The following is a 115,343-nucleotide window of genomic DNA, read 5'->3' on the forward strand; positions in this document are numbered from 1 at the left end:
TTGAATGGAATCCAACACTTCGCTTTGAAGAGGTTGCAACTCCTTTTCTTGTGTTAAAGACGTATAAACTTGTCGGATATAAAAGTTGGTTGTGTTATGCATGTTCTTGGCACGTTGGCACATCTCTAGAAAATATTCGTGCATTCGGTGTCCTTTTTTGACACAAATTTGCATGGTTTTGTAGTTTGCCATTTGATCTTCAACCCCAAACATAAGTTCTAATACGTTTATATTACCCAAAAAAGTATAAAAATTCTAGTACCAAAACCGCCAATTCACCTCCCACCTAAATTTCTATCGAATTTTTGAGGAAGGAGTCCTCTTGGCTTTCATGATAGAGGCTGTTTTCTAAGAGATTGTTGCTTATAAATGAGAACCAGTTGCTTTTCAGGATGTCGTTCCCTTCTTCGAGCTGTGCACAACAAAGTTTGCGTAAACACCCTTAATAGAAGATTCTGCATTATAAAATCAGTCTCCTTGTTAAAGATACACCATAATACGGAAGAAACACAATTGAAATTATTAAATTTCATCTATGTTCCCACCTAATGAAATGGACATACAATTGGTCGAATACAAATAAGACGATTTCCCTTCATTCAACCAAATAATCTATCACTTTAATGGAGCACGGTCGTTGGTTCTATATCAGTTACAAATTTCATGACATGATCCGCAGGCAGAGCTTTGCTATATAAAAAACCTTGCATTTCATCACATTGACGTTCATTCAGAAATAACACCATTTCCGTTGTTTCCACTCCTTCTGCTATAACACGCATGTTCATATTATGAGCAAGTTGGATGATAGAAGTTACAATCGCCTGGTCATTTGTATTTTCAATCACTTCTTTTATAAATGATTGATCGATTTTCAACGTATCGATTGGAAACTGACGCAAATAACTGAGTGAACTGTACCCTGTACCGAAATCATCAATCGAAATTGATATGCCTATATCTTTTAATCGCTCTAACGTTTTAAAACATTCCTCCCGATTGTATAATAAATCATTTTCAGTTATTTCTAAATCTAATAATGACGGATCTAGCCCTGTTTTCCGAAGAATACGTTTAACTTTACTTACAAAATCCGGACGTTGAAACTGCTTTGGCGAGATGTTGATCCCCATTCTCATTTTGAATCCTTTGTCAGACCAACTTTTCGCTTGGAAACATGCCTGTTCTAACACCCAATCACCGATTTGAAAAATAAGACCAGTATCCTCTGCAATTGGTATAAATTTGCTAGGAGACACGTTTCCTAGCTCTTCATCATTCCAACGAAGTAAAGCTTCAAGACCGACTACTTTGCTATCTTTTAAGTTAATCTGAGGCTGATAAAATAATTGAAATGATTTAGAGTCTTTAGCTAATCGTAACCTTTGCTCAATCATTAGTCTTTCATCGCGCTTCGTTTGCAGCGATGGATGATAAAGTTGATACTCACCTTTCCCTCTTTCCTTTGCATAGTGCATCGCCATTTCTGACTGTTGTACGAGGGTTGATGACGTATCTCCCGTTTCAGGGAACAACGAAACACCTATTGTGGCAGTAATAAATAACTCTTTTCCTCTTACAATAAATGATTTTTGAAATCGCTCCAATATATGATTTGCTGTTTTTTCAATCGTATCCATTTTCAATGAACTATTAATGATAATTGTAAACTCGTCCCCACCATATCGATAAACAGAAACATACTCATTTTCAAAAAGCATTAACTCTTTTGCAATCACTTCAATTAATTTATCTCCTGTGAAATGACCTAACGTATCATTATAATATTTAAAACGATCGAGATCGATAAATAATAGCGCTGTTAAACAATTTTTCAGTCGATCACTTTCAATCTTATTAACCAAATCTATGTCAAACTGTTTTCTATTTTTCAATCCTGTCTGGACATCTACTGTTACTAATTCTTTAATCGTTTCTTCTGCTTGCATCAAGGGGGTTACATCTTGATGTAAAATCAAGTTAGCAAATTTTTTATCTGAATACATAAGTGGAAAAATAAAAGTATTAAAAACTACTCGCTCGTCATTGTTTCTATTATGAACGGAATCCACATTCACACCTGTACAATGCTTTATCGAATTTTCAACCTTTGCGAAAACGTTTGCACTATTAGCCTTATGATTTAATAAATTTACATACATCGTCCCTACTATTTTGTCGTCATCATATCCGCTCATTTTAAGATAATCTTTACTAGCATAAACAATACGACCTTGTAAATCAGTAACTATTACTAATGAAACTTTTTCAATCACTTTTAGAAAATCATTAACCATTTCATCTAAAAATAGTGTCTCATCCCTATCATTATTATTAATAGCAACGTTCCATAATTTTTTTAACCATAATGGAGTTAATCTAACAACTTCTTTGTTGTTTGATGATTCACTCATCTTTCCCCTCCTACGTATAGAAATCATATGAATTCAATTTAATCAATCTGAGTAAAAATCGTTTTTTTCCAATGACATTCGCTGTAGTCCCAAATATATATACACATGGTGAGAATAGTATTCAACATTAACGAAAGTAAAAAAATAACTTATCGATAAGCTGATAGTACTATTTTATGCTTAATATTGTATTTGAGCAAGTATTTGTTCCATTCTAGGATCTCTAATTATTCGCAAAAGTTTAACAAATTTGCCATTCTATGTCCACAGTTCATTTCCTTCCGCTAGTTCATTTCGTACTATAATATAAATAACAAGTTCAATATTTCACTTACTTTCATTATAGTATATTTGGCTTGTTACTTTTGTTGTATCCACTCTTTTCTCATTTTTAATTCGACTATGTATATGAGGTGAGATCCATGCAGGTAAAAATTTATATTACCTCTAATATTAAAGGTAAAATGTTTGAAAAAAGAGTTTCAGATGTCCTAAACGATCTTGGCCTTGATGCAGAAGTCATTACTATAAATCGTTCTCCATCATCCTCTGAAAAAGCTTTCTATACTCCAGCTTTATTTGTTAATAACGAACTCGTCTCCAGTGGAAGTCTCTTATCAAAAGAAGAAATAACCCACTTCTTCATGTGACTCGTTTGAATATCTAATAATCTGGGTATATTATGGTAAAAAGAGTAAATGGGAGGGAACATTATGGAAACTACAGATCTACAAGACGGTTTTTTTCAATCGATTAGCTATGATTCCACATTAAGACATCTTCATGTGAGGTTTGCAGATGGCAATTACTATTTATATTCGGAAGTAACTCAAATGGACTATCTTGGTTTAATGTCAAGTAAACAGATGAAAAGCTTCTTTGAAGATAAAATTATACCTAGATTTCCTTCAAGAAAGATGAATGAATAACTACTCAATGGAGAACAAAGCTAAACGAGCTTTGTTCTCCATTTTTATTGTATAAATTCACATCATCATTAAGCTAACATTTATTACTTTTTTCATACCATCTATTACATCGGAAGAAATTATTATCATACCCTTCTAGGTGTTCGAAACCATCATGGAAAAAAAAGGTGGTAGATCGTTTAGGAGTTCGTTACAATAGACTGTGGAAATACAATTACTAAAGTGGAGGGTGTTTATATGAGAATTGGCGTACCTAGAGAAATTAAAAATAATGAAAATAGAGTTGCACTAACTCCCGCTGGAGTACTTACTCTTAAGCAAGCAGGTCATGACGTAATCGTTGAAACAATAGCAGGAATTGGAAGCGGTTTCACTGATGAAGATTATATCAATGCAGGTGCTGAAATTTATCCTGAAGCAAAATCGTTATGGGCTAACTCAGAAATGATAATGAAAGTTAAAGAACCTTTGGAATCTGAATACAAACACTTTAGAAAAGATCTCATTTTATTTACATATCTTCATTTAGCTGCTGTTCCTGAACTTGCGAAAGCACTAACTGATAAGGGGGTTACCTCTATTGCATATGAAACAGTCGAAGTAAATCACGCGCTTCCACTCCTCACTCCAATGAGTGAAGTTGCCGGTCGTATGGCTTCACAAATTGGTGCCCAATTCCTCGAAAAACAAAATGGTGGTAGTGGTGTCCTGCTTTCTGGTATACCAGGGGTAAAACGGGGAAAAGTCACCGTTATCGGTGGTGGAGTTGTTGGAACAAACGCTGCTAAAATCGCAATGGGGTTAGGCGCCGACGTAACCATTATGGACTTAAGTCCTGAAAGGCTCCGTCAACTTGACGATATCTTTGGTACAGAAATTAATACATTAATGAGTAACCCTTTAAATATTGCCCTTGCTGTGAAAGAATCTGACCTTGTAATCGGGGCTGTGTTGATTCCTGGTGCGAAGGCTCCAAAATTAGTCACAGAAGAAATGGTTAAAGACATGAATCCTGGATCAGTCATCGTAGATGTGGCAATTGATCAGGGCGGTATTGTTGAAACAATAGACCACATTACGACTCATGACGATCCAACTTATATCAAACACGATGTTGTTCATTACGCTGTAGCCAACATGCCTGGAGCAGTCCCAAGAACCTCAACAATTGGATTAACAAACGTAACAGTTCCTTATGCACTTCAAATTGCTAATCTCGGTTTAAATGAAGCTATGGAGAAAAATCCTGCTTTAGTTAAAGGCATAAATACAGCTAATGGTTATATTACGTATAAAGCAGTTGCTCAAGACTTAGGATATGATTATGTATCTGTGGGAGAAGCCCTTAAACTCCACCAATAAATAGAAATGGACCTCCACTTCATTGTGGTGGTCCATTTCATACTTATAATAGAGAAGGGAAATGCAAATCTTTCTTTGATCACAAACTACTTCCCTTATCTTCCTTCGCTTTTTTAGATAAATCCCTTAATGTCCTAGTTAAAGATTCTAATTCTGAAAAACTCTCAACAATTGACTGGATACGATCATTTTGTTCTTCAACGGAAGCTTGCATTTCTTCTACAGAAGCACTTGATTGCTGTGTGAAGGAAGCGACTTGGTTGATTTCTTCCAAGACCTTCTCAGATGACAAATTCATTTCCAATACTTGTTTACTAACAAGCTCTGATTGATTTGCAGATGCTTTTGCTTGTTTTTCTATTTTAGAAAACTCTCCTTTCGTATCCGTTGTAACATGAATACTCGTTTTTACTGATCGTTTACTTTCATCAACTTGATTTTTCACCAATTCAACTTTTTCATGAATATCTTTTAAAATTGAACTAATTTGTTGAGTAGAAGACTGAGAAGTTTCAGCCAATTTACGAACCTCGTCCGCGACAACTGCAAATCCTTTTCCATGCTCTCCTGCTCTTGCTGCTTCAATAGAAGCATTAAGAGCCAACAAATTTGTCTGTTCTGATATAGATGTGATCGTTGCCAAAATACTACTAATCTCTTCACTTTGCGAATAAAGGTCTGTTACTACCTTACTCTGGTGATCGATAATGCCTGCAACATGAGACATTTGCTCATTTAACTGAACGACACGTTTATCTCCTTCTTCTGTTGCCTTTACCGTTTCCGCTGAAATTCTACTCATTTCTTGGAAAGCTCGATCTACATTTTCAATCTCATTTGTTGTATTATAGACTGCATTGTGGATATTCGAGACACTTGCCGCTGATTCTTCTACACCTTTGGCCATTTTCACATAAGAGGTCGTTAATTCATTTGATATATGTTCCGTTGATGATAAATTCCCCTTAAGACTTTCACTAAACGATGTAATGACACTAATAGAATCATTTACTTTTTCTAACAGCTCATCCGTTCTTTTTTTACCTAAAGATATTTCTTCATAGTGGGTATCCATATTCTCTTGCATTTTTTCACCAATTCTAGCTTGAGTAATAAGCGCCGATGTTATCACAATAAACATGACATTTAAGGAAATGAGTATATCAAAACCTGCTCCATAAAACATTTCTTCTTGAAATGTGACAAAGAAATAATTAGATAATCCTAATCCCAATAAAGCAGATAGAGCGATAGATTTGCTATTATGGTATAGCGTGATAAACGCAATTGCAACATAAATCATCATATAATTTGATAACTTTGGAGAGGTTGAGACCATAAAAAATATGAGGACAGTAAAATTTACTGCCACCACATATTGTACATAAGATGCCCATTTTGGTTTCATAAAAGTTACATATGTAATAGACCCGACTGCAAATAAACCAACCAGTCCGTAAGCCAAAATTCCTTCCATAGGAACCCCCGCTAGAAAATTACTTCCAAGCCCTAGAAAATATGCAAACCATAGTAACTTAGAAATTAATTTATTTCTACTCTTTAGTACTAATTCCTTTTGATCCATCTGAACTCTCCCCCCATTCTTGTGAATGATTATTCATTCATAAGAAAGCTTAATAAATTCTATTTTATCAAATATTAGGAATTAATTCACTTATATTTTAAAAAATATGTTATAAAGGGATGACAATATGCTACTTTAAGCCTACTCAATAAAAATAAACTAACGTTATTTACTAGGTGTGTTATCATGTAAGTCTAGTTTATTTGAATCTAAAAACGCACCTTTCATCAAAATATTGACGATCGGTGCGTTTTTATTAAACAAGATATCCCATATAAAGGACAGCTGAGAAAGAAATGATCAACTGTACCCAAAATAATAGCGCATCTTTTTTACTTAATAAATTTTTGGCCATTCGATTTGATATGAGCTCCATCATATAAATGAGCCAAAAAGATAACAAGCCTTTTAGTAGTGCCCCCCACCAGATATTCATTAAAACTAAGGCTCCACCTGTAACAAATAAGAGGATGTATAATATTCGTAAACTCATCTGGATCACCTTTGCTAATTTAAGCTTCCCACTTTTCAGCAAGACGATCGTCAGTCCAAAAAGAATCATCGTGATAAACCAAAAAAGTCCGTGCGAGTGAATAAGTGTTTCGTATTCCCACATTGAATTCCCTCCTACAACGTTAATACTGTTTAGAAGTATAACGAACATAGATAGGTGAAGTAAACATTAATTTTTAATTTCTATAAAAGTTGACCTTTTTTGAGTTGATTCGTATAACTAAATAAACGTTTTGTAGATATAAATATCGAAATCATTCTAAAGCAAAATGAAAACCGTCAACAAGTGGACGGTTTCCAACAACACTTATCAATTCTTTACATTCTCAGTCATAATAGGTATCTCTTTCATCACATATCCAACATTTCGAACAGTCTTAATATATTGTGGATTTCGGTTATTCGTTTCAATTTTTTGCCGGATACGACTGATGAATACATCTATAATCCTCTTATCTAAAATTGGATCGTCACCAGAAAGGACTTGAAGCAAGTGACTTCGAGAGAAAGCTTTCCCTTTATTTTTCATTAAGTAATGAATCAATTCATATTCTTTTCGAGTAAGTTCAATTGATTCATTTTGCTTAAATACCGAAAAGTTTGCAGGGTCTAGAGTTAATAACCCGTTTTTTATCATATTTGTTGAATCAATACCGACAGAGTAACTCATTTTGGTTGATTCTATACAACATAAACGACCTCTTCTAATCGCCGATTTAACTCTAGCAACTAATTCTTTTAACCTTAATGGTTTAATCATGTAATCATCTGCGCCTAATTCTAGACCTAATACAACATCTAATTCATCTGCTTGATTCGAAATAAGGATAATCGGTATCCAAATAAGATATGTTTGCCTTAATTGTCTGCAAAAATCAATCCCAGTGTCGTTTCGAAAATCCAATCCTATTACGATAGCATCTGGTTTTAATGATAACGATATTCTTAGTGCATCATCGCTATGATGAGCAATCCATGTTTGAAAACCATGATATTGAAAAATTTTCTCCATTTCCTTACACAAATCAATATTTTTTTCTAATATTAATATGCTTTGAGTTAAATTTGTCGCAGTCACCGAATCACCCGCTCCAGCTTCACAGTTTATTAATTTAAATCAAAACGTTCCCCATTCACCTCATATATAATCCATTCTGCAATGTTCGTAGAGTAGTCTGCGATTCTCTCAATATATCGTGCAATAAATACAAGCTGAGTAATTAATTCCGTTGTTTCTTCATCTTTACTTTTTATTTTAAAAATAGATTGAACAAATGCTCCATAAGCTTCATCTATTTCATCATCGACGTTTGCAATGTATTGAGCGTCAATCACGTTCTCACTTTGATAAGCTCTAAGCACATCTCTCAACATCTTTTGGGTTTTATTTGCCATCATTATTAAATCAGAATGATATGTCTCTAATTGCTTAGAACCATTTATTCTATTTGCCGCTTTTGCCATATCAACCGCTAAATCTCCTACTCGTTCTAAATCACTTGATATTTTTAAAGCAACAATAATTTTCCTTAAGTCAGACGCTACAGGCTGTTGTTTTGCAATTAATAATGTTGCCTTCTCATTTATATCAAGTTCTAAAGAATTAACATGATGATCGTTTTCAATGACATCATCAAAAATTAATTGATTATTTTTTTCAATACCCGTAACAACATTCACAAAAGACTTCTCAACCATTGAACCAAGTAACATAATTTCCTCTTTAAGTTCTGATAACTTTGTTAAAAAACCTTCACGCATCGGCATACGTTTACCTCCTTTAACCAAATCGACCCGTTATATAGTCTTCCGTTCGTTTATCCACTGGATTAGAAAATATTTTATCTGTTTCATCATACTCAATCACTTCACCGTTAAGAAAAAATGCTGTTTTATCAGAAATTCTTGCTGCCTGTTGCATATTATGCGTAACAATGATTATAGAATAATTTTGTTTAAGTTCTTGAATCAGTTCTTCCACTTTTAACGTCGATTTCGGGTCAAGAGCTGATGTTGGCTCATCCATTAGAATCACGTCTGGTTCAACTGCTAAACAACGAGCAATACAAAGTCGCTGTTGTTGTCCCCCAGACAAACTATAGGCATTTTCTTTTAAACGATCCTTTACTTCATCCCAAATAGCAGCTCCACGCAAACTTTTTTCAACAATTTTCTGGAGAATTTTTTTGTCTGTTATGCCATGAATCTTCGGTCCATAAACAACGTTATCAAATATTGATTTTGGAAATGGATTAGGTTTTTGGAAGACCATTCCCACTCTTGTGCGAAGTTCTTCTGCAGGATAGGAAGAATCGAAAATGTTTCTCCCTCTGTAATGAACTTTTCCGGTAGTACGAACTTCTGGGTTCATTTCCACCATTCGATTTAATGTTTTAATATACGTTGATTTACCGCAACCTGAAGGTCCAATGATAGCAGTTACAGACCGCTCTTGAACAGGTAGGTCAATATCTTTTAAAGCATGGGTATTCCCATACCATAAATTTAGTTTTTTCGTATCATATACAATGGAAGATTCGTTCTTTCTGTTTTCTATTTCTTTTTGCTCCTTTTGCTTTAAAATCACTTGATTCATTATGTGCTTTCCCCTTTCAAATATAGTAATCTAATATCTTCGGTCAAATTTATTTCGAATGATTATAGCTAATGAGTTTAACGTAAATAAGATAAGGAGTAATATGACAATCGTTGCCGCTGCCAAATAAGCATATTCTGCGACCAGCACCGAATCGATCGTCCAATAATAAATTTGCATAGGCATAGCTGTAAATCTATCAAAAATACTAGTTGGGACTGGAATTAACAAAGCTGGTATTCCAATAACTACAAGTGGCGCTGTTTCCCCTATTGCTCTCGAAATAGCCAATATCAGACCAGTCAGAATACCTGGTAAAGCGACTGGTAAAACGACGTTTTTAATCGTTTGCCATTTTGTCGCACCCATACCATACGAGGCTTCACGTAAATAACTCGGTACAGCACGTATGGCTTCTTGAGAGGCAACAACAACAATAGGAAGAACAAGTAATGACATCGTTAATCCACCTGCAAGGATGACAGAACCTATCCCAAAAAGACGTACAAACACTGTAAGGCCTAAAAGTCCAAAAACGATCGAAGGAACACCTGCAAGATTAGAAATATTCGTTTGAATGAAAGACGTTAATTTTGACGGTCTAGCATATTCCTCAATATAAATGGCGGTGCTAACCCCGAGCGCCATTGTAACTGGCCCTACGATTATCATTAGCCATACGGTTCCGAGAATCGCGCCTTTAATTCCTGCAATTTCTGGTTTTGTTGAAAGAACACTAGTAAGAAAATCGATGTTGATCCAGCCGAGACTGTCAACAATCACTCGATAAAGTAATACGGCTAAGACAAGTAATCCAAATATGGCAGATGCGAGAAACAACCATTTCGTCATCTGATTTAATAAGAGTCGTTTAGACATTCTTGATTGTACAACTTTCATATCCATAAATTGCAAGATTAATACACCTCCCGAAACTTTTTCGTCATATACCTAGCAAATAGATTCATAAGTAGAGTAAAAACAAATAGTGTCATAGCCACAGCGTACAGACTGTAGTATGCTGTCGTTCCACTAGCAGCATCGCCACTAGTTACCTCGACAATATATGCGGTCATCGTTTGCATACTTTGGGTAACATCGAAGGTAAGGTTTTTATTGCTACCACTGGCTATAGTTACGATCATCGTTTCTCCGATCGCCCGAGAAATTCCTAACACAAATGATGCAATAATACCTGAAATTGCAGCAGGAATCACAACACGAAATGCAACTTCAAACTTCGTTGCACCTAGAGCCATTGCTCCTTCTCGAATAGAATTAGGAACAGAACTCATCGCATCTTCCGATAATGAAGCAACAATTGGAATAATCATGATTCCCATAACAATACCAGGACTTAATATATTTGTTCGATCAAGCGCTGGAATTAATTCACGAAGAACGGGAGTCACAAATGTAAAGGCAAAAAAACCGTATACGATTGTTGGGATTCCTGCTAAAACTTCGACAAGAGGTTTTAAAATCCGTCTTACACGCTCTGTTGCATACTCACTCAAATATACTGCTGTTGTCAAACCAATTGGAATAGCAACCATCATGGCAATAATAGAAGACAGCAAAGTACCGCCTAATAATGGTAATATACTAAACTTTGGATCTGATGGATTTAGTGGTTTCAACTCAGGTTGTAAAAAGAATTCACGAAACGAAACATTTCGAAAAAATAAAATGCTTTCAACCGTTAAAGTAACCATAATACCAATTGTAGTTAAAACGGATAAAAACGCAGCGAAAAATAGAAGATATGGAATTGTTTTTTCAAACATCGCAAGTTTACTTTTTTTTCTACTTCCTTCAATCATATTTCGAATATTGATGGAATTTGACATGATATATTAGCTCCTTTCTTACAATAAGACCACCAGAAGGATTTTCATCCCTCTGATGATGACTTTAGCGCAACGTTTTTATTCTATTGCTTCGATAAATTCAATGTAACTATTCAATTCTTCCTCTGGTAAAGGAGCGAATCCTGTTTCACCTGCAAGATCATCAGCTACTTCAAAAATGTATTTTGCAAAATCCTTCACTTCTGGTTTTTCTTTCGCAGAGTTAATGCTTAAATTTGTAAATACTGGACGAGTAAATGGTGCATACTCACCGTCTTCTGCAATTGTGTCTAGAGAAGGTGCAACTGGCCCATCACCGAAATCAATCGATACGACACCCAATTTGTCATCATTATTTGTATAGTAACCAAATCCAAAGAAACCAAGGGCATTTTCATCTTCTGATACTAATTCCACTAGAGTCGAGTATTCTTGTTGAAGATTAATTCCTTCTACAAGATCTTGCTCATCGATTAAAACTTCAACAAAGAACTCATAAGTACCATGGTTTTCGTTTGGTCCATAGAAATTAATTTCTTCGTCAGGCCACTCATCACGAACGTCTGACCAAAGTACAACATCATCATCAGCGTACTTTCCTGTTACAAAAACATCTGTTATTTCTTCTTCTGTCATTTCAGTAGCCCAATCATTATCTGGATGAATAACCATTGTCATTCCGTCTAACGCTACTTTAAACTCTTCTGATTCAATTTCGTTCTCTTCAAGCTCTTGAAGTTCTTCTTCTTTTATTGCTCTTGAAGCATTTGATAAATCCGTTTCCCCTTGAATAAATTTTTTCATACCTGCAGAAGTTCCTGCACGACTCACTTCAACACTTACATTTGATTGTTCGTTAACCATATATTCTTCAGCAATACGAGAGAGAAGAGGATAAACCGTTCCCGATCCATCAATTTGAACAGATCCTGATAATTCCTCAGTACTTGAGTTACTGTTATTATTAGAACTATCATTACTATTGTTACCAACAGCTTCACTTTCGCTGTTGTCACCACAAGCGACCGTAAATACCATTAAACCTACCATCATCATAGATAATCCATACTTTTTCACGTCTAAAATCCTCCTCTAAGTTCTCATGTTTTCTCTATAAGTGATCTCTTGACCACATTCAAAGTATAACGCTTGATTATTAAGCTAAAATAAACCTTCCGTAAATGATTTATTAATAGTTTGTAAAATTCATATTTTCAAACTATTTATATTTAGTGAGGTTATGTATTTCTAGAAACATAAAAAAGGACAGAAACTAAATTCTGTCCTTTTTCATAGATGTGTTGTTCGTACTCATAGTAGCGGATCGATGGCGAAATACAACAAATTACGACAAAATTTATGAAGTAACACGACTAAAATTAAAGTGTAACGGTGATAATATTGGTCTCATTTTTATTGCTCAATATACGTACGCTTTTTTAGTTTATGCACTCCAAAACTGAACCCGTTGATAAGTATTACTGTTTTTTCATATTTTATAAATATATTTTATATCCTGTTTTTGCTAACGCTACATTTCCTGAAAACCTTGCTGATACTTCATCAACTAATTGTTGATGATTTCCAAAATGGGGAAGATGAGAAAGTAAAACTGAGGTTGCTTTGGTCTGTTTTGCCAAGTTTGCTACATCTACACTATTCATATGACCAAAACTTTCGGCAGATTGATCTGCGTAAAAACTTGTTTCAGCTATTAATAAATTTGAATTCATTGCAAAAGGTATGAGTGTTTCGTTAAATGTTGTATCTGCGGTGTAAACCAATGTTTTGTCAGTTTCAGTTGAGGTAACTTTCATAGCAAAACATGGCACAGGATGAGTTGTTTTTTGAAAAGAAATTGTAATTGGACCTACATGTACTGACGACGTTGAATCATAAGGTAATACATTTGTGTAAGGAGGTTTTGCTAATTTGCTAAATGCGAGTTCATCTTCGCGATGAGCATAAATATCAATCGCTTGTTCCGTTTTGTTTAAATTCATATCCACGACACGACTATATGTAAAAACCCCCATATCAGCGACATGATCATGATGATAATGACTTAAAATAACCGCGTCAATATCCTTCAATTCAACATAATTTTGCAATTGAGAAACAGCTCCACTTCCACAATCCAGAATGATTTTTGTATTTTCTGCTTCTAATAAAAAGCAGCTCGTTGCTTCATTTTTTTCTGGGTAAGCTCCCCAAAATCCAATAACCGTTAGTTTCATGATTAGTTCACTCCTTGTTCTTCGTATGTTACAAAGTCTGCCCAAGAAATAAAAACACAGTAGAGATTGTCCGAATGAATGGAATAATACTGGTATTCTATATATCCTTACAAAAAAAGACCTTAACGATTATTTCTAATCATTAAGATCTCTCATAAAACTATTTTATGCTTCTTGTACTTCAGGATATACACTCACTTGTTTGCGGCTACGTCCAACACGTTCGAATTTAACAACTCCGTCAACTTTAGCAAAAAGTGTATCGTCTCCACCTTTACCAACGTTCACTCCTGGATAAATACGAGTTCCTCGTTGACGTACTAAAATGGATCCACCAGTAACTTCTTGTCCGTCCGCACGCTTTGTACCAAGACGTTTAGATTCTGAGTCACGGCCGTTTTTTGTACTACCTACACCCTTTTTCTGGGCGAAAAACTGAAGGTTTAATTTTAAAAACATGGTCTTCACCCCCTGCATTTTACGATTCAATCCGTATAAATTGGCGATACTGTTCTTCCATCGTTTTCATGGAAACGAGCATGCCGTTTAATAATAATTGTACTTTCTCATAAGTAACCTTATCTAAATGCTTAGGAACACAACAGCGGAGAAAGCCTCCATCATCGTTCATTTCCACTTCAAGCTCTGTTTGGCAAATTTCTGCAATAGCATTAACCGTTCCAAAAGCAACAGCTGAAGCTCCAGCGCAGACAAGGTCATGTCCATAAGGACCTGATTCTGCATGGCCAGCCATGGTAAATGAATCAATAAAACCATTCGTATTCCGGTCAAACGTGATGTTAATCATCGTCAGCACACCTTTAAGCGTTGATTTTAGAAATCGTCACTTTTGTATAAGGTTGACGGTGACCTTGCTTACGACGGTAGTTCTTTTTTGCTTTATACTTGAATACAGTCAACTTTTTAGCTTTGCCTTGTTTCTCAACATTTGCTGTTACAGTTGCTCCTTCTAATAATGGAGATCCTACTTTTGTTTCGTCTCCTCCAACAAAAAGAACACGGTCAAAAGTTACTGTGTCACCTTCCGTTACGTCTAATTTTTCAACGTAAATTTCTTGTCCTTCAGTTACTTTCACTTGTTTTCCACCAGTTTCAATAATTGCGTACATGTGCGCACCTCCTTTAATACTCAGACTCGCCATCTTAGGTGCAGAAATCTAAGGTTATCCTGCTTAAAACCTAGTCCGTGCGGTTGTAGCTCTTTGGGCGCATCCAAACAACTAACAAAGGACATCATACCATATATGAAAATCGTATGTCAACGGAATGTTGACCAATCTCTCATTTCACTTCCAATCTTGCTTCCCAACGCTTCCGCACTTCTTCTCGACTACCCATGAAACGAATGGCATACTGCTGTTCTTGCACGGATATAAGGTAAATATCTTTCCCTATCGATTTTTCTAACATGGATAAACGCTGTTTATAATGACCAGAAAATAATTTATGTACTCTTTGCTCCACTTCCACAAGAAACGCTTCTTCCTCTCGATACCTTAAGGTAAAAAGCATCTCTTCTATTTCTCGGGCGATCTCCTCATCTCGTTTCACTTCTCCCATCCCATTACAAAGAGGACAAGAGGTATGTGTCATCTCTAAAAGAGGTTTTCTTGTTTTTTTCCTTGTCATTTCTAGCAAACCTAATTGCGTAAAACCTAACACGTTCGTCATCGTTCGATCTTTTTGCAAGGCGGATTTCAATTGTTCAACCACTTCCATTCGATCCTTATCTGCATGCATATCAATAAAGTCAATCACAATGATTCCACCTATATCTCGAAGGCGAAGCTGTTCAGCAATAGTTTTAGCTGCTTGTAAATTAATAGTCAGTGCTGTTTCTCTAAGCCCTTGTTTTCCAGTAAACTTCGATGAATTTACATCAATAACTGTCATTGCTTCAGTGTGATCAATATGAAGAGATCCTCCATTTTTCAACCAAACAAATGGGTTAAGTGATTTTTCTAACGCTTTATCTAAATCATAAAAAGAAAAAACATTTTCTTTCTCTTGATGAAGTTGTACTTTTGCTGAGTGATCATCTGACAGTTGTTGATTTATGTACTGATAGTCTTTCAAGTCATCTACTACAATAACGTTTTCTTCGTCACTTAAAAAATCTCTCGTTACTCTCGCTAAAATAGAGGATTCATTATATAAAGTGGAAACTTTATTATCCGTTGCTTTCGATACTAACGCCTTATATTGCTCTCTCAGGCGTTTAAATTCAAAATGGACTTTTTCTGGGTCTACATCCTCCGCTAATGTTCTGAGAATAATACCTTCTTTTTCTTGAAGCCAATGACGTACTCTTTCTCGCCAGTTATCACGAATGTCTTCGGAACTCATTTTTTTAGAAACTGCCACGTAATTTCCTTCAGGTAAGTAAACGATGTATTTCCCAGGGAATGATAATAATTCTGTCAGTTTAGCTCCCTTTGTCCCTACTTCTTCTTTTTTAACTTGAACATTGAGCCACTGCCCTTTTGTCACCAACGACCTAATCGACGGTACTTTGGTAGTAACGTTATTTTCTATCATTGCCTGATATTCGACGAGTTCTTTCTTATATAAAAAACCATTTTTATCTGAACCAATATCAACAAATGCCGCATCCATCCCTGGGAGAATATCCGTTACTTTTCCTCTTATCACCGTTCCAGGTTCTGGACCTTCAAAAGGAGAATCAAATAACCATTCCACCACTTTATCATTTTCAATAATAGCTCCTCTTATGTCATCCATCCATCTATGAAGAATTATTGTTCGCATGATTTAATTATCTCTCCTAAGTGCTATTTCATTACTAAAGACAAATTTTTACCCTAGCTATTAAAAAAAGTTAAAACCAGCGTATAAAAATGTTTCACTTTTCAAGTTTAGCAACCTCATCCTAGTTTTCATGAAATCAACTTGTGAAGTGGTGCATTTTTGTTCTCACTTTCAAAAAAAGCTTTTAGAAGCTTCTCTTCTTTGATTTCAATTTTTTTAGAATCAATAGTAAATAAAAAGACCATTTCTTTCTCTCTATAAATCCTTTTCATTGCTTCAGCTACAGTAACCATTGGGTCAATAGAAGTATACCTTTTTTCTCTGAAGCTGTTCAACCGTTTTCGTTCCATTAAAAAACGTAAAAAATGATAATGACGTTGTTTCCATTCTAAATACAAATGAGTCCATAAAAATAGTAACACTGCCACTAAGTTTAAATGAAAAGGAAAAACAAATAAACTTACATAAGTTAGTCCTAATAATATCATAAAGGATAATCTAAAGCTAAGCTGATATGATTTTTGAAATGGTAAAAAAAGAGTGTTCAAGGAGAAAAGAAACTTCCCACCATCTAATGGCATAATCGGTAGCAAATTAAATAATAAAATCGTTAAATTATGAAAGAGAAACATATGATGATCTGCCTCAGACCAAACAGAAGTCGTTACTAAGAGGTAGCTACCCGCTATCATCCAAACATGTTGCAGCGGCCCTGATAATGTCACAAGGATTTCCTCTTTCACACGTTTATTACCATGCTCTTCCATTTCGGCCATCCCACCAAAAGGAAGAAGAATAATCCGCTTAATTCTCCACCCTAAATGGTAGGCCATGAGAGCGTGTCCTATTTCATGAACGAACACAATCATAAATAGTATTATTATTTCTTTGAATAGACCAGTAATTCCACCTATACTTAAGATCAGCCAAAAAAGAGGATGTATTTTTATTTTTTTAATTAGTTCAATCAACGGAAATCACTTCAATAGGATCAACAAAAGAGTCACCTTCTTTTAAGGCAAAATAATAAATGCCAACTGTTGAGTTCTCATCATTTGAAGATACTTTAGCTAACAGTTCCCCTTCATCCACATGATCGTATAGATTCACTTTAATATCATCCAACATTCCATACCATGATTCTCCACCGTCATAATGTCGAACGACTACTACTTTACCTAAGTCATTTTGTTCCACTTCTCCAATGAAACGAACAATCCCACTCTTAACTGCTCCTACAGATTCATTCGCTTCTGTTTCAACAAAGATTCCTGTCCCATTCTCGTGAAACGTCTCCCTCACTTTCCCAGTTGCTGGAAGTGCATATTCATCAGTGATATTTTCATCCATATCTCCTGGTGCAACAGATTCCATATCGACGGGCATTAATGCGAGCGGACGACCAAAAAGATCTTCATACCATAACGCGACACGATCAAATTCAAACTCTGTTTGAAAAGATGATCGAATTAAATTTCGTGGTTCCTCTAATACAGGGGTAGTTGTTTGTAACAGAATACCAATCGACAAAAACAAACAAATACTAGCAAGAACTTGCATCATAAATGCATCTTTTCGAAAAAAAGTCTCAGACTTCTGTTTAGATCCTGAAAAGTCTTTTGATGGATCAAAGGAATAAAACGTTTCTTCTCGTTCTTCATCGTGTTTCATTGTCCACATCGGATAATCATTACTTCTAACCCTTGCTTTTGATTTCACTGGATTTTTTTGAATGTTTCTTGTGCGTCTCTTTGCAGCCATTTCCTTTTTTAATTTTGATAGTTTATCAGCCATATTTCAACCATCCTTGTCCATAGTTTCGTCATAGTAATTTATATGCCTTGTCCGATTCCACTAGAACAAATGGAGACAATCAAAATCAAAAAAAGTCCCCTCTTCTCAAAAGAAGAGGGGCAAAATATATATCAATATAAGGGGGTATTGATATGATATGCACACCACGCCAAGGCGTGATGAATTTCTAACAATTTCTTATTAATTCTTGAGTTAAATTAGAATTTTCTATTCTTTTACTGCTCCAGATGTTAATCCTGCGACAATACGGCGCTGGAATATTAGAACAACAACTACAATAGGGATGGTTACAAGAACTGTCGCAGCCGTTATATCTCCCCATGGAAGCGTATACTGCGATTGATACATTGATAAACCTACAGGAACTGTTCGCCAGCTATCATCTGAATTGATTGTTAAAGCGAAAAGATATTCGTTCCACGCAGCGATAAAGACGAGAATTCCAGTTGTAAATACACCTGGTGCCGCTAATGGGAAAATAATTTTTGTGAAAGTCTGAAATGGTGATGCACCATCCAGTTTCGCAGACTCTTCTAACTCAAAAGGAATCTTTTTGAAAAATGTCGCTAGAATCCAAATGGCTAAAGGTAAACTGATCGTAATGTAGGGAATAACAAGCCCCATATAACTATTTCGAAGTCCTAAGTTTTGAATGAGATTAAAGATTGGAGAAATGATGGCGATTTGTGGGAACATCGCAGCAGCTAATACAATCCCTAATATTGTTCCTTTGAATTTAATTGGTAATCGTGTGACTGAATAAGCAGCTAAAGAAGCAACTGAAATGGCAATCACTGTTGTTAATGTGGAGACCGCAATACTATTCCAAATATATAAAAATAGTGGTCTTGTATTAATCGCACTAACATAGGAATTCAACGATGGATTCGTTGTAAACCAATTAAATCCAGCAAAAATTTCAATAGGCGGCTTGATCGATGTAAGAAATACCCATAGGAAAGGGAACATGATCACAAAGATAAACAAGCTCAAAAAGATATAAAATGGAGCACCTGCCCGTTTTCGCATGTTTTAAACCTCCTTTATTATTTGCCTGTTTTACTCTCAAATAGGTCTGATCCTATTAACTTGATGAAAAGAATACTAATGAGCGCAACAGATAAGAATACAATCACGGAAAGAACAGAACCTTCACCGAAGTTCGACTGAGCAAATAGAACTTGGTACGCATAAACAGAGATGGACTCTGTACTATTTGCTGGTCCTCCACCTGTTAATACATAGATTAAGTCAAATACCCTGAAAGCATCTAATGTTCTAAATAATAGAGCAACGAGAATAGCAGATTTCAACATAGGTAGTGTAATATTCATAAATCGCTGCCACTTATTCGCTCCATCCACTTCTGCAGCTTCGTATAGTGCGTCTGGAATCGTCTGTAAGCCTGCGAGTAATAACAAAGCCATATAAGGCATCGTTTTCCATACATCGGCTAAAATAATCGAGAACATAGCTCCTGAACCAGTACTTAACAAAGTCGATGCATCGGAAATTAAGCCGATTTGACTAAAGTAATGGGCTATAACACCTGATTGACCGTCATATAAATAACTCCACATCATAGCACTTACAGCTGTTGGAATGGCCCACGGAATTAACACTGCCGCTCGAACCGCTCCACGTCCAATAAAAGCACGGTTTATTACGAGCGCTACTGCGAGACCAATTGTCAATTCAAAAAACACGGAAACAACGGTGAAGAAAACAGTATTGCCCATCGCTGACCACATCCGAGCATCAGAAAAATATTTCCCGTAATTTTTAAGACCGATAAAGTTTGGCTTTATAATGCTTCGATCAACGGAAGAAAGAGCAGATGACGCTTGTGTAAGTGAAGATTCCAACCCCTCATCGTCAACTTCTGCCAGCGTTTCTGTAAACGTATCTTGAGCAGATTGCAGTGTTCCACTATAATCTTGAGCAAAATCACTATCCAAATCTCCATAACGTAAATCTCGATCATTAACAGGTTCAAAGTTCATAACCATTTCATCAACAATTTCATATTGTTCCTGTAAATCTGGATTTTCAATTATTTCGGTGTGAAAAGAATCAATGTCTTCACGAAGTTCACTTACAACGAGTTGAAGGTCTGTTCCCTCTGCATCATTCTCCAGTGCCTCTAGATCCCTATCGATATAAAAGTAATTATTAGCGTAAGTTTCCATATCAATTTGATAACTCAATGTTGTTTGATTTCTTGTAGGGTCATTTAATCGATAATCAAACATACTGTTCCAAAAAGATTGAGCAACTGGCCAAAGTGTAATTGCCGCGATAAGGATTAGTGCTGGCATGACCATTAAATATCCCAATTGCTTCTCATTTAATTGAAATTTCTTCTTTCTCATATTCATCCTCCTTTACAGGATTCTATTCATCTTTTATGTTTCAAAAATAAGACCAATTTCAATGTTTAATGAATAATGTAATAAGTCATTCAAATTATCTGAAATCGATTTCAGAATCAAAGATAGTGATATGCAACGGCACATTAAGTTGATTGGCGTATAACTAGTTGCAACGGTAGTATTTCTTTTTTATAGACAACTTTTCGCTTATGCTTAATCATGTCTACCATCATTTCCATTGCCCTTGTCCCCATGAGCTTCATTGGTTGTTCTATCGTAGTTATTCCTGGGTCAATTAAATCTGCAATCGGCTGATTATCATAGCCTACTACAGCTAAGTCATCAGGCACACGGCAATGAAACCGTTTTGCTTCTTGAATAATCCCTGCGGCTACTTCATCGCCACCTGCAAAAATGGCCGTCGGACGATCTTCCATCGCGTACATTCGTTGAAAAATATTCTTACCATCTTCAATACCGTAATAACTTGGGAACATCCATTCATCTTTTACAGACAGTCCATGCTCATTCATCGCTTTAAGGAAACCCATTCTGCGATCAAGTGTTAACTGAATCCGATCCGCTCCACCTGAGTATGCTATTTTTGTGTGACCCTTTTCGATCAAATGTTTTGTTCCGATATACCCTCCGTATTGTTGATCACAGCGTATAACTGGCATTTGAGCATTTTTATCATACTCATTACAGCAGATAATCGGTCCGTATTTTGTAAATGGCTCAATATCTTTCCACTCATTTTGTAACGAAGCTAAAATAATTCCATCCACTTGTTTCGTTTTCAGTAATTCTAAATGGGCTAATTCACGTTCTTTATTTAACCTTGAATCACATAAAATAAGTTGATATCCTTTTTCTCCTGCGATCAATTCCATGGCATCAACGAGGTGACTAAAAAACGGATTTACGATACGAGAAATGATCACGGCAATCGTATTCGTTTTTTGACCTCGAAGCCTTCTAGCAGAAGAGTTTGGTACATACCCTAGTTCTTCCATAGCCTTCAATACTTTCTTTCTTTTCGTATCATCCACATAAGGATGATTGTTAATCACTCTCGAAACGGTTGTTGGTGACAAACCAGTTCTTGCTGCGACTTCTTTAATGGTTGCCATCGTTATCCCCTCGCCTGCGTTTGGTTTTGGCTCCAAGCCAAATCATTCATGTAGGACCTTCGGCTAAGTCCTCTGATATATTGTGAGGATGCCAGTATCGCTACATCCCTGCGCAAGTCAGTCTACTTTTTCAGTCTATTTTTTGAAAAAAAAAGAGGAGAGTGAACAGTGCATCCTCTCTCCTCACATCTGTTAATTAATTAATCATTATTCTGCTAACGCTGATTCAATTGCACTTTCCATGTTTTCAGCTGCTTCTTCTGCAGTAATATCTCCTGCTAGAGCACGTGAAAGTTCAATTTGCATTAAGTCAGAAATCTGTGGGTAAATTGGTGATACTGGTCTCGGAACTGCATTTTCCAATGTGTTTACAAACTCTTCATCTGCAAACAATGGTGCAGCTTCACGAACTTCTTCATCATCATATAGGGCACGAAGCGTAGGAGCAGATCCACCTTCGATAGCTGTGATCTTTTGTCCTTCAGCACCAGTCATAAACTTCAGTAATTCCCAAGCTTCTTCTGGATGCTCACTGTTACGGTTAATCATGGACATCCAGCCACCAAGACCAGACGCACTTCCAGCGTCACCAGCTGGTAACAATGCGAATTCTACTTTTCCTTGAACTTGAGATTGATCCTCATCTTCCGTCATTGCTTGCATGTAAGGCCAGTTTCTTGCAAATACTGATTGCCCTTCAAGGAATGCTGTATGAGTAGCAGGCTCATCAAAGTTTAATATATCTCCTGGTACAAAGTCAGATTCTACAATTTCAATCATTTTTTCAATAGCTGCAATCGTTTCAGGAGAGTTTACTGTTACATTTTGATCTTCATCTAAAACACTTCCGCCGTATGCTGCAATAAATTCAACTGCATTAACTACTAAACCTTCATATTGGTTTGCTTGCATCAAGTAACCAAAGTCCGTTCCTTCTTCACCTTGGTATTCTGTAGCCATTTCAATTAGGTCATCCCAAGTTTCTGGAGCTTCATCAACGATGTCTGAACGGTAGTATAGTAATCCAGCATCTGTAAATTTAGGCATTGCCCATTGACGACCATCAAAGTTACCAGAATCTACAGTTCCTTCGAAGTACTCATCCATGTCGATTCCATCTCTCTCGATGAAACGATCTAATTCAAGAACATAACCACCTTGTGCAAATTCTGCTGGCCAAATGACGTCAGCATCGAAAACATCAATTGTAGCATCTCCAGCACTGAATTCTGTTACGTACTGGTCATGTGATTGTCCTGTATCAGCAGGCATTTCACGGAATTCAACTGTGATGTGAGGATTTTCTTCCATGAATGCATCAATTAGAACATTCGTAGCTCCTGTTGCATCGTTACCTCGTGCATAAGTCAACGTTACTTCTTCTTGATCTTCTGAAGCTTCCGCATCGTTTTCTTCGTCATTATTATTAGCGGTGTCGTTATTCACATTCTCTTCGGTGTCATTTCCTGCATCATCATTCTCTGGCTCGTTATTCACTTCGTTGTTGTCTCCACAAGCTGCGATGATACCTACCATTGATAAAGCAACAGCACCTGAAATTACTTTTTTCCAAATCTTCATTTCTTTGTTTCCCCCTTTAAGGTGTTTTTCTGATAACGATTTCACACATGTTCTAAAAAAAAGTCTAGAAAATAGCTTTATAAAATGAAAATGACATTGCATAGACTTTTTCTAAGGGCATGTAATCGTTTTCATGTTTTTATTATAATTCGATATGGTATCGATATCAAGTCTTTTTTCAGAAAATTTCATAGTTTTTTTAGATTTTTATAGAATCCTATTATAGCAAGGATTTAAAGCTATATACTTCCGGACTGAAATAAACAATTAACACTTTCTTAGTTCTTTTATGCAAAAAAAAAACAACGACATGATGTCGTTGTTCCATTAACCTCGAATTCCAAGAAACTTTTTCATTTTTTTAAATACACCCGTTTGATCTTCTAAAGACATAAGCGGAACGGTTTCCCCATTTATTCTTCGTGCAATATTTCGATAAGCAATAGAAGCTTTACATTTTGGATCAAGTGCTACTGGCTCACCATTATTAGAAGATTTAATGACATCATCATCATCAACAACTATTCCTAATAAATCAATCGCTAAAATAGAAACTATTTCTTCTACATCCATTGATTCACCATTTACCATCATATGATTTCTAATTCGGTTAATGACTAATTTCGGTGAAGCGACATTCTCTTCTTTCTCTAATAAGCCTATAATCCGATCGGCATCACGAACAGATGAGATTTCAGGAGTCGTTACAACAATGGCTTGATCAGCACCTGCAACAGCATTTTTATATCCTTGCTCTATTCCGGCAGGACAATCAATTAAAATATAATCAAAGTCTTGCTTTAGTTCATGAATAAGTTTCTTTACCTGTTCAGGTTCAACTGCAGACTTGTCCTTTGTTTGGGCAGCAGGTAGAAGGTATAAACAATCAAATCGTTTATCTTTAATTAGCGCCTGTTGAAGTCGACAGTTCTCTTCAACAACATCTACAAGATCATAAATAATACGGTTTTCCAACCCCATTACGACATCAAGATTCCGTAATCCAATATCCGTATCTACTAAACAAACTTTTTTCCCAGTTAGTGCAAGTGCCGTTCCGATATTGGCTGTCGTCGTCGTTTTGCCGACGCCACCTTTCCCAGATGTTACAACAATCGCTTCTCCCACATCATTCTCCCCCTTCTATCAATTCTATTTTAACATGATTCATATAAATAGTTTCTGTGCTTTAGATCTGATTATAAATCTATGTCCATTGTAAGGTTTGGACGAATAGATGAAAGTTTTTGTAATTTATCAATGAGCATTTCGTTTTCCTCATTTAAATAAGCACATTCCATCTCTTGTCCAGTTGTTTCATTTTCTTTATTCTCCGGCGGTCGTCGAATAATCGAGGCAATCCTTAATTGAGACGGTGTCATAGATGACGCACAAATAACTGCCTCTTCATTACCTGTGAAACCGGCATGGGCCACGCCTCTTAATCTACCTAATATGTAAATGTTCCCTGTTGCCTTAACAGTAGCCCCAGGATTAACATCTCCAATGAGTATAATATCACCTTTAACTTCCAACACTTGACCTGATCGGATGAATTTGACGATTCTCGTCATTTGATTATTTTGCTTCATTTCTTCTGCATCCGCTTTTGTCATCACTTCAGAATCAACTTCATCAATGATGACATTCATTTCCTTCGAGAAAGTATTTTCAAGTTCTTTGATTTGAATATCATCTAAATACCTTTTCCCAATGACCAATTTGACCTTCACAGGACCATGAACATTAGAGGTTGTATCAGGATGCTCTGAAAGCTTGTCTTGTAACTCATGAATCAATGCATCTAAAGAACATTGGTCATCTAATAACAATGTCAGACCATCTTTTGTACCCTTTATGATTACATGTTGTGCTTTCCTTTGTTTACTCGTCATAGAACTTCACACCTCACAATACTTTTCTTCTAAACTTTAGGTAACCTTCCATGTTACTAAACGACCGACACTATCACTTCTAACTATAATGCAATGGTGTAAACAGAGTTTCATTTAATTTCGTACTAGTTGAAATCTTGCATTTTTCGGTCAAAATACTGAAACCATCGACGCAAAGGAAAGGCAAGTATAGCTAAGATGATAAAGTTCATGATCATTGTTGGAAAAAATCTTTTAGAAAGGAATATCTCATGTGAGAGTTCAGTTTTTCCAAGAAGTGTCATCATCCCATACACATAATACTCAAGCAGCACAACACCTAAAGTTACCGAGAGGATTATTAATGATAGATTTTTTTTTACAATAGGAATAGAGTTACACAAAAGGTAAGCAAGTAAACCCATTCCAAATGTATAGACACCTAATACTTGTGAGTAAATAATATCATAGAAAACACCAAAAATAATCCCATAAAAAAGCCCGTATCCTCTACCACGATAAATTCCTGCTATCAATAGAAGCATAAACATCCACCGTGGGATCAACAGATAAGGAAATCCGTGAAAATCAGGTGCAAAAACTTGATAAACTGTTCCTTCTAAAATAAACAAGATAAACAGGGCAATGAACGTGGAATATCGAATGATCATGATTCATCGTCCCCTGAATCATCATTAATGTCATCATCGATTGTAGGAGCACTTCGTTCAATGACCATCACATAATCCAAATGGTAAAAATCAGCTGATGGTTCGACATATGCCGTTTGTGTTAAACCAAATTCATCATACTCATAATCAACTATTTCGCCGATCGTTAGATTTTTAGGGAAAACTCCACCAAGACCAGATGTTGATACCGTTTGACCATCTTCTAGTTCTGCTTCGATATCAATTTTAGTAAATTGTAAATAGCCAGTTTCATGGTCGATTCCTTCAATAAATCCGTAAACAGAGTCATCTCCGTCCACCATCGCTGAAATTCGATTCGTTACATCTTGATCACTTAATAATTGAATGGAAGAAGAAAATTGAGAAACCTGGTCAATTTTTCCTATTAATCCACCTGAAGTCATCACTGCCATGTTTTCTTCAATGCCATCTTGGGCCCCTTTATTTATCCCAACTTGTTCATTCCATCGATCTGGAGAACGATGGATTACAAGAGCTGATCTTACAGTGTAATCCATTAATTCAAAATCGTCTTGCAAATCTACTGCCCCTTCTAACTCATCATTTCGTCGACGTAAATCGTTCAATTCCACTTGAAGGGAAGCATATTCATCTAAATGGGATTTCAATATTTTGTTCTCTTCATATAGATTTCTCATATCACTAATGTTGTCAAAGAAACCCGCTACGAAATGAGCGGGTCTTGAAAAGGCTGACTGAACCGAACCAACTGTGTCAGTAACAAACTGCTCAGGCCATGAAAGAGCCCTGCGATCACTCATGGAATAACCAATTAACGCCACAAGTATAATCATACAAACGAGCAATACGATCAGTCGCTTGTTAGAAAAAAATGGAGACATATGCGACACCTACTTACCCTTTTCTATTTGACCGTACTGTAATTCCTGCTTTTGAGCGGAATAAATGAAGGTTTTCCAAAGCACGTCCTGTTCCAATAGCAACGCAATCCAATGGGTCTTCTGATACAAGTACAGGCATATTCGTTTCTTCACTTAACACTTTATCAAGGTTTCGAAGCAGTGCTCCACCACCAGTTAAAACAATTCCTCGATCCATAATATCAGCTGCAAGTTCAGGAGGAGATTGCTCTAATGTATCTTTCACTGCTTGCACGATTTGTGTCACAGTATCAGCTAAAGCACCTGTGATTTCCTCTGAATGGATCTCAATCGTCTTCGGTAAACCTGAAACAAGATCTCGACCTCGAATATCCATCACTTCTGTTGGGTCCGGATTTCCAGCACTTCCAATTTCAAACTTAATTGCTTCAGCTGTTCTTTCACCAATCATTAGGCTGTACGTTTTCTTTACATATTGAATAATCGCGTCATCCATTTCATCCCCAGCAACGCGAACGGATTCACTTGTTACAATTCCTCCTAGAGAAATAATGGCAACTTCTGTCGTTCCTCCACCAATATCTACGATCATACTACCCGTTGGTTCCCATACTGGTAAGTTTGCTCCAATGGCTGCTGCAAATGGCTCTTCAATCGTATAGGCCTCTTTTGCACCTGCTTGCTTTGTCGCATCTTCTACAGCTCTCTTTTCAACTGCCGTAATGCCCGAGGGCACACAAACCATGACGTTTGGCTTTCGTGTGAAAATAGACCGGTTACGTAATGCTTGTTGGATAAAATGTTTCATCATTGTTGCTGTTGTATCAAAATCTGCAATAACACCGTCTTTCATCGGGCGAATCGCAACGATATTACCAGGAGTACGACCAATCATATTTTTAGCGTCGTTACCTACAGCTTCAATCGTTCCTAAATCAGAACGGATTGCAACGACGGAAGGTTCTCGAAGAATAACCCCTTTTCCTTTCACGTAAACGAGTGTATTAGCTGTACCTAAATCAATTCCTAAATCTTTCGAAAAACCTGCAAACATCTATGTAATCTCCCTTCGCTCATTCAAACTTTTCATCTGTCTTATTGGTTAGGATACTATACCCTTTCTCCTGACAAACTCCATAAAGACAATTATACTCAATCTTTTCACATATGAGTAGCTTTTTCACAGATACTCATAAAAATCCTTATTTTATCCTAACACAACCGTGAAATCATGTACATATTGGAATTGTTGGAATTAACTACGAGCAAAGGTTATTTCATGACTTCGGTTTAACAATTCAATTTGCGTTATGAGATGCTGATAACTCTCAGCTATAAGAAAAGATTATACTATGTTTTCACAAAGAAATAGGATGCCGCTTCCTTGGCTTAGCTTTTACCCAAACAAGTGCGACATCCTTACCCGCTTCATTCCGTCCCTTCAATGTGTTTTGTTTGAAGCGAAGGTATCTTTCCTATTCAATAGAATTTTCATAAGTCTCTTTCTTTGATTATGAATTAGTCACGTCTTTTATACATACCCTTTTTCTTTCAATGAGCAAAATCGCTGATCACCGATAATGACATGATCAAGCATTTCAACACCTAACATTTTTCCAGATTCGGTCAACCGCTTTGTCACATCTATATCTTCTTGACTTGGCGCAGGGTCTCCTGAAGGATGGTTATGTAGACAAACAATCGAGGCGGCCGAGTATCGAAACGCTACTTTGAAAATTTCTCTAGGATGGCAAATAGAAGCATTCAAGCTTCCTATAAAAATCGTTTGTTTATGAATCACTTGGTTTTTGGTGTTTAAGTAAAGAACAACAAAATGTTCTTGATTGAGGTGACGCATCTCATCCATCATAAATTGAGACACATCTTCAGGGGAACGAATCACGTAGCGATCTTCAACGGGTTGTTGCTTAATTCTTTTGCCTAATTCAATCGCCGCTTGGAGTTGCACGGCTTTGGCTTCTCCGATTCCTCTAATATCCATTAACTCTTTAGTCGATGCTTCTTTAAGTAATTTCAATCCATCAAAATGCTGAATCACCCTTGCTGCGAGTTGGAGTACGGATTCTGACTTGGTTCCTGAACCAAGCAGTAAGGCAATTAACTCTTGATTTGATAATGCTTCCGGTCCTTCTCTTACTAATCGCTCTCGCGGGCGCTCACTTTTTGGAACATCTCTAATCATCATCGTCATACTCATACTAAAAAACCTCCTTTTTGATCCCTTTCGTTAAAATCAAAGGGAATCGCTATGAAATTGTTTTAAAGCACGAACAACCTTAGCAATAGGAAGCCCTACAACCGTAAAGTAATCTCCATTTATTTTTTCTACCAGCGTCGATCCAAGGCCTTGAATTCCATAACCTCCAGCTTTATCAAACGGTTCACCACTGTTGATATATGATGTGATCTCTTCAGAAGTTAGCGGGAAAAAGTGAACGTGCGTTTTTTCCACAAAGGTCATTTCCTTTTCTTGCGATAGGATCGTAACCCCTGTCAACACGTGATGATCTCTGCCAGAGAGTTGTTGAAGCATTTCATAGGCTTGATGCGCATCTGCCGGTTTTCCGAGAATCTTGTCATCGATCACGACGATGGTGTCTGCCGCAAGGATGAGTTTATCAGGATTTCGTGAAAAAACATCTGTCGCTTTCTGGTGGGCTAGTGATGCAACCGTTTCTTTTGGAGTGTATGATTCTGGTACAATTTCTTCAACATCACTAGGGATTATTGTAAACGAAAGTCCTGCTTGTTCAAGCAGTTGCTTTCTTCGAGGCGATTGAGAGGCTAATACAAAAGGTTTCATGCAAGTCCCATCCTTTGACTATGATTGTATTGGTAAATTATGAGGAAGAGACTAAGCTTATTTTACTAGAATCTTCCTCTTCATTCAAGTTCTTTTCAGACTATTCTTCTCCAAAAATGAGTTCTTTTGCTGCAATACCAGGGTTTGTCATTTCTTTCGGGTCAAGAATGCGGTCTAACTCTTCTTCAGACAATATCCCTCGTTCGATACAGATTTCCCGAACAGGCCGATTTGATGTAATCGCTTCCTTTGCAATTCTTGCAGCTACCTCATAGCCAACATGAGGATTAATTGCTGTAATAATTCCTACACTATTTTCAACTAACGATTTGCAATGGTCAATATTTGCTTCAATTCCTTCTACCGCAAAATCTCTAAACACATTGATTCCGTTTTGCAATATTGTAAAGGATTGTAAAAGATTAAACACTAGTACAGGTTCCATCACGTTTAACTCTAATTGTCCTGCTTCCGAAGCCAAACTAATTGTTTGATCATTGCCGATGACTTGGAAAGAAACTTGGTTAATGACTTCACACATTACTGGGTTTACTTTACCAGGCATAATCGAAGATCCTGCTTGTCTAGGTGGTAAATTAATTTCATTTATTCCTGTTCTAGGTCCAGAGCTCATTAGCCTTAAATCATTGGCGATTTTTGATAAATTGATTGCTAATATTTTCATGGCACTTGATAACTGCGTGTAAGCATCTGTGTTTTGTGTTGCATCCACTAAGTCTTCGGCACGATGAAACGGCATACCAGTCATTTCAGCCAAGTTTTTCGTTACTTGATCTATGTATTCTGGCATTGCATTTAACCCTGTGCCAACTGCGGTAGCTCCCATATTGACTTCATAAAGGTGATCAACGGACTGTTTGATGCGGCCTAAATCTCTAGATAACAATCGACGATAAGAACCAAATTCTTGTCCTAATCGAATAGGTACTGCATCTTGAAGATGCGTTCTCCCCATTTTTATCACATCGTCAAATTCGTCTTCCTTCTTTTTCATCGTCACTACTAAATCATTTAGCGCTTTAATTAATCCGTTCGATAAATAAAGGCAAGCGACATGAATTGCTGTTGGAAAAGCATCGTTGGTAGATTGTGCCATATTTACATGAGTCGTTGGACTCACCTTCATATACTCTCCTTTTTTGCCTCCCATAATCTCAATTGCACGATTAGCGATAACCTCGTTAGCATTCATATTAAAAGATGTTCCTGCTCCACCTTGGATGCTGTCTACAATAAACTCATCATTAAGTTTACCCTCAATCACATCATCAGATGCTTCCATGATTGCTTCTGCGATCCCTTTGTTTAATACGCCAACTTTGGCATTCGCCTTTGCTGCCGCCTTTTTCACATAACCAAACGCCTTAATTAATTCCCCGTGCGGAGGATAACCCGTAATCGGGAAATTTTCTTTTGCACGCATCGTTTGAATTCCGTAATAAGCTTGTGCTGGAATTTCTTTTTCTCCCATTAAATCACGTTCGATTCTAACCTGCGTAGATAGTTTTGTATCCATTCCTAACCCCTTTCTAGAATCATAAATCGATATTGATATCAACTATATATTATCACAGTTTAAGAGAGCTTAGAGTACCAGTTTCACAGTAGTTAAGTATTTTTTAAAGCTTGAATGAGATCTTTGTAAATGAGCATCCCATTCATTAACGATTCTTGTGTTTCTAACCCTATACCTGAGGAAGACGAATCCGATGAATATTCATCAATGATCTCTTTGTTCTCTTCTACCCATTCCTTTGATAAGCCCTCCACCTCTTCATTTGAAAAGGACAGTTCTTCGTAAGAATCTTCCCAAGCTTGTCCTATATCAATAAGGTTCTTCACTTGTTCATTAGAAGGAGATGTACCTCTAATATCGTTAATAGCCATAATAGATGTATATTCAATCCATTCCCTGCCTTTTGTTAAAAACGTATGAAAGTCTTCTTCCAACTCCAAGTTGTCTGTAGAAACAGCAAAAGATTTTACATATGTTTCTTGTCCTTCCTCTTCAATATAGTTCGCTAAGATGTCGGCCCCTTTCCGATCCATGGCCATTCCAGTAAATAAATAATGAATATCACCATCTTCTAGTAACGTTGCAGGTAACCCCTCACTTTTTAATAAACTTGCTACTTCGTTCCCTTTTTCAATCGTAGAAAAAGCACCTACTTGAACGAAGTGTAATTCAAGAGATGGTATCGTCAATCTAGTATTTTCTTCTGTATCTATATCTGTCGCAACATCCACTATACTAGGTCCATCAGAGAACCCTGCTTGATTTTGACTTGACGTTGCTTCTTGACCGGTAAATAAAGATAGTAACATCATCCCGAATGCTCCCCCTACAAGAATCGCTGCTACACAAGATAAGAACACCTTATTTTTAAAAAACTGTAACGAAAACTTATCCAATGAAGGCTTTTTCTTTTTCCGATTTGATGGAGGTAATTTGGGACTGTGTTCCCTTATCCCATCGTCCCAAAAAGGTGCTCGAGTTTCTTCCATCGCACGTCGACGCTTGTTAAAGTCGACAATTTTTTGTTTATCATTATTTAACGGTTCCTCATCCTCTTTAAACGCCTGGCTTGCTGCAATTTCGTCTGTTTTCAATCCTCTTTCTACTTTTTGATATTTTCCATCTATTCGAACGAGGACATCATTCTCTTTTTTCACAATACGCCGCTCCTTTCTTTTCTGTTTAAGGTAGTGTAGACGACGATGTTCTGATACGAGTGTTCATAGAAGATCTGGCACGGAAAATCACAAACAAACGCCAAAACATAAGCGGAGTAAAATAAACAGTACCTATATGGTAAGTCTATTAACTAACAGAAAATGATAGAACTGATTCCCTATAAAAATCTTTCATATCCATACAAATAAAAATCCGCACTCACTAAGAGTGCGGATTTAAACGTTATGGTTGTCGAAAAATAGGGCTGTCTTTCTTCTCAGGGCTAACAAATGGTCGTGAAAATTCATAGTCGCTAAACGTTTCTAGTAAGTCTTCTATATAGTACGTACTTACATTCACGTCAAACGTCAACTCTTCCATTTCTTCCTCTGATTCTTGCATGATCACTGATGATTCAGCTGGTGCTGCAAATGTTAATCCATATATTTCTGTGAATCTGTCTAACTGTTCTATTTCATAAAGAAATTGAAATAATTGATCATATGAATCTGCATTTACTGTTAGACTTGCCGTTACTTGGTTCACCTCTTCGCCGTCAGCTAGTACAAGTGACCGCTCTTCGAACTCCCCCTCATCATTTCCTTCATCCCTTATTACCTCAACTTCAGATTCGTCCTCGTTTTCAACGACAATCTCTTCCTCATCTATGCTAATTTCTTCTCTCTCATCATCTAAATCTTCTTCGGCAAAACTCGTACTTTGAAGAAATCCTTTAGAAAATGTATAGCGGTTTATTTCCGTATCAGAAACGAGCTCCGCTTTTTCTAAATCTAACATCCAATGATCGATCCAAGGTTGAACAGGAACCTTGCGGAGTAATGATTGAATTTCATGCTCTTCATATATTTTCGCCACTTCGTCCGTACTTTGCATTGATGACAATATTTCTTCTTCCAAAGCTAACTCACTTCTTGTATTAGAAACATCCTGCTGCAATGGCTGCAATACAAAAAAGATATAACTAAGAAGACCAATGAATAACAATGACAAAAAAACGATCATTGCCGTTTGAATTTTTTTAAATTCGACATTCATTATTGTCCCCCCTCTTCTATTTCGTCATCAGAAAAGAGATTACGATTTTCTTCCTGTTCATTATCACTTAAATCACCATCGTCGCTTTCTTGTTCTGGATCATCCAGTTCCTCTTCTACTAAGTTTGATCGTTCTTGTTCCAAGTCATCCCAACGTTCCACACTCGAGAATATCGGCATATAAATAGAAATTGTATAAGACGCATTGTATCTAGGCAAAACCGATTGATTTTGTTCGTCTTCGTTTAAGATTAACTCTTCTGTCGTCACGTCATTAATCATTGCTTCCTCAACTATGAAGTGATCATTTAAAGCATGCAAGTAACTTGCAGCTTCTCTTTGCGTTTCAAACTGCACGTCTAGGTTCACCGTTCCTGGTTCTTGAAATTCAAACCGTGTGAAAAAACCACGTTCCGGAAGTTTTTTTACCAATAAGTCTAATAAACGTGTCGTTGATCTACGCTGAGATTCTAATACATCAACCGTTTTTTCTAATCGCTGTTCTTCAGAAGCAGAACTTTGCTCTTGCCCTCTCTCGGCTTCTTGTAAAAGAAGAATTGTCTCTATATCCGCGTCTAACTGACGTTCCTCTCGTTCTAGATTTTGCTGATATACAAAGGCCATGGTAAATCCAATCAAAAGCATGATCAAAAGACTAATGACTATGTAAAAAAACAGACGTTTTTTTTCTGGTTTTTTTGGAAGTAAATTTATTTCTACATTCATGGATTACACCTCTTTAAGACAAAGGCTAAGTGGGAGGATAAAACGATGCGGCACATCCATGTTCACCTTTGATAAAATATCTAGTGATTTTTCAGTTTCTACCAAAACTCCAAGGGAATCTTCTAACCATTTTTGCATGAGCATTAATTTTGGATGATCTCCTGTTAAGAAGATTTTCGTTACTTCTTTTTCTCCCTTGTTCATCGTATATTTATAAAAATCAATCACTCTCTCCACTTCTATGAGAGAATCTTGCAGTTCTCCTTCCACCTTTTCGTCTTGTTTACAAACCCATTCTACGAGATTATCATGCTGAGTGAGCTCCCAATCTTCTCTACTGAAGTATTGCGTAATGTTTCGCATAAAAACAGGCTTATGCTCATGAAATATACTGATATTAATCGAACTAAGATCCCACTCTAGTTGCATCACCTGCTCATTCATATCATCCAGATGATCTTGCATATATAATCTATATAGCGAAAGTGGGGCCACATCTGCAACGACAGGCGTCATTTTTTCTTCTTCAAAACGAGCAACATAGTCTTGGATCACTTTTTCTGGAACAGCAAATAAAAGAATTTGTTGCTTTTCATCTTCCAGTTCATCGTCTAATAAGTGAAAATCAAAGTAAACCTCTTCAAACGGAACATGAATGGTTGAGCCAATTTCAAAGTTTATGTATCCCCGAATTTCTTCTTTTGATAAATCTTTAGGAACATCTAGTTGGCGAAAGAATATCGTAGAGTCTGGCACTAAAAACTTCATATCTTTTCTTTTTAACTTCCACTCTGTCACACAATCAGATAAAAACATCTCGAAACTCTCTGAATCTATGATTTTACCTTTTTCCAAAATCCCTTCTGGTATGACTCTTTCATAATAGTGAATGATCGAATCAATCGACGCATGTTTCGTTACAACACAGCGAAAGATATGATCCTTTATTTGAAAACTAACGTGTTCTTTTTTTCCAACTTTTATGATAGACCCCATATAACCCCTCCAAACATAAATACGTTGATATACCAGTCAAACATCGCTTCATGGTAAAAATAACTGAGTATTGCTCCGATCGCTAAAAATGGTCCAAATGGAATCGGGTTTTTCCGCTTCGCTTTTTTCATCACTACTGCTGCTATTCCAAAAACAGCTCCGATAAATGAAGAAAGAAAAATCGTTAAAATTGTCCCTTGAAAACCTAACACGAAACCGATCACACCCATGAGTTTAATATCTCCTCCACCCATGCCACCTTTGGAAACGATTGCTAGTGCTAGAAATAATATAAACCCAAACCCAGCGCCAACCAAACTATCCCACCAAGGGGTCAAAGGTTCGATAAACCTTAAGATCACTAATAGAACAAGAAAAAACAACAAAATTTTATCTGGAATTAACATTGTCTCTAGATCAGACACAGTAATGATCACTAATAAAGAGAGAAACACTAACGCTACGAGCAATTCTTTTGACCATCCCACCATCAGTGGTGATATCGTGAAAAGACATGCCGTCGCTAGTTCAAACAAAGGGTATTTTGGAGAGACAGACTTCCTACAATGTCGGCAGCGTCCTTTTAGAAAAAGATAGGAAAGGACGGGAAACAATTCTTTCCACGTCAACGTCTGCCCGCAATTCGTACAATGGGAACGCGGTTTCACAATCGACATCCCTTTTGCCACGCGAAGACCGACGACATTATAAAAGGAGCCGAGCACTGCCCCTACTAGAAACAAGTATACATGAAGGAATAGTTCCATGAATAGACGCCCTTTCCGGATATTTGGAAGATTGATAGATATTGGTAAGTAATTATCTCTTAATGTAATTAAATCCCTCCTCAGTGGGAGGGATTTATATCTGTTTTGGTATTTTAAATAGTTATATTAACTTATTAATTAATTGGAAGAGCATCTCTGCTCAAATCACTGGAAAGTGCATTTGTAATTTCATACTCATCATCACCTGTAGACAAACTAACTCTAAAATCATCTCCATCTTTATCAACTTGTCCAGATTCATAATCCCCACCCCACGGGCTTTCAAGTGGCTCGATGTAGTTTTCTTCCACTAAGTCATCAAGTGTAATACTATCAAAGTCTGATTCTCCGGCAGCTGCTAATCTAGCTGAGCTTATCATTTGTTGTGCATTTCCGATATGTGCATCTTTTCGTGAATTATCAATCAGTCCACCTACACTCGGCACAGCAATAGCTGCAATAATTCCTAGAATGACTACAACGACCAATAACTCAATGAGGGTGAGACCTTTTTGATTCTTTAACATTTTCTTAAACATGTAAATCCTCTCCTTATCGCGGTTTATTTTTTGGCTACTACTCCGATAGATCAAAACATTTCCATGATGTCTGTCATTAAAGATTCGTCTTGATAAACATCGAGAGAGCCTATATTTGTTGGCCGGTTGCACTACTCGCTCTTGCTGACCTAAGTGCCCAAGTAAAGATCAACATTCATCGCTCCATTGAAACCTGTTTTATATTTCTGAATAAATTTGAAACATTGGCACGATTATCGAAATAACGATCGTACCAACGATAACGGCAAGCAAAACGATCATTATTGGTTCAATCAACGACTTCAGTTTGTCTGTGGCGTATTCTACTTCTTTTTCATAAAATTGAGCCACTTTCGTCAACATTTCATCTAGGGAACCAGTTTCTTCACCAATCGAAATCATCTGCACGACAAGCGGTGGATATACCCAATGTTTTTTCATCGGTTCCGTCAGACGTTGCCCACTTTCCAATGCTTCTCGTGATTTTTTTAATGATCGAGCGATAACTTCATTTTGAACAATTTTTTCGACCATTTGTAACGACTGTAAAATCGGAACAGAACTAGAAAAAAGGGAACTTAGTGTTCGTGTCATTCTAGCCAAAGCAGCTTTTTGTAGTAGTGGTCCAAAGATCGGCATCTTAAGTAAGGCATAATCTACATAGTACTTCGTGTCAGGCTTTTGCATCACACCCCAAATGATCAGAGCTACCAATACGAATATAAGTACTATGAGCCACCATAAGTTCGCTACAACATTACTTGCGCCTAGAACAAACAGCGTAATAGCCGGCAATTCTCCTCCTACATCAGAGAGCATCGACGCAAATGTTGGGACGACAGATGACAGTAAAAAAATAACAACTGCAATAGCGACTAAACCGACGATCATCGGATAAGCCATCGCTGCTTTTACTTTTTGTCTTGTTTCATGCTGTTTCTCAAATTGAAGAGCTAATTGATCCAACGTCTCATCTAATGATCCACTTGCTTCCCCTGCGCGAACCATATGGATAAATATCATTGGGAAAACTTTTCGGTGTTGAGCAGCCGCTTCTGAAAAAGGTCTTCCTTCCACTAGCTCCTCTTCCACTTGTTCAAGGGCACGACCAAGTGCTTTACTAGACGTTTGTTTTGCTAAAATAGCCGTTGCATCTCTTAGGGACACTCCAGAGTTTAACAGCGTAGAAAATTGTCGTAAAAATAAGACAAAATCTTGTAACCTTACAGGATTACCGAAAGTAATTTCTTTGTTAAAAAACGTCGATTCCATTTGATCCACTGATGCTAGCGCTACACCTTGAGACCTGAGCTTTTCGATGACATGTTTTTTCGTTTGTCCGGTTATCGTGCCTTCTTTTTTCAAGCCATTTTTGAGCTTTCCTTTATATTTATATTGAGGCATTAGGCATTCCTCTCTTGCAAATAAGGATATACTTCTTCATGACTTACTTCTTTACGATTCAATAGTTCTTGAATCGACATCGCTAATGTATTCATGCCTTCTTTTCGACTCGTTTGCATCACATTATGAATTTGATGAACCTTTTCGTTACGGATCATATTTGCAATCGCCGGGTTATTAATCAGAATTTCTGTCGCTGCTCTTCTACCTTGCCGATTCACTGTAGGAAACAACCGCTGCGATACGATCGCTGTCAGTACGCTAGCAAGTTGGATTCGAATTTGCGCTTGCTGACCTGGTGGAAAAACGTCAATAATTCGATCAATTGTGGCAGGTGCGTTTGATGTATGCAACGTTGCAAATACTAAATGCCCCGTTTCCGCTGCCGTTATTGCTGTTGCAATCGTTTCAAGATCTCTCATTTCTCCTACTAAAATAACGTCAGGATCTTGACGAAGGGACGCTCTCAATCCATTTGCAAAGGATTTTGTGTCACTGCCCACTTCCCGTTGGTCAATGATGCTATTCCTGTGTTTATGCAAGTATTCAATCGGATCTTCCAACGTAATAATATGCTTTTTTTGCGTCTCATTAATATGTTTTAACATAGATGCTAGAGTCGTAGACTTCCCACTTCCTGTCGGTCCAGTAACTAATACGAGTCCTTGTTTTCGTTCCGCTATCTTTGAGAGAATTTGTGGCATCCTTAACTCTTCGAGAGAAGGGATGCTTGTAGAAAGGACTCGGATCGCCATGCTAATGTGTGACCGTTGATGGTAAGCGTTAATCCGAAAGCGCGATACTTGTGGAATACCGTAAGAAAAATCTACTTCCCCCTTTTCGCGAAGGATTTGTAAATAGTTAGCAGGCAAGATAGACTCTGCCATCGCTGTCATCACATCAGGGGAAATCGTTTCGGTATCCATTTTGACTAACTCTCCGTTAATGCGAAACATCGGCGGCATACCAATCGTTAAGTGAAGATCAGATGCTTGAATGGTCACTGCTTTTTTTAATAAATGGGTGATTTTTTCTTCCATCTCATTTCACCTACTTTTCTGTCGCTACTCTTAGCACTTCTTCTGTTGTCGTCCATCCATCGATGACTTTTTGCAACCCATCATCGACGAGAAATGTCATGCCATTTTCTAGTACGTAATCCCGTATGTCTTGACTTGATTTTTCATTCATTATCATCGATTTTATTTCATCATCCATCACGAGCATTTCATGAATAGCTAATCGTCCTCGATATCCAGTCATATTGCATGTCGGACATCCTTCTCCATAGTGAACTTCCGAAACATTTAAACCTCTACGTGAAAAGATGCGGTCTTCTCTAATCGATACGTCTCGAGATGTTTTGCAGTCTCGACAAATCCGTCGGACTAAACGTTGCGACACGATTCCTGACAAAGAAGAAGCCAACAAAAATGGCTCAATTTTCATATCCATAAGTCGATTAATTGTACTAATCGCATCGTTTGTATGGATTGTGCTTAATACGAGGTGACCCGTTAAGGAAGCTCTAACAGCGATTTCGGCCGTTTCAGAATCACGGATTTCGCCAACCATGATGACGTCTGGATCTTGTCGCAAAATGGCTCTTAGTCCGTTGGCAAATGACATGCCCACTTTGTTATTAACTTGAATTTGATTAATCCCTTCCAGTTGATATTCAACTGGATCTTCTACCGTAATAATGTTGACTCTTTCACTATTCAGCCGATTAAGTCCAGCATATAATGTGGATGACTTCCCCGAACCCGTTGGTCCAGTTATCAAAATGATTCCATTCGGCTTGGCTAAAAGACTTTTGAATTTTTCCAAGTGCTGATTACTAAATCCTAGTTTTTCCATATCATTTAAGGAGTTTCCTAAATCTAGAATTCTCATCACAACTTTTTCCCCATATACCGTCGGCAATGTGGAAATACGCAAATCGACCGGGTGAAAGTCTACATTAACCTTAATACGACCATCTTGTGGCACTCGTGCTTCTGTTATATCAAGATTAGCCATGATCTTCACTCGCGCAATCAACATGTTTTGCATATGTTTTGGTAAGCTTCTCTCGGGTCTTAAAACACCATCGATTCGGTACCTAATTATGACTTTATTTTCTTGTGGATCAATATGTATATCACTTGCTCTTTCCTGAACCGCTCTTAATAAAAGTTGGTTAACTAGTTTAACCATTGGTGATTCTTCTTCACTAGCAACGTTTATTTCTGTTGAATTTGATTGAAATTCTTCCTCATCTATCATTTCTTCCAATGATTCATCTAAATCGTAATATTTGTGAATCGTTCGAACGATATCATCTTTTGTTGCAATGGCTACTTCCACTTGAAATCCAGAAGATAAGCGTATGTCATCAATTGTAAAATAGTCCATAGGATCAGCCATGGCAATGTATAACTTATCTCCTTCACGTTTTAACGGCATAACAAAATTTCTGATTGCCACTTCTTTTGCGATCATGCTAGTGACTTTAGGGTCAATCGGGTATCGATACAAACTCACATGAGGAATACCTAGTTGGAATTCCAACACTTCGATTAACTGTTGTTCCGTTATATATCCTTGTTGTAATAAGGAGTCTCCTAATTTTTGTTTGTCAGTTTTATGTTTCAGCGCATCAGACAGCTGATCCGAAGTAATTAAACCTGTATCAACGAGAAGGTCTCCTAAACGTTTTCGTGACTTTTTCATCGTTTCACCACCTATGATTTTCAAGCTTAGAATAAAGACAATTGTTCTCTATTTTGAATATTAATAGGTCATTAAGCACATATATCATGAATCAAGTCCTAGGTTATCTATATCTATTATAATGTATTAATGATTATTTTACAGTGAAATTTGGAAATTTCAACATATATTCATTCCATAAACTTCATATTTATATGCCAAAAAGCTCATGAATGACCATCTTAACATGACAAGCAATGTCTTTTTCTGTCAAATATAGATGATGATTAAGGGATTATAAACCTATATTTTTTTGACTAAAAAAGGTGACCCTGATGGTCACCTTAATAAAATTAGAATTAATTTTTAATCAAATGTCCGTCTTCATCGTATTTTGGAAAAACAGGAACGCGACCTTCCTCATCACCTGGAGTGAAGTCATCTTCTCTATTACTTTCCCACTCCTCTTGATTCGATCCTGGGCTTCCTAGAGATCCTCTTTGATCAGCATCAGGAACTGCACTACCATCTCCTTGATCACCCCCACCTTGAAAGAAATCTCCTTCTAAACCAGAGTTTCCTCCAGGAAAGTTATCTCTATCCGAAGCAGGCTGCTCATCGTTATATGATTCACCATCTTGAGGGGGAGCACCTCCACGGTCACCTTCTTCATTATTATCATCAAACTCGTTGAAAAATTCGTCCTCACTTTGGTCAAATGGATCTTCGTCTTCTTCGATTAAATCTACTTTGCTTCTTTTCTCCATTCGATGTTCAGGTGGATAGTAATCTTTCGCTATTTGTTCCGTTCTCATTTCATCAGTAAGTGGATAAACGATCGTTCGTATTAACTCATAGCTCAATCCATTTTTTCCAGAATCGACGGTTTGTGTCTGTCCTTCTCGAAGGTCATTCGAATATTGAACAATTGTTCTAGGACTAATCGTTTCTTGATTAACGACATCAACGTTGATTAAATAAGGAAATTCTTCCCCAATGAAATCAACAGACAATTGATTATTTGTCCACTCAAACTCAAGTTTGTAATCTATTGGGTTAGGATTCTCAAATACTAAATCATCCTGTTCTGGATTCATTTTTACGTCAAAACCTACATTTATTTCTTCTCTAAGAGCGTCATTTTGAACTCTTTCTATGAGATGAAAGTTACTCGGAAGAACAGCTTCATAAATTGCTGAAGCTAGTTTAGACAAAGACTCATCATCCAATGGACTGATTGCTGCACTTTCCATTGACTCCATGAACGAAAATTGACTATCTGCCTCTAGCGTGATAGTTGGTAAATCTTGCATCCACTCTTCAACTAAGGAAGAATCTATTGCTCTAGAAGCCGTCATTAGCGTCTTTTCAACATCTACTTGATCTTCAAAAACATAATCATGGACATTAATCACCACATCACTATTCGGCAACGACGATAATTCCTCTTCGATATCATTTAATAGTCCTTCGAGATGAACAACATTGGGTACATCTGAATAATATTCAAAATTCTCTAGAACGTTTAATAATTGTTGTTCCGAACCTAATACAACTAAACTATCATTCTGTTCCTCTGATATCATCAATTCTTCTATTGATTCATCTACAAGGAAATTAAAACTATCTAAAGAGTATTCTTGCTTTTCATCAAACCAACGAAGTTCTAACGTATGATTAGCTTTCCATTGATCCACCTCTTCTTTTAATTGTAGAGACGCTTCTTCTTGATTCAATTCACTAATATCCATATTAGATATGACAGTTTCTGATTCAAACCGCTCTTCTTCAAACCATGTTGAATAAACAAGTTCACCGGAATATGTAAACAAGGTTAAGAAAAAGATGCTTCCTACCATAATTATTAAAGAAGATACAAACCATTGCCATTTATACATATATGTATTCCTTCTTTCAGCTGGATAATTAAGCGAGTTCATCCGTTTCTAATTTCAATGAATCTGCTCGTTGAGAAAGGAGAAAAGCCGTCACCATAATAAGAAAGAAAATAACGACACCTACGATACTCCAGTGGATAAATTCCAATAAAAATAACCCTAATATAAAGTAAAAAGACGACATGATAATATGAATGAACGTTCCTAGTTTAGTAAAAACGGACGGTAATACTAATAAAATAGGAATAAGAATGACCATTCCTATAAGCGCAATTATCATTTGTGTCATTAGCAACCAGGTCCTTTCTACCACTAATTAGAAAAATATTCTTACTTTCATTAAACCATTGTAAGAAGTAGGAAGCAATAAATAATCTAAACATAATAAAATATCATTCCTAAAAAGCAACACGGAGGATGAATTCCGTGTTGCTTTGCGAAAAAATAGTCCATAAGAATAATAAATATTAAATCAACTGTGCTACCTTGTTTCTTCCTTTTTGCTTTGCTCCGGTGTACATGGCTCGATCAGCATTTCTCAATACAGATATAGGTGATTCATCTTCTTCTAATTTCATCGCAACACCGATACTCGCCGTAATTTGAACTATTTTCTTTTCTCCATTATTCAAATCATTATTAACAACAAACTCTTGTTTTTCAATAGCATATCTTAATTTTTCTGCCATTTCATATGCTTCGCTCATTGTGGTTTCTCTGAGTAACACTACAAATTCCTCTCCACCGTAACGAGCAGTTACTCCTGTAGATCCTACATTATCATTTAAAACAGCGGCTACTTGAATAAGGACGTCATTTCCACTTTGATGACCATATGTATCATTAATTTTTTTAAAGTGGTCTAAATCAAGCAAAATGATCGCAAATTTATCATAACGAGTGGGTGGATCAAAGTCTTCCAATAATATATTCTCAAAATATTTAAAGTTATACAAGTTCGTTAAGGCACACCGCTCACTTTTTTCTTTTGTTTTTTCCAAGTACCTCGCATTTTGTAAAGCAACTGTTAAATAGTTTGTCATGATTTCCAATAATATTTGGTGACTTTTTTCAAACGCATATTTTCGTTCAGAAGTGATTGTTACGACAGCCATAACTTTGTTATTTCGAATGTATGGAGCAGAAATAATGGAATGAACATTATCATAAATTTTATCAACATCAAGATGTCTCCATTGTTTTTGTGAATGATAAACTACAGATTCCTTATTTTTGAGAACAAAGTTACTAATACCGTCTCCCTGATAAACCTTCCAATCGGTCACTCCGGATTCATCGAAAGTATAGATAGGTTTCAGTGACTCTTCTCCTGTTCGTTCAAAGAGATAAAACCCACGGGCTGGAAAAACATCTTTACACTTATGAACAAATAATTCTATTATCTCATCTACATTTAAACGGTCGTTCACTTCATAACCAAATTTACTGGCTAGTTTTAATAACCCCGTTGTTTTTTTCGCATCATTATTAAGTCTTAAGATGAGAGAAACGGCAATGATTGGAATCCCGGCAAGTAAAATAGATGTATACCCTACTTCTTCGACTAAAACAGCTAGAGATAATCCAAGTGGTAATACTACGATTCCCATCACAAGTTGCCACATTAACGCCTCATCAAAATAGTTAATATTTCTTATTTTTAAAACCAACGCTCTTAATATATATATCAAACCACTATTTAATATGATAAATGTACAGAAATAGATTAATATTGGTAGCCATAAGTCAAAAAGTCGATCAATAGTGACGTCCCCAACTTGTCCACCAAATACAAAAAACATTGCTCCAGCGCCAAACGAAGTTAAAAGGAAAATAAGTGAGTTTAATGGGAACCGATAACTCTCCTGTTTTGATAGCTTTAAGCTTGAGAGTGTTGCTGCAATCGCTACTTGACTCAATACAGCTTCTATTAATAAACCAAAATGCAAAAAAATTGCAAGAGAAATACCGTGTAATGGAATCAATGACGTTTGTTTGATTTGAATAGGAAATAACGACGCAACAACAATTAAAATCATAAATGAAATGATCGTTGGCCATGACGTTTCCCAAATCAAATATGTACGTTCAAAAATAAAATAAAGAATAGGTGGAAATGTCACAATCCACAGAACCCAGGTCAGCTGTTTTTGTCCATCAGACAATTCCTCACATCCTTTAATTATTCTTAGTTCATTCGACTCACATTGAGAAAGTCGCTATCTATGTCAGAAAACAAATATGTATGATTAAAGAATAGCCTACATCCAACTATTGGTCTATTATTCGGAATTTTCCAACTGATGGCTCATTTATAGTACCATAATTTAATTATTCTGTTAAGTCTGATGCATCAATTGACATATTATTTTCGAAACGGTGTAATGACCAATGAACCAGTTCTTTATAATCTATTTCAACATTCTTAATGATCACCATTTTACCATTATATTAAATATGAACGACATTCTCCTATGAAATAATGGGAACCAGTAATAATTAATACATTATTTTGATTTGCTAGTTCTCGCCAACTTTGAATCCATTTTGGTACATCTTTCACCCATTTTTTGTTCAGCTCATTTTTAGGTAACATTTCTTCATAATCACGAATTGTCATCGCTCTCGGTGAAGAAAAACTAGCAAGATAAAGAGAAGCATCTACAGATGAGAGTTTCTCGACCATTTTTTGAATAGGTTTGTCTTTCATTGCCGCAAATAATAGTGTCACATCAGAATTCACATACGTGTTCTCGATTAGTTTGCACACTGTGTCTATCGCCTCTACGTTGTGTGCCGTATCAAGAATGATTGTTGGGTTATTAGCGATTCGTTCCCACCGACCTGGAACAAATGCTTGGCGTAACCCATGAACTTTGTGACCTTCAGAGACAGGTAAAATATCTATTATCCCTTCAACAATAGCAAGAGCTAAAGAAGCGTTAATAGTCTGGTGATCACCTACTAACTGCATTGTATAAGATGTAGCTTCTTCATCCGCTTTTTTATATGTAAAAATTTGATTGTCGGAAAATTGCATCGTCTCAATCTTTATTTCATCGAATACAGAAAATACTGTAGTCTCATTTTCTTTTGCCGTTTGCTTCATTATTTCCAATGCTTCCCCTTTACAAGCGGTGAAATGAGGCACCCCTTTTTTGATGACTCCCGCTTTTTCTTTTGCTATTTCTCGTAATGTTTCTCCGAGAAATTGTTGGTGATCCAATCCAACATTTGAAACGGCAGTTGCTATCGGAAAAGGAAGTATATTTGTTGCATCCAATCTCCCACCCATTCCTGCTTCTATTAAAACAACATCAACAGGACGAACATATGCAAAATAATAATAAGTAATTGCAACCATGCACTCGAACTCACTAATCTTTTCATCTCTTCTTTTTTCAACCCCTTTAACTAATGGTTCTACCTTTTGGCAAACCATAACAAAATCTTCAGTTACTATCGGGTTTTCATTCCTTGTAATCTGGTCTTTTTCTGCTCCAAAAACGGGCGTATTAAATGCACCAACCTCATACCCTGCTTCTCTATAGATAGATGATATAAATGCACACGTCGAACCCTTCCCATTTGTTCCTGCAACATGAATTGCCTTTATTTTTTCCTCAGGATGATCAAGAGCTTCCATTAACGCTTCTATTCTATCTAACGAATAAACAATTCCAGCATCACGCTTGGACTGAATAAAGTTTCTTGCTTGTCGTTCATTTGTAATCATAACTATTCTCCTTTACTGATTTCTGTTGATTTTCAACAGGAAACGTGACATGATTCAAGTAGAATCTATGCGAATATTATGCTTTATTAGAGCTATTTTCCCTTTGAAAGGACGTAAAACCTTGACTAATCATACTGGCTGGATTATATACAATGGTCATTTAATGACAACGAAATTTACCGATTACGTACAATGGTTTAGAGAAGTTGCAGAGCAACATGGCATCGCTATGGAAGTAAAAACAAATGATCAGCTCATTGTGACTAATGATCCTACAACTCCTATTTTTGACGTGGTTGAAAAAGGACCAGCCCAACTTCCTGATTTTATTCATTTTGCTGATAAAGATCTACATTTAGCCCGTCAGTTAAATAGACGAGGCGTTCCTATATTCAATGCGCCAGATGCGATTGCCATTTGTGATAACAAATCACTGATGCATGAACACCTTTTCGATCACAACATCCCAACGCCTAAAACGATGCTTGCTCCAATGATATACTCTGGCATGCCGCTTAAAAACGAGCAATACATTAATGCTATCATAAGTGAACTTGGACTCCCTCTCATTATAAAGGAAGCTTATGGTTCGTTTGGACAACAAGTATATTGGGTGAATACAAAAGAAGAATTACTTGATACAGCTAAAAAATTAGTAGGTGTCGACCACTTATATCAACGACCTGTCATGACAAGTATTGGCGTCGACCTTCGTTTAAACGTCATTGGCGGTGAAGTCGTCGCTGCCATGAAGCGAACTTCAGCCACAGATTTTCGTGCCAACGTTACAGCGGGTGGTACGACAGAGATATACCACCCTTCCGCTGAAGAAAAGCGAATTGCAATGATGGCTACAAAAGCCGTCGGAGCTGATTTTGCAGGGGTTGACTTATTAGTCGGAAAAGAAGGTCCGATTGTTTGTGAAGTGAACTCGAACCCTCACATTCGAAGTATTTATGAATGTACAGGTATTGATGTCGCTGTACCTATGATCGATTTTATCATTAAAAAGGTTTCCCATATTCCAGACAGGAGGGGCGTATGACTTCACTATCCGGATGGTTAGTTTACCGTAAAACGGACATCATTCGTAACCAATCATTTATTGACATGTTAAAAAAATCAGCAATTTCTAAAAACATCACATTAGAAGTCGTCCCATACGAACATATCTATTTTGGTGTATCTTCTCACGAACCGGCATTCCCCTTCCGTGATGCTCCTGATTTTATCATCAATCGATCTGTATCTCCATGGCTGAATGAAGTTGCAGAGTTAAGAGGGATACGCTGCTTTAACCGGGCGTATGTATCTCGAGTTGCCAATGATAAAAGACTAGCGCATGCCGTCTTATCAAATATGGACATTCCTATGTTACAAAGTACGGCTGTTCATCGCAACCAGTTTGTTTCATCTAGTATGGTTTTTCATTCTCCGTTTATTTTAAAAGACCCTCTTGGACGAGGTGGAACGGGCATTGAATTAATTGACCCGTCCAAAGATATCAAAAATATTGCTGCTACTCTTCCAGAAGAACTTTTGCACCAACCAGTTGGAGGTCAAAAAGGCAAAGATTTACGAATTTATATTATTGGTAATAAAATCGTCGGTGCTGTCCTCCGCGAGTCAGCAACTGATTTTAGAGCTAATCTCTCTGCTGGAGGAAATTCTAGCTTCTACGAACTCGGGGAAAAAGAAGTTACAACGATTAAAAAAATAACAAACGCAATGCAAATGGACTTTGTAGGACTTGATTTTCTCATTGCAGAAGACGGTTCTCTTCTATTCAATGAAATGGAAGATGCTGTTGGTTGTCGAAGTTTATACATGAACAGTTCCATTAATATTGCTGAGCTTTTTATTGATTACATCGGTAAAGAGATGTCTCTATAAGAAATATAATTCAAAAAGAAAAAATTAATCTCTCCTTGCTCAAACTAAGCAGGAGAGATTTTTCACTTCTCTAATATAGCTTTTCATTAAATGCATAAATTACCGCTTGAGTACGATCATGAACTTCTAGCTTACTTAATATATTGCTAACATGTACTTTCACCGTTTTTAACGCAATGAAAAGCTCTGAAGCAATTTCTTGGTTAGTTTTTCCTTCTGTCATCAAACGTAGCACTTCTATTTCTCGTTCTGTTAATTGTTCATGTAATGCGGGAGTTTTACCACTTCGCATCTTCGACATGATCTTCCCTGTTACTTCTGGCTCTAGAATCGATTGCCCATTATATGTAGCTCGAATTGCTTTTGCTATTTCACTTGCTTTGGATGTTTTCAACATGTAGCTTGTTGCCCCTGCCTCTAAAGCTGGATACACTTTCTCATCATCTAAAAAACTCGTCACGATGATCACTTTCGCCTCTGGCCATTTTTCTACGATTCGGCGTGTCGCTTCAATGCCATCCATTCTTTTCATAACCAAATCCATCAAGATGATATCTGGCTTTAGTTCAAGAGCTAAGTCTACAGCATCTGTTCCGTCATCTGCTTCTGCGATCACATCAATATCTGGTTGAGCAGATAAATAGGCAGAAACACCAATTCGAACCATTTCATGATCATCTGCAAATAACACACTAATCACGTTGTTCTCCCCCTTTCCTTATATCAGGTACTTTCACTTCTAGTTGAGTCCCTTCCCCTTTTACGCTCACTACTTTAAGCGTTCCACCTACTTCCACAGCTCGTTCATGCATATTCGTTAGCCCGTATGAACCGTGACTTTGAACTTCTTGCACGTCAAATCCTTCTCCATCATCCAAAATCCGCATGATGACATTCTGATCGCGCTCTATTAAGATCACTTGAAGTTGCGTGGCTTTTGCATGACGAAGTGTATTCGAAATTGATTCTTGTAGAATACGAAAAAGGTGATCTTCAACTCCTTTATCAAGCTGTAAATCTTCCATTTTTGTTTCGATCGTTAACGGGACTTTTTGCTTTAATTCGGCAAGAAGTTCATTTATTCCTTCTGTAAGAGATTTTCCTTTTAATGCGACTGGTCTAAGGTGTAGTAATAACGCTCTCATTTCCAACTGTGACTGGTCAATCATCTTTTCAACCATAAAAAGCTGCTTCTTCATCGTTGGATCATCTGGTGGATTCATTTCATTAATCGTTGCCATCATCATAGATGCTGCAAATAACTGTTGACTAACGGAATCATGCAATTCACGAGCAAGACGATTACGCTCTTGAACAACAACTTCTTGTAAACTAGTTTCTCTTTCCGTTGCTCGTTCCGTAGCTAGCTTCTGTGATAATTCCGTCTGTTTCGACATTTTTTCCTCGATGTCGTTCAGCTGAAGTTGAATTTGTGTTAGCTCTGTAACAGATTCATCTAAATGTGCGGATCGCTTTTGACCTTTCAACAAATCGTCTAGTTGTTTGCTAAGCACTTTTAGTTTTTTACGCCAATAGGAACCGTGAAACATACCAAACAATAGTCCAGCCGATCCAATTAAAGCAAATACGAAATAAATATATGATACGTCATAAATCGTTTGTTGCCGTAAAAGAGACCAATTATCTAGTGGAAAAGTAGAAAATGTCAACCAAAGAAGAAAAAAGGCAAATAGAAAAAAGAACAATACGGCCAGGACCATTTGTCGAACGATTGTACTCATATTCTTTTCACCTCTATGTCTCCGGAAAAAATAGAGGTGACGATTTTCACTCTTGGTTTTCCTTGTTGAAAGTTTTCTGTACGGTATACGACAGACTGATTCATGAGCTTCATTTCATGTTGTTGAAAAATCGATAGTCGTCCAAACACGGAGCTGTGGTGAACCGATACTTCCACTTCATATGGAACATATATGATAATATTTCCTATAAAATGCCGGATCGAAATAACCGCTTCTTCTGGAATAACTGTGTTACTTAAATCTATGACTCGATCACCGAAAGCCCCGTGTATGTTCACGTCTCGCCATTGATAGGGCACATCTTCTGTTTCTAAGTCACCGAAAAAGCGATGTTGAAATAGTGGCTTTATCTCCGTTAATGTTTCTACTTGTTCGTTTGTATTTAAACCTGACTCTGTAAATCGTGGTTTGATGTAATCCGGCTCTTTTCGTGAGCGTCTGTATTGAAGAAAAAATAAAACTATAAGAGCAATAAATAAAAATCGGACGGCGACCATGCTCAATACATTTAATGCAAGGCTAACCGCACCGACCCAAAACAATACTTTCCCAACAACCGATTCGTAGTTTTTCCAACCTAAATACATTAGAAAACCTAAAAATAAAGCCGTGAAAATAATGCCCCCGCCAGAAAACATTAATTCAAACAAAAGGATCACCATCGTGATCATTAAAATCAAATTAAAAGTGCGTGTTGGAATTCTTTTAAACATCACGATAGCCTCCTTTATATGTCGATTACTCCGAGTTAATAAATGTAAGGGTGCTCTAAAGCACCCTATCTATCATATCATTTTTTCGCTGTTGTCGGATGGCTTTTCTTCTCTTGCATCTTTTTCTAACATAGCTATTTTGCTATCTAACGTATGATGATAATAGTCGCTGTTTACTTTGTACTCTAATTCTTCAATGTAGCGTTCCATCTCCTCAAACCGAGAAATTGGCTTTTCAATTGATTCGTCTGTTAATAGGCTCATTTGATGACGCGCTCTCGCTACGTTTTCTCGTCCCATTAATTCCATTCGCTTCAATCGCATATCTTTCAATTTGTGGTTCATCTCTTCATATTTTTTCTCTAACGATTCCAACTGTCTCATTGCTTCTACTTGGCTATAAGTTAGACGTTCCGCTCGTTGAATATATTCTTGATACTCTTTTTCTGCATAGTTTGCTAGTTCTGTTTCCCCTGCTTGTTTTGCGATCTCTACCTGACGTTTCCTTTTCTCTGCCATCTCATCAGCAAGCAATCTCTCTCGAGTAAATTCTTCTTTTAGCTTATGCTGACGCTCTACTAACTTCCGTACTTTTTCTGCTTCCTTCTCACTTTGACGCAAGTACAGATTTAATGCTTGAATGGGGTTCTTTTCGTCTTTTTTATCCATGAGATTGTGTAAATCACTTTCAATACTTTCAATCATTCTTGTAAATAAGTTTGCCATGTCACTCTCTCCTTTATAATTTTATTTATTTAAGTCTGCCCACTGCCGCTCGAAGTTTGTAAATGGATCACTAGACTCATTAGCTGATGAACGTGATGTATTATAACCTGAATCATCGCTTTTCTCTTTTTTAAACAAGAGATATAGGATGTATAGTGCTAATAGCCCTACAATGGCAAAAACATTCGATACGGTCATACTCAAAACGATTAGTCCGAGGATCACCCACATCACCTTTGCACCTGTTGATTCCGCTTTTGAAAACTGTTTAAAAATCACGTATAGCAAAAATACGCCTACTGCTAATAAAATAAGGGGACCTAAATTCGCTAAAAAGATAAACAATGCAACAATCGCTAGTAGAAACAATAAAAATGTTTTCATCGTTATTTCCTCCTCTCATATTTCTTATCTTTAGTTTATCGGGAAAATTGTCGTTACATAACGATCCTAAGAGTTATCTTGTCTAAGCCTGGAGGCGTATTTCGTTATAGGTATATTAGAGATTCCAAGGTAGCGAAGAGAAAAGTGCATTATAGAATTGAGAATGTGCATTATAGATTCGGGGAAGTGCATTATAAAGAAGTGAAAGTGCATTATAGATGATAGAAAGTGCATTATAACGAAAAGAAAGTGCATTATGTCACGATTTGACAATTTTCGCACAAAACCATTGACCGACGAGACATCGATGCAAACATATCTCACAACTAAAAATCCCCCTCAGCGGAGGGGGATTAACTATTACATAAGTTTGTGAAATTGCTCTATTAATTTCGCTGTATACGGCCTTTCGGACTCTAAAACTGTGTCATCGACTTGACGAACTGGCATGATATCCATGCTCGTGCTCGTGATAAACACTTCATCTGCATTTTTTAAAAAATCTAGTGTGAATGGTGCCTCTTCCACAGACATAGGTAGCTTTTTAGCCAAGTCAAGAACAACCCTTCTCGTAATGCCATGTAGAATGCCTTTTAAAGCTGGATAAGTATAAAGGGTCCCGTTTTTAACCGCAAATAAATTACTAGATGAACCTTCTTTCACTTTGCCTTCTTCTACAAAAATAGCCTCTTCACAGCGATTCCTTTTTGCTTTTTGTTTTGCCATGACGTTAGGCAATAAATTAAGTGACTTAATATAGCAGTTTTTCCAACGTTCATCTTCCAACGTCATCACATTCACGCCATTCTGTCTCTTTTCCTCTGGAATAATCTTCGCTTGTTTGACAGTCATAGCAAAGACTGCGCAAGGGGAATCTGGATAAAAATGTTGACGGGCATGAATCCCTCGACTTATTTGTAAATAAATTTCTGCTTCAAGAAGTTCAGATTTTTCTAAACCATCCAAACAAATATCTTTGATTTCTTCCGTCGTATAAGGAAGGTCAAGTTCTATCGCATCTGCACTCATTTCTAACCGTTGTAAATGTTCGTCAAGCATAAAAGGACGTCCGTCATAGACACGAATAACTTCATAGATCCCATCACCAAACTGATGAGCTCGCTCTTGAATCGGCACAACCTTCGCATCTAAATCAACAAATGTATCTTGATAATAAGCGATTTCAGCCATTATTCTCACCTCTTGAATTCGTCTTAAAACAGAGGAGTTCTGCACCCTCCTCTGCTCCAAACTCTACTGCTTTAATTCTTTAATACGTGCTTTCACTTTTTCTTGTTGCTCGAGATAATCTTTTTCTTTTGCTCGTTCTTCTGCGATTACTTTTTCAGGGGCTTTTTTGACAAAACCTTCATTGGAAAGCTTTTTCTGAACGCGAGTCACTTCCCCATCTAACCTTTTTAATTCTCCTTCAAGACGTTTCACTTCAGCATCTAAATCTAATAAACCAGCTAATGGCATATAGAGTTCTACTCCTGATAATACTTGACTCATTGATTTTTCAGGCGCTTCAAAATCGGTACCAACTGTTAATTCACTTGGATTACAGAATTTTTCTAAATAAGCTCTTCCACGCTCTAACTGATTTAGAACTTCTACTGAATTTGCTTTGACGTAAAGAGTGATTTGTTTGCTCATCGGTACGTTTAATTCTGATCGTGTGTTTCGAACAGAACGAATGATCTCTTGCAATAGTTGCATATCTTTTACAGACTGGTCATTCGTTAATTCTTGTTTTTTCACAGGCCATGATGCAACCGTAATTGATTCACCTTTATGTGGAAGGTGTTGCCAAACCTCTTCGGTAATGAAAGGCATAAACGGATGCAACAAACGCATCGTTTCGTCCAATACATAAGCTAAAATCGAGCGAGTCGTATGTTTTGCCTCTGCATCTTCTCCATTTAATGGTAGTTTCGCCATTTCAATGTACCAGTCGCAGAAATCATCCCATATAAAGTTATATAATGATCGTCCCACTTCACCAAATTCATAGACATCAATAAATTTCGTCACGTGTTCAATCGTGTCTTGCAAACGAGTTAAAATCCACTCATCAGCAATGGACTTTTTCCCTGTTACATCTATCTCTTCCACTTTGAGTCCATCCATGTTCATTAGTGCAAAACGAGATGCATTCCATATTTTATTTCCGAAGTTCCAGTTTGCTTCAACCTTTTCCCAATAGAAACGAAGATCATTTCCTGGTGAACTACCTGTACTCAAGAAGAATCGAAGGGCATCAGCACCATACTTATCAATCACATCCATAGGGTCGACACCGTTGCCTAATGATTTACTCATTTTACGTCCTTCTCCATCTCGAACAAGGCCGTGAATTAATACATCTTTGAACGGTCGTTTACCCGTGAAATGTTGTCCTTGAAAAATCATCCGAGCAACCCAGAAATAAATAATGTCATAGCCTGTTACTAGAGCATCGGTTGAGTAATAACGCTTGAAATCATCTGCTTCTTCGTTCGGCCATCCCATCGTAGAAAAAGGCCATAATGCGGAACTAAACCACGTATCTAATACATCTTCATCTTGTTCCCAGTTATCTATATCCTCAGGTGCTGTTCTACCAACGTAAATTTCTCCTGTTTGTTTATGGAACCAAGCTGGGATACGATGTCCCCACCAAAGTTGTCTGGAAATACACCAGTCACGAATGTTTTCTATCCAATGCATATAAGTTTTTTCGAAACGATCAGGTACAAAGTTTACTTTCCCATCCCCTTTTTGCAGTTCAATTGCTTGTTCTGCAAGAGGTCCCATTTTCACGAACCACTGCGTAGATAAATACGGTTCTACAACGGCACCGCTGCGCTCGGAATGTCCAACGCTGTGAGGATGTTCTTCTATCTTAAACAGTACGCCTTCTTCTTGGAGATCTTTTACAATTTGTTTACGACATTCAAACCGATCCATTCCCTGATATTTACCGGCGTTCTCATTCATTTTTCCGCCTTCATCCATCACAAGAACTCGTTCTAGGTCATGCCTATTTCCAATTTCAAAGTCATTAGGGTCATGTGCTGGAGTAATCTTCACTGCCCCAGAACCAAATTCCATATCTACATAATCATCTGCGACAATTTCAAATTCACGGCCGATAATTGGTAACGTTACTTTTTGGCCAACAAGGTGCTTATAGCGCTCATCATCCGGATGTACCGCTACCGCTGTATCCCCTAACATCGTCTCCGGTCTCGTTGTCGCCACTTCAATATGACCTGAACCATCTGCTAATGGGTACTTCATATGATAGAAGCCGCCTTGCACATCTTTGTAGATTACTTCAATATCAGATAACGCTGTTTTTGTTTCAGGATCCCAGTTAATAATATATTCTCCGCGGTAAATTAAACCTTCCTCGTACAATCGAACGAACACTTCACGAACAGCATCAGATAACCCTTCATCCAATGTAAATCTTTCGCGAGAATAATCCAATGAAAGTCCCATTTTTGCCCACTGCTCACGGATAAATTCTGCATATTCTTCTTTCCATTCCCATGACTTTTCTAAAAACTTTTCTCTACCTAAATCATATCGAGACGTTCCTTGTTCCTTCAGTTTTCCTTCCACTTTTGCCTGTGTAGCAATTCCAGCATGGTCCATACCGGGTAGCCATAATGCATCATACCCTTGCATACGTTTTACTCTTACAAGAATATCTTGAAGTGTTGTATCCCATGCGTGACCTAAATGAAGTTTCCCTGTCACGTTCGGCGGTGGAATCACAATCGTATAAGGTTCTTTGTTTGGATCTCCTGATGCTTCAAAAAATTTCCCATTGACCCAATAAGGATACCACTTTGCTTCTGTAGCTTGTGGATCATACTTCGGGGGCATTGACACTTGCTGTTCTTCTGACATTTGAAACTCCTCCTTCATACCATTTCCTGATTTTGAGCATACAAAAAGCTCCCTCTCGTCAAAGGACGAAGGGAGCTGAATCCTCGCGGTACCACCTTTGTTTACAGCTCATCTTTAAAACACCTAAAAAGAATCTTATTGAACTGCACACTCAAAGCGTTAACGGGGCTGATCCGGTGATCACTAATGTATGAACCATCCACACTTGTTCATGATCACGACTCCAGGGCGACCTTCCATCTTTACATCCAAGAAAACCTTTCAGCAAGTGATCATCACTGGTTTTCCTCTCTAGTGGGTTCGAGATGTACTCCTCCCTTTCAACATCATTTATATCCTCATAAAGACTTTATTTAACTTAGAATTTCTGTTAAAACCTAACATCGCACGATAAAAATAGCTACTATCGTTCATATTACTTCATAGTTTACCTTTTCTTTTAACGAGAATCAATAGTCAGTTACCTCGCTTCATCTGCTTTTGTTCAGAAGTTTCTCCAACTTTTCCAGAAATCATACAATGATTCACTAATTTCCCCTTACTTAGGACTGGTATTTCATTTGCGTAGTTTTCTACTAATGAGTCGTGGCTTGTTTTTTCTATTTTCATGTTTAGATGTGCACCTTTGTCGTATTCTTATACACTTTTCACTAATGAGGCGCATAAATTACTATAACTCTTCTGAAAGGGGCGTAGACAAATGAAGAAATTTCCACGCCATACTTTTCGCCGTTCGATGAGAAATAGATTTCCTAAAGCAAATATTCATTGGCGAATGCGAAAAATGATTGATATTTTCTATCAGTTGTTGCTTCCTTTAATTATTTTTCAATTAATTCGTACACTGCTTATTCCAACGACATTCGATGTCATTTTGCTTACTTTTTTTGTGGTACTTTACGTGCTTTATTGGAAGTCATGAAGAAGATAGTCAATAAAAAACGGATCACCTTTTGTGAACCGTTTTCTAACTCTTATGGATGATTAGGGAATAGAGCATTCATTAACCGCTGAATACGATTCATTGTTAAAACTCTTCTCTCTAACTGCATCACCATATGAATCTCTGACTTTGTTCGTTGAGGGTCGGTATAATGATCTATCATTTGATAAATATTTTCAGGAAAAGCTAAATAGCTGATAAATAAATGCTTTTCTTCATCAAAAAATGCAAAGTTCTTCTCGTAAATAGTAAGCCAGTGCTGTCCTTCCAATTCATCCCAAGGCCGAACTTGGAAAAAATGTCGGAATAGTAATGCTAAATCTCTGGCAGGCGTATCAAGCACAGCCTTTTCAAAATTAAGAAAATAAGCCGTACCATTTTCATCAAACCGGGTATGATTTCTTATAGGTTTTCCGTGACATAAAACACGACGGATTTTCTTTTTTTCTTTTGATTTTTCCAACCATTTCTGTAAATGCCTTTCAGCTTGTTGAGCCATAAACGACGTTCGTTCAAAATGAGTTAATAATGTTAATTCAAAGGGAGAGTAATAAGTATGTTGCTCGATTGTATCTACATACTTTTCAATTTCTAGTTTTCTTCGATCCCACCTGTTTTTCAAATTTTGATAAGAATCATCTAACGAATCCCTATCTCCGTTCTGTGTTTTTTCTGTTAAGCCATGTAATTTTGCCAATTCTTCAACCATTGTTTCTTCAGGTTGAAGTTGGGAATTTACCTGTTGACGATCTTCATACCAAGGCATGAGATAATGCGTATACTCCCCATCACTTACCACATAATCTCCGTACTTCGTCTGTAAAACTGGAACGACAAACGGAAATCCATCGCGGTCCAATTTTCGAAGCACATAAATAAACCAATCGGCTTCCCCTCTAGTCATCTTCGTTCGCTTAAGAGCAAACGTTCCGTGATTCGTTTCAACTTTGAACACTTTTCCATGTGTTTCAATATGATTTGGATAAAGATCATATTGAAATAGAATCGCTCCAATCGATTGTTGTCTCGTTATATCGTTCATGAAACCTGCTCCTTTATATCAATTACACGATCCGCAATGTGTTCAACAATCTTTTTTGAAATATCCCATTGTCGACAGAGTTCATCTAATTTTATATCAACTTCTTCGGCACTTCTGTTTTCATGGTACCATTCACCAAATGATATAAATTCATTTGGATAAACAAAATAGGCTAGTATCAACTTTCCTTTATCATTTTCAAAAGAATACGTCTCATTTAAACCATCTAATAACGTATCTAGTTTACTTTCACCGTATTCTGAAACCCACTCCCTTAAACAAGAACAGAGCATATCGACGGAACTATCTATCTCTCTTTCGTTATTTTGCCAAAATAATTGACCTTGAACACTTCTAGCTTGGTTTAATGATCCTACTTTAGCAACTTTATTAACATTAACAGGGCAACCTTTCAATATTTGCTGCGCTTTTCTTTCACGACGGATCGCTTCCTTTTCCATCTTTTGAACGATTGGTCTTGATAAGGGTAAGGAAGCAGGAACAGCATTCATTCTCCCGACTGTCTCGTCTTCAGAAGGTCGATGACATTCCATATCAATATTGGCATAAGTTCCTAAGAATCGTCCCATTTCGAAAGGATGATCTGAAACCGGAAATAAAGATTCTATCACATCGTGGACTGTGATCCAGCCAATATCGGTAGCTAAAGCTTGCTCCCCATTGTTTGTTCGAATAACCCGATCAGTAAGCACTCCTGCCTCTTTTGAAAGCTTTTCCCTCCAGTGGATGTGCCAGTTTAGATCATTCTCATCCTTCCATAATGCGACTGCTTTTTTCCCTTTATCGGTTTGTATAACTTTGTTTTTTTCGTGCCATGATATTTCCTGAAATGGGTAATTATTTTCAATGTGATAGAGCTGGATCATGCCATACCCCTCCCCTTAATCGGATGAGGACGATTTCCGCACAGGAATATATAGGATCTGTCCTTCAGAGACTTGCTCATCCTTCAACCTATTCATCCTTTTTATTTGAGTCACTTCCAGTTTGTAACGATTAGCTATCACATCGAGGGACTCTCCATCTTGCACAATACACATCCGAAGCTTAGAATAGGCTTCTTCTTCTTCATTATTTGCAAGCATTTTCGTTAAATAAAGGGCATTTTCACTTTCAGATTCCGTTTTCTCTTCTACTTGTTTATCATCTAAGTCTGTATCAAGCTCTTCTTCGACTACTTCGGCTCTCTCTGCCTCCTGCTCTTCTTCAGGAACTCGATTAGCTAACTTTTTCAAAGTTTCGTTAGATTTAGCTTCCTCTGTTTTTGTTTCTTCCTTTTGATCTAGTCTATAGCTCGCTTCAGAGTCAGAAGTAACAGGTACATCATTCTGTTTCTCACGTTCGGATTCAAGCTCCTCTAAATTTTCGCTTTCTATATCTAGACCAACTCTTTTAAGCGGTTCTGCAGCTTCAGAAGGTATGGAGTCAACGCTTTCTCGTAAGCTAGTTTCCGTACTCTCTCCTTGATGCACAACGTTTGTTTCCGTATTTGAATCATCTGTAGTACTTCCCTCTTCTTCTATTTCCCCATATACTTCTTGACTATTTTCAACGTATCGATCACTATATGAACCTCCGCTATCATCATTAGAAACATTAGAAAGATCTTCATTCTCCCACTTCGGGCCATCTTCTGATTTACTCGCTTTAAAAACGACCTGAGGTTGACGTTTCACATCTTCTTTATACGTTTCCTCTTCCACTTCAGGTATAAATGATTCTTCTTGCTCATCGTCAAACTGGTCTTCCGAGAACTCTTGATTTGGGTCAAACGGTGGTGTTTCTGTCTGGGTATCAAATGTTTCTGAATCCAGCTCCGATATGTCATTCCTACGCTGTTCAAATGAGAAAGACCTCTCCCCCTCAAATTCATAGCCGTCTGCTTGTTCCTGATTAACACTCGATTCTTCGGAACGTACACCATGGATGGCAAGTTCAGCAATGATCTCCAAACAATTCTTATCTGGAAAGTTGTAATCAAAGTCCTGAACAATCACATCAATGTCTTCTAACCGATCAATTCTTTCTTTAGGAATAGTGACATCGATCGGAAATTGATGACTGATTTCACCGATCCCTTCTTCAGATAACGATACTTCTTCAACGGACTTGAAAAATGCGCGGCTAGATAATGATTCTCCACTGTTTTCGTCCTCTTGTTCCTCTTCCTGCTCTGTTGGACGATACTCACCATGGAGATGAAGCATTCCCCTAAGACAAACTTCCCCATCCGATTCATCAATGGTAATATCTGGTTCTAATGATAATGACATTAGCTCATCCACTCTTTTTCCTCGATCAAGTAAGATGGATTCTTTCATAGAAAAAGATAATGACGAAAATCCTTCTTGTGCCAATGTTATTCCTCCTCTTCTGGACGATCTAAATTCAACCCGTTTTCAGGGGCAATTTCTCGCTGTCCTACAGTTTTACATACATAGACTCATACGATACAGTTCTATGAGAAAAACAGCTTGATTATGCCTATGATTAGATTTTTTATCCAAAGAGAAGTGTCATTGCACATGAAGGATATGGAGTATTTACTGTAATATTTTTAGTTTTATACGATTATTTCCCATGGATACCCGTCTTGCTCATAGCTAGACTAACGAGTTCGGTCGGTAAATAGCTTTATGAAATATGCATGCGAAGAACGAATTTTTTCTGGTAAATAATCCATGTGAAAGAATTTTAAATCTAACGTTTCATCTAAATCTATCGTTAATTCCCCAGAAAATCGGTCTGTATAATACAATACAGTTACGGCATAATATGGATCACCGTTTGGTGCAACAACATAATACTTTTCTCCTGAGAAAACATCAAATTTATGTAAATGATCCGTTTCCAGAGTTAAGCCTGTTTCCTCCTTGACTTCTCTCATCACTGTTTCTTCAAAACTTTCACCAACTTCCATTAACCCACCCGGTAACCCCCAGTCTCCGTCATTTCTTTTTTGCAATAATACATTATCCTTTTCATAAATGATCGCCGCTGCCCCAGGAAGAATTAGCGTTTCATTTCCTACCTTTTTTCTTAATTTTTGGTAATAACTCACTTCTAAACTCTCCTTTTGGCACTGATTCATTTCTATAAGAACCCTTTACAGCGCCTAAAATTTTTACTCTTCTTCTATTTTAATATGTTTTGATACCTTTTTGGTTATCTTAAGGAATTAACTGAAAAAAACCACGAAATCTCTTTCGTGGTTTTTAAAAATATACTTTATTTATTTACAGGTGGGGTTAAAATGACATTGTTTAATTTAACGTTTACGTGGTCACCTATCGTATCACCAACTGGACATTTGCTTTCAACAAATTTAATGAATTCGTCCACTTTTTCCCTGGAAGCATCGGTAACAATATGAATATTGTAACGAATATCAGAGTACCCTGGTCTAACATCGGACACATTCATAAACCCATCCGTATCAAGATCACCTTCTAGTTCTACCCAAAACTCTTCAAGCTGTACATCGAACTTTTTTGCATATACTCGTGCAACAATCGACTGACATGCACCTAGTGCAGCAAGAAGAACCTCAACAGGGTTCATTCCTGTATCTGTTCCACCTAAACTTTCTGGTTCATCAATTGTCAACTCAAAATTTCTTGATTTTGCAATCACCTTTGTCCCTTCCTGTAAGTGGGCTGAGGCTTGAAATGTGGCTTTTGGCATAAAATACTCCTCCTCAAATTGATGTCTTCATACTTTCATTTTAGACTTCTTTCAACAAATAATCTGTGTATTTATTGTGAAATATTGAGCATTATGTTACTTTTGCACAAATAATTCTTTTGCCTCAGCAATAAACATTATTTCTTTTTGCAAATGAGCGGATGCTAGAATGTCGTTTTAGTCATATGATTTTCTTCCTTCAAACATTAATCAAATACAAATTTACTTTTCACTAAAAAAACATTCCGTATACACATTGAAAAAATGAAGATTCTTTGTGTTTCATTCATTTATTACTCAATTTCTTGAATATCTGTTAAAGTCTTATCAACTATTGTATAATTTCTGGAAACGCTAGTTTCATAGATTGGAGGATTTTTGTGATTCAACTTGGAAGAAAAAACAACGTATCTTATATTATTCGAGCTTTGAGAAGTAACAATGTTCTTCCGCTACTTGAATGGTTAAAAAAGAATACTACAACCTTTTATAAAATCGGTTGGGCTTACTTCAATAATGATGACGAAATAGAACTAGTATTTTTAAAAACGACACTCCATGCTTGTGAAAATGTCGATCAACTAGCCGATTCGTCACATTTTGAACGCTGGCTTATCAACATTTATCTCGAGATTTCTGAAAAAGATCAAACAGTGGATCGAAAAAGTGATTCAAATCTAAAAATGAAAGAGTTGTTAACCGTTCTTGATTCAACAACAAGAAAAATGATCGTTCTTCGTGAATATGGCAATTATTCTTTCCAACATATTGCAAACATTTTAGACGTTTCTGAATTCAAGGTTAAATCAAACATCTACAAAGGATTGAAATACATAAACACTTGTTATTAATGTGAGGTGACAACAATGAATTGTGAACAATGTAGAAACTACTTGCTTGATTATCTCGATAAAGAGTTAATAAAGAAAGAGTATCATCAAGTGACAATGCATTTAAATCAGTGCACTACTTGCCAAGAAGAATTGGATGAACTATCAAATACAGTCAATGATTTTCGGAGCGAATCAAAGCTCGTTGAAGTTTCGGATAATATTATTTCTCGAGTCGAAACACAAATACCAAAAGAAAAACAATTAGTAAAACAAACGTTAAGTCTCAAGCACACGCTTGGAATATCTAGCTTAGCTGTCATATCATCGTTTATTATCGCTCTGTTTACGTCTCCAGGCTTTTACTATTGGTTCGTAGACATTACCCCTATGAGTTATGATCATGTAGAAAGAGCGATTGCTGAAGGCTATGGTGAGGAACTTCACCTCGTAGAAGAAGACAATGATATTCGGATATCTTTTACAAAGGTTATTGCAGATGAGTTAGCTACCCACTTATATTATGAAATTGAAGATTTATCAAAAGAACAGTTATATACGTTTCAAAATATATATCATATAAATGTTACAAATGGAGAAGACGTATGGCCTGACTCCCTATCTGGAAATCAACAACAATATGTTAGTCAATCTCACGATTATTTACCTAGTGATGAAGAATACATACAAAAGGGAAGAATTGAATTTATGCCTATCGAAGATTCACAAGCCGAATTAGAGCTAATGTTTGATTCACTCATAGAACTTCCTGATGATAATGAGTTAAACGAGGTCGATCCCTCTCAAGGATATAGTTTTGAACAAACCGCAGGGAATTGGTCCTTTAAAATTCCTGTAGCAAAATCTCCGATTAAAGAATATGATTTATTTGATCAAACGGAAGAAATAGAAGGAAATGATTTTACTTTCCGAAAGTTATCCGTCGGTCCAACGAAAACGGTGTTAGCGTTTCGACAAAATATGATTAAAACAAGTGATTCTATGCACTATCATGGACTAGCCCCTACTGCTCTCTACATCGATGATAAACGTTTTGATTATCCGAATCCAAATAGCAGATACGGTTACCTCCATGCTCAGTTCCAAGACTCTTTCGAAAGGATCGCATTTGAATCCGTATATTTCGAAAATCTTAATGACCTCTCTTTCCAATTTGATTTTGCTTCTCGAAGCGCGAACAAAAGAACGGAAATTGATTTGGATGTTGATCAAAGCTATCCTTACGAGGTCGACTATTTAGATTTATCATTTACGATTGAAGAACTTTCGATAGAGGATGAAAGTATGACAGTTATTATAGAAGATAAGTACTATCCTGAAAGAACTCATGAATCAATCCATTTTTCTACACTTATTGAGTACCGAAATATTGAGACTTCTCACCATCAAGAAACGGTTATCATGGATGAACATGGGAATGAGCATGAATTTATACACGAATATCATATGAACATGATAGATAATCCAAGGTTTTTCACAACGAAATATGAAATGCTTTTGGAAGCAAACGATGGTGAAAAAATTGAGGACTCTCAGCTTATTATTGATGGATACAATGAGACAATTCCCTTAGATTATCAAATTGCAATCGAACGAATAGAAGAAATTTCTCATGAACGAGATGATTGAAAAGACGCTCTTAATAACGAAAAGGCTCCGCATAAATGCGGAGCCTTTCTCGTTTCATTTTTGACTTAACCTCTAATAGTAGCAAATGCTTTCTCTGCTGCTTCAATCGTGCGGTCAATATCTTCTTCTGTATGTTTCGTTGATAAGAACATTCCTTCAAACTGAGAAGGCGGTAAAGACACACCGTTTTCAAGCATTAGTCGGAAATACTGTTTGAACATATTAAGATCTGAACTAGAAGCCGTTTCAAAGTTAACAACTTTCTCGTTCGTTAAGAAAAAGCCAACCATCGATCCTGCTCTCGTCACATAATGAGGAATATCATGCTTTTTCGCTGCTGCTGCTAACCCTTCAGCAAGGCGATCACCGATACGGTCAAAATGCTTGTAACTCTCTGGAGTTAGTTGGCTAATCGTTTCATACCCTGCAGACATCGCTAACGGATTACCGGAAAGTGTCCCTGCTTGATAAATATTTCCTGCCGGTGCGATACGTTCCATAATTTCTCGTTTCCCACCGAAAGCTCCAACTGGTAATCCTCCACCTATTACTTTTCCAAGACACGTTAAATCTGGCGTAACACCTAATTCTCCTTGAGCACAATGATAACCAACACGGAAACCTGTCATCACTTCATCGAAAATCATTAATGAACCATGATCTTCGGTAATGGATCGAACACCTTCAAGAAAACCTTCTTCAGGTCGAACAACCCCCATGTTTCCAGCTACGGGCTCTAATATAACTGCAGCAATCTCATCACCAAAATTATCAAAAGCTACTTGCAAACTTTCAAGATCGTTATAAGGGACGGTTAACGTATTGCTAGCAACTGATGCTGGAACTCCTGGACTATCAGGGAGTCCAAGTGTTGCAACTCCAGATCCTGCTTTGATCAATAAGGAATCACCATGGCCGTGGTAACAGCCTTGAAATTTCAAAATTTTATCTCTACCCGTATATCCTCGCGCAAGTCGTAATGCACTCATAGTCGCTTCTGTACCTGAATTCACCATGCGCACTACTTCAATAGATGGCACGCGGTCAATAACTAATTCAGCAAGCTTCGTTTCAAGCTTATGAGGAGCGCCAAAACTTGTTCCTTTTTCAGCTGTTGCTTTCAACGCATCAATAACTTGGTCATCTGCATGGCCGTGAACCAAAGGTCCCCATGAAAGAACATAATCAATGTATTCATTCCCATCTACATCCCAAATGTGTGAACCTTTGCCGTGATCCATATACACAGGATCCATATCAACAGACTTGAATGCTCGAACCGGACTATTCACTCCTCCTGGCATGAGTGGTTTTGCTTCGTTAAATGCTTGACTTGATTGTTCCCATTTCATCATTAAAGCCACCTTTCACTTATTCGTCTTCTTTTATCCATGTAGCAATATCTTTAGCAAAGTACGTCAATATTAAATCAGCACCTGCTCGTTTCATACTCGTCATTTTTTCCATAACAATTGCTTTTTCATCCACCCAACCGTTTTGCGCCGCGGCTTTAATCATTGAATACTCACCGCTAACGTTGTACGCAACAATCGGAAGGTCATGCCGAGTTCGCACATCGCGAATGATGTCTAAATAAGAAAGAGCTGGTTTAACGATAAGGAAATCGGCTCCTTCATCAACATCTGACTGCGCTTCTCGAAACGCTTCAAGTCTATTTGCTGGATCCATTTGATACGTTTTACGATCGCCAGATTTTGGTGAACTATGAGCCGCATCTCTGAATGGTCCATAAAAAGCAGAAGCATATTTCACTGCATAACTCATGATCGGAATATCTGTATAACCAGCTTCATCTAACCCTTGGCGGATCGCCGCAACAAAACCGTCCATCATATTCGATGGAGCAATGATATCCGCCCCCGCTTCTGCTTGTGATACAGCTGTTTTGGCTAATAAAGCTAACGATTCATCGTTGATAATTTCTCCATTTTGTACAACACCACAGTGACCGTGGTCTGTAAACTGGCACAAACAAGTATCTGCAATAACAGTTAACTGAGGGTGACGTTGTTTGATTTGTCTCGTTGCCTCTTGAACGATTCCGTTATGATCGTACGCACAAGTACCTACGTCATCTTTATGAGTGGGAATACCAAACAAAATCAATGACTCAATTCCAACTTCCACTGCTTCATCCACTTCTTCGTTTATTAAATCTAACGACCTCTGAAAAACTCCCGGCATTGACGGGACCTCATTTTTTATATTTTCCCCTTCTAAAACAAAAAGAGGGTATATCAAATCTTCTTTTCTTACATGCGTTTCTCTAATCATTGAACGGATTCCTGGTGTTCTTCTTAGTCGACGGTGCCGACGGAATTCAAGACTGGACATGTAACATTTCCTCCTTTAAATATCAGCTTGTTCCTCTTCTACTATATCTAACATAGATTCGATCGTATAATTATCTGGAACGAGTACCTTAAGAATATCATAACGTGAAAGGGCTTCTGCTGTCACTCGCCCAATCGCAACAAACATTATCTTCTCTTTTATCGAGGAAATAACATTTTCATCAACTTGTTTAAAAAAAGAGTGAACGATAGATGGACTCGTTACTAATACAATATCCAACTCGTTATTTTTTAATAGATGATTTAGTTTTGTTTGATATTGATCGTTCATCACTGTTTCATAAGCCACCATTTCATAAACAAACCGCCCTGAATCAAGCAATGTATCTACTAATACTTTTCTAGACTGACTGCTCCTAGGATAAAAAAAACTATCGGTCGAGTGTGATGCATTTATAAGGGAAACAGCTAAATGCTCCGCATCAAATTTCTCTTCCGGACAAACATCTACATAAAATCCGTACTCGCCAACAATTTCTTTTGTTTTCTCCCCTACGACGGCGACCTTCTTAGATCCTATAACTTTTGATACTTCAAACCCACATTCCTCTAATGCTTCGCACGTATAGTGAAAGCTATTCACACTAGTAAAAATAAGCCAATCACTTTTCATTATTCTCATTAATTCTTTGTTTCTTTGTTGGATATTTTCAGGAGGTTGAATGGCAATGAGGGGAATTTCAATAGAAATTCCCCCTCGTCTTTCAATCTCATATGTTAAAGAATTAGCTTGATGACCCGCTCTTGTATTTAAAAATTTCAGTCCACGAAGTGAGCTCATCATAAATCTCCCCAATTATTAATCTAACTCTTCTTTTACTTTATCAAGAACTTCCTTTGCCCCTTCAGATAACATTTTTTCTGCTGCTTGTTTTCCAATTGCAACAGGATCGTCACCCTTAATCGATTCTTTAAATATCAACTTTCCGTCTGGAGATGCTACTAACGCTGTTAAAGAAACGTCTCCATCACTTTCTAGCTGGGCATATCCAGCTATCGGCACTTGACATCCGCCTTCTACTGTATGAAGAAAAGAACGTTCTGCCGCAACCGTTCTCGCTGTTTTTGCGTCATTAATATGTGCTAACAGTTCCAACAATTCCTTATCATCTTCACGACATTCGATGCCAAGAGCACCTTGACCTACGGCTGGTAAACAAATTGTCGGATCTAAAAATTCCGTGACAATATCTTTTGTCCAACCAACTCGTTCAAGACCTGCGGCTGCTAAAATAATCGCATCAAATGTCCCCTCTTCTCTACACTTCCTTAATCGGGTGTCAATGTTTCCACGAATCCAATGAATGTTCAAATCAGGTCGTTGTGCGAGCACTTGGGAACTACGACGTAAACTACTCGTTCCTACTGTCGAACCTGCTGGCAACTCCATGAGCGTTTTTCCACTGTTGGAAATGAATGCGTCTCTAGGATCTACACGGTCTGGTACTGCACCAATTGTTAACCCTTCTGCCATCTGAGAAGGTAAATCCTTCATACTATGAACGGCCATATCAATCTCACCGTCGTACATCGCTTTTTCAATTTCTTTTACAAAAAGCCCTTTTCCTCCGACTTTAGATAATGTTACATCGAGAATTTTATCTCCTTTTGTAACAATCTCTTTAATTTCAAACTCAAATGGGAGGTTCAACTGATTTAATTGATCAATTACCCATCTCGTTTGTGTCATCGCTAAGTTACTTTTTCTCGAACCAATGATTACTTTTCTCATGAATGACCTCCGTATAGCGTTATTCGAATATGTTAGTGTTTCATTTTTTTTTCGAATAGTTATTCTTTCATATTATTATATAGAAAATCAGCTTACACATTATCAACTTATTTATCATTTAGATAGGTTGATAATCATCACTACCAAATATGAAATTGTGAAAATGAACTAGATAAAAAATAATTAATAAGTAATACTAAAAATGCTGCAATATTTAATAATGCTAAGCTATATCCCCGTCTATTTTTGACCTGATACTGAAATAAGTATACGCCATAAACTCCCAGTAAAACAAACGAACTGAGTACTTTTAAGTCGTACCATGGAATCATCTCAAATTTAACCCACGCCCAAATGATACCTAGAATTAAACCAATTAACATGAGTGGTACTCCGATCAATGTAAACATGTAAGATCGTTTTTCTAAATTGGATAAATTCCCTGTTCTCTCCATTTTTTCTCCCCATCGTTTTCGCTTCAACATCTGGTGTTGAAAAAAATAAAGCATGGAGAAAGAAAAAGAGAGCGTAAACATCGCATAGGATAACAATAGGATAACGACATGAATAATAAGCAACTCTAAAATTAATAATTCTGCTAATTGAGATGACACATCACCCGCTGGTGCAAATAGGCTCACGGTCAAAATAGAAAATCCAATTAAATTAACAATAAATACGAGAAAATCCATTCGATACAATTTGTTAATGACAAGAGAGAAGGTAACTAAAATCCAAGCGTAAAAAAACATCCCTTCAAAAATTGTCATAATAGGTAATCGACTAAACTCCATCGCCCTCATAATTAAAAATAGTAATTGCATAATCCAGACAATAGAAAGCAACCAGAAGGCTACACGATTCACCTTCTGGTTGTTTTGAATAAAATCAATGAAATATCCGAGAACACTCAGACAATAAAATACAATGATGAGGATATAAAGCAGATTTAAACCAATCATGCTGTTTCCCCCTCTCTAGACAGAGCGGGTGACCGCCTGAGTCTGCGCAGCCATTTTTAATTTCCTTTTTTCAATATTCCACTCTCGCTCAATCTTGTTGATTTGAATGTTACAAGCCAATACATTATCTTGTTCTTTTAGCTGTTCTTCTAATGCAAATACTCGAGTCATATACGCAAGAAGTTCATCTGAATTTTGTTCTTCTGGAACTTCTTTCAATGCTGTAATTGGATCCCGCAGTAGTTGATTAATCACGCTCTTCATATGTTTTCTAATAACTTTTTTCTCTCGTTCTGATAAGCTAGAAAGTTTTCTTTCAAGACTCTCCATCGTTTCCGATTGAATCGATGTTGCTTTTTGGCGAAGAGCAGTAATAACAGGCACAACGCCTAACGTATCAAGCCAATGACTAAAGTCAACCAATTCTTGTTCTATCATCAACTCAATAATTTCTGCTTCTTGCTTTCTTTCTTCTAAATTTGCAGCAACAATACCTTGTAAGTCATCAATATCATACAAATATACGTTATCTAAATCCGCCAATTCAGGATCTAAATCCCTTGGAACTGCAATATCAACTAAAAATAACGGTCTACCTTTTCTCTTTTTAATTAACTCATGAACTTCCCTTTTATTTATAACATAATCTTTTGAACCAGTAGAACTAATTAATATATCTGTTGATTCAAGAGAATCATTTAAATTTTTTATGTCTTCTGCTTTGCCTAGAAATTTTGATGCAAGTTCCTCGGCTTTTTGTTTTGTTCGGTTTATAACAGTAATATCATTGACCCCACTAGTCGAAAGATGTTTTGCCGTAAGCTCACTCATCTTTCCAGCACCCATGATTAACACTTTTTTATCTGAGAAATCTCCAAAAATCTTCTTGCCCAATTCAACGGCTGCATAACTAACTGACACAGCATTTTCGCCAATAGCTGTTTCAGAATGCGCACGTTTTGCAAGTGTAATTGCTTGTTTGAACAAATGGTTGAAAATAGTCCCCGTTGTTTTTTGTTCTTGAGCCTCTAAAAATCCAGTACGAACTTGCCCAAGAATTTGCGTTTCTCCTAAAACCATCGAATCAAGACCACAACTTACACGAAAAAGGTGTTCAATCGCGTGTTCATCTTCACGTATTTGTAAATAGTGACTAAATTCATCTTTAGGGATCCCAAACCATTCAGAAAGAAACACTTTAGTATAATAGCGACCTGTATGCAATTGATCTGCAACGACATAAATTTCAGTACGATTACAAGTCGACACAATAACACTTTCTAAAACACTTTTTGATTGGCGTAATTTCGTTACCGCCTGTCCCATATCATCTTGAAAAGAAAATTTCTCTCGTATTTCTACTGGAGTTGTTTTATAATTCAAACTGACAACTAGGATGTGCATACCGTCACCCCCCTGACTTCGAACCGACATCCATTTTACACTGTAATTCATTATATGACAAATTTTTATAGATTGCTTTATGATAACCTGTTTTATATTATAACATCTTTAATCTAGTAACATAAATTGAAACGAATTTTAAATTGATTAATTTGTGAACTTTCTGTGAACAAAAAACACACTTTTCCTTCATGTGAAAATTTTATCAAGTTAAAGTTATCTTTTCCTATCAATACCAATTTTAGTCATCTAAGGAGCGATGAATTTCATGAAATCAAATCAGGCACTCCCAGGTATCATTTTAGTCGTTATTGGTATCTATTTTTTATCTCAACAATTTGACTTCTCCCTTCCTTATTCGGATATTCTTTTGAAATGGCCTTCAATGTTGCTATTATTCGGTTTAGTGTTATCTTGGCAAGGTTTTTCCAACCGTGATGACAATAAGATGTTTTCTGGCGTCGTCTTGCTTGGCTTAGGAACATTATTTCATGGTGTACATACGTTTGAATATTGGACGTTTCATTGGCCTTACTTCACATTAATTATTTCATTTGCTTTTTTCTTGAAATACTTTGTGAATAAACGAGATGGAATCACTACAGGTGTAATCTTGCTGATCATTTCTGTTACGGCACTATTTTTCTCATCAATCACTCAGTGGTTGAATTCTATCCACTCAAGTTTTGAGTCTTTTTGGCCGGTCATACTCATTCTCATTGGATTATATTTATTATTCTTTCGCAAAAAATAATTATTCTGTTATACACAGGATATAGCATTTCTATCAATGTAGATGTGATTTTGCTCACCTTTAGAATGAAAAAATTTGAACAAAATAGAAAGCTTCAATACTTTATAAAAAGGATGCGACCGTTGGGTCACATCCTTTTCCTTATTACTTGTTGTCAGAATTGCTAAAAATCATTAAAGCTCTTCATCATTTTCTTGCTCTTCATCTTCTTTGAAATAACGCTCTTCTTTTGAAAATAGTAATTGTGTAATTTCTTTCCAAGCTCGTTCTTTTCCTTGAGCTGTCTCAGCAGAAAATAGGATGATAGGATCTTCTTGTTTCACTTGAAGGCCTTCTCTGATTTGTTTAATATGTTTATCCCATTTTCCTTTAGAGATTTTATCTGCCTTTGTTGCAACGATAATAACCGGAAGCTCATGATATTTTAACCACTCATACATCATTTTGTCATCCTCTGTCGGGTTATGACGAGAATCAATCAGTTGTACGACACCTTTTAGCTGCCTTCTCGTTTCAATATAGCCTTCCATGACACGACCCCATGCTTCTCGTTCTTTTTTGGATACTTTTGCATATCCGTAGCCAGGTACATCTACAAAGTGAAAACGATCATTTATGATATAAAAATTTAATGTTTGAGTTTTACCTGGTCGTTGAGACGTTCTCGCTAAACCTTTTCTTGTTAACAAAGTGTTAATAAAGGAAGACTTACCTACATTCGAACGGCCTGAAAGAGCCACTTCAGGGAATGGGCCTAAAGGAAATTGATGTTCTTTCGCTGCACTTATAACTAACTCTGCGTTATGAATTTTCATTTCTTTTTCACGACCAATGCATGTTTAAGTACTTCATCTAAATGTGAAACTGGAATAAATGTGAGATCATTTCTCACGCTATCAGGGATATCTTCCAGGTCCTTTTCATTATCTTTTGGGATAATAATATGCGTTAATCCCGCTCGATGAGCACTCATTGATTTTTCTTTTAAACCACCTATAGGAAGAACACGCCCACGAAGAGTAATTTCTCCTGTCATTCCTACTTCACGTCGAACTGGTTTATCCGTTAAAGCTGATATCAAAGCTGTAGCCATTGTGATCCCTGCTGAAGGACCATCTTTTGGAACAGCTCCTTCAGGAACGTGAATATGAATATCATTTTTTTCATTAAAGCTTGGATCAATCGATAACTCTTTAGATTTTGAACGAATATAACTAAAAGCAGCCTGAGCTGATTCTTTCATTACGTCCCCTAATTTACCAGTTAATGTTAGCTTTCCTTTACCAGGTGCAATAGAAACTTCGATGGTTAACGTGTCTCCGCCTGCTGTTGTATAAGCTAAACCTGTCGCTGCTCCAATTTGATTTTCTGACTCTGCTTTTCCATATCTAAACTTTGCTTTTCCGAGCATGTTTTCAATCGTATTATTCGTAACAACTACCCGTTTTCGCTCATTTGATACGATCATTTTCGCAGCTTTTCTACATATGGTTGCCATTTGTCTTTCTAAATTTCTTACACCTGCTTCTCGAGTATAATACCGAATGACACTTAAAATTGCTTCATCTTTTACTTGTAGTTTACCTTTTGTCAAACCATGTTCTTTCACTTGTTTCGGTAACAAGTAACCTTTAGCAATTTCCATCTTTTCCACTTCCGTGTAACCAGGAATGTGGATTACTTCCATACGGTCTTTTAATGGAGCAGGAATTGCTCCAATATTATTTGCTGTCGTCACAAACATTACTTTTGATAAATCATACGGCTCTTCAATAAAATGATCACTAAATGTGTTATTTTGTTCCGGATCGAGCACTTCTAATAAAGCAGAAGATGGGTCACCTCTAAAATCATTAGCCATTTTATCTACTTCATCAAGTAAAAATACAGGATTAATACTTCCTGCTTTTTTCATACCTTGAATAATTCTACCAGGCATAGAACCTACATATGTGCGTCTGTGACCTCTAATTTCCGCTTCATCACGGACACCACCTAATGACATTCGAACAAATTTCCTGTCTAATGAACGTGCAATAGAACGCGCTAAAGACGTTTTCCCAACCCCTGGCGGGCCCGCTAAACATAAGATAGGTCCTTTTAGCTGCTCGGTAAGTTGTTGCACAGCCAAATACTCTAATACACGTTCCTTCACTTTTTCTAGACCATAATGATCCTCATCTAAAATAATTTCAGAACGATGAATATCTAATAAATCTGTCGTTTCATTTTTCCATGGAATTTGTACTAGCCACTCAATGTAGTTACGAATAACAGAACTTTCTGCAGAACTCGATGGCATTTTTTCATAACGTTTCAATTCTTTATATGCTTTTTCTTCTATTGGTTCGGGCATGTTCGCCTTCTCAATTTTTTCAGTGAGTTCTTCTAGCTCACCTTCTTTACCTTCACGATCACCAAGTTCCTTTTGAATAGCTTTCATTTGCTCACGTAGATAATATTCTTTTTGAGTTTTTTCCATGGATTTTTTCACACGTTGACCGATCTTTTTTTCAAGTCCCAGGACTTCTTTTTCATTATTTAATACACTCATGATTTGACCTAAACGATCACCAACGGATATCGTTTCAAGAATTTCTTGTTTTTGTACCATTTTTAGTGGTAAATGGGAGGCAATAATATCTGCAAGCCGCCCCGGTTCGATAATATCTGCAACTGAAGCAAATGTTTCCTGTGAAATTTTCTTTGAAAGTTGAATGTATTGTTCAAACTGATCCAATACATTTCGCATTAATGCTTGTTCCTCAACGGTTGCTTCTTGACGTTCTTCAATTAAGTTCACTTCTACTTCAGATAAATCTTCATGGTCAATATATGATTCGATGTGACCTCGCTGAATGCCTTCAACCAAAACTCTGATCGTACCATTTGGAAGTTTAAGCATTTGATTTACTTTTGCTAATGTTCCTATCGTATAAATATCTTTTTCTTCCGGTTCATCTGTTGAAATCTCTCGTTGAGTTGTCAAAAATATTTCATTATCTTCGACCATTGCTTTTTCCAAGGCTTGTACCGACTTTTTTCTCCCCACATCTAAATGAAGAACCATCGTCGGATAAACGAGTAGTCCTCTTAAAGGTAGTAAGGGAATTTTTCGTAACGTTTTTTCACTCATATGTATGACACCTCCATGTATATCTTGCTCTAAATAGAGCTAGAAAGCCTCTCGCCAACAACTATTCTTTGGCGGAAGCCTTGTATGACAGCCTAGATTTCTAAAGATAAAAGATTCCGCATCCGCGCTTTAGACAAAAACGACGTCATCCCATTGGATCACGTCTTAGGGGCTAACCTGATTCTTGTTCAATTTTATCCTATTGTGCCTTCTTTGTCTAACAAAGCAACAGAAGACATAATAACCTCTTGCTTTTCGTCTCTATTCATATCTCTTACCTTTAACGCTTTATCAAAAACCTGTTTCAAGTGCTCCACTGGATAAATAGTTATACCTTCCATTTCCGATAATATCGATTGACTATTATCTTTAGGAATAATCACTTCTTTCACTCCAGACTGCTTTGCAGCTTCCACTTTAGATATAACCCCACCTACAGGTTTCACATCCCCGTGAATCCCAATTTCTCCTGTCATTGCAAGCGAGTGTGGGATAGGTATTTGAAAAATAGCGGAATAGATAGCCGTAGCAATAGCCACGCCAGCCGATGGACCATCTATCGGTGTACCACCAGGAAAATTTACATGAAGATTATAGTTGTTTGTCTCAATACCCATGTGATTAAGAACTGTTAAAACATTTTCTACTGAACTTTTTGCCATACTTTTTCGTTTCATCGTTCTTACTTGGTTTCCCGTGCTTTCTTCATCAGCAATACCAGTTACAACTAATGAACCGTGCCCATCATTTTTTCTTGCTATTACTTCCACATCTAATAGAATTCCTATCCCCGGTCCAAAAACAGCCAGACCATTTACAACACCAATTTTATCCACTAATGATACTTTCTTTTCCATCCTCGGAGGTTTCTGTCCAGAATAAATTACCCATTCAATGTCTGATGATTTCAGTATTCTCCGATTTTCATCTAAAGCAATACCTGCTGATAATTGAATCATATTTACAGCTTCACGACCGTTTGTTGCATATTTAGCTATCCATTCAAATACTTCATCTTCTGTTTCAATATCAATTTGTTTTAATGCCTTTTTAGCAACTGTTTTTACTTCTTCAGGGGTTAAAGATCGGAAATATACTTCAACACATCGCGAACGAATCGCTGGAGGGATATCTTCTGGTTTTTTTGTAGTCGCTGCAATTAATCGAAAGTCAGCTGGTAGCCCACGTTTAAATATATCGTGAATATGATCTGGAATTTGTCTATTTTCTTCGTTGTAATAAGCACTTTCTAAATAAACTTTTCGCTCTTCCAACACTTTTAATAATTTATTGATTTGAATTGGGTGAAGTTCTCCAATCTCATCAATGAACAACACTCCCCCGTGGGCTTTAGTTACAGCTCCTTGTTTTGGTTGCGGTATCCCAGCTTGTCCCATAGCACCTGCACCTTGATATATGGGATCATGAACAGATCCAATTAGGGGATCCGCAATGCCTCTTTCATCAAATCTTGCAGTTGCGCCATCTAATTCAACGAACTTAGAATATGTTTGAAAAGGGGAATGTGCATTTTGTTTTGCTTCTTCTAATACTAGCCTTGCTGCTGCTGTTTTTCCGATTCCAGGTGGACCATAAATGATGACGTGTTGTGGATTAGGTCCACACATCGCAGCTTTTAACGTCCGAATCCCATGTTTTTGTCCAACGATATCTTCAAATACCTTTGGTCGAATTTTTTCAGATATTGGTTCTGTCAATTTCATTTTCCTCAGTTTTTTAAGTTGCTCCATTTCTTTTTTTGATTCTTTATTCACGGATGATTGTTGTGTTCGTTGATTTTTTAGTAAAGTCCAAAAATAGACTCCTATCACTATTCCAAAAAATAGCTGGATGAGAAAAGCAACTCCTGTAAATGTCATCTTTCATCCTCCTGTAACCGTTTGTTCATTTAGTGTTACCGAACGATCTTTTGTTAATCTTATTTTTTCTAGGAGGTAGAAATTAGCATTCAAATATGAGCTCATTAGAAAAACTTGGCTTATCGCCTAGTACTGGCGAAAGCCTAGTTTTTTTAAACTTTAGTTCTTTAACGGAGTTAATCTTAAAGTAAAATAAAAGACCTTCCCTTATAAAAAGGAAGGTCTAAACGTTTTATGCACTTTCTGGTTCTTGGTGATCCTTTATTTCTTCTCCACTTTCAGACAACAATGTAGGGTGTTTTAAATCCTTCACTGTTTCATCGGTAATGATACATTTAGCAATGTCATCACGAGAAGGCAATTCATACATCACATCAAGCATCATGGATTCGATAATAGATCTCAAACCACGGGCACCTGTTTTACGTTCAATTGCTTGCTTAGCAATTTCTCGAAGTGCTCCATCTGTAAATTCAAGTTCTACTTCGTCTAATTCAAGTAGCTTCTGATATTGCTTCACTAATGCGTTTTTTGGTTGCGTTAAAATTTCCATTAAAGCCGTCTCATCTAAGTGTTCTAAACTTGCGATTACTGGTAAACGTCCGATAAATTCAGGAATAAGCCCATACCGTAGTAAATCTTCAGGGAGAATTTTAGCCAAGTACTGGTCTTCTTTAAGATCTTCTTGGTTTTTCTCAGAACCAAATCCAATAACTTGCTTACCTAAACGACGTTTAATAATTTGATCAATACCGTCAAAGGCTCCCCCGACTATAAAGAGTACGTTTGTTGTATCAATTTGAATAAATTCTTGATGCGGATGCTTACGTCCACCTTGAGGAGGGACACTTGCTGTTGTACCTTCAAGAATTTTCAATAATGCTTGTTGAACCCCTTCACCAGATACATCTCGAGTAATGGAAGGGTTTTCTGATTTACGAGCTACTTTATCAATTTCATCAATGTAGATAATTCCACGTTCTGCTTTTTCCACATCATAATCAGCAGACTGAATTAACTTTAATAATATATTCTCTACATCTTCCCCTACATAACCTGCTTCCGTTAATGATGTTGCATCGGCGATCGCAAAAGGAACATTTAAGATACGTGCTAATGTTTGTGCAAGAAGGGTTTTCCCACTTCCAGTAGGCCCAATTAAACAAATATTACTTTTCGCTAATTCCACTTCATCGTTTTTAGAAGTAGAATTTACACGTTTATAATGATTATAAACCGCAACAGAAAGAGTCTTCTTTGATCGGTCTTGACCAATGACATAGTCATTTAGAATATCTCGAATTTCCTGTGGTTTTGGAATATCTTCCATTTCCACTTCTTCGTCTGTTCCTAACTCTTCCTCAACAATCTCTGTGCACAATTCAATACATTCGTCACATATATACACGCCAGGACCGGCAACTAACTTTCTTACTTGATCTTGTGTTTTACCACAAAAAGAACATTTTAACTGTCCTTTTTCTTCGTTAAATTTAAACATTCTCTTCACCCCTTACGTTAAAGTTGGAACATTTCAGTTTGATAAAATCATCTGATTTATTCTATGTTTACATTGTACGTCCACATTTTTATTTTTAGTCACTTTGACATGCAGACTTTTCCTAAAAGTTCTTTCCATATTGAAATATTCGGTTTACCCACTCTCTGAATTGTACCATAATTCATATCAATATGATAAAAAAACACTTGCTTATATTTAACGTATTTCAAAACATTATGTTTGATCAAGGATAAAGGAAATTATTTTCCTTTGTCAACTTTCAAGTATGTTTATTCTATGTATAAAGCAAGGCACGAACGATTCGCACCTTGCCAATAACTCTAGGTTATTTATTAAGATTGTTTGCTTTCTTCAACAAGAAAGTCGATTGCTTTTCGTACTTTCAAATCTGCTTTCAATGTATCTGTTCCACCTTGCATTGCAAGGATTTGCTTGATTTCATCAGCTGAACGTTGGTACATTTCAGCCATTTTTTCAATTTCTTGATCAACATCTTCTTCAGAAGCTTCTAATTTTTCAGCATTAGAAATTGCTTCAAGCGTTAAGTTCATACGTACACGCTTTTCTGCATCGCCTTGGAATTGAGCTTTCATACCTTCTTCATCCGTCTGAGCGAACTGGTAATACATATCCATAGACATTCCTTGTGCTTGTAAACGTTGGCCAAACTCTTCTAGCATACGATCAACTTCCGTATCAATCATCGATTGTGGGATGTCAATTTCTGCATTTTCACTTGCTTTCTCGACTAACGTATCCTTCATTGCTGCTTCTGATTCTTGTTTTTTGTCTGTTTCTAGTTTTTCACGCACATCTTTCTTCAAATCTTCGAAAGTTTCAAGTTCTTCATTAACATCTTTTGCAAACTCATCATCAAGTTCAGGAAGATCTTTACGTTTAATATCATGAACCTTCACTTGGAACTTAGCAGACTTTCCTGCAAGGTCTTCAGAATGGTAGTCTTCTGGGAATTCAACATTAACTTCTGCATCTTCTCCCGTTTTAACCCCTTCTAATTGCTCTTCAAAACCTGGAATAAATTGACCTGAGCCGATTTCCAATGAATAGTTTTCTGCTTTTCCACCTTCGAATGGTTCTCCATCAACAAATCCTTCAAAGTCCATTACAACTGTATCGCCTTTTTGAACGTCACCTTCTTCAACAGCAACAAGGTCAGCATTCTTCTCTTGAAGTTGTTTAATTTCTTGGTCTACGTCTTCATCCGTTACTTCAACAGGTTTCACTTCTACTTCTAGACCTTTGTAATCACCAAGTTTCACTTCTGGCTTCACTGTAACAGTCGCCCTGAAAACGAGTGGCTTTCCTTTTTCCATATCATCGATATCGATATCTGGCTTGTCTACCGGTTCAATAGATACTTCTTCAATAGCTTCTGTATAAGCTTCTGGAAGAAGAATATCTAAAGCGTCTTGATAAAGTGATTCCACACCAAATCTTTGTTCAAAAATCGGACGTGGTACTCTTCCTTTACGGAAACCTGGAATATTCACTTTTTTTACAACTTTTTTGAATGCTTGATCTAATGCATCATCAACTCGTTCACTGTTTACTTCAACAGTTAAAACTCCGGAGTTGCCTTCTTTTTTTTCCCAATTTGCAGTCATGTATACTTTCCCTCCAACATAAAATAAATCATTTTTTTCATTGTTCCTCTTTTACAACCCTTATATTATAACATACGTGCCATTCATTTCAATGATTTATCATTATTAGGGAAGCGCAAGTAGCTAAATTAGCGTCATTTGAACGTGCAGTTTAACGATCTTCTTCATTCCTTTGGATATAAAACAGATTCTATTTCTTTTAAATTGGACAACGCGGTTTCTACTTCGGTCAATTCCGTTTCGTACTTATGTATAATTTTATCTGGATTATTGCTACCTTCTAATAAATGTAGCCCCAACTGATGTAGAGCACATGCCCAAACCTCAGCTTTAATTGGCTCTGGAGATTTCGGGAAAATTGCAAACAAATAATGCCACCATACCTGTTGCATCATTTCAAACATGGATGGATTTTCTTGTCCAAGAACTTGTTCAAGCCTTCTTAAAACGACCGTACCAAATTTTCTATGGAATACACTTTCTAAATCTTCAATTTTTATAAAAAAACTTTCTCCAAATTTATGTACTTCAAATTCACCTTGCACGTTTAATTCTTTTAGCGTCTGTAACAAATAACTTTTCAGAACTGGTTGGTTGTCTTTCCCTTTCAAGAATTCTCTAGAGGCGTCTTCAACCACTTGAGATCCATATTGACTTAACTGTTGAATCGCTCCCCATTGCTGATCTGGATCTCCTTTTTCGAGTGCTTCAATTAATTCCTTTCTGGATGGCACAATCTTAATGGAATTACCGTTGATTCCTAACCCCTCATTCGCACCTTTTTCTTGATATTCATCCGTCATTTGTCGTGAAAATTCCAGCAAATGAAAAAAGGATTCTGCCATTTGAGGTGGTAATTTCTCTTCTGCTATGACCACTTCTAATAGATCAACCACTTCTTGATGAAGTCCCAACTGAACTAACAAAGATACGTAAACTTGTAATATGTCATAATATTCGCCGATACCTTCATTTAACATTGATTCACAGTGCTTTTTCGCCTCTTCAAGTTGGTTTATCTCAATGTTAGTGATAACTAATCCATATCGGGCCTGTGGATGCTTCGGTTCTAGTTCTGTCGATTGTTTAAAATACGTTAACGCGTCATAATACTTTTTCCCTTTTAATGAGGACATTCCTTTTTCAACAAGTTTAGCAACAAGACCTGGAAAGAGAATGACATTATTATGACCGTTTGCTTGGTTCTCCATATTATGCTTACCCCCTTTTTTATATAATCTTGTCAATAGTTTATCAATTTAGTATTAGAAAAACAAATTTATTCAATGACTAAAGTCGTAATTTTAATAAAAGTGGTTTCTTTTTTTGCTATTTGGTTATTTAATATATGAGAGGTAAATAAAGCAACAAATAAATTGAAAGGAAGTTTTATTGTGTTGGATTTAGTCATATTAGTTAGTATTACAGTTATCGTTGGTTTAGCTAGTCATATCCCTATTCAATCAAAGAGACCGAAGATCACTTCTGTAAAGGAGTGGAAATACAATCGTTTAGATGAAAACCAACGAACAATTTATGAATGGCTTACTGCAAATGGTTATTACGTAAGTTGCAACATTCAAGAGCAAAGCAAATTGATTCCACTTGCATTAGAACCATTCAGAATTGCATTACTAGAAAGTAAAAACAAAAAGTTTATGAATAAGTTCCTGTCTATTTACTTCTCCATGAAGGGTTGGAAAACAATCTTTTTCTCTAAAGAAGTGTCACAAGTTGAACTACTTTCCATCGTTTCTGAAATTGAAGCCGTACATGACACTTCAGGTGAAATGAAACGCGTTCAGTAGTGGCGAGATGTTTGCATTAACTTTATTATCACCAAAATATTAATATCTATTTAGGTATTATAGCTTCTGATCTCTTATATTTATAGAGAGGTTCAGGTGCTTTTTTTTTGCTCATTGCTCGATACTTCTAGGCTGAAACTCCCCAAATACAACAGTTAGACTGATTCACTTTGCTCATGCTCGATCAACCACTTTAATCTCATTGGACTTCATTTTAGAAGAATAACTATTAGTAAAGCTTTAGCGCTTTTGTAAAATACTAAAAAAAATACCTCCCTCTATTTTAGAGTAGGTACCTTAAATTTATGATTGTTCGTTAGTTGTTATAATATGGCGTCCCAGGAGAGATTCGAACTCCCGACCGACGCCTTAGAAGGGCGTTGCTCTATCCAGCTGAGCTACTGGGACACGATTTAGAATTATTTAAATTATGGAGCGGGTGATGGGAATCGAACCCACATCATCAGCTTGGAAGGCTGAGGTTTTACCACTAAACTACACCCGCATTTATTTTGTTTTATTCTTCTAAATACTTAACACTGACTCTCATGCTTCTTCCTCTGCTAGCTTTGCTTTGAAGTTAATCCGTCGAAGCAACTCGTAGTTTAATCGACGAAGTAAATGCTCGTGGCTGAGGTTTTACCACTAAACTACACCCGCATTTATTTTGTTTTATTCTTCTAAATACTTAACACTGACTCTCATGCTTCTTCCTCTGCTAGCTTTGCTTTGAAGTTAATCCGTCGAAGCAACTCTTCGTCATACTATTTTTAAAAAACAAAAACGGAATTGTATTGGACAAAGTAGATATCGGCGCAATCGTTTTAGCGACAATATTAAATATATACAATTCCGCTATAATTGTCAATAGTTTTTAGAAAAACTTTTACTAAGATCTGATAATTTTTCTCCATCTAAGTTATAAAAGTCTATATGAATCTTCGAGTCATTATCTTCAGCAATTACATATGTCCCCTCAGGATACTGTCTTGGGAGCCTAATGCTGCCAGGATTCAATATGACCATACCTTCTTCTTCAACAACTGCAGGGACATGAGTATGACCATAACAAACTATTTTAGCACCTGACTCTTGTCCTTTATAAATTAAATTCATTTCTGTCATCTTCACATTCAATAAATGGCCGTGTGCGACAAAAATCGTTGTTCCATTGACTGTTTCAACAATTTCTTCAGGAAAAGATTTTCCGAAGTCACAGTTTCCCCGGACAGTTTCTACGCCTTTCAATACTGCTGCGTTACCAGATAACTCAGAGTCACCGCAATGGAAGATAGCATCAACTTCAGCTCGATGCCTATCCACTATCATTTTTACTTCTTTCTCCCATCCATGGCTATCACTCATTATTAATGCTTTCATTCGATCACCTTCTTAAATCATTTTGTTTCTCTAGTTGCCCATTCATCCCATTGCTTCGACAATTTTGTTAATGCATTTGCACGATGACTTATTCGATTTTTTTCATTTTTTTCTACTTCAGCCATTGTTTTATCTAACTCTGGTAAGAAAAATAAAGGATCATATCCAAATCCATAATCTCCTCGAGGTTCGATAGCAATGAAGCCTTCACATGTTCCACGAACTGTTTTTGTGTCCCCATCAGGAAAATAAATAGCCAAAGAACAAACAAATCTTGCTGTTCGATTCTTTTCTTCCACTCCTGCTAATTCATTAAGTAATTTTGCATTGTTTGCTTCATCACTTTTATTTAAACCAGCAAAACGAGCCGAGTAAATGCCTGGCTTCCCATGAAGTGCATCAACTTCTAAACCTGAATCATCAGACAGAACGGCCTTGCCGATCTTTTTTCCGATTGTTTCAGCTTTTTTAATGGCATTGTCTTCAAATGTATTTCCATCTTCCACTACATCCATGTCTTCTTCTAAATCTAATAATGACTTGACAATGAAACCTTTTTCTTTAAAAAATGCTGTAAATTCACTAATTTTCCCTTTATTTTTCGTAGCTATAAAAATTTCATTTTCCATCTTTTTATTACTCTCCCTGTTTCATTCTTCCCGTCATGGGCGTTAGATAGATTGTGGCATTTTTTCAGCAAAATCCCCTAAAGCATCTTTTTGAATTTGAAAAATCTCATTAATTCCTTTTTCAGCAAGATCAAGCATTTCATTTAATTGGGTTCTAGAAAAAGTTGCCTCTTCCCCAGTTCCTTGCACTTCAACTAACTGCCCATCACTTGTCATAATCACATTCATATCCACATTCGCTTGTGAGTCCTCGATATAGTCCAAATCCAAAATCGATTCCTGTTGGTCATTAACACCTACTGAAATTGCTGCTAAATAACTTTTTAAAGGGTTTGTTTTCAGCTTTTCATCTTTTAAAAGTTGTTGAAATGCTAACCCCATCGCTATAAATGCTCCTGAAATCGATGCCGTTCTAGTTCCACCATCCGCTTGTATCACATCACAATCGATCCAAACCGTTCTTTCGCCTATAGCATCTAAATCAACAACCGAACGAAGGGCACGACCAATCAACCGTTGAATTTCCATCGTCCTCCCGGTTATTTTACCTTTGGAAGACTCGCGAATATTTCTTTGTTCGGTTGCTCGTGGTAGCATTGCATATTCTGCAGTGACCCAACCCTTGCCTTTCCCTCTCATAAATGGTGGTACGCGATCTTCTACACTCGCTGAACAAATCACCTTTGTATCACCGAAAGTTATCAGTACTGATCCTTCAGGATGTTTAATATAATTTGTTATTACTTCTACTTTTCTTAGTTCATTAACCATTCGTTTATCGTGACGCATTACTTACCACTCCTATTATTATATGTACCCTATCATTATCATCAAACACTTCTATTTTGATTCAGACATCAACTATAATTGTTCTCTTCTGAACAGATTAGATTCAATTTAATTAATCTACCAAATCATTAGAATATACGATCTTTTTAATGAGCAAAAAAGAAGAAGCATTCGCTCCTTCTCTTTATCATAAGTCTTTCACTTGGTAATTTCAAATATAGCTAAAATTTATTCTTAAAATTGACCAATGTTTACTCTACTCGGACGGACAACGGGATCGGTTAATGATTCACCGTTATTTACCATAATTGACGAGTCTGACTCCACCTCAAGGGACACACTTTCAACCCCTTCTTGTTCTGTTAATGAAAGAACAATCATATTTAGAACGTCTTCTGAAATTGCCGATCCTTCCATTTGACTTAACAAAGCCTCATTGAAATTAACTGTCACTGTTCCATTTTCAAAACTTGGTTCTTCAAGCAACTCTACTTCTTGCCTAAAATCAGTCAGCAATTGAGACATATAAGATGGTCCTTCTAATAATTCATTTATTACAGCTTTATATTTATCATCCTCTTCATTTACTCTCCTTGTTACTGGTACATAATAGGTCTGGTCGCCTGTTTGTGAGAGAAAATAGACGACTACTGGCGTAGTGGAAACAAGATCTGCCTGATCATTAACTTCTAAATTAATTCCGTGTTCTCTCGTATACCCGTCACCTATTGGTGTATCATTTTGAGGCATTGCTGAAAGTAGTTCACCATTCAAACTTATTTTCACACGATCAACGTCTTCCAATTGAGTTAATGTCCACGTAAGTGACTGTAGAACTTGAAGTTCTTGTGAAGGATGATAATCGGAAAAGTCTTCGTTGAAATCAATAAGAATTTCCCCTGCGCTATTTTCTTCTATACTTAATACTTCAGTCCCTGGAGGTAAAACTGCTTGAAACCCACTAGGAATTTGTTCTGTTACAGGACCTTCTTGCACAAGATGTTCGATAAGAGCCGTTTTATCGTCTTCATCACTCATGATTTTCATGGGCTGAGGAGCAACATTGCCATTTTGATCAAGAAGATATACTTCTTGAAGTTCATCATCTTCTATGATTGGGCCACCTTTCTCCTCTATTTCTTCTAGTTCCTCCATGTCTTCTTCCGTTATTGAACTCGTTTGATCCTCATCAACACCATCCGCTTCTCCAGCATCTTCTTCCATTACTACAACATCCACATCAATGTCTTCTTCATCCTCGATATAATTAATTTGTGGTGGATCAATCTCCTCTAATACATCATCAGTATTTGGTGAACCACATGCAGTAAAGATGATCACCACAGCTCCTAAAAGCAAAATGGCCAATCTTGCTTGACTCCAACCGCGTTGCATCGCATTCCCTCCTTGACTGTTTGTACTATGATATATACGAGCTTTATAATGATTTATACCAAGAGAATTTATATTAAATGAAAAATATAAATAAAAACACAGCGCCGATTATCGACACTGTGCTTGAAAAGTATTCATATTTTTTTCCTTAGAGCTACCGATAATTTTAAATCCGTTTCTCTCACAGTAAAATCATTACGTCCAAGCCAGTTTTCTGCAACTGTTGTAAACATTTCTTTTGACCCAGTAGTATAAAACACATGACTTGGTGGTTTTTCTCCTGTATACAATAAATTTTCGTAGTACAACAATGTACTAACTTCCCTTGCTGTTTCATCACCTGAACAAATAACAGCCACTTTTGATCCTGCAACTTCTTGAATAAGTGGGGCAATTAGTGGATAGTGCGTACAGCCTAAAATGAGACTATCAATGTTATAGTCCAAAATAGGAGATAAAGCTTCCTGAATAATGCTCTTAGCCTCAACTCCTTCATATTCGCCACTTTCAACTAAAGGAACAAGCGTAGGACAAGCTAGGCTCACAACTTTAACTTTGTCATTTATCGTCGTCAACTCACGATAATACGCACCGCTAGAAATCGTGCCCTCTGTCCCGATAACACCGACTTCTTTATTGTTCGTCGTTTTTAGCGCAGCAATCGCACCTGGATGGATTACACCAATAACAGGGATAGAAAGCTTCTCCTTCGCTTCCTCTAAAACGACGGCTGTAGCAGTATTGCAACCGATCACTAACAACTTAATATTTTCAGATAAGAGATAATGAATCATTTCCCAAGTAAATTCTCGCACTTCCTCTTCGGACCTAGGTCCATATGGGCATCGTGCTGTATCTCCAATATAAATAATTTCTTCTTTTGGCAACTGACGAATCATTTCTGACACTACAGTTAGACCACCAACTCCTGAATCAATAACTCCAATTGGCTTTCTCACCATTAAATGAGCCTCTTTCTATAATTAAAATGACTTCCATGTTTTTGCATCTTTTTTCATTTCATCAAATAGATGATTTAAACTTTTATCCAAAAAGTCTACGTCTTCTTTCGAAAAATCTTCTAATATATTTTGCAAATATCCTTGTCTTTGATTAATTACTTCTCGAATGATTCGTGCACCTTTATCTAATAGGTGAATTCTCACTACACGACGGTCATTCGTATCTTTCACTCGTTCAACTAAATCATTTTTTTCCATACGATCAACTAAATCTGTTGTTGTGCTACATGCTAAATACATTTTAGATGACAATTCTCCAATTGTCATATCTCCGAATTCATGTAGCCATTGAAGTGCTACAAACTGTGGAGGAGTAATTGGAAATTCGTTTAAGATTTCTCTCCCCTTTTGTTTGACAATGTCCGCAATCATTCTTATAGATTTTTCAATATGTTCTACTTGTGTCATGTCTGCTGTTTGTTCTTTTGACTTCTCAGGCATTGTCGACTCCTTTCACCTTACATAATCATGAACCATAAGTATACGTTAAGTTTGCTTGTTTTTTAAGATAATTTCAAGCCTTTCGTGTCATTAAAACGAAAAATACGCTAAAAAACACGCTGATTTACAGTATTAACATACCATAAATCAGCGTATTCATCTCACTATTAGTGTAAATTAAAGAAACGTCTTTTCAACTAATTGTTTTACTTCTTCATCTGTGTTTAATTGCAACGCTTTTTCAGCAACTTCTTTTGCTTTATCTTTTGTCAAAGCACTTATTTGACTTCTAGCTGGCAAAACAGAAGTCGCACTCATACTAAACTCATCTAATCCAAGACCGAATAATAACGGAATAGCAATTTCGTCACCAGCCATTTCACCACACATACCTGTCCACTTACCTTCAGCATGTGAAGCATCGATGACCATTTTGACTAATCGTAGAATTGCCGGATTATATGGTTGATACAAGTAAGACACTTGTTCATTCATACGATCGGCTGCAAATGTATATTGAATCAAATCATTTGTACCGATGCTGAAGAAGTCTACTTCTTTTGCAAATTGCGGAGCCATAACAGCTGTAGAAGGGATTTCAACCATAATTCCTACTTCAATGCTGTCACTGATATCCACACCAGCATCCATAAGTTTTTTCTTTTCTTCTTCAAGCATAACCTTTGCTTGTCTGAATTCTCCTAATGTCGCAATCATTGGGAACATGATTTTAAGATTCCCAAATACGCTAGCTCTCAATAATGCACGAAGTTGCGTTCTGAAAATATCATCCTTTTCCAAACAAAGACGAATTGCACGAAATCCTAAAAATGGATTCATTTCTTTTGGTAAGTCCAAATAAGGAAGTTCCTTGTCGCCACCAATATCCAATGTTCGAATGACAACTGGTTTCCCGTCAAGTTCTGAAACCACTTTTTTGTAAGCTTCAAATTGCTCTTCTTCCGTTGGAAGCTCAGTTCTTCCCATATAAAGAAATTCTGTACGGTAAAGACCTACACCTTCCGCACCATTATTAATCACACCTTCTAAATCATTAGGTGTTCCAATATTAGCGACAAGTTCCACTAGATGACCGTCTTTTGATTTTGTAGGTTCATGAACAAGTTTCGCCCATTCCTTCTTTTTCTCTTCATAATCAGCTAATTTCTGACGATATTCAGCAAGTTCTGACTCTGATGGATCAATGATAACATTTCCTTCAAGTCCATCAACGATAACCTGAACCCCTTGATCACCATTCTCAGTCACTGTTTTTGTTCCAACGACAGCAGGAATTTCCATTGACCGAGCCATGATCGCTGAATGAGAAGTTCTTCCCCCAATATCCGTCACAAATCCTTTAACAAAATCTTTGTTTAACTGAGCTGTATCTGAAGGAGTTAAATCATCAGCAATTAGAATAACCTCTTCATTTATTTCAGTTAAAGAAACAATTGGTTTTCCAAGTACATGAGCAAGAACACGTTTTGATACATCACGAATATCAGCAGCTCTTTCTTTCATGTATTCATTGTCCATTGTCTCAAACATCATGACGAACTGATCAGATATTTCTTTCAATGCAAAAGCAGCATTTACTTTTTCATCTTTTACTTTTTGTCGAATAGTATCAACAAGTTCTGGGTCACTTAGAACAAGAAGGTGAGCAGAGAAAATTTCAGCGTGCTCTTCTCCAAGGTCTTGTTTCGTCTTCTCTTTGATTACTTCCAATTCAGCTTTTGATTTTTCAATTGCTGCATCAAATAATTGAATCTCTGCATCTACATTTTCTACTATTGTTTTTTCAACAGTTAAATCTGGTGTCTCTAAACGAAACGCTTTCGAAATAGCAATCCCAGCTGATGCAGCAATACCTGTAAGATTAATGGACATTAGTCTGAAAGTCCTTGCTTCATTACTTCATCAAGACCTTGAAGGGCAGCTTCTGCATCTGGTCCTTCTGCTTTAATTGTAACTTCAGAACCTTGTCCTACACCTAAAGACATTACACCCATAATTGATTTAAGGTTTACAGACTTACCATTATACTCAAGAGTAACCTCTGATTCATATTGCCCTGCTTTATTAACTAACTGTGTTGCTGGTCGAGCGTGGATACCTGTTTCTGCTGTGATAGTAAATTTCTTTTCTGCCATGATAAGACACTCCTCTTGTTTTTTATTTTAAAAGTTTTAATAGTAGGTTGAATGATCATAGTAGCCAACCAAAGTGACATACACGCTTACTTTTATTGTTACCCAAATTACCCTATTTTCACGCTAAAAGTTGTCAAATGAATCATCTCATGACATAAAACGACTTTTTTAGTAAAAATAAAGACATGAGTAAGAGTTGATATGAAAAGGAATACCTTTTGAAAAACCGCACAAGTTTTACAATTCTCCTTTATCATAAACAAATCTCTTTACTCATGCCTGATCTTATCAGTAACACGTAAACGAGTTATGCCTTATTATGCTTTTCCAAGACAGTTTGTACAGAAATGATTAAATGAATCACCTCAGAATCTGCTATGGAAACTCCTGTTGACTTTTCAATCATTCGAACCAAGTTCCGTGATATATTATAGCATAAAGGATGTTTTTCCTTCAAGAATAAAATCATTTCTTTTTTGAAAGGGGAAACTTTTTCATATATCGGTTCTTGGATCATCAGTTTTAAGATATGAACTAGTCGACGAAATTCTACCTCCTCTCGCTTCATTTCAACATCCATTTTCTCTTCCACATAATGAATACACCTTGTTAGTAAATCGGAGTCTTTATTCAAAGACGAATGACTATCCCTAATTGCACTTTGGATGTGTAAAGTAATAAAGCCAACTTCCGCATCTGGCAACCTCAAATTCGTTTTCTTATAAATAAACTCTACGACACGATCTGCTATTTGATACGTTTGATTATATAGCCATTTTGTTTCTGTTAGGAATGGGTTTTGAATGGCCGTCTCGTCTCGTGTTCTTTGTAGAGCTAAAGCTAAATGTTGCGTTAGGGCAGAATGGATTCTTTCGTCTAACTGCGTACCGATTGCATCATGAATTTTTTCGATGGCTTCATGGATGATGAGCAGTGTTTCTTCTGTTTCTTTCGTAACTAACCTTATGTATTTCTCCTGCTCTTCTTCGTCGACTAAAGAATATACTTTATCATAAGTTTTTGCTTCAAAGGAGTCCCCTATTTTTTTTCCGAATCCTATTCCTTTGCCGATAAAAATAACTTCTTTTTTATTTTCAGATTCAGCAATAACAACATTGTTATTTAATGGCTTGTGAACGATAAAGGATCCTCTCATTTTTTGCACCTTCTTCAAATTAGTCAGCGTTTCATTAGCTTCATCATATCGACAAACGACCATTTAATCAACTAAATAAAAATCGCAAACCGGCTCCTAGCAATAGAAGCCGGTTCACATTAGATTTTCAGTTCTCCTAACCTTATCAACTCAATGACAGCTTGGGAGCGCCCCTTCACCCCTAGTTTTTGCATTGTGTTGGAAATATGATTACGAACTGTCTTCTCACTTATAAAAAGTAATGAAGCAATCTCTTTCGTAGTTTTGTCTTGAACGAGTAATTCAAACACTTCTCGTTCTCGCTTTGTCAGCAGTGGCGTTGGCATTAAATCATGATCTTTCATACATTCACCCTTTCTTGCACGGGCTGTACTTTCCAAGATTTCGGCGAATATTTAGTCATCAATATCTTATGAGCAATGCATCAAGCCCGTTACAATTACTAGGAATGTTAGACGAAATTCCCAGATACTAACGCTTTAGCAGCTCGATCATCCCACGCTTTCGATTTACCCGTTTTTTTATCTATTTGTACGATTCTACCTCTTCCAGTCATACAAACTTCTTCTTTTTCATTTAACACAACATATTGAATTTCAACAGATGACCTTCCAATGTCTGCAACTTTAATACCTATAGTTAATGCTTCATCGAAAAATACTTGATTCATATAGTCACAGTGCAAGTCAGCTGTAACTGGAATGGTTGAACCTTTTTGACTCATCCATTGTTGCATTAAACCAATCTCTTTAAAATACTGAATTCTTGCATGTTCAAAATATACAAAGGATGTCGTGTTATTTAAATGACCAAACGCATCTGTCTCTGAAAATCTAACCGTAATAGGGTAAAAATAACTAAATTCTTTCGTCCATTCTTCTAAATCCTTCACATAATTAGGTAAACCCATAACGACCTCCTTAACGAATGAATGTTCATTCATTTATTTTACAAAAAAAAGGGCTCTTTGCCCTTTTTTCACTACTATTACGCTGTATGATCTGTGCCAAAAAAATTCTTAAATGATTGTAATGACGTTTCACGATTAAGTGCTGCAATGGATGTTGTAAGTGGAATCCCCTTCGGACAAGCTTGCACACAGTTTTGTGAATTTCCACAATTAGATAGGCCACCTTCTCCATCCATTAACGTTTCAAGACGTTCTGCTTTATGCATTCCACCAGTTGGGTGAGCATTAAATAGACGAACTTGAGACAAAGCGGCAGGTCCAATAAATTCTGATTTGCTATTTACATTTGGACAAGCTTCCAAACATACGCCACAAGTCATACATTTTGATAATTCATACGCCCACTGTCGTTTTGCCTCAGGCATTCTCGGTCCTGGTCCTAAGTCGTATGTGCCATCAATCGGCACCCAAGCTTTGACTCGTTTTAGCGAATCAAACATACGACTTCTATCAATGGTCAAATCCCTAAGAACAGGAAAAGTATTCATTGGTTCAAGTTTGATAGGCTGTTCTAACTGATCAATTAGTGCCGTACAAGATTGCCGAGGTTTACCATTAATGATCATGGAGCAAGCTCCACATACTTCCTCTAGACAACTTGCATCCCAAGCTACAGCTGTTGTTGTTTCTCCATTTGCATTCACTGGATTCCTACGAATCTCCATCAACGCAGAAATGACATTCATGTTCGTACGATAAGGTATTTTAAACTTTTCCTCAAACGGCTCACTATTTTGATCGGCTTGACGTTTGATCACAAGTTCTATTACTTTTTCACTCATGCCTTCTCACCAGCCTTTTTCTTGGAAGTATAGTCTCGCTTACGAGGAGTAATAAGAGAAACGTCCACGTCTTCATATTCAAATTCTGGAGACTTCGTCTCTGGGTTATATTTAGCTTTCGTCGTTTTTAAGAATTCTTCATCGTTACGTTCTGGGAACTCTGGTTTATAATGTGCTCCACGACTTTCATTACGATTATATGCACCAACCGTTATGACTCTAGCTAAGTTCATCATTCCTCGAAGCTGACGAACAAATGCTGCGCTTTGATTCGTCCATTTAGATGTATCACCAATATTAATGTTTTTGTATCGTTCTAGTAATTCAGCAATCTTTTCATCTGTTGCTTTTAACTTATCGTTTTCACGAACTACCGTTACGTTTTCAGTCATCAAGTTTCCTAGCTCTTGATGCAGTTTAAACGCATTTTCATTTCCAGACATGCTCAAAATTTCTTCCAATTCAGCCTGATCTTGTTTAACTTGGTTTTCAAACACACTGCTATCAATGTCTTCGGCCCTTTTTTCAAGACCATCAATGTATTCAGACGCTTTTGGTCCAGCAACCATTCCACCATAAATCGAAGAAAGTAACGAATTAGCACCTAAACGATTAGCCCCGTGAATAGAATAGTCAACTTCCCCTGCAGCAAAAAGTCCTGGAATGTTCGTCATTTGATTATAATCTACCCATAGTCCACCCATAGAATAGTGAACAGCAGGAAAGATTTTCATCGGAACTTTACGTGGATCGTCTCCCATGAACTTTTCATAAATTTCCATGATCCCACCTAATTTAAGATCTAATTCTTTCGGATCTTTATGTGAAAGATCAAGGTATACCATGTTTTCACCATTTATTCCTCGTTTTAAATCAACACAAACGTGGAATATTTCACGAGTAGCAATATCACGCGGCACTAAATTTCCATATGCAGGGTACTTCTCTTCCAAGAAATACCAAGGTTTTCCATTCTCGTCATACGTCCATACTCGTCCACCTTCACCTCGTGCTGACTCACTCATTAACCTTAACTTGTCATCACCAGGAATCGCTGTAGGGTGGATCTGAATAAATTCCCCGTTTGCATAGTATGCCCCTTGTTCATATACGGCTCCTGCTGCATATCCTGTATTAATCATCGAATTCGTTGATTTACCAAAGATAATTCCAGGTCCACCAGTTGCAAGAATCACTGCATCGCTGCGGAAGGATTGAATTTCTGAAGAGTTAAGATCTTGAGCTGTCATACCTCGACAAATGCCATCGTCATCTATTACGGCGTGCAAAAACTCCCAACCTTCATATTTCTTTACCAATCCACTTACTTCAAAACGACGTACTTGCTCGTCAAGTGCGTACAGCAACTGTTGGCCTGTTGTTGCACCAGCATAAGCTGTTCGGTGATGCTGTGTTCCACCGAATCGACGAAGAGCTAAAAGACCTTCTGCTGTTCGGTTAAACATCACTCCCATACGGTCTAATAAGTGGATAATGCCAGGTGCTGCATCGCACATAGCTTTAACTGGAGGTTGGTTCGCTAAGAAGTCTCCTCCGTATACTGAATCATCAAAGTGCTCCCATGTAGAGTCTCCTTCACCCTTTGTATTCAAAGCTCCATTAATCCCGCCTTGAGCACAAACGGAGTGAGATCGTTTTACAGGCACGACAGAAAATAAATCAACTGACATTCCTGCTTCTGCTGCTTTTATCGTTGCCATAAGACCTGCAAGGCCTCCACCGACAACGGTTATTTTCCCTTTGCTCATCTTGAACACCCCTTTTTTTTGACTAACCGACAAACGCTAAAATGGAACGAATTCCAACAAATGTTAATGCTACAAAAATGGCCATTGTTGCGTATGTTGCAATCTGCTGAGACCTTGGTGAAACGGTAATCCCCCAAGTGATTGCAAACGACCAAAGTCCATTAGCAAAATGGAATGTCGTAGCAGTAATACCAATAATATATAGAATTAAAGCAAATGGGTTGGAAACAATTTCGGCCATCATATCAAAATTCACTTCTGCTCCTAATGCTGCTGCAATTCTCGTTTCCCAAACGTGCCATGCTACGAATATTAGTACGATAACTCCGGTAATTCGTTGGAGTCTAAACATCCAATTTCTAAAATAGCTATATGTAGAAGTATTATGTTTTGCTTGAAAAGCAATATAAAGTCCGTATACAGCATGGAAAATCAGCGGTAAAAAGATCAATGTAATTTCTAAGAAATATCGGAATGGAAGATTTTCCATAAAGTGAGAAGCCTGATTGTATGCTTCAGGTCCTCTTACTGCAAAGTAGTTTACCGTTAAGTGGACAATCAAAAAAGCCCCCACTGGTATAACCCCTAGTAAAGAATGAAGTTTTCTGTAAAAAAATTCGCGATTGGTAGACATTGCTTTCTCTCCCCCTATTATGTTTGTATTCTGGAGATTCAAAAAATAAGACTAAACAAGTAACCTCCTTTTTCTGAAATTGACGATTTTAAAATGATTGTGAAATATTTGTCAATACCCCAAAAAGCCATTAAATGAATAATTTATGACAGTTTCATTTTACTCCTATCGACCACCTTCGTCAAGAAAGCGGTATCAGTTAATATTTTAACAGAAAAGCGTTCATTATGGCACAATCATTGAAATTTTCTGATAAAAACTTATAAAAAATAAAGCGAATTTATTTGTAAAAGACGCCTCATCTCAAGATAAAGGCGTCTTTTAACATATTAGTTTCACTTGCTCATCATATAACATCGTATTCTTTTACAATACTATTATAATGTTTACCCAATGATGACTCTTTCTGTTGGATATTTGAAATGAGTCTTCTTTTGTTTTGCCCGAATAGAAAATAGAAACGCCACTAAACCAACACGTCCTATTAGCATCAATAACATCAACGTCATTTGACTAGGTAAGGTTAAGTCTGGAGTAATCCCCATTGATAAACCACATGTTCCAAATGCTGAACTAGCTTCGAAAATGATTGCCATTAACTCGACCTCACCACTACTCTCAAAAGCAGATATTAATATAATCGAAGCAAATAATCCGACAACAAAAACGGATAATACAATAAATGCCTTTTGTCGATCTTCTTGGTGAATTTCTCTTCCAAAAACTTTTACGTCCGTTCTCCCTAATGCAAAACTCCGAATCGTTAAAAACATGACTGCAAGGGTCGTCGTTCGAATACCACCACCTACACTGGATGGGCTTGCACCAATAATCATCAGCCCTGAAATCAAAAGTAGACTAGCTAAAGTCAAATTCGATACATCCATCGTAGCTAACCCACCACTTCTAGCTGTCGCTGAATTAAACATGGAAAAAAACAGCTGTTGGTGCCATGACATCCCATCATAAAACTCTGTTCTTTCTATAAGCCATAGACCAAACATACCGATAAAAAAGACAATAAAGTAAGTGGAAGTCGTAATTTTTGTGAACAAACTAAAGCGAAAATTCGGACTCTTAGAAGAGAAATATTCCTTTAACTCCATTAATACCGGAAAGCCTATTGCCCCTGCAAAAATAAGGAGAATGTTAACAAGTTGTACAAAATAATCATTAGCGAAAGGGATCAATGATTCACCTGTAACATCAAACCCTGCATTTGTAAAAGCTGATAAAGCACCAAACGCCCCTTGGTAATAAGCTTCTAATGTCGTATCAAAATAATTCAAATAATACGTCCCTAAAATAAACGCACCAATGATTTCAATCCCAAATGCGACTAACAAAATTCCTCTCATCAATTTCACTAAACCAGAAAAGGAAATTTGATTTTGATCGACCATAATCAACATCCGTTGGGAAAGTGGAATTTTTCTCCCTAGTACCATCCATACAAACGTTCCTAAGGTCATGACACCAATTCCCCCAAGTTGAATCGCCATCGCTAAAAAAAACACACCTATAGGGCTATACGTTTCTGAAACATTGACTACTGTTAGCCCTGTGACGCTGACTGCACTAACCGATGTAAAAAGAGCTTCTGAGTATGAAACACTTACCCCTTCTAGAGCAGAAACCGGTAAATAAAGAAACACACTAAATAAAAACATTGCTACTATGTATGAAATGACGATAATTTTAAAAGGACTTAACACTTTTGTCATTTTCTATTTCACCTACCTAGTCTTCCTATCAAATTCGAGATTCAGTATACCATGGACACCCAAAGGTTTCCATATGAGAATTATGATTTATCCCGTTTTCCTTGCATCAATGACAAGAAGTGATTATTCAGTATGAAGGTAAAATGTGGACAATTTCATGAAAATGACTTAATAAACTTTTTGCTATTCATTTGTAAAGTTTGATGGAATGAAATCTTTTCAAGGAATTAAACCAATTTTTTTCGGGTTTATGATAAGATGATGAAAGATGAGCGAAAGCTTTGAGACAACATTGAATGAAGGATGAGATGGATGACAGATAACGAAAACTCTCAGCAAGACTCTCAAGTTTCTGCTTATAGCTATGATTTACTAAGGCATGAACTGTTACCAGAATTATTAGGGGAAGATGAAGCAATGATTCTATACTGGGCAGGAAAATCAGTCGCCCGAAAGAAAATAGAACAACTTGAATCCTTTAATAGTACTGACTTTTTTATGCAAGCAAACTGGGGAACGTTAAAATTAGAAAAAGAAAAGCGACAAGAGCGGGTTTATGAATTGGTTGCTGTTCACCAAAATAAAGATCGGCCATTTTCTTTAGAAACTGGGTTTCTTGCTCAAATGATAGAGTTGGAAAAAGGAGTCGTTTCCGAAGCTTCCTATTCCATCAAAAGAAAAAAACCACTAACTATTTCTATCATCGTTCGATGGGATAAAAAAGATTCGACTCAAAACGATGCTTTGAAATAATCTAGCATTCTACTTTTAAGCACCTGCAAATTTGCAGGTGCTTATTTTTATAATACGGAACGATAACAAATCCTAGCATAAACTCCACCGTCCAATTCATTGCTAAAAAATAGTTTATCCTATAAACTATTTTTATACTTATCAACATGGGGGCATGGACATATGGATAATCACAGAATGGAAGAACTGATTGAACAATACGCCAGTGTCTATTTATTTGCAACGAAAAAAATTGAGAAACTGTTATCTGAGAAAGTCATTTCTATGTCTATCGAACAATATGGCATCCTTAGAGTCTTAGTAATGAGCGGTCCAGCAACAGCGAAAGAACTTGCTGAACATACAGGTGTGCATAAAAGCGCTGTTACGTCCAAAACAACTAGACTCGAAGCAAAAGGGCTAGTGAAACGGACTCAAAGTCATGAAGATCGACGTCATATCCAAGTTGAAATAACGACTAAAGGAATTGAAATTTACAATGAGTCTAAAAAAGCTATGGTTGATTTTATTGCAACCTACTTTCAACAACTAGATACAGAGGAAGTAGAAACTTTTTTATCTGTATATAAAAAAATCAACCACCTTCTTAATAAGGAGGAAGAATAAACGATGAAATCTACTTACCGATGGATTTATGCCTTACCAATTGTTTGGATTGTCGTTGGAGCTTGGCTCTTTTTTGCAAGTCCTGATATGGATCAACTTGTTCGAGAAAAAGGACAGTTTAGCATACCAGATCATTACACTACTTCCGTTACTGATGAAATATTAAAACAAAATGAAGGAGCTTCAGGGCAATCTATTCTTATTGTATATTATGAAGAAAGTGGCCTTCAAACCTCTCAAATAGATGATGTTCATGCTAAACTAACATCTCTTGGCAGTGAAATAGACGGCTATCCTATTGAAGAAATCACGAGTCCATTAGATTCAGAAGAGCAAGAAGAATTTCTCATCAGTGAAGATGGTACAACAATGATGGGAATCGTCACGATGGATATTAACTTAAATGATATTCCACTCGTTAGAGACAATATCGAAAAAGCAATCACAGTGACAGGTGTAGATCACTTTATGAGCGGCTCATCCATCATAGAGGATGACGTTATTATAAGTTCTGAAGAAGGATTAGCAACAACGGAAATCATTACTGTCATTTTTGTTTTATCCATTTTATTTATCGTATTCCGGTCTTTGGCTGCACCTTTTATCCCACTTATTACCGTAGGTGCTACTTATTTAGTAACGATTTCTGTTGTTGCCTTTCTTATAGATTCTTTTCAATTCCCTGTATCCAACTTCACACAAATTTTTATCGTTGCGATTTTATTTGGAATTGGAACTGATTATTGTATTTTGTTATTAACGAGATTTAAGGAAGAACTGATACGCGGTGCAGATCGTGTTACTGCGATGAAACAAACTTATCGTGCTGTTGGCGCAACTGTATTTTCAAGTGCATTAACTGGATTTATCGGATTTGCAGCCATTGGGTTAGCAGACTTTGATTTATACCAATCTGCTGTTGGAGTCGCTGTCGGGATCATTATATTAATTGCCGCTTTATGGATTTGGATCCCTGCATCCATGCTTTTACTCGGCGATAAATTATTTTGGCCTTCTAAAGGAGGACTTGAAACAACCCAAAGTAGATTATGGAGTACATTAGGTCGATTTTCTGTTTATAAACCTGGCTGGACGTTGATGATCCTTGCGCTATTGTTGATTCCTGCTGCTCTTTTTTACGATCAAAAACTATCTTACGATTCATTAGATGAAATTAGTGATGACTATCCATCTGTTCATGCTATTCAATTAATATCAGAAAAGTTTGGTGAAGGATATTCTTTCCCTATAAATATTGTTATTGAATCTGACGAAACATGGGATCAATCATCCATGGTTCCATATATCGAATTAATCAGCACAGAGATATCGAAATTAGATGAAGTAGAAGAAGTTCGCAGCGCGACTCGTCCAGAAGGTATTGTCGTCGAAGATTTTCGTATACCTTTTATAGCTGGTGAATTAGCTGAAGCATTAAAGGAGATGGACGAGGGTCTAGATGATGTTCACGAAGCCCTTATAGAAATCTCTGATGAACTTAGTCAGGATAACGATTTATCTGATGCTAGTGAAGGTGTAGAAGAAGTAATGGCTGGCACCTCTGACATCCAAGAAGGGCAACAGGAATTAGCTGATGGGGTGGATCAAACAGGGCAAGCAACCGAAGACTCTGCTGATGGGATTAATCAGCTTCGAATAGAATTAACTCAACTTAATGATCAGCTTGAACAACAAATAGGAGGAGGTTCCATTCCTCCTGAACTATCTCAGTCCTTAATCCCTTTCACAAGTGGGATAGAAGAATTAAATGGTGGTTTTAGAGACATAGAAGAAGGACTTCGAGCGTTAGCAGATAATCAGAATAATATTGCTGATGAAATGAGAACCGTATCTTCAGGTTTGGAAGAAATCCAGGAAGGACAATCCGATATTCAAAAAGCATTCGATGAAATTCAGGTTAGTTACAGTGACCTTGCTGAAGGTCTTTATGAACTATCTGAAGGAATAGAGGAAATCCAAGATGGAATGTCAGAAGTTGAGGAATTATTAGATGATATTTCCAACCAATCTCCTCATCCTATGGAAGGTTTTTTCGTCCCTGAAAAGGCATTTGAAGATGGGGGTATGGATGAACTAGTTGATTTATTTATGACTCCTAACCAACACGTCGCTTTGCTTGATGTCGTTCTTTCTATCAACCCTTACAGTAATGAAGCGATAGAAGTCGTTGAATTAGTTGAAGATCAAGTTTCCAATGCCGTTAAAGGCTCTACTTTAGAAGATAATATTCGATTTTCTCTAGGCGGTCTCTCAGCCGTCAATCGAGACTTACAAATGATATCCGACGAAGATTTTAATCGAACAGCATTCATTATGCTATCAGGAATTTTCATCGTTCTCATCATTCTGTTGAAATCTATCATAATGCCCGTTTATATTATCGCTTCTCTACTTTTAACTTATATTGCTTCTATGGCATTTACTGAGTTGATTTTTGTAACTATACTTGGTTATGCTGGAATCAGTTGGGCTGTCCCATTTTTTGGTTTTGTTATGTTAATGGCTTTAGGAGTAGATTATTCCATTTTCCTTATGGGACGTTTTGGTGAGAATATAAAGCTGATGCCTGTGAAGGAAGCTCTCGTATCAGCAATGGCCCAAATTGGAACGGTTATTTTATCTGCTGCGATCATCTTAGCTGGGACATTTGGTGCCATGATGCCTTCAGGAGTACTATCATTAGTTCAAATAGGTACGTTAGTCTTAACAGGGTTAATGTTGTATTCCCTCGTCATGCTTCCATTATTCGTTCCTGTGATGGTTACAATATTTGGCGATAAAAATTGGTTACCATTCAAAAAGCCGGAGCAAGACAAGACCTCACGGTAGTCCCAAATTGATTACACAAAAAGCAGCATGGGAAAAATCCCATGCTGCTTTTTCTATTTTAGTTAGACAATTTCTTTTACTGCTTCAATTTTTGCTTTTTCGTTAGCATCTAAACCAAAGTACGCGTGTAACGATTCAGCAGCTTTCACCATGTATTCGTCCGGTACAACAGCAGATACTGCAATCTCAGACGTACTTACCATCTTCAACTCTATTTCTTCATCACCTAACACTTTAAACATGTCAGCGGCGACACCAGGGTTAGAAACCATTCCAGAACCAACAATCGATACTTTTGCTAAAGAACTTTCATGACGAATTAAACTATAGCATAATGTAGCTTTATTATCATGAAGTAAATCAATTGCTTTGCCAAGTTCAGATGTGTTGATCGTACAAGACACGTTCAATGCGTGATCTGACGTATTCTGTTGGATAATCATATCGACATTAATTCCTTCTTCCGCTAAGAGAGAGAATAACGTACTCATTGTATCAAATTGATTTGGTAAACGTTCAATCGTTATTTTTGTTAACCCATCTTCAAACGCTAAACCTCTTACTATTAAGTTTTGTTCCATAGATGCTTCCTCCTCGACAATCGTCCCTTCCACTTCTTCCATGCTTGAACGCACAACAAGGGATACTTGATAATTTTTTGCGAATTCAACGGCTCTTGGATGTAATACCCCAGCTCCTAAGTTGGCTAGTTCAAGCATTTCATCGTATGAAATACTATCTAATTGCCTTGCGTTTTTCACGTAACGCGGATCAGCAGTATAAACTCCAGTAACATCAGTGAAGATCGAGCACGTTTCTGCATTTAACGCAGCCGCTAATGCTACTGCTGTTGTGTCTGATCCACCTCGCCCAAGAGTTGTAATATCTCCATTTTCACTTACTCCTTGGAAACCAGCAACAAGGACAGCTTTCCCATCGTTTAAGTGTGCTTCTAAGTTCTCTGTATTTATATCCGTAATACGTGCATCTTGGTGGACATCTTCTGTCTCAATCCCCGCTTGCCAACCAGTTAATGAAACCGCGTCAACACCTAATTCTTTCAACGCCATTACGACAAGAGAAATGGTAACTTGCTCACCAGTAGTCAACAGCATATCCATTTCTCTTGGATCTGGACTATCGGTAATATCATTGGCTAATTCGACCAATTTATCAGTTGATTTTCCCATTGCAGATACAACAGTGACAACCTTTTTACCTTCATCCATTCTTTTTTTAATCTTCTCAGCCACCCGCTTGATCTTTGTGACATCACCTACTGAAGTTCCTCCAAATTTCTGAACAACCGTTGTCAATATGAACGCCTCCTCATAGTTTAACTATTAATTTTGTTCTAACAATCCTTCTTCAATCCATTTCATTTTGGAGAAGACCTTCATTTCTAAAAATACTAAAGCTTCAAAAATCTCATAATTTGATGAATGTTCGGATATTTCTAGTTAAACTAAGATGTTCACATTCATCGTAAGTTACAAATATCACCTTTATAAAGGTATAATGATGAAGTTTTCAAAATCATGTTGTTAGAAAATATACCAGCTAGAAAACAAAAAAACGACAGGGAGATCTATCTTACTTCTTCGTAAATCTTTTTAAGTCCATATTAGGTAAGATAGCTCTCTAAAACAACAAGACAACCTCATGGTATAAAAGAATATGAGACTGAGATCAATGAAATGTATCATTGTCTTCACCTTAGTTGTCACTGCACTGTTAACACTTCTATTAACGTCAGGTCATCGCTTTACAAAACTCATTCATTAGATTAACAAACGATAGTAACCATCGCAACACGCATCTATCGTCATTTATTCTCTTCATCGTCGATGATACTTCTTAAGCTTTCAGCAACCGACTGAGGTACCCCTACACTCCTAATTTCTTCTATTGACGCCTCTTTTAATCGTTTTAACGAACCAAATTCCTTTAATAGCAAGCGTTTGCGCTTATCGCCGATTCCATCAACTTTATCTAAAATAGATGTAAACATGTTCTTTTTACGTATATTCCGGTGAAAACTAATCGCAAATCGATGTACTTCATCTTGTATTCGTTGTAACAAGTAAAACTCATGACTTGTTTTAGATAACGTTACAACTTCAGGAGGATCTCCAATCATGAGCTGGGAAGTGCGATGTTTATCATCTTTTACTAACCCGCATACAGGGATGGACAAAGCTAATTCATCTTCTAATACGCTCTGAGCTGCTGAAATTTGCCCCTTTCCTCCATCAATAACAATTAAATCAGGTAACGCCTGTTCTTCTTTTAAAAGTCTTAAATATCGGCGCCTAACCACTTCTCGCATTGATTCATAATCGTCAGGGCCAGTAACCGTTTTAATTTTATACTTCCTGTAATTATTTTTATCTGGTTTTCCATCGACAAAAGATACCATCGCGGAAACAGGATCAACTCCTTGGATGTTGGAGTTATCAAATGCTTCTATCCTGTATGGTGTATCAATATTCATTGCTTGACCTAGTTTTTCAACAGCAACGATTGTTTTTTGCTCTTTTCGTTCGATTAGATCAAACTTTTCTTGTAAGGCAAGTTTTGCATTTTTTGTCGCTAATTCTATCAATTCTTTCTTTTGTCCTCTTTTAGGTTGAACCGCTCTTATCCCTAAAAACTCAGATGTAATAACTGGATCAATTCCTTCAGGTAGAAATATTTCGGCAGGTTTTTTATGGTGATCTTCCAAGTAAAATTGACCGAGAAATGCATAGAAATCGTCTTCAGGATCTTGATAAATTGGGAAAAGCGACACATCTCTTTCTATCAGTTTACCTTGACGGACGAAAAACACCTGAACACACATCCAACCTTTATCTACGTAATAAGCAAACACATCACGATTCACTTGATCGGTAATCGTCATTTTTTGTTTTTCCATCACCGCTTCAATATGTTTTACTTGATCTCTCAATTCTTTTGCGCGTTCGAAATCTAGAGCATCAGAAGCTTTATACATTTTTTCTGTTAGGTTCTCTTTCACTGATTGGTGACCACCGTTTAAAAATTTTGTGATGTCAGAAACAAGAGAGTTATTCGTTTCTTTTGATACTGGAAACTCACATGGAGCTAGACATTGTCCAATGTGATAATACAAACAAACGCGATCAGGTAACGTTCGACATTTTCTTAGTGGATAAAGTCGGTCCAACAGTTTTTTCGTTTCATTTGCTGCTTGAGCATTTGGGTATGGCCCGAAATATTTAGCACCATCTTTTTTGACTTTTCTCGTTGTAAGGAGGCGTGGATGTTCTTCCTTTGTAATTTTTAAAAAAGGGTAGGTTTTATCATCTTTCAAAAGCACATTGTAACGAGGTTGATATTTTTTAATTAAGTTTTGTTCTAACACGAGTGCCTCTAAATTAGAGGAAGTAACAATATATTCGAAATCAGTAATTTCACTAACAAGGCGTTGTGTTTTTTTATCATGGGCTCCAGTAAAATAGGATCGAACACGATTTCGAAGAACTTTTGCTTTTCCAGTATAAATGACTGTACCATGTTTATTTTTCATTAAATAGCACCCAGGTTGAGCAGGGAGCAATTGGATTTTTTCTTTTAGTTGTTCCATTAGTAATCTCCTTTATGAAACTGATAACCTCACTATATCACGGTGTTTTTCTTCGTTTCCAGTATGACGAGCAAAAGAATACTCTCTAAATTTGCATCTACTTATCGTTGAAAAACTTCAGGTTTCCTAGCAACCCATACAGAAAGGGTTATTAGGAAACCTGAAGCAGCTTGTGTTATTTTGTATATTCTCACTAAACAATCAAAGGACAAGCACCGTTAGTTTGAACGATTATCTATAAAAGCGGCCAATAAATTTCTTTTAAAAGGGCTGCCCCAATTAAATTAGGACAGCCACTTGAAATTATTATAGATGTTTATTTAGCGTCCCTGCAAGTGCTTCTTTAGGTTGGAAACCAACAATTTGATCCACAACTTCTCCATCTTTAAAGACAAGAAGTGTTGGAATACTCATCACACCATATTTACTAGCAGTTTCTTGGTTTTCATCTACATCAAGTTTCACAATTTTCACTTTATCTCCCATTTCACCGTCTAATTCTTCAAGTACAGGAGCTATCATTTTACAAGGTCCACACCAAGGTGCCCAAAAGTCTGCAAGAACTACCCCTTGCGTTGTCTCCGTAGAAAAGTTTTGATCCGTTACATTTACAATTGCCATTTTTATTCCTCCTCATTATCTTTCAAAAATCAATTAGTATAATTTTTAAAATTACCCTATAAGGTATTATAACCAACTTACTTACAAAATGAAATATATTTGCTTAGTTACCTTTATAGAATAACCAAAAATTTTTCCACTAATTCCATCATAACGAATTTACAAAAACTAAGCAAAAAAATTGCTTAGTAGAATATACATGTTCTCTCTTTGTTTTACTCTCAAGATGGTGTACGTCCATTTTAAGCATATGGAATCATTCTCTGTCTAAACAGTTTTCCCAACATTCTGGGCAGTTTATTTGTGATAGCGTCAAAGTTAACTAATTTATTTTGGAGATACTTTCTACCATCACATTTAACAATAACATTTGCCAAACCTAAAAAAAGCTAAGAGAGTATTACTTATCTTCTCTTAGCCTATTTAGATAAAATTTAAACTAATACTTTTTTAAATTCTTCCGTTAATTTAGGAAGAATATCGAATAGATCTCCGACAATTCCATAATCAGCAATTTGGAAAATTTCTGCTTCTGGATCTTTATTTATTGCCACAATAACTTTGGAGTTCGACATACCAGCCACGTGCTGTATCGCTCCACTTAAACCTACTGCAATATACAAATCTGGGGTAACTACTTTACCAGTTTGACCAATTTGTAAAGCGTAATCACAATATTCAGCGTCACAGGCTCCTCTAGATGCACCTACAGCTCCTCCAAGAACTTCTGCTAATTCATCAAGTATCTTAAAGTTTTCTTCGCCTTTCATTCCACGCCCACCAGCTACAATGACAGATGCTTCCGAAAGATCTACACCTGAAGCAGTATTTTTCACTACTTCTTTAATAATTGTTTGTAAGTCTTTTATCTCTACGTCTAAGCTATCAACTGTTCCAGAACGAGAGTCATCTTTATCCAATGCTGGAATGTTATTTGGACGCAATGTAGCAAACGTCACACCTTCGTTGACGACAACTTTTTCAAATGCTTTACCTGAATAAATTGGTCGTGTGAAAATCACTTCATCTTCAGCAACTTCTAGGGATACGACATCAGAAACAAGTCCAGACTTCAATCGACTTGCTATTTTAGGAGAAAGATCTCTACCTATCGACGTGTGTCCTATTAATATTCCATCAGGGTTTTCTTGTTCCACGATAGCATGAAGAGCTTGAGAATAACCTTCTGGTGTATAATGCTTTAACTTATCACTTTCAACCGTTACGACACGGTCTGCTCCAAAATAGATCATTTCTGTCGCATTGTCACTAACAGATTCTCCTAATAATGCACCAACAATTTCTCCACCGTTGGACATTTGTTTTGCTGCTGCAATTGCTTCAAAAGAAACATTTCTGAATTCACCATCACGGATTTCGCCTACCACAAGTATTTTTTTAGACATATTAGTCATCCCCTCCTGTTATATCACTTTCGCCTCATTTTTTAATAATGAAATAAGTTCTGTCACTTGCTCATCTACTTCACCTTCAAGTATTTTTCCTGCTGCTTTCTCTGGCGGTAAATACCGTTCAATTGTTTTCGTTTTTCCTTCCACATCTTCTTCTTCCAAATCAAGATCATCTAAATCCAATGTATCTAAAGGTTTTTTCTTTGCTTTCATAATTCCAGGTAATGATGGATAACGAGGTTCATTTAACCCTTGCTGAGCAGTGACTAACACAGGTAAGGCTACTTCAATATGTTCTTGATCACCTTCCACATCTCGCTCAATTTTTGCTTTTCCATCTTCAATTTCTATATTTACAACCGATGTGACATGATTGAATCCAAGCTGTTCAGCCAATCTAGGACCTACTTGACCAGAACCACCATCTACAGCAATGTTTCCACCAAGAATAATGTCTACTTCTTGATCTTTAAAGTATGCACTTAACATTGCTTGAATGGAATATGGATCTCCATTCTCCACATCTTCATCTTCAATAAGAACTGCTTTGTCTGCTCCCATTGCAAGCCCAGTGCGGATTTGTTTTTCTGCTTCCTCGTCACCTACTGTAACTAAGGTTACTTCTCCTCCGTGTGCGTCACGCAATTGAATCGCTTCCTCAATGGCATATTCGTCATACGGATTAATAATGAATTCCGCTCCATCTTCAACGATTTCACCATTTTCAATCTGGATTTTTTCCTCCGTATCAAATGTTCTTTTCATGATCACATAAATGTTCATGTATGTCCCTCCCAATTTTTTTATAATTTACAAGGCTAACCAAAACGTTTATATCTATAGCTATTCTCCATTATTTATGAGCATGGAGATAAAAGATAAAGTGTTTTAGCCAAACCACAAACAAAATAAATTAAAACGCTTACAAAAATGACTAAAAACTAGTATCCTTCTAAATTATCGATCTTCAAAATTAGCAGATCTTTTTTCCATAAAAGCTTTTATTCCTTCTGATGCATCAAATTTCTCAGACATATCACCAAATCTTACGGCTTCCTTTTCTTGTCCTCTTTCTAATGGTTCTTTCTCAGCTTCTTGGACCAGTTCCAATATATAAGCAACAGATGGTGAACTTTTACGAGTGATTTTCTTAACAAAATCTTTTGCTTCAATTAGAAAATCATCGTTTGATAAAATCTTATTAGCTAACCCAATAGCAACCGCTTCTTCTCCTTTTACCGGATCAGAAGTTAACATCATTTCAATTGCTTTTGCTTTGTTTGTCAGTCGAGGTAATCGCTGAGTTCCGGCAAAACCAGGTATTAGACCTAATTGAAGTTCGGGCATCCCGATCTTAGCATCTTCGGTAACAAGCCTCATATGGCAAGCTAGTGCTAATTCTAATCCTCCCCCCAATGCAGCACCATGAATAGCCGCAATTACTGGTTTTGTTGATGATTCAATTTTTTTGAATACTCGCTGACCTTCTCGGGACATTTCACGAAATTGCGTTCCATGTTTCACAGATGTAAATTCTTTAATATCAGCACCTGCCGCAAAAAAGCGCCCTTCTCCATAAATAAGAATCACCTTTACTTCTGATTCATCAGATAATTCATCAAAAGCCTTTTCAATTTCATGAATCATCTTTTGCGACAAGCTGTTTGCAGGAGGATTATCTAATGTAATCAGTCCGATGCGGTCTTCTACTTTAACCTGAATCAAAGAAAAATCAGACAACTTATCCACCCCTTTCTTCGTCATGTTTTTAATTATTTTTACTGAGCCCTTTAAGCAACATATAATGAATGGTTTCTGCAAGTGGGGCTAATGCATAACGATGATCTTTCATAACCCAATTTGTCACCACTTCATCTATAGCACCAAATATTAACTGGCGAGCAATTCGATGGTCTAACCCTTCTTCAAAAACTCCTGTTTCCGTTCCTTCTTTCAAAACGGAATCAACAAGAGTTAGATAACCTTTTAATACTTCATTCACTTTATGTCGAACAGAGATGTTTGATTGACGAAGCTCCAGCTGGGTAACAATTGCTAAATCATGATCCATTTCTAACTGCATGAAGTGCATTTCAATTAAGATTAATAATTTTTTTTCAACAGATGGCTCATCTTTCATCTTTTCTTTAATCTTCTCAACAAAATGTCCCATTTTTTCTTCAAACAAAGAAATAAGGATATCTTCCTTATTTTTGAAGTATAAATAGATCGTTCCATCTGCAACACCAGCTTCTTTTGCGATCTTTGAAACTTGTGAATGATAATAACCATTTTCTGCAATGACCTTCACTGCTGCATCAATAATTTGCTCATATTTTTGGCCTCTTTTTTTTCCCATCGGATCACTTCCTCAATCGATTGCTACATAAATGAATGATTGTTCATTCATATTTTCATTCTAGAGTATTCTTTTCCTTCTGTCAATTGCAAAGATGTTTTTCTATATTTTGGTGAATAAAGGAAATTAGGTCGGGCAAAGTAAGTATCAATTACAAACAACTCAAACCATCTATTTAGGGGCATTATCATGCAAGCGAAAACGACAGAGTATCCTTACTTACCTTAGAAAATATTTCTCTACTCTTCTCTATTCTGGTTAGCAATCGGTATGACCTATCGCTTCATACCATCCTTGCAATTAATTTGGCCTAACCTACTAGCATTTGGTCCTTTTCAACTCGTATTCCAATATGATCGAATTCACCCTATTCATAAAATATTGTTTTATTTGGTTGGCTCAGAATGGTTAACATTGGTACTCTATTCTATGTTATTCCTAAACTGTGCAAGAATCAACTGTCTTTTCAAAAAATAGCTTATGGTTTAGGTATTATGTGGAATTTAATCGTAATCGCTGGAACGAAGAATGGCGTAGAGAACATCTCATTAATCCCTTAAAAAGTTTTACCTGGATCATTTATGCCCAAGTACGACTATTTAAGTGAATACGATTTAGTAGCCTAATTAATGAGTTTGAAACCTTCAGAAACAGAAGGAAGACCTGCTAAATAGTCTTAAATGAAGTGATGGAGAAATGCCTTCTTTACATGCTTAGGATTAAATACAGAACAAATAAAAGCTGGGAAAGATTATGTTGAAACTCTTTAGCTAGATGTTATTAGGAATTTGAGTATTTATTATTGAGGAGGTATTTATAATGGATAAACATCTTATCGCTGTATTCCAAGGGTTACATCAAGCCGAAGAAGCATTTCATGAATTATTAACGATTGTGCCGAGAGATCACATTTCTTTTATTCACAAACAACAAGATGGGAAGGAGATAGAAGAAGCATCGTTGGATCACCCATTAAATAGCATACTTACAGGAGGCGCATTAGGTGGAGTTCGAGGAGCTATATTCGGCATGTCAACATTTTTGTTTCCTGGTATGGGTGTTCTTCTAGCTGCTGGGCCACTCTATGGAGGTATTGCAAGTATGACGTCAGGAGGAATTAGTGGAGGATTAGTGGATTTAGGTATAAACCGGTATGAAGCAGAGAACATTGAAGAACATTTGAAGCGAGGTAGTGTGATTGTTACCGTTGAAGTGAAGAACAGCCAATTCCAAGCTGTTTTTGACTTACTAAAAAAATATCATCCTGCTTATTTATCCGAGGAAACGATATCACCAGATGGTTATCAGTGATATAAAAAAAGAACTTGACCATTCAGTCAAGTTCGTCGTCTATTAGCTTGTTACTTTTTCTTTTTCTTTTTGTTTCTCTTTTTCTTCTTCCAATAATGCTCTTCTTAATACTTTCCCTACCATCGTTTTTGGTAGTTCATCTCGGAATTCGAAAAGTCGAGGAACTTTATAAGATGAAAGGTGTTTTCTACAAAAATCATTTAGCTCTTTTTCCGTTACTTCTTTCCCTTGTTTTAATACAATAAATGCTTTTACGGTCTCACCCCTATAAGGATCAGGGACACCAACTGCTACCGCTTCTTGAATGGCATCATGCTCATACAATACTTCTTCAATTTCACGAGGATAGATATTAAATCCTCCTGCAATAATCATATCTTTCTTTCTATCAACAATATAGAAAAATCCCTCTTTGTCCATATACCCCATATCACCAGTTAGAAGCCAATCATCATAGAACGTTGCACCAGTATCTTCAGGTCTGTTCCAATATCCTTGCATAACCTGTGGCCCGCGGATCATTAATTCTCCAACTTCTCCTGGCTCGGTTGGTTCTCCTGTTTCAGCTGATAGAATCGCCACATCGGTGTCTGGCCATGGTAAACCAATACTTCCGGATGGTCGTTTTCCCCACATTAAATTAAAATGTGTCACTGGAGAAGCTTCTGTTAAACCAAAACCTTCAGAAAGTTTTCCCCCCGTTAGCTTTTCAAATCGTTGCTGAACTTCCACTGGTAACGGTGCAGAACCACTTATACAAACCTCAACAGAGGAAAGATTGTACTTTGTCACATTTGGATCATTAATTAATCCTATGTACATCGTTGGTGCACCAGGAAAGATAGAAACCTTTTGCTTTTCAATTGCCTGTAATGTTTGTTTCGTATCAAATTTAGGTAATATGACCATTTTTGACCGATCCATTACCGAAAAATTCATCCCAACAGTCATTCCATAAACATGGAAGAATGGTAGTGCACATAAAATAACTTCATTTCCATGATCGATTTTATGCATCCATTTCATACATTGCGTTGTATTAGCAACTAAATTGAAATGTGTTAGCATGACACCTTTAGCCACTCCAGTTGTACCACCTGTATACTGAAGAAGGGCTAAATCTTCTTTTGGGTTGACATCAATATCAATTTTATCTACTGGAGACTCTTTTAACAGTTTGACAAACGAGTGCGTTTTGTTCCCATAAGTTACATCCACTTTTATTCCTGTATTTTTCTTTTGGATAAAAGGATAGATTACATTTTTAGGAAATGGTAAATAGTCTTTAATATGAGTAACAATGACGTGTTCTAATTGCGTTTTGTCTCTGACATTCATGACCCTCGGATAAACGAGATCAAGACATATAATTACTTTTACCCCTGAATCAACCATTTGGTGTTCTAGTTCTCGTTCTACATAGAGTGGGTTAGTTTGAACAACAACACCACCAGCCATGAGAATACCATAATAACTAATGACAGATTGAGGCGTATTCGCAAGCATAATAGCCACTCTGTCACCTTTTTCAACACCTAGTGAGCGAAGGGCATTCGCAAAACGAAGAGAAGATTGATAGACTTCTAGAAAAGTCATTTCTTTCCCCATGAAATGAAGTAAAGTCTTATTTGGTTCCTCTTCAGCACCTTCACGTAAGTATTCTTGTAATGATTTCTCTTCATAATCAATATTCTTTGGAATGTCCTCTGGATAATTAGTAAGCCATGGTCGTTGCAATTCTGCATCCATGTTAAGTCCTCCTTTAATTCTCCTTTCAATTAAGACATTCATTCCTCTCTCTTTCATTTTAATGAAATCGGTTACAATTGTGAAGTGTTTTGTGAAAGTTTCGTGACAAAAACTTGAAAACACATACTTAATAAGTAGCACCTACCGAAATAGGTGCTACTTTTGGTTCAACTTCTAGATTTGTCTATTTATCTTTTAACTTTGCCTTTTCTTCATCTACCAAGACTCTTCGTAAAATTTTACCTACCATTGTTTTCGGCAATTCATCTCGGAACTCATAAAATTTCGGCACTTTAAATGCTGCAAGATGTTTACGAGCGAAATCATCTAATTCCGCTTCAGAAATCGTGCGCCCTTCTTTTGGAACAACAAACATCTTTACCGTCTCCCCACGGTAAGGATCAGGAACACCGATGACACAAACTTCCTGAACGTCTTCATGCTCGTAAAAAATCTCTTCAATTTCTCTAGGGTAAATATTAAACCCGCCAGCAATAATCATGTCTTTCTTACGATCAACGATATAGAAAAAGCCTTCCTCATCCATATAACCCATATCGCCTGATAGGAACCACTCACCTCTGAAAGATGCTTGCGTTGCCTCCGGACGGTTCCAATAGCCTTTCATGACTTGAGGACCTTTTATTATAATTTCTCCTACTTCGTTTGGCTTTGCTTCTTCTCCTGTTTCAGCCGACAGAATAGAGACATCTGTATCAGGCCAAGGTAACCCGATCGATCCTTGTTTCCGTTTACCCCAAATGAGATTAGCTACAGCAACAGGAGACGTTTCTGTTAAACCGTACCCTTCAACTAAATTCCCCTTTGTCACTTCCTCAAACTGAGTCTGAACCTCAAGAGGAAGAGGTGCTGAACCACTTAGACAAGCTTTAATGGAAGATAAATCACGTTTTTTAATATCTGGATGATTTAAAAGTCCAATGTACATCGTTGGTGCACCAGGATATAACGTTGCTTTTTGTTTCTCAATCGCTTTAAGGATTGCTGCAGGATCAAACTTTGGAATAATGATCATTTTGAACCCCACTCGAATGGCTAAGTTCATCACTGTCGTCATTCCATACACATGGAAAAATGGAAGTGCTGCAATGATCACCTCTTCCCCAGGGACCATTTTGTACATCCACTCTTCACATTGTTGTGTATTAACTACTAAATTATGGTGTGTCAACATAACCCCTTTTGCAGGCCCTGTTGTCCCACCTGTATATTGCAAAAGAGCTAGGTCATTTTTTGGATCAATGTCTAATGGAATTTCTTCAGTAGAACCGCTGTTCACCATATCAACGAATGAATGCAATCGATCATTATAATTTAAATCAACTTTGATGCCTGTGTTCTTTTTTTGAATGAAAGGATAAATTAAATTTTTTGGAAAAGGCAGGTAATCTTTAATTGCTGTTACAATAATATGCTCCAGCTGAGTATTTGCCTTAACATTAGCTACCCGTGGATATACAAGATCCAAACAAATCATCACTTTTGTGCCAGAATCATTCATCTGGTGTTCAATTTCCCGCTCTACATAAAGAGGGTTCGTTTGAACAACAATGGCACCTGCCATTAAAGCACCATAATATGAAATAACAGCTTGCGGTGTATTCGCTAACATGACAGCGACACGATCTCCTTTTTCTACACCTAGAGACTTTAACTGGTTCGCGAGCTTTAAAGATGATTGATAAACTTCCTTATACGTCATCTCTTTCCCCATGAAATGAAAAGCTACCTTTTCCGGGTATCGCTCCGATGCTCTTTTCAAGTAACTTTGAAGTGTAGCCACCTCGTAGTCAATTGATTTAGGAATTTGTTCTGGATAATGCTGAAACCACGGTTTTTCCGTTAGCGTTGTCATTGCATAACCTCCCATTATCATATCCTTTCTTTCTAAAAAATGTGGCCGATGGAAAGTGAACGAATGAGTTGTAAATGAACAGTTGCTCAGTTTCGTTACCTTTTCATCAACAGGCATTCTCCTCTCTTACTATCATTGTAATGAAAACGCCTTCAAAAGAAAACACATTTGTTCAAATTTTTTGAATTTATTGCATTTTAAAACGGTTGATATTAAATAAAAGTAGTGGTTTCAACCGTTCTGTCAAATCTAATTTCCTTTAATTGGATAAAAAAGAACAAAAAAGCCGTCCTTATTAAAGGACAGCTCTTCTCTGTATAAAGTCATGTGAAGAAAACTAAGTACACAACGCCCGAAATCATAAATCCAACACATAATACAATTAATACTTTCCATAGTGTCTCCATGCTTCTATTTCTCCTTTATCACTCATCGCAAAACTAGCCAATGCTTGCACCTATAATATACGATAAAGCGACTGATAATATAAGTGAAAGCAGTCCAACTGCCTTGTTATTCTTTGCTAACTCTTCATCTACTTTAAATCGCGGCGTAAGAAACTCGAAAATAAAGTATACAAATATAAGGAGTACAAAACCGTAAGCTCCCCACCCAAGCATCGATAACACTGAGTCATTTTCCATAATAGAATAGTGAAAAACATTGGAAACACCAAAAATTTTCCCTCCTGTTGCCATCGCAACAGATATGTTTCCTTTCTGAATTTCATGCCAAGTCTTGTATTTCGTCACCCACTCAAATATCGCCAAAGCAATAATAAGACTTATGACGACAATGCTATATATCCCAGCAGTGTATACATATTCGTGACTGAAAAATTCTTCCATGTTGAAAATCCCCCTGACTTATTTCAGCAACACAATGGTAACACCTGAACCTCCCTCTCCTTGTGTTCCCATCCGAGTCTCTTGAACATTGCCATGCTTTTTCAACAACTCTTGGACACCTTTTCTTAAGGCTCCTGTGCCTTTCCCGTGAATAATCGATACTTGATGGTAACCAGCTAATACGGCATCATCTAAATATTTTTCAACGTCCATCATCGCACTTTCGTATCTTTCTCCTCTTAAATCTAATTCTGTTTTCACATGGGCATCTCTTCCACGAACCGTCGTTAGTGGTTTTGTAGAAATAGCTTTAGGTCGATTAATATAAAGAAGATCGTCTTTGTTTACTTTCATCTTCATCATACCAAGCTGAACAAAGTATTCTTTATCACTAACTTTTTCAACAATGTGACCTTTTTGATCAAAGCTGATGACCTTCACTTCATCCCCTGGAATCAGTTTATCAACCGATGGTTTTTTCAGTTTTGGAGACGGCTTTTTCTTTCCTGTCACTAATGTTGGTTCTGCTTGCTCCAGTCGTTTTTTTGCATCAATCAATTCATGATCTTTAATGGTTGGATTATTTTTCTGCATTTCTCGAAGTTCTGCAATGATTGCTTCCGCTTCTGCTGTCGCTTTTTTAACAGATATTGCTGCTTTGTCTTCAGCAGATTGCAAGACTTTTTGCTTTTCTTCTTCAAGGTTCTCCATCTCAACTACTAATTCTTGATGAATTTTCTCCGCTTCTTTTCGTAACAATTCTGCATCGTTCATATCTTCTTCGGCTTTTTTCCTGCTATCTTCAAGAGAAGAAATCATCTTTTCCATTTTATTCGAATCTGCTGTAATGTGCCCTTTTGCTTCTTCAATGATTTGATCTTTTAGACCTAACCGTCGACTGATGGCAAATGCATTACTTCTCCCTGGAATCCCCATTAACAGACGGTATGTTGGTCGTAACGTCTCCACATCAAATTCTACACTAGCATTTATCACTCCATCACGATTATAAGCATAGCCTTTAAGCTCGCTATAGTGAGTCGTGGCAATGACTCTCGCCCCTACTTGATAAACGTGGTCCAGAATGGAAATGGCAAGTGCCGCACCTTCTGTGGGATCTGTGCCTGCTCCTAACTCATCAAACAAAACAAGTGATTGGAAATCCACTTCATTCATGATTTCTACAATGTTTGTCATATGAGAAGAAAAGGTACTTAAACTTTGTTCAATCGACTGTTCATCACCAATATCCGCGAAAATCTTCTGGAAAACTGCCGCTGTTGAACCTTCCTCACAAGGAATTTGCAAACCTGATTGTGTCATCAGCGTTAATAATCCAACTGTTTTCAACGTAACAGTTTTCCCCCCAGTATTGGGTCCAGTAATAACAAGCGATGAAAAATCTCCTCCAAGTTCCACATCAATTGGGACAATTTCTTCTTTTGGAATTAATGGATGTCTTGCTTTTTTCATATTAATAAAGCCTTCATCATTAAGGCTTGGCTGCGAGCCTTTAATGGATTGACTATAAAGAGCTTTCGCAAAAATAAAGTCTACTTCGGTCATGATTTCGACAATCGTTGAAAGTTCTTCCACATAACCACTTACAAGTGCTGATAAATCCTGAAGAATACGTTGAATTTCCTGCTTTTCTTTCACTCTCGCTTCACGGAGTTGGTTATTAATTTGTACAACAGATTCTGGTTCTACGAACAACGTTGCACCTGAAGCAGACTGGTCGTGAACCATGCCACCAAAATGACCACGATATTCTGCCTTAACAGGGATAACGTAACGATCATTTCTAATTGTAATAA

106 protein-coding genes, 2 tRNA genes, 1 pseudogene, 1 riboswitch and 2 other annotated features (1 of these 112 running past the window's edge) are annotated in these 115,343 nt (G+C 36.9%); of the genes and pseudogenes, 14 read left to right on the top strand and 95 right to left on the bottom strand.

Translation table 11 applies throughout. The annotated features are described in order from the left end of the window. Positions 1-192: pseudogene (locus QDN89_RS08745) on the bottom strand (RNA-guided endonuclease InsQ/TnpB family protein); the annotation flags it as partial. A gap of 428 nt (positions 193-620) precedes the next feature. Next, on the bottom strand, positions 621-2,414 hold the full coding sequence (locus QDN89_RS08750) for a sensor domain-containing protein (protein WP_280769745.1): 1,794 nt from the start codon (positions 2,412-2,414) through the stop codon (positions 621-623). Positions 2,415-2,836: 422 nt separating this feature from the next. Between QDN89_RS08750 and QDN89_RS08755 the strand changes: the two genes are divergently transcribed. The 3 genes from QDN89_RS08755 to ald all read left to right on the top strand — a co-directional run bounded on the left by QDN89_RS08755 (position 2,837) and on the right by ald (position 4,705). Further along, the gene (locus QDN89_RS08755; protein WP_280769746.1) at positions 2,837-3,064 is read left to right on the top strand and encodes a thioredoxin family protein; all 228 of its coding nucleotides are present in this window, start codon (positions 2,837-2,839) and stop codon (positions 3,062-3,064) included. A 63-nt stretch (positions 3,065-3,127) separates the two neighbouring features. Further along, positions 3,128-3,343, top strand: a complete 216-nt coding sequence (locus tag QDN89_RS08760; RefSeq protein WP_280769747.1) for a KTSC domain-containing protein — start codon at positions 3,128-3,130, stop codon at positions 3,341-3,343. Between the two features lie 237 nt (positions 3,344-3,580). Next, positions 3,581-4,705, top strand: a complete 1,125-nt coding sequence (gene ald / locus QDN89_RS08765; RefSeq protein WP_280769748.1) for an alanine dehydrogenase — start codon at positions 3,581-3,583, stop codon at positions 4,703-4,705. Positions 4,706-4,784: 79 nt separating this feature from the next. On the opposite strand, the gene QDN89_RS08770 is transcribed toward ald, so the two are convergent. The 40 genes from QDN89_RS08770 to QDN89_RS08965 all read right to left on the bottom strand — a co-directional run bounded on the left by QDN89_RS08770 (position 4,785) and on the right by QDN89_RS08965 (position 45,940). Beyond that, entirely contained in the window at positions 4,785-6,290 is a 1,506-nt protein-coding gene (locus QDN89_RS08770) for a methyl-accepting chemotaxis protein (protein WP_280769749.1), read from the bottom strand. A 256-nt stretch (positions 6,291-6,546) separates the two neighbouring features. Continuing rightward, positions 6,547-6,906 carry a YisL family protein gene (locus QDN89_RS08775; RefSeq protein ID WP_280769750.1) on the bottom strand — a complete coding sequence of 120 codons (360 nt, stop codon included), beginning with the start codon at positions 6,904-6,906 and terminating at the stop codon, positions 6,547-6,549. A 207-nt stretch (positions 6,907-7,113) separates the two neighbouring features. Then, entirely contained in the window at positions 7,114-7,881 is a 768-nt protein-coding gene (locus QDN89_RS08780; protein WP_280769751.1) for a response regulator transcription factor, read from the bottom strand. Between the two features lie 29 nt (positions 7,882-7,910). Next, entirely contained in the window at positions 7,911-8,570 is a 660-nt protein-coding gene (gene phoU / locus QDN89_RS08785) for a phosphate signaling complex protein PhoU (RefSeq protein ID WP_280769752.1), read from the bottom strand. 13 nt (positions 8,571-8,583) lie between these two features. Beyond that, positions 8,584-9,399 carry a phosphate ABC transporter ATP-binding protein PstB gene (pstB, locus tag QDN89_RS08790; protein ID WP_280769753.1) on the bottom strand — a complete coding sequence of 272 codons (816 nt, stop codon included), beginning with the start codon at positions 9,397-9,399 and terminating at the stop codon, positions 8,584-8,586. Between the two features lie 30 nt (positions 9,400-9,429). After that, positions 9,430-10,305, bottom strand: coding sequence for a phosphate ABC transporter permease PstA (gene pstA / locus QDN89_RS08795; protein WP_425335391.1), 876 nt, complete (start codon positions 10,303-10,305; stop codon positions 9,430-9,432). An 11-nt stretch (positions 10,306-10,316) separates the two neighbouring features. Beyond that, positions 10,317-11,249 (bottom strand): phosphate ABC transporter permease subunit PstC, encoded by a 933-nt coding sequence (gene pstC, locus QDN89_RS08800; protein ID WP_280769755.1) that lies wholly within the window; start codon positions 11,247-11,249, stop codon positions 10,317-10,319. A gap of 78 nt (positions 11,250-11,327) precedes the next feature. Then, entirely contained in the window at positions 11,328-12,335 is a 1,008-nt protein-coding gene (locus QDN89_RS08805) for a phosphate ABC transporter substrate-binding protein PstS family protein (RefSeq protein WP_425335392.1), read from the bottom strand. Between the two features lie 410 nt (positions 12,336-12,745). Further along, positions 12,746-13,486, bottom strand: coding sequence for an MBL fold metallo-hydrolase (locus QDN89_RS08810; protein ID WP_280769757.1), 741 nt, complete (start codon positions 13,484-13,486; stop codon positions 12,746-12,748). Positions 13,487-13,651: 165 nt separating this feature from the next. Beyond that, positions 13,652-13,945 (bottom strand): 50S ribosomal protein L27, encoded by a 294-nt coding sequence (rpmA, locus tag QDN89_RS08815; RefSeq protein WP_280769758.1) that lies wholly within the window; start codon positions 13,943-13,945, stop codon positions 13,652-13,654. Between the two features lie 19 nt (positions 13,946-13,964). Next, positions 13,965-14,294, bottom strand: coding sequence for a ribosomal-processing cysteine protease Prp (locus tag QDN89_RS08820; RefSeq protein ID WP_280769759.1), 330 nt, complete (start codon positions 14,292-14,294; stop codon positions 13,965-13,967). 13 nt (positions 14,295-14,307) lie between these two features. Further along, positions 14,308-14,616, bottom strand: a complete 309-nt coding sequence (gene rplU / locus QDN89_RS08825; protein WP_280769760.1) for a 50S ribosomal protein L21 — start codon at positions 14,614-14,616, stop codon at positions 14,308-14,310. Between the two features lie 12 nt (positions 14,617-14,628). After that, positions 14,629-14,711: a sequence feature (ribosomal protein L21 leader region), on the bottom strand. Between the two features lie 77 nt (positions 14,712-14,788). Beyond that, positions 14,789-16,276 (bottom strand): Rne/Rng family ribonuclease, encoded by a 1,488-nt coding sequence (locus QDN89_RS08830; protein WP_280769762.1) that lies wholly within the window; start codon positions 16,274-16,276, stop codon positions 14,789-14,791. A 128-nt stretch (positions 16,277-16,404) separates the two neighbouring features. Next, positions 16,405-17,247 carry a M50 family metallopeptidase gene (locus QDN89_RS08835; protein ID WP_280769763.1) on the bottom strand — a complete coding sequence of 281 codons (843 nt, stop codon included), beginning with the start codon at positions 17,245-17,247 and terminating at the stop codon, positions 16,405-16,407. After that, positions 17,240-18,070: a peptidoglycan DD-metalloendopeptidase family protein gene (locus tag QDN89_RS08840; RefSeq protein WP_280769764.1), complete on the bottom strand. Its 831-nt coding sequence runs from the start codon at positions 18,068-18,070 to the stop codon at positions 17,240-17,242. The genes QDN89_RS08835 and QDN89_RS08840 overlap by 8 nt, the downstream gene beginning before the upstream one ends. A gap of 228 nt (positions 18,071-18,298) precedes the next feature. After that, positions 18,299-19,120: a carbohydrate ABC transporter permease gene (locus QDN89_RS08845; protein ID WP_280769765.1), complete on the bottom strand. Its 822-nt coding sequence runs from the start codon at positions 19,118-19,120 to the stop codon at positions 18,299-18,301. A gap of 17 nt (positions 19,121-19,137) precedes the next feature. Further along, positions 19,138-20,469: an ABC transporter permease subunit gene (locus tag QDN89_RS08850; RefSeq protein ID WP_280769766.1), complete on the bottom strand. Its 1,332-nt coding sequence runs from the start codon at positions 20,467-20,469 to the stop codon at positions 19,138-19,140. 137 nt (positions 20,470-20,606) lie between these two features. Beyond that, positions 20,607-21,596 (bottom strand): LacI family DNA-binding transcriptional regulator, encoded by a 990-nt coding sequence (locus QDN89_RS08855; RefSeq protein ID WP_280769768.1) that lies wholly within the window; start codon positions 21,594-21,596, stop codon positions 20,607-20,609. 207 nt (positions 21,597-21,803) lie between these two features. After that, the gene (locus QDN89_RS08860) at positions 21,804-23,177 is read right to left on the bottom strand and encodes an ABC transporter substrate-binding protein (protein WP_280769769.1); all 1,374 of its coding nucleotides are present in this window, start codon (positions 23,175-23,177) and stop codon (positions 21,804-21,806) included. Positions 23,178-23,504: 327 nt separating this feature from the next. After that, on the bottom strand, positions 23,505-24,305 hold the full coding sequence (gene minD, locus QDN89_RS08865) for a septum site-determining protein MinD (RefSeq protein WP_280769770.1): 801 nt from the start codon (positions 24,303-24,305) through the stop codon (positions 23,505-23,507). A 71-nt stretch (positions 24,306-24,376) separates the two neighbouring features. Next, entirely contained in the window at positions 24,377-25,072 is a 696-nt protein-coding gene (minC, locus tag QDN89_RS08870; protein WP_280769771.1) for a septum site-determining protein MinC, read from the bottom strand. A gap of 125 nt (positions 25,073-25,197) precedes the next feature. After that, complete coding sequence (gene mreD, locus QDN89_RS08875) at positions 25,198-25,722, bottom strand: rod shape-determining protein MreD (protein WP_280769772.1); 525 nt, start codon at positions 25,720-25,722, stop codon at positions 25,198-25,200. After that, on the bottom strand, positions 25,719-26,606 hold the full coding sequence (mreC, locus tag QDN89_RS08880; protein ID WP_280769773.1) for a rod shape-determining protein MreC: 888 nt from the start codon (positions 26,604-26,606) through the stop codon (positions 25,719-25,721). Before mreC ends, mreD begins: the two co-directional genes overlap by 4 nt. A gap of 13 nt (positions 26,607-26,619) precedes the next feature. Further along, a complete protein-coding gene (locus QDN89_RS08885) occupies positions 26,620-27,660 on the bottom strand; it encodes a rod shape-determining protein (RefSeq protein ID WP_280769774.1) in 1,041 nt (346 codons plus the stop codon). Between the two features lie 477 nt (positions 27,661-28,137). Then, the gene (gene radC, locus QDN89_RS08890; RefSeq protein ID WP_280770101.1) at positions 28,138-28,818 is read right to left on the bottom strand and encodes a RadC family protein; all 681 of its coding nucleotides are present in this window, start codon (positions 28,816-28,818) and stop codon (positions 28,138-28,140) included. A 42-nt stretch (positions 28,819-28,860) separates the two neighbouring features. Then, complete coding sequence (locus tag QDN89_RS08895; RefSeq protein ID WP_280769775.1) at positions 28,861-29,430, bottom strand: Maf family protein; 570 nt, start codon at positions 29,428-29,430, stop codon at positions 28,861-28,863. A 100-nt stretch (positions 29,431-29,530) separates the two neighbouring features. Next, positions 29,531-30,967, bottom strand: a complete 1,437-nt coding sequence (gene aspA, locus QDN89_RS08900; RefSeq protein ID WP_280769776.1) for an aspartate ammonia-lyase — start codon at positions 30,965-30,967, stop codon at positions 29,531-29,533. A gap of 92 nt (positions 30,968-31,059) precedes the next feature. Next, positions 31,060-32,124: an SPOR domain-containing protein gene (locus tag QDN89_RS08905; RefSeq protein ID WP_280769777.1), complete on the bottom strand. Its 1,065-nt coding sequence runs from the start codon at positions 32,122-32,124 to the stop codon at positions 31,060-31,062. A gap of 244 nt (positions 32,125-32,368) precedes the next feature. After that, a complete protein-coding gene (locus tag QDN89_RS08910; protein WP_280769778.1) occupies positions 32,369-33,181 on the bottom strand; it encodes a hypothetical protein in 813 nt (270 codons plus the stop codon). Further along, positions 33,181-33,906, bottom strand: coding sequence for a PilN domain-containing protein (locus QDN89_RS08915; RefSeq protein WP_280769779.1), 726 nt, complete (start codon positions 33,904-33,906; stop codon positions 33,181-33,183). The genes QDN89_RS08910 and QDN89_RS08915 overlap by 1 nt, the downstream gene beginning before the upstream one ends. Before the next feature lie 3 nt (positions 33,907-33,909). Beyond that, positions 33,910-34,902 carry a type IV pilus biogenesis protein PilM gene (gene pilM / locus QDN89_RS08920; protein ID WP_280769780.1) on the bottom strand — a complete coding sequence of 331 codons (993 nt, stop codon included), beginning with the start codon at positions 34,900-34,902 and terminating at the stop codon, positions 33,910-33,912. Further along, positions 34,887-35,669: a prepilin peptidase gene (locus QDN89_RS08925; RefSeq protein ID WP_280769781.1), complete on the bottom strand. Its 783-nt coding sequence runs from the start codon at positions 35,667-35,669 to the stop codon at positions 34,887-34,889. The genes pilM and QDN89_RS08925 overlap by 16 nt, the downstream gene beginning before the upstream one ends. A 134-nt stretch (positions 35,670-35,803) precedes the next feature. Next, entirely contained in the window at positions 35,804-36,208 is a 405-nt protein-coding gene (locus tag QDN89_RS08930) for a competence type IV pilus major pilin ComGC (protein WP_280769782.1), read from the bottom strand. Between the two features lie 111 nt (positions 36,209-36,319). Next, positions 36,320-36,402, bottom strand: a riboswitch (cyclic di-GMP riboswitch). 4 nt (positions 36,403-36,406) lie between these two features. Next, positions 36,407-37,612 carry a type II secretion system F family protein gene (locus QDN89_RS08935; protein WP_280769783.1) on the bottom strand — a complete coding sequence of 402 codons (1,206 nt, stop codon included), beginning with the start codon at positions 37,610-37,612 and terminating at the stop codon, positions 36,407-36,409. Further along, positions 37,612-38,652 carry a type IV pilus twitching motility protein PilT gene (locus QDN89_RS08940; protein WP_280769784.1) on the bottom strand — a complete coding sequence of 347 codons (1,041 nt, stop codon included), beginning with the start codon at positions 38,650-38,652 and terminating at the stop codon, positions 37,612-37,614. The genes QDN89_RS08935 and QDN89_RS08940 overlap by 1 nt, the downstream gene beginning before the upstream one ends. 10 nt (positions 38,653-38,662) lie before the next feature. Beyond that, on the bottom strand, positions 38,663-40,327 hold the full coding sequence (locus QDN89_RS08945; protein WP_280769785.1) for a GspE/PulE family protein: 1,665 nt from the start codon (positions 40,325-40,327) through the stop codon (positions 38,663-38,665). 338 nt (positions 40,328-40,665) lie between these two features. Then, on the bottom strand, positions 40,666-42,204 hold the full coding sequence (locus tag QDN89_RS08950) for a VanW family protein (protein ID WP_280769786.1): 1,539 nt from the start codon (positions 42,202-42,204) through the stop codon (positions 40,666-40,668). 28 nt (positions 42,205-42,232) lie between these two features. Continuing rightward, complete coding sequence (locus QDN89_RS08955; RefSeq protein ID WP_280769787.1) at positions 42,233-42,493, bottom strand: hypothetical protein; 261 nt, start codon at positions 42,491-42,493, stop codon at positions 42,233-42,235. Positions 42,494-42,671: 178 nt separating this feature from the next. After that, the gene (locus tag QDN89_RS08960; protein ID WP_280769788.1) at positions 42,672-44,369 is read right to left on the bottom strand and encodes a sensor domain-containing diguanylate cyclase; all 1,698 of its coding nucleotides are present in this window, start codon (positions 44,367-44,369) and stop codon (positions 42,672-42,674) included. A gap of 281 nt (positions 44,370-44,650) precedes the next feature. Beyond that, on the bottom strand, positions 44,651-45,940 hold the full coding sequence (locus tag QDN89_RS08965) for a bifunctional folylpolyglutamate synthase/dihydrofolate synthase (protein ID WP_280769789.1): 1,290 nt from the start codon (positions 45,938-45,940) through the stop codon (positions 44,651-44,653). Between the two features lie 121 nt (positions 45,941-46,061). On the opposite strand from QDN89_RS08965, the gene QDN89_RS08970 reads away from it, so the two are divergent. Both QDN89_RS08970 and QDN89_RS08975 read left to right on the top strand, forming a co-directional pair. Continuing rightward, complete coding sequence (locus tag QDN89_RS08970) at positions 46,062-46,985, top strand: ATP-grasp domain-containing protein (protein ID WP_280769790.1); 924 nt, start codon at positions 46,062-46,064, stop codon at positions 46,983-46,985. Then, positions 46,982-47,833: an ATP-grasp domain-containing protein gene (locus tag QDN89_RS08975; RefSeq protein ID WP_280769791.1), complete on the top strand. Its 852-nt coding sequence runs from the start codon at positions 46,982-46,984 to the stop codon at positions 47,831-47,833. The genes QDN89_RS08970 and QDN89_RS08975 overlap by 4 nt, the downstream gene beginning before the upstream one ends. Before the next feature lie 70 nt (positions 47,834-47,903). Here QDN89_RS08975 and QDN89_RS08980 read toward each other — a convergent pair whose 3' ends face one another. The 8 genes from QDN89_RS08980 to QDN89_RS09015 all read right to left on the bottom strand — a co-directional run bounded on the left by QDN89_RS08980 (position 47,904) and on the right by QDN89_RS09015 (position 55,928). After that, the gene (locus QDN89_RS08980) at positions 47,904-48,533 is read right to left on the bottom strand and encodes a response regulator transcription factor (RefSeq protein ID WP_280769792.1); all 630 of its coding nucleotides are present in this window, start codon (positions 48,531-48,533) and stop codon (positions 47,904-47,906) included. Further along, a complete protein-coding gene (locus tag QDN89_RS08985; protein ID WP_280769793.1) occupies positions 48,526-49,575 on the bottom strand; it encodes a sensor histidine kinase in 1,050 nt (349 codons plus the stop codon). Before QDN89_RS08985 ends, QDN89_RS08980 begins: the two co-directional genes overlap by 8 nt. Then, positions 49,572-50,309, bottom strand: a complete 738-nt coding sequence (gene liaF, locus QDN89_RS08990) for a cell wall-active antibiotics response protein LiaF (protein ID WP_280769794.1) — start codon at positions 50,307-50,309, stop codon at positions 49,572-49,574. Before liaF ends, QDN89_RS08985 begins: the two co-directional genes overlap by 4 nt. A gap of 72 nt (positions 50,310-50,381) precedes the next feature. After that, positions 50,382-51,035 (bottom strand): PspA/IM30 family protein, encoded by a 654-nt coding sequence (locus QDN89_RS08995; RefSeq protein WP_280769795.1) that lies wholly within the window; start codon positions 51,033-51,035, stop codon positions 50,382-50,384. A 21-nt stretch (positions 51,036-51,056) separates the two neighbouring features. Beyond that, a complete protein-coding gene (locus QDN89_RS09000; RefSeq protein ID WP_280769796.1) occupies positions 51,057-51,419 on the bottom strand; it encodes a lmo0954 family membrane protein in 363 nt (120 codons plus the stop codon). Between the two features lie 360 nt (positions 51,420-51,779). After that, positions 51,780-52,610 carry an aminotransferase class IV gene (locus QDN89_RS09005; RefSeq protein WP_280769797.1) on the bottom strand — a complete coding sequence of 277 codons (831 nt, stop codon included), beginning with the start codon at positions 52,608-52,610 and terminating at the stop codon, positions 51,780-51,782. 63 nt (positions 52,611-52,673) lie between these two features. Then, positions 52,674-55,319 carry a valine--tRNA ligase gene (locus QDN89_RS09010; protein WP_280769798.1) on the bottom strand — a complete coding sequence of 882 codons (2,646 nt, stop codon included), beginning with the start codon at positions 55,317-55,319 and terminating at the stop codon, positions 52,674-52,676. Positions 55,320-55,377: 58 nt separating this feature from the next. Beyond that, positions 55,378-55,652: a binding site (T-box leader), on the bottom strand. Between the two features lie 123 nt (positions 55,653-55,775). Next, entirely contained in the window at positions 55,776-55,928 is a 153-nt protein-coding gene (locus QDN89_RS09015; RefSeq protein WP_280769799.1) for a hypothetical protein, read from the bottom strand. 91 nt (positions 55,929-56,019) lie between these two features. On the opposite strand from QDN89_RS09015, the gene QDN89_RS09020 reads away from it, so the two are divergent. Then, complete coding sequence (locus QDN89_RS09020; protein ID WP_280769800.1) at positions 56,020-56,241, top strand: hypothetical protein; 222 nt, start codon at positions 56,020-56,022, stop codon at positions 56,239-56,241. 52 nt (positions 56,242-56,293) lie between these two features. Here the strand turns inward: QDN89_RS09020 and ysxE are convergent, their stop codons facing one another. The 5 genes from ysxE to QDN89_RS09045 form a co-directional block, all read right to left on the bottom strand. Continuing rightward, entirely contained in the window at positions 56,294-57,304 is a 1,011-nt protein-coding gene (gene ysxE, locus QDN89_RS09025) for a spore coat protein YsxE (RefSeq protein WP_280769801.1), read from the bottom strand. Next, positions 57,301-58,191, bottom strand: a complete 891-nt coding sequence (locus tag QDN89_RS09030) for a hypothetical protein (protein ID WP_280769802.1) — start codon at positions 58,189-58,191, stop codon at positions 57,301-57,303. The genes ysxE and QDN89_RS09030 overlap by 4 nt, the downstream gene beginning before the upstream one ends. Positions 58,192-58,206: 15 nt before the next feature. Further along, entirely contained in the window at positions 58,207-59,682 is a 1,476-nt protein-coding gene (locus QDN89_RS09035; RefSeq protein WP_280769803.1) for a LysM peptidoglycan-binding domain-containing protein, read from the bottom strand. A 251-nt stretch (positions 59,683-59,933) separates the two neighbouring features. Beyond that, positions 59,934-60,386 carry an NUDIX hydrolase gene (locus QDN89_RS09040; protein WP_280769804.1) on the bottom strand — a complete coding sequence of 151 codons (453 nt, stop codon included), beginning with the start codon at positions 60,384-60,386 and terminating at the stop codon, positions 59,934-59,936. A gap of 167 nt (positions 60,387-60,553) precedes the next feature. Beyond that, the gene (locus QDN89_RS09045; protein WP_280769805.1) at positions 60,554-61,009 is read right to left on the bottom strand and encodes an OsmC family protein; all 456 of its coding nucleotides are present in this window, start codon (positions 61,007-61,009) and stop codon (positions 60,554-60,556) included. Positions 61,010-61,389: 380 nt separating this feature from the next. Here QDN89_RS09045 and QDN89_RS09050 point away from each other — a divergent pair, with 380 nt between their 5' ends. Both QDN89_RS09050 and QDN89_RS09055 read left to right on the top strand, forming a co-directional pair. Beyond that, on the top strand, positions 61,390-61,860 hold the full coding sequence (locus tag QDN89_RS09050) for a sigma factor-like helix-turn-helix DNA-binding protein (RefSeq protein ID WP_280769806.1): 471 nt from the start codon (positions 61,390-61,392) through the stop codon (positions 61,858-61,860). A gap of 15 nt (positions 61,861-61,875) precedes the next feature. Continuing rightward, the gene (locus tag QDN89_RS09055) at positions 61,876-63,489 is read left to right on the top strand and encodes a DUF4179 domain-containing protein (protein WP_280769807.1); all 1,614 of its coding nucleotides are present in this window, start codon (positions 61,876-61,878) and stop codon (positions 63,487-63,489) included. A 65-nt stretch (positions 63,490-63,554) separates the two neighbouring features. Here QDN89_RS09055 and hemL read toward each other — a convergent pair whose 3' ends face one another. The 6 genes from hemL to hemA form a co-directional block, all read right to left on the bottom strand. Beyond that, complete coding sequence (hemL, locus tag QDN89_RS09060; RefSeq protein ID WP_280769808.1) at positions 63,555-64,844, bottom strand: glutamate-1-semialdehyde 2,1-aminomutase; 1,290 nt, start codon at positions 64,842-64,844, stop codon at positions 63,555-63,557. A 16-nt stretch (positions 64,845-64,860) separates the two neighbouring features. After that, on the bottom strand, positions 64,861-65,844 hold the full coding sequence (gene hemB / locus QDN89_RS09065; protein ID WP_280769809.1) for a porphobilinogen synthase: 984 nt from the start codon (positions 65,842-65,844) through the stop codon (positions 64,861-64,863). A 15-nt stretch (positions 65,845-65,859) separates the two neighbouring features. Continuing rightward, positions 65,860-66,645, bottom strand: coding sequence for a uroporphyrinogen-III synthase (locus QDN89_RS09070; RefSeq protein WP_280769810.1), 786 nt, complete (start codon positions 66,643-66,645; stop codon positions 65,860-65,862). An 18-nt stretch (positions 66,646-66,663) separates the two neighbouring features. After that, entirely contained in the window at positions 66,664-67,596 is a 933-nt protein-coding gene (gene hemC, locus QDN89_RS09075) for a hydroxymethylbilane synthase (protein ID WP_280769811.1), read from the bottom strand. Between the two features lie 140 nt (positions 67,597-67,736). Further along, positions 67,737-68,558 (bottom strand): cytochrome C assembly family protein, encoded by an 822-nt coding sequence (locus QDN89_RS09080; protein WP_280769812.1) that lies wholly within the window; start codon positions 68,556-68,558, stop codon positions 67,737-67,739. 15 nt (positions 68,559-68,573) lie between these two features. Then, the gene (gene hemA, locus QDN89_RS09085) at positions 68,574-69,962 is read right to left on the bottom strand and encodes a glutamyl-tRNA reductase (protein WP_280769813.1); all 1,389 of its coding nucleotides are present in this window, start codon (positions 69,960-69,962) and stop codon (positions 68,574-68,576) included. Between the two features lie 268 nt (positions 69,963-70,230). Here hemA and QDN89_RS09090 point away from each other — a divergent pair, with 268 nt between their 5' ends. After that, the gene (locus QDN89_RS09090; protein WP_280769814.1) at positions 70,231-70,716 is read left to right on the top strand and encodes a LiaI-LiaF-like domain-containing protein; all 486 of its coding nucleotides are present in this window, start codon (positions 70,231-70,233) and stop codon (positions 70,714-70,716) included. A 173-nt stretch (positions 70,717-70,889) separates the two neighbouring features. On the opposite strand, the gene yihA is transcribed toward QDN89_RS09090, so the two are convergent. From yihA to QDN89_RS09120, 6 genes are all read right to left on the bottom strand, one after another. Beyond that, entirely contained in the window at positions 70,890-71,531 is a 642-nt protein-coding gene (yihA, locus tag QDN89_RS09095) for a ribosome biogenesis GTP-binding protein YihA/YsxC (protein ID WP_280769815.1), read from the bottom strand. Beyond that, positions 71,528-73,852 (bottom strand): endopeptidase La, encoded by a 2,325-nt coding sequence (gene lon / locus QDN89_RS09100; protein ID WP_280769816.1) that lies wholly within the window; start codon positions 73,850-73,852, stop codon positions 71,528-71,530. The genes yihA and lon overlap by 4 nt, the downstream gene beginning before the upstream one ends. 194 nt (positions 73,853-74,046) lie before the next feature. Beyond that, a complete protein-coding gene (gene lonB / locus QDN89_RS09105) occupies positions 74,047-75,732 on the bottom strand; it encodes an ATP-dependent protease LonB (RefSeq protein ID WP_280769817.1) in 1,686 nt (561 codons plus the stop codon). Positions 75,733-75,964: 232 nt separating this feature from the next. After that, positions 75,965-77,233: an ATP-dependent protease ATP-binding subunit ClpX gene (gene clpX / locus QDN89_RS09110; RefSeq protein ID WP_280769818.1), complete on the bottom strand. Its 1,269-nt coding sequence runs from the start codon at positions 77,231-77,233 to the stop codon at positions 75,965-75,967. A gap of 353 nt (positions 77,234-77,586) precedes the next feature. After that, the gene (tig, locus tag QDN89_RS09115; RefSeq protein WP_280769819.1) at positions 77,587-78,879 is read right to left on the bottom strand and encodes a trigger factor; all 1,293 of its coding nucleotides are present in this window, start codon (positions 78,877-78,879) and stop codon (positions 77,587-77,589) included. A gap of 164 nt (positions 78,880-79,043) precedes the next feature. Continuing rightward, a complete protein-coding gene (locus tag QDN89_RS09120; RefSeq protein WP_280769820.1) occupies positions 79,044-80,090 on the bottom strand; it encodes a tetratricopeptide repeat protein in 1,047 nt (348 codons plus the stop codon). 183 nt (positions 80,091-80,273) lie between these two features. Between QDN89_RS09120 and QDN89_RS09125 the strand changes: the two genes are divergently transcribed. Next, positions 80,274-80,687: a hypothetical protein gene (locus QDN89_RS09125; protein ID WP_280769821.1), complete on the top strand. Its 414-nt coding sequence runs from the start codon at positions 80,274-80,276 to the stop codon at positions 80,685-80,687. Positions 80,688-81,018: 331 nt separating this feature from the next. Here the strand turns inward: QDN89_RS09125 and QDN89_RS09130 are convergent. The 17 genes from QDN89_RS09130 to QDN89_RS09210 form a co-directional block, all read right to left on the bottom strand. After that, positions 81,019-81,095, bottom strand: a tRNA-Arg gene (locus QDN89_RS09130). Positions 81,096-81,118: 23 nt separating this feature from the next. Beyond that, positions 81,119-81,192, bottom strand: a tRNA-Gly gene (locus tag QDN89_RS09135). A 359-nt stretch (positions 81,193-81,551) separates the two neighbouring features. Further along, positions 81,552-82,067, bottom strand: coding sequence for a metallophosphoesterase family protein (locus tag QDN89_RS09140; protein WP_280769822.1), 516 nt, complete (start codon positions 82,065-82,067; stop codon positions 81,552-81,554). A gap of 17 nt (positions 82,068-82,084) precedes the next feature. Beyond that, positions 82,085-82,696, bottom strand: a complete 612-nt coding sequence (locus tag QDN89_RS09145; RefSeq protein ID WP_280769823.1) for an XTP/dITP diphosphatase — start codon at positions 82,694-82,696, stop codon at positions 82,085-82,087. Between the two features lie 42 nt (positions 82,697-82,738). Then, entirely contained in the window at positions 82,739-83,485 is a 747-nt protein-coding gene (rph, locus tag QDN89_RS09150; protein WP_280769824.1) for a ribonuclease PH, read from the bottom strand. A gap of 234 nt (positions 83,486-83,719) precedes the next feature. Further along, on the bottom strand, positions 83,720-84,880 hold the full coding sequence (locus QDN89_RS09155) for a GerMN domain-containing protein (protein WP_280769825.1): 1,161 nt from the start codon (positions 84,878-84,880) through the stop codon (positions 83,720-83,722). A gap of 134 nt (positions 84,881-85,014) precedes the next feature. Continuing rightward, positions 85,015-85,839: a glutamate racemase gene (racE, locus tag QDN89_RS09160; protein WP_280770102.1), complete on the bottom strand. Its 825-nt coding sequence runs from the start codon at positions 85,837-85,839 to the stop codon at positions 85,015-85,017. 24 nt (positions 85,840-85,863) lie between these two features. Continuing rightward, a complete protein-coding gene (locus QDN89_RS09165; protein WP_280769826.1) occupies positions 85,864-86,343 on the bottom strand; it encodes a MarR family winged helix-turn-helix transcriptional regulator in 480 nt (159 codons plus the stop codon). A 177-nt stretch (positions 86,344-86,520) separates the two neighbouring features. Then, complete coding sequence (ptsP, locus tag QDN89_RS09170) at positions 86,521-88,236, bottom strand: phosphoenolpyruvate--protein phosphotransferase (protein ID WP_280769827.1); 1,716 nt, start codon at positions 88,234-88,236, stop codon at positions 86,521-86,523. Beyond that, positions 88,236-88,499: a phosphocarrier protein HPr gene (locus QDN89_RS09175; RefSeq protein WP_280769828.1), complete on the bottom strand. Its 264-nt coding sequence runs from the start codon at positions 88,497-88,499 to the stop codon at positions 88,236-88,238. The genes ptsP and QDN89_RS09175 overlap by 1 nt, the downstream gene beginning before the upstream one ends. A 307-nt stretch (positions 88,500-88,806) precedes the next feature. Beyond that, complete coding sequence (locus QDN89_RS09180; RefSeq protein ID WP_280769829.1) at positions 88,807-89,655, bottom strand: PRD domain-containing protein; 849 nt, start codon at positions 89,653-89,655, stop codon at positions 88,807-88,809. 119 nt (positions 89,656-89,774) lie between these two features. After that, on the bottom strand, positions 89,775-89,999 hold the full coding sequence (locus QDN89_RS09185; RefSeq protein WP_280769830.1) for a helix-turn-helix domain-containing protein: 225 nt from the start codon (positions 89,997-89,999) through the stop codon (positions 89,775-89,777). A 107-nt stretch (positions 90,000-90,106) separates the two neighbouring features. After that, positions 90,107-90,565, bottom strand: a complete 459-nt coding sequence (locus tag QDN89_RS09190) for an acyl-CoA thioesterase (RefSeq protein ID WP_280769831.1) — start codon at positions 90,563-90,565, stop codon at positions 90,107-90,109. Between the two features lie 77 nt (positions 90,566-90,642). After that, positions 90,643-91,407: a succinate dehydrogenase iron-sulfur subunit gene (sdhB, locus tag QDN89_RS09195; protein ID WP_280769833.1), complete on the bottom strand. Its 765-nt coding sequence runs from the start codon at positions 91,405-91,407 to the stop codon at positions 90,643-90,645. Continuing rightward, positions 91,404-93,176 carry a succinate dehydrogenase flavoprotein subunit gene (sdhA, locus tag QDN89_RS09200; RefSeq protein WP_280769834.1) on the bottom strand — a complete coding sequence of 591 codons (1,773 nt, stop codon included), beginning with the start codon at positions 93,174-93,176 and terminating at the stop codon, positions 91,404-91,406. The genes sdhB and sdhA overlap by 4 nt, the downstream gene beginning before the upstream one ends. Before the next feature lie 22 nt (positions 93,177-93,198). After that, positions 93,199-93,810 carry a succinate dehydrogenase cytochrome b558 subunit gene (locus QDN89_RS09205; protein ID WP_280769835.1) on the bottom strand — a complete coding sequence of 204 codons (612 nt, stop codon included), beginning with the start codon at positions 93,808-93,810 and terminating at the stop codon, positions 93,199-93,201. Between the two features lie 386 nt (positions 93,811-94,196). After that, entirely contained in the window at positions 94,197-95,534 is a 1,338-nt protein-coding gene (locus tag QDN89_RS09210) for a TrkH family potassium uptake protein (protein ID WP_280769836.1), read from the bottom strand. A gap of 312 nt (positions 95,535-95,846) precedes the next feature. Between QDN89_RS09210 and QDN89_RS09215 the strand changes: the two genes are divergently transcribed. The 3 genes from QDN89_RS09215 (at position 95,847) to QDN89_RS09225 (ending at position 99,743) form a co-directional block, all read left to right on the top strand. Continuing rightward, on the top strand, positions 95,847-96,287 hold the full coding sequence (locus tag QDN89_RS09215) for a YslB family protein (RefSeq protein WP_280769837.1): 441 nt from the start codon (positions 95,847-95,849) through the stop codon (positions 96,285-96,287). 162 nt (positions 96,288-96,449) lie between these two features. Beyond that, on the top strand, positions 96,450-96,893 hold the full coding sequence (locus QDN89_RS09220; RefSeq protein WP_280769838.1) for a MarR family winged helix-turn-helix transcriptional regulator: 444 nt from the start codon (positions 96,450-96,452) through the stop codon (positions 96,891-96,893). 3 nt (positions 96,894-96,896) lie between these two features. Beyond that, complete coding sequence (locus QDN89_RS09225; RefSeq protein WP_280769839.1) at positions 96,897-99,743, top strand: MMPL family transporter; 2,847 nt, start codon at positions 96,897-96,899, stop codon at positions 99,741-99,743. Between the two features lie 62 nt (positions 99,744-99,805). Here QDN89_RS09225 and QDN89_RS09230 read toward each other — a convergent pair whose 3' ends face one another. From QDN89_RS09230 to QDN89_RS09260, 7 genes are all read right to left on the bottom strand, one after another. Further along, positions 99,806-101,059: an aspartate kinase gene (locus QDN89_RS09230; RefSeq protein WP_280769840.1), complete on the bottom strand. Its 1,254-nt coding sequence runs from the start codon at positions 101,057-101,059 to the stop codon at positions 99,806-99,808. A gap of 509 nt (positions 101,060-101,568) precedes the next feature. Beyond that, positions 101,569-103,350: an excinuclease ABC subunit UvrC gene (gene uvrC / locus QDN89_RS09235; RefSeq protein WP_280769841.1), complete on the bottom strand. Its 1,782-nt coding sequence runs from the start codon at positions 103,348-103,350 to the stop codon at positions 101,569-101,571. Positions 103,351-103,656: 306 nt separating this feature from the next. Continuing rightward, positions 103,657-103,971 (bottom strand): thioredoxin, encoded by a 315-nt coding sequence (gene trxA / locus QDN89_RS09240; protein WP_280769842.1) that lies wholly within the window; start codon positions 103,969-103,971, stop codon positions 103,657-103,659. A gap of 434 nt (positions 103,972-104,405) precedes the next feature. Further along, positions 104,406-105,377 (bottom strand): electron transfer flavoprotein subunit alpha/FixB family protein, encoded by a 972-nt coding sequence (locus QDN89_RS09245; RefSeq protein WP_280769843.1) that lies wholly within the window; start codon positions 105,375-105,377, stop codon positions 104,406-104,408. A gap of 18 nt (positions 105,378-105,395) precedes the next feature. Next, a complete protein-coding gene (locus tag QDN89_RS09250; RefSeq protein ID WP_280769844.1) occupies positions 105,396-106,166 on the bottom strand; it encodes an electron transfer flavoprotein subunit beta/FixA family protein in 771 nt (256 codons plus the stop codon). Positions 106,167-106,340: 174 nt separating this feature from the next. Continuing rightward, a complete protein-coding gene (locus QDN89_RS09255; protein ID WP_280769845.1) occupies positions 106,341-107,123 on the bottom strand; it encodes an enoyl-CoA hydratase in 783 nt (260 codons plus the stop codon). A gap of 28 nt (positions 107,124-107,151) precedes the next feature. Beyond that, complete coding sequence (locus QDN89_RS09260; RefSeq protein ID WP_280769846.1) at positions 107,152-107,742, bottom strand: fatty acid metabolism transcriptional regulator FadR; 591 nt, start codon at positions 107,740-107,742, stop codon at positions 107,152-107,154. Between the two features lie 819 nt (positions 107,743-108,561). Between QDN89_RS09260 and QDN89_RS09265 the strand changes: the two genes are divergently transcribed. Further along, positions 108,562-109,053, top strand: a complete 492-nt coding sequence (locus QDN89_RS09265; protein ID WP_280769847.1) for a DUF1269 domain-containing protein — start codon at positions 108,562-108,564, stop codon at positions 109,051-109,053. Positions 109,054-109,095: 42 nt separating this feature from the next. Here the strand turns inward: QDN89_RS09265 and QDN89_RS09270 are convergent, their stop codons facing one another. The 4 genes from QDN89_RS09270 to QDN89_RS09285 all read right to left on the bottom strand — a co-directional run. Continuing rightward, on the bottom strand, positions 109,096-110,802 hold the full coding sequence (locus tag QDN89_RS09270; RefSeq protein ID WP_280769848.1) for an AMP-binding protein: 1,707 nt from the start codon (positions 110,800-110,802) through the stop codon (positions 109,096-109,098). 184 nt (positions 110,803-110,986) lie between these two features. After that, a complete protein-coding gene (locus QDN89_RS09275) occupies positions 110,987-112,678 on the bottom strand; it encodes a long-chain-fatty-acid--CoA ligase (protein WP_280769849.1) in 1,692 nt (563 codons plus the stop codon). A 440-nt stretch (positions 112,679-113,118) separates the two neighbouring features. Then, complete coding sequence (locus QDN89_RS09280) at positions 113,119-113,526, bottom strand: DUF350 domain-containing protein (protein ID WP_280769850.1); 408 nt, start codon at positions 113,524-113,526, stop codon at positions 113,119-113,121. Positions 113,527-113,544: 18 nt separating this feature from the next. After that, on the bottom strand, positions 113,545-115,343 hold the 3' portion of the coding sequence (locus tag QDN89_RS09285) for an endonuclease MutS2 (protein ID WP_280769851.1). Its footprint extends 565 nt past the window's final position; the window shows 1,799 of its 2,364 coding nt (coding positions 566-2,364); its start codon lies off the right edge, out of view; the stop codon is at positions 113,545-113,547.

It is taken from the genome of Salipaludibacillus daqingensis (assembly GCF_029891575.1).
In the GTDB taxonomy this organism is placed as follows: domain Bacteria; phylum Bacillota; class Bacilli; order Bacillales; family Salisediminibacteriaceae; genus Salipaludibacillus; species Salipaludibacillus daqingensis.

Bases quoted from the DNA above. Each gene is read 5' to 3' on its own strand.
- QDN89_RS08750 (WP_280769745.1), bottom strand. From the start codon at position 2,414: ATGAGTGAATCATCAAACAACAAAGAAGTTGTTAGATTAACTCCATTA.
- QDN89_RS08755 (WP_280769746.1), top strand. From the start codon at position 2,837: ATGCAGGTAAAAATTTATATTACCTCTAATATTAAAGGTAAAATGTTT.
- QDN89_RS08760 (WP_280769747.1), top strand. From the start codon at position 3,128: ATGGAAACTACAGATCTACAAGACGGTTTTTTTCAATCGATTAGCTAT.
- ald (WP_280769748.1), top strand. From the start codon at position 3,581: ATGAGAATTGGCGTACCTAGAGAAATTAAAAATAATGAAAATAGAGTT.
- QDN89_RS08770 (WP_280769749.1), bottom strand. From the start codon at position 6,290: ATGGATCAAAAGGAATTAGTACTAAAGAGTAGAAATAAATTAATTTCT.
- QDN89_RS08775 (WP_280769750.1), bottom strand. From the start codon at position 6,906: ATGTGGGAATACGAAACACTTATTCACTCGCACGGACTTTTTTGGTTT.
- phoU (WP_280769752.1), bottom strand. From the start codon at position 8,570: ATGCCGATGCGTGAAGGTTTTTTAACAAAGTTATCAGAACTTAAAGAG.
- pstB (WP_280769753.1), bottom strand. From the start codon at position 9,399: ATGAATCAAGTGATTTTAAAGCAAAAGGAGCAAAAAGAAATAGAAAAC.
- pstA (WP_425335391.1), bottom strand. From the start codon at position 10,305: ATGGATATGAAAGTTGTACAATCAAGAATGTCTAAACGACTCTTATTA.
- pstC (WP_280769755.1), bottom strand. From the start codon at position 11,249: ATGTCAAATTCCATCAATATTCGAAATATGATTGAAGGAAGTAGAAAA.
- QDN89_RS08810 (WP_280769757.1), bottom strand. From the start codon at position 13,486: ATGAAACTAACGGTTATTGGATTTTGGGGAGCTTACCCAGAAAAAAAT.
- rpmA (WP_280769758.1), bottom strand. From the start codon at position 13,945: ATGTTTTTAAAATTAAACCTTCAGTTTTTCGCCCAGAAAAAGGGTGTA.
- QDN89_RS08820 (WP_280769759.1), bottom strand. From the start codon at position 14,294: ATGATTAACATCACGTTTGACCGGAATACGAATGGTTTTATTGATTCA.
- rplU (WP_280769760.1), bottom strand. From the start codon at position 14,616: ATGTACGCAATTATTGAAACTGGTGGAAAACAAGTGAAAGTAACTGAA.
- QDN89_RS08830 (WP_280769762.1), bottom strand. From the start codon at position 16,276: ATGCGAACAATAATTCTTCATAGATGGATGGATGACATAAGAGGAGCT.
- QDN89_RS08840 (WP_280769764.1), bottom strand. From the start codon at position 18,070: ATGGCTGATAAACTATCAAAATTAAAAAAGGAAATGGCTGCAAAGAGA.
- QDN89_RS08845 (WP_280769765.1), bottom strand. From the start codon at position 19,120: ATGCGAAAACGGGCAGGTGCTCCATTTTATATCTTTTTGAGCTTGTTT.
- QDN89_RS08850 (WP_280769766.1), bottom strand. From the start codon at position 20,469: ATGAATATGAGAAAGAAGAAATTTCAATTAAATGAGAAGCAATTGGGA.
- QDN89_RS08855 (WP_280769768.1), bottom strand. From the start codon at position 21,596: ATGGCAACCATTAAAGAAGTCGCAGCAAGAACTGGTTTGTCACCAACA.
- QDN89_RS08860 (WP_280769769.1), bottom strand. From the start codon at position 23,177: ATGAAGATTTGGAAAAAAGTAATTTCAGGTGCTGTTGCTTTATCAATG.
- minC (WP_280769771.1), bottom strand. From the start codon at position 25,072: ATGACGAGTAAACAAAGGAAAGCACAACATGTAATCATAAAGGGTACA.
- mreD (WP_280769772.1), bottom strand. From the start codon at position 25,722: ATGATCATTCGATATTCCACGTTCATTGCCCTGTTTATCTTGTTTATT.
- mreC (WP_280769773.1), bottom strand. From the start codon at position 26,606: ATGTCTCCATTTTTTTCTAACAAGCGACTGATCGTATTGCTCGTTTGT.
- QDN89_RS08885 (WP_280769774.1), bottom strand. From the start codon at position 27,660: ATGTTTGCAGGTTTTTCGAAAGATTTAGGAATTGATTTAGGTACAGCT.
- radC (WP_280770101.1), bottom strand. From the start codon at position 28,818: ATGACGATGATGATTAGAGATGTTCCAAAAAGTGAGCGCCCGCGAGAG.
- QDN89_RS08895 (WP_280769775.1), bottom strand. From the start codon at position 29,430: ATGAAACCTTTTGTATTAGCCTCTCAATCGCCTCGAAGAAAGCAACTG.
- aspA (WP_280769776.1), bottom strand. From the start codon at position 30,967: ATGGATACAAAACTATCTACGCAGGTTAGAATCGAACGTGATTTAATG.
- QDN89_RS08910 (WP_280769778.1), bottom strand. From the start codon at position 33,181: ATGAATGTCGAATTTAAAAAAATTCAAACGGCAATGATCGTTTTTTTG.
- QDN89_RS08915 (WP_280769779.1), bottom strand. From the start codon at position 33,906: ATGAATGTAGAAATAAATTTACTTCCAAAAAAACCAGAAAAAAAACGT.
- pilM (WP_280769780.1), bottom strand. From the start codon at position 34,902: ATGGGGTCTATCATAAAAGTTGGAAAAAAAGAACACGTTAGTTTTCAA.
- QDN89_RS08925 (WP_280769781.1), bottom strand. From the start codon at position 35,669: ATGGAACTATTCCTTCATGTATACTTGTTTCTAGTAGGGGCAGTGCTC.
- QDN89_RS08930 (WP_280769782.1), bottom strand. From the start codon at position 36,208: ATGTTTAAGAAAATGTTAAAGAATCAAAAAGGTCTCACCCTCATTGAG.
- QDN89_RS08935 (WP_280769783.1), bottom strand. From the start codon at position 37,612: ATGCCTCAATATAAATATAAAGGAAAGCTCAAAAATGGCTTGAAAAAA.
- QDN89_RS08940 (WP_280769784.1), bottom strand. From the start codon at position 38,652: ATGGAAGAAAAAATCACCCATTTATTAAAAAAAGCAGTGACCATTCAA.
- QDN89_RS08945 (WP_280769785.1), bottom strand. From the start codon at position 40,327: ATGAAAAAGTCACGAAAACGTTTAGGAGACCTTCTCGTTGATACAGGT.
- QDN89_RS08950 (WP_280769786.1), bottom strand. From the start codon at position 42,204: ATGTATAAATGGCAATGGTTTGTATCTTCTTTAATAATTATGGTAGGA.
- QDN89_RS08955 (WP_280769787.1), bottom strand. From the start codon at position 42,493: ATGACACAAATGATAATTGCGCTTATAGGAATGGTCATTCTTATTCCT.
- QDN89_RS08965 (WP_280769789.1), bottom strand. From the start codon at position 45,940: ATGATTACAAATGAACGACAAGCAAGAAACTTTATTCAGTCCAAGCGT.
- QDN89_RS08975 (WP_280769791.1), top strand. From the start codon at position 46,982: ATGACTTCACTATCCGGATGGTTAGTTTACCGTAAAACGGACATCATT.
- QDN89_RS08985 (WP_280769793.1), bottom strand. From the start codon at position 49,575: ATGAGTACAATCGTTCGACAAATGGTCCTGGCCGTATTGTTCTTTTTT.
- liaF (WP_280769794.1), bottom strand. From the start codon at position 50,309: ATGTTTAAAAGAATTCCAACACGCACTTTTAATTTGATTTTAATGATC.
- QDN89_RS08995 (WP_280769795.1), bottom strand. From the start codon at position 51,035: ATGGCAAACTTATTTACAAGAATGATTGAAAGTATTGAAAGTGATTTA.
- QDN89_RS09000 (WP_280769796.1), bottom strand. From the start codon at position 51,419: ATGAAAACATTTTTATTGTTTCTACTAGCGATTGTTGCATTGTTTATC.
- QDN89_RS09005 (WP_280769797.1), bottom strand. From the start codon at position 52,610: ATGGCTGAAATCGCTTATTATCAAGATACATTTGTTGATTTAGATGCG.
- QDN89_RS09010 (WP_280769798.1), bottom strand. From the start codon at position 55,319: ATGTCAGAAGAACAGCAAGTGTCAATGCCCCCGAAGTATGATCCACAA.
- QDN89_RS09015 (WP_280769799.1), bottom strand. From the start codon at position 55,928: ATGAAAATAGAAAAAACAAGCCACGACTCATTAGTAGAAAACTACGCA.
- QDN89_RS09020 (WP_280769800.1), top strand. From the start codon at position 56,020: ATGAAGAAATTTCCACGCCATACTTTTCGCCGTTCGATGAGAAATAGA.
- ysxE (WP_280769801.1), bottom strand. From the start codon at position 57,304: ATGAACGATATAACGAGACAACAATCGATTGGAGCGATTCTATTTCAA.
- QDN89_RS09030 (WP_280769802.1), bottom strand. From the start codon at position 58,191: ATGATCCAGCTCTATCACATTGAAAATAATTACCCATTTCAGGAAATA.
- QDN89_RS09045 (WP_280769805.1), bottom strand. From the start codon at position 61,009: ATGCCAAAAGCCACATTTCAAGCCTCAGCCCACTTACAGGAAGGGACA.
- QDN89_RS09055 (WP_280769807.1), top strand. From the start codon at position 61,876: ATGAATTGTGAACAATGTAGAAACTACTTGCTTGATTATCTCGATAAA.
- hemL (WP_280769808.1), bottom strand. From the start codon at position 64,844: ATGATGAAATGGGAACAATCAAGTCAAGCATTTAACGAAGCAAAACCA.
- hemB (WP_280769809.1), bottom strand. From the start codon at position 65,844: ATGTCCAGTCTTGAATTCCGTCGGCACCGTCGACTAAGAAGAACACCA.
- QDN89_RS09070 (WP_280769810.1), bottom strand. From the start codon at position 66,645: ATGAGCTCACTTCGTGGACTGAAATTTTTAAATACAAGAGCGGGTCAT.
- hemC (WP_280769811.1), bottom strand. From the start codon at position 67,596: ATGAGAAAAGTAATCATTGGTTCGAGAAAAAGTAACTTAGCGATGACA.
- QDN89_RS09080 (WP_280769812.1), bottom strand. From the start codon at position 68,558: ATGATTGGTTTAAATCTGCTTTATATCCTCATCATTGTATTTTATTGT.
- hemA (WP_280769813.1), bottom strand. From the start codon at position 69,962: ATGCACATCCTAGTTGTCAGTTTGAATTATAAAACAACTCCAGTAGAA.
- QDN89_RS09090 (WP_280769814.1), top strand. From the start codon at position 70,231: ATGAAATCAAATCAGGCACTCCCAGGTATCATTTTAGTCGTTATTGGT.
- yihA (WP_280769815.1), bottom strand. From the start codon at position 71,531: ATGAAAATTCATAACGCAGAGTTAGTTATAAGTGCAGCGAAAGAACAT.
- lon (WP_280769816.1), bottom strand. From the start codon at position 73,852: ATGAGTGAAAAAACGTTACGAAAAATTCCCTTACTACCTTTAAGAGGA.
- lonB (WP_280769817.1), bottom strand. From the start codon at position 75,732: ATGACATTTACAGGAGTTGCTTTTCTCATCCAGCTATTTTTTGGAATA.
- clpX (WP_280769818.1), bottom strand. From the start codon at position 77,233: ATGTTTAAATTTAACGAAGAAAAAGGACAGTTAAAATGTTCTTTTTGT.
- tig (WP_280769819.1), bottom strand. From the start codon at position 78,879: ATGACTGCAAATTGGGAAAAAAAAGAAGGCAACTCCGGAGTTTTAACT.
- QDN89_RS09120 (WP_280769820.1), bottom strand. From the start codon at position 80,090: ATGGAGAACCAAGCAAACGGTCATAATAATGTCATTCTCTTTCCAGGT.
- QDN89_RS09140 (WP_280769822.1), bottom strand. From the start codon at position 82,067: ATGAAAGCATTAATAATGAGTGATAGCCATGGATGGGAGAAAGAAGTA.
- QDN89_RS09145 (WP_280769823.1), bottom strand. From the start codon at position 82,696: ATGGAAAATGAAATTTTTATAGCTACGAAAAATAAAGGGAAAATTAGT.
- rph (WP_280769824.1), bottom strand. From the start codon at position 83,485: ATGCGTCACGATAAACGAATGGTTAATGAACTAAGAAAAGTAGAAGTA.
- QDN89_RS09155 (WP_280769825.1), bottom strand. From the start codon at position 84,880: ATGCAACGCGGTTGGAGTCAAGCAAGATTGGCCATTTTGCTTTTAGGA.
- QDN89_RS09165 (WP_280769826.1), bottom strand. From the start codon at position 86,343: ATGCCTGAGAAGTCAAAAGAACAAACAGCAGACATGACACAAGTAGAA.
- ptsP (WP_280769827.1), bottom strand. From the start codon at position 88,236: ATGTCCATTAATCTTACAGGTATTGCTGCATCAGCTGGGATTGCTATT.
- QDN89_RS09175 (WP_280769828.1), bottom strand. From the start codon at position 88,499: ATGGCAGAAAAGAAATTTACTATCACAGCAGAAACAGGTATCCACGCT.
- QDN89_RS09180 (WP_280769829.1), bottom strand. From the start codon at position 89,655: ATGAGAGGATCCTTTATCGTTCACAAGCCATTAAATAACAATGTTGTT.
- QDN89_RS09185 (WP_280769830.1), bottom strand. From the start codon at position 89,999: ATGAAAGATCATGATTTAATGCCAACGCCACTGCTGACAAAGCGAGAA.
- QDN89_RS09190 (WP_280769831.1), bottom strand. From the start codon at position 90,565: ATGGGTTTACCTAATTATGTGAAGGATTTAGAAGAATGGACGAAAGAA.
- sdhB (WP_280769833.1), bottom strand. From the start codon at position 91,407: ATGAGTGAAAAAGTAATAGAACTTGTGATCAAACGTCAAGCCGATCAA.
- sdhA (WP_280769834.1), bottom strand. From the start codon at position 93,176: ATGAGCAAAGGGAAAATAACCGTTGTCGGTGGAGGCCTTGCAGGTCTT.
- QDN89_RS09205 (WP_280769835.1), bottom strand. From the start codon at position 93,810: ATGTCTACCAATCGCGAATTTTTTTACAGAAAACTTCATTCTTTACTA.
- QDN89_RS09210 (WP_280769836.1), bottom strand. From the start codon at position 95,534: ATGACAAAAGTGTTAAGTCCTTTTAAAATTATCGTCATTTCATACATA.
- QDN89_RS09215 (WP_280769837.1), top strand. From the start codon at position 95,847: ATGACAGATAACGAAAACTCTCAGCAAGACTCTCAAGTTTCTGCTTAT.
- QDN89_RS09220 (WP_280769838.1), top strand. From the start codon at position 96,450: ATGGATAATCACAGAATGGAAGAACTGATTGAACAATACGCCAGTGTC.
- QDN89_RS09225 (WP_280769839.1), top strand. From the start codon at position 96,897: ATGAAATCTACTTACCGATGGATTTATGCCTTACCAATTGTTTGGATT.
- uvrC (WP_280769841.1), bottom strand. From the start codon at position 103,350: ATGGAACAACTAAAAGAAAAAATCCAATTGCTCCCTGCTCAACCTGGG.
- trxA (WP_280769842.1), bottom strand. From the start codon at position 103,971: ATGGCAATTGTAAATGTAACGGATCAAAACTTTTCTACGGAGACAACG.
- QDN89_RS09245 (WP_280769843.1), bottom strand. From the start codon at position 105,377: ATGTCTAAAAAAATACTTGTGGTAGGCGAAATCCGTGATGGTGAATTC.
- QDN89_RS09250 (WP_280769844.1), bottom strand. From the start codon at position 106,166: ATGAACATTTATGTGATCATGAAAAGAACATTTGATACGGAGGAAAAA.
- QDN89_RS09260 (WP_280769846.1), bottom strand. From the start codon at position 107,742: ATGGGAAAAAAAAGAGGCCAAAAATATGAGCAAATTATTGATGCAGCA.
- QDN89_RS09265 (WP_280769847.1), top strand. From the start codon at position 108,562: ATGGATAAACATCTTATCGCTGTATTCCAAGGGTTACATCAAGCCGAA.
- QDN89_RS09270 (WP_280769848.1), bottom strand. From the start codon at position 110,802: ATGGATGCAGAATTGCAACGACCATGGCTTACTAATTATCCAGAGGAC.
- QDN89_RS09275 (WP_280769849.1), bottom strand. From the start codon at position 112,678: ATGACAACGCTAACGGAAAAACCGTGGTTTCAGCATTATCCAGAACAA.
- QDN89_RS09280 (WP_280769850.1), bottom strand. From the start codon at position 113,526: ATGGAAGAATTTTTCAGTCACGAATATGTATACACTGCTGGGATATAT.